Annotated in this window: 98 protein-coding genes, 1 tRNA gene and 1 pseudogene (2 of these 100 cut by a window edge); 40 read left to right on the top strand and 60 right to left on the bottom strand. The window is 72.3% G+C overall.

Annotated elements, in window-relative coordinates:
• From ACGFZF_RS00585 to ACGFZF_RS00610, 6 genes are all read right to left on the bottom strand, one after another.
• Positions 1–706 carry the 5' portion of a cysteine desulfurase gene (locus ACGFZF_RS00585; protein WP_393550173.1) on the bottom strand. 563 nt of this gene lie to the left of the window's left edge, so only the first 706 of its 1,269 coding nucleotides appear in the window; the start codon lies at positions 704–706; its stop codon lies beyond the left edge, outside the window.
• On the bottom strand, positions 703–1,467 hold the full coding sequence (gene sufC / locus ACGFZF_RS00590) for a Fe-S cluster assembly ATPase SufC (protein WP_366376753.1): 765 nt from the start codon (positions 1,465–1,467) through the stop codon (positions 703–705). The genes ACGFZF_RS00585 and sufC overlap by 4 nt, the downstream gene beginning before the upstream one ends.
• A gap of 7 nt (positions 1,468–1,474) precedes the next feature.
• Entirely contained in the window at positions 1,475–1,792 is a 318-nt protein-coding gene (locus tag ACGFZF_RS00595; RefSeq protein WP_356605684.1) for a bifunctional 3-phenylpropionate/cinnamic acid dioxygenase ferredoxin subunit, read from the bottom strand.
• Positions 1,792–2,973, bottom strand: a complete 1,182-nt coding sequence (gene sufD, locus ACGFZF_RS00600) for a Fe-S cluster assembly protein SufD (protein WP_393550176.1) — start codon at positions 2,971–2,973, stop codon at positions 1,792–1,794. Before sufD ends, ACGFZF_RS00595 begins: the two co-directional genes overlap by 1 nt.
• A 165-nt stretch (positions 2,974–3,138) precedes the next feature.
• Positions 3,139–4,554 (bottom strand): Fe-S cluster assembly protein SufB, encoded by a 1,416-nt coding sequence (sufB, locus tag ACGFZF_RS00605; RefSeq protein WP_393550179.1) that lies wholly within the window; start codon positions 4,552–4,554, stop codon positions 3,139–3,141.
• Positions 4,551–5,279, bottom strand: coding sequence for a helix-turn-helix transcriptional regulator (locus ACGFZF_RS00610; RefSeq protein ID WP_393550181.1), 729 nt, complete (start codon positions 5,277–5,279; stop codon positions 4,551–4,553). Before ACGFZF_RS00610 ends, sufB begins: the two co-directional genes overlap by 4 nt.
• Positions 5,280–5,448: 169 nt before the next feature.
• Here ACGFZF_RS00610 and ACGFZF_RS00615 point away from each other — a divergent pair, with 169 nt between their 5' ends.
• The 3 genes from ACGFZF_RS00615 to ACGFZF_RS00625 all read left to right on the top strand — a co-directional run bounded on the left by ACGFZF_RS00615 (position 5,449) and on the right by ACGFZF_RS00625 (position 8,183).
• Entirely contained in the window at positions 5,449–6,375 is a 927-nt protein-coding gene (locus ACGFZF_RS00615) for an ABC transporter ATP-binding protein (RefSeq protein ID WP_393550183.1), read from the top strand.
• Positions 6,372–7,139 (top strand): ABC transporter permease, encoded by a 768-nt coding sequence (locus tag ACGFZF_RS00620; RefSeq protein ID WP_393550185.1) that lies wholly within the window; start codon positions 6,372–6,374, stop codon positions 7,137–7,139. The genes ACGFZF_RS00615 and ACGFZF_RS00620 overlap by 4 nt, the downstream gene beginning before the upstream one ends.
• 75 nt (positions 7,140–7,214) lie before the next feature.
• Positions 7,215–8,183: a heme A synthase gene (locus tag ACGFZF_RS00625; protein WP_393550989.1), complete on the top strand. Its 969-nt coding sequence runs from the start codon at positions 7,215–7,217 to the stop codon at positions 8,181–8,183.
• A gap of 115 nt (positions 8,184–8,298) precedes the next feature.
• Here the strand turns inward: ACGFZF_RS00625 and ACGFZF_RS00630 are convergent, their stop codons facing one another.
• The 3 genes from ACGFZF_RS00630 to ACGFZF_RS00640 form a co-directional block, all read right to left on the bottom strand.
• The gene (locus ACGFZF_RS00630) at positions 8,299–9,381 is read right to left on the bottom strand and encodes an amidohydrolase family protein (RefSeq protein WP_393550188.1); all 1,083 of its coding nucleotides are present in this window, start codon (positions 9,379–9,381) and stop codon (positions 8,299–8,301) included.
• Positions 9,382–9,460: 79 nt separating this feature from the next.
• Positions 9,461–9,781, bottom strand: a complete 321-nt coding sequence (locus ACGFZF_RS00635) for a hypothetical protein (RefSeq protein WP_147977470.1) — start codon at positions 9,779–9,781, stop codon at positions 9,461–9,463.
• A 1,247-nt stretch (positions 9,782–11,028) separates the two neighbouring features.
• Positions 11,029–11,976, bottom strand: coding sequence for a heme o synthase (locus tag ACGFZF_RS00640; protein WP_147977471.1), 948 nt, complete (start codon positions 11,974–11,976; stop codon positions 11,029–11,031).
• Between the two features lie 316 nt (positions 11,977–12,292).
• Here ACGFZF_RS00640 and tkt point away from each other — a divergent pair, with 316 nt between their 5' ends.
• The 5 genes from tkt to pgl are packed head-to-tail and all read left to right on the top strand — an operon-like array spanning position 12,293 to position 18,900.
• The gene (gene tkt / locus ACGFZF_RS00645; protein ID WP_393550191.1) at positions 12,293–14,380 is read left to right on the top strand and encodes a transketolase; all 2,088 of its coding nucleotides are present in this window, start codon (positions 12,293–12,295) and stop codon (positions 14,378–14,380) included.
• Positions 14,381–14,416: 36 nt separating this feature from the next.
• On the top strand, positions 14,417–15,535 hold the full coding sequence (gene tal / locus ACGFZF_RS00650) for a transaldolase (RefSeq protein WP_393550193.1): 1,119 nt from the start codon (positions 14,417–14,419) through the stop codon (positions 15,533–15,535).
• Between the two features lie 4 nt (positions 15,536–15,539).
• Positions 15,540–17,072: a glucose-6-phosphate dehydrogenase gene (zwf, locus tag ACGFZF_RS00655; RefSeq protein WP_393550195.1), complete on the top strand. Its 1,533-nt coding sequence runs from the start codon at positions 15,540–15,542 to the stop codon at positions 17,070–17,072.
• Positions 17,069–18,097, top strand: coding sequence for a glucose-6-phosphate dehydrogenase assembly protein OpcA (opcA, locus tag ACGFZF_RS00660; RefSeq protein ID WP_393550197.1), 1,029 nt, complete (start codon positions 17,069–17,071; stop codon positions 18,095–18,097). The genes zwf and opcA overlap by 4 nt, the downstream gene beginning before the upstream one ends.
• Positions 18,094–18,900, top strand: coding sequence for a 6-phosphogluconolactonase (pgl, locus tag ACGFZF_RS00665; RefSeq protein ID WP_393550199.1), 807 nt, complete (start codon positions 18,094–18,096; stop codon positions 18,898–18,900). The genes opcA and pgl overlap by 4 nt, the downstream gene beginning before the upstream one ends.
• 7 nt (positions 18,901–18,907) lie before the next feature.
• On the opposite strand, the gene ACGFZF_RS00670 is transcribed toward pgl, so the two are convergent.
• From ACGFZF_RS00670 to ACGFZF_RS00690, 5 genes are all read right to left on the bottom strand, one after another.
• Positions 18,908–20,497 carry a PH domain-containing protein gene (locus ACGFZF_RS00670; RefSeq protein WP_393550201.1) on the bottom strand — a complete coding sequence of 530 codons (1,590 nt, stop codon included), beginning with the start codon at positions 20,495–20,497 and terminating at the stop codon, positions 18,908–18,910.
• Positions 20,494–21,009 (bottom strand): PH domain-containing protein, encoded by a 516-nt coding sequence (locus ACGFZF_RS00675; protein WP_393550203.1) that lies wholly within the window; start codon positions 21,007–21,009, stop codon positions 20,494–20,496. Before ACGFZF_RS00675 ends, ACGFZF_RS00670 begins: the two co-directional genes overlap by 4 nt.
• Before the next feature lie 4 nt (positions 21,010–21,013).
• Complete coding sequence (gene pgi / locus ACGFZF_RS00680) at positions 21,014–22,675, bottom strand: glucose-6-phosphate isomerase (RefSeq protein ID WP_393550205.1); 1,662 nt, start codon at positions 22,673–22,675, stop codon at positions 21,014–21,016.
• Between the two features lie 173 nt (positions 22,676–22,848).
• Complete coding sequence (locus ACGFZF_RS00685; RefSeq protein ID WP_393550208.1) at positions 22,849–23,613, bottom strand: sugar isomerase domain-containing protein; 765 nt, start codon at positions 23,611–23,613, stop codon at positions 22,849–22,851.
• Between the two features lie 208 nt (positions 23,614–23,821).
• Entirely contained in the window at positions 23,822–24,754 is a 933-nt protein-coding gene (locus tag ACGFZF_RS00690; RefSeq protein WP_393550210.1) for an N-acetylglucosamine kinase, read from the bottom strand.
• A gap of 73 nt (positions 24,755–24,827) precedes the next feature.
• Here ACGFZF_RS00690 and ACGFZF_RS00695 point away from each other — a divergent pair, with 73 nt between their 5' ends.
• The gene (locus ACGFZF_RS00695; RefSeq protein WP_393550212.1) at positions 24,828–25,676 is read left to right on the top strand and encodes a MurR/RpiR family transcriptional regulator; all 849 of its coding nucleotides are present in this window, start codon (positions 24,828–24,830) and stop codon (positions 25,674–25,676) included.
• A gap of 82 nt (positions 25,677–25,758) precedes the next feature.
• On the opposite strand, the gene ACGFZF_RS00700 is transcribed toward ACGFZF_RS00695, so the two are convergent.
• From ACGFZF_RS00700 to uvrC, 10 genes are all read right to left on the bottom strand, one after another.
• Positions 25,759–26,094, bottom strand: a complete 336-nt coding sequence (locus ACGFZF_RS00700) for an RNA polymerase-binding protein RbpA (protein ID WP_003957010.1) — start codon at positions 26,092–26,094, stop codon at positions 25,759–25,761.
• Positions 26,095–26,187: 93 nt separating this feature from the next.
• Complete coding sequence (secG, locus tag ACGFZF_RS00705; RefSeq protein WP_187282733.1) at positions 26,188–26,418, bottom strand: preprotein translocase subunit SecG; 231 nt, start codon at positions 26,416–26,418, stop codon at positions 26,188–26,190.
• Between the two features lie 120 nt (positions 26,419–26,538).
• Complete coding sequence (gene tpiA, locus ACGFZF_RS00710) at positions 26,539–27,315, bottom strand: triose-phosphate isomerase (RefSeq protein WP_393550214.1); 777 nt, start codon at positions 27,313–27,315, stop codon at positions 26,539–26,541.
• 6 nt (positions 27,316–27,321) lie between these two features.
• Positions 27,322–28,533: a phosphoglycerate kinase gene (locus tag ACGFZF_RS00715; protein WP_393550216.1), complete on the bottom strand. Its 1,212-nt coding sequence runs from the start codon at positions 28,531–28,533 to the stop codon at positions 27,322–27,324.
• Between the two features lie 110 nt (positions 28,534–28,643).
• On the bottom strand, positions 28,644–29,654 hold the full coding sequence (gap, locus tag ACGFZF_RS00720; protein WP_393550219.1) for a type I glyceraldehyde-3-phosphate dehydrogenase: 1,011 nt from the start codon (positions 29,652–29,654) through the stop codon (positions 28,644–28,646).
• A gap of 199 nt (positions 29,655–29,853) precedes the next feature.
• On the bottom strand, positions 29,854–32,814 hold the full coding sequence (locus tag ACGFZF_RS00725) for a M14 family zinc carboxypeptidase (RefSeq protein ID WP_393550221.1): 2,961 nt from the start codon (positions 32,812–32,814) through the stop codon (positions 29,854–29,856).
• A 245-nt stretch (positions 32,815–33,059) separates the two neighbouring features.
• The gene (gene whiA / locus ACGFZF_RS00730; RefSeq protein ID WP_147977487.1) at positions 33,060–34,049 is read right to left on the bottom strand and encodes a DNA-binding protein WhiA; all 990 of its coding nucleotides are present in this window, start codon (positions 34,047–34,049) and stop codon (positions 33,060–33,062) included.
• Positions 34,040–35,062 carry a uridine diphosphate-N-acetylglucosamine-binding protein YvcK gene (yvcK, locus tag ACGFZF_RS00735; RefSeq protein ID WP_147977488.1) on the bottom strand — a complete coding sequence of 341 codons (1,023 nt, stop codon included), beginning with the start codon at positions 35,060–35,062 and terminating at the stop codon, positions 34,040–34,042. The genes whiA and yvcK overlap by 10 nt, the downstream gene beginning before the upstream one ends.
• Positions 35,059–36,051, bottom strand: coding sequence for an RNase adapter RapZ (gene rapZ / locus ACGFZF_RS00740; protein WP_393550225.1), 993 nt, complete (start codon positions 36,049–36,051; stop codon positions 35,059–35,061). Before rapZ ends, yvcK begins: the two co-directional genes overlap by 4 nt.
• Positions 36,048–38,141 (bottom strand): excinuclease ABC subunit UvrC, encoded by a 2,094-nt coding sequence (uvrC, locus tag ACGFZF_RS00745; RefSeq protein WP_393550227.1) that lies wholly within the window; start codon positions 38,139–38,141, stop codon positions 36,048–36,050. Before uvrC ends, rapZ begins: the two co-directional genes overlap by 4 nt.
• 58 nt (positions 38,142–38,199) lie before the next feature.
• On the opposite strand from uvrC, the gene ACGFZF_RS00750 reads away from it, so the two are divergent.
• Entirely contained in the window at positions 38,200–38,979 is a 780-nt protein-coding gene (locus tag ACGFZF_RS00750) for an SDR family NAD(P)-dependent oxidoreductase (RefSeq protein WP_393550229.1), read from the top strand.
• Positions 38,980–39,195: 216 nt separating this feature from the next.
• Here the strand turns inward: ACGFZF_RS00750 and ACGFZF_RS00755 are convergent, their stop codons facing one another.
• Complete coding sequence (locus ACGFZF_RS00755; protein ID WP_393550990.1) at positions 39,196–39,975, bottom strand: hypothetical protein; 780 nt, start codon at positions 39,973–39,975, stop codon at positions 39,196–39,198.
• Positions 39,976–39,980: 5 nt separating this feature from the next.
• Positions 39,981–40,571 (bottom strand): papain-like cysteine protease family protein, encoded by a 591-nt coding sequence (locus tag ACGFZF_RS00760; protein ID WP_393550231.1) that lies wholly within the window; start codon positions 40,569–40,571, stop codon positions 39,981–39,983.
• A gap of 244 nt (positions 40,572–40,815) precedes the next feature.
• Between ACGFZF_RS00760 and ACGFZF_RS00765 the strand changes: the two genes are divergently transcribed.
• Complete coding sequence (locus ACGFZF_RS00765) at positions 40,816–41,745, top strand: hypothetical protein (RefSeq protein ID WP_356778788.1); 930 nt, start codon at positions 40,816–40,818, stop codon at positions 41,743–41,745.
• Positions 41,746–41,789: 44 nt separating this feature from the next.
• Here ACGFZF_RS00765 and ACGFZF_RS00770 read toward each other — a convergent pair whose 3' ends face one another.
• Entirely contained in the window at positions 41,790–42,215 is a 426-nt protein-coding gene (locus tag ACGFZF_RS00770) for a Rieske (2Fe-2S) protein (RefSeq protein ID WP_393550234.1), read from the bottom strand.
• A gap of 115 nt (positions 42,216–42,330) precedes the next feature.
• Between ACGFZF_RS00770 and ACGFZF_RS00775 the strand changes: the two genes are divergently transcribed.
• Positions 42,331–43,224: a carbohydrate kinase gene (locus ACGFZF_RS00775; RefSeq protein ID WP_393550236.1), complete on the top strand. Its 894-nt coding sequence runs from the start codon at positions 42,331–42,333 to the stop codon at positions 43,222–43,224.
• 85 nt (positions 43,225–43,309) lie between these two features.
• Here the strand turns inward: ACGFZF_RS00775 and uvrA are convergent, their stop codons facing one another.
• A complete protein-coding gene (gene uvrA / locus ACGFZF_RS00780; RefSeq protein ID WP_393550238.1) occupies positions 43,310–46,318 on the bottom strand; it encodes an excinuclease ABC subunit UvrA in 3,009 nt (1,002 codons plus the stop codon).
• 188 nt (positions 46,319–46,506) lie between these two features.
• On the opposite strand from uvrA, the gene ACGFZF_RS00785 reads away from it, so the two are divergent.
• From ACGFZF_RS00785 to ACGFZF_RS00795, 3 genes are all read left to right on the top strand, one after another.
• Positions 46,507–47,208 (top strand): maleylpyruvate isomerase family mycothiol-dependent enzyme, encoded by a 702-nt coding sequence (locus ACGFZF_RS00785; RefSeq protein ID WP_393550240.1) that lies wholly within the window; start codon positions 46,507–46,509, stop codon positions 47,206–47,208.
• A gap of 49 nt (positions 47,209–47,257) precedes the next feature.
• Positions 47,258–47,914: an MBL fold metallo-hydrolase gene (locus ACGFZF_RS00790; RefSeq protein WP_393550242.1), complete on the top strand. Its 657-nt coding sequence runs from the start codon at positions 47,258–47,260 to the stop codon at positions 47,912–47,914.
• 131 nt (positions 47,915–48,045) lie between these two features.
• Positions 48,046–49,335, top strand: coding sequence for an MFS transporter (locus ACGFZF_RS00795; protein ID WP_393550991.1), 1,290 nt, complete (start codon positions 48,046–48,048; stop codon positions 49,333–49,335).
• A 73-nt stretch (positions 49,336–49,408) separates the two neighbouring features.
• Here ACGFZF_RS00795 and ACGFZF_RS00800 read toward each other — a convergent pair whose 3' ends face one another.
• The 5 genes from ACGFZF_RS00800 to ACGFZF_RS00820 form a co-directional block, all read right to left on the bottom strand.
• Positions 49,409–50,437, bottom strand: a complete 1,029-nt coding sequence (locus ACGFZF_RS00800; RefSeq protein WP_393550244.1) for a TerC/Alx family metal homeostasis membrane protein — start codon at positions 50,435–50,437, stop codon at positions 49,409–49,411.
• 232 nt (positions 50,438–50,669) lie between these two features.
• On the bottom strand, positions 50,670–52,610 hold the full coding sequence (locus ACGFZF_RS00805) for a TerD family protein (RefSeq protein ID WP_393550247.1): 1,941 nt from the start codon (positions 52,608–52,610) through the stop codon (positions 50,670–50,672).
• Between the two features lie 120 nt (positions 52,611–52,730).
• A complete protein-coding gene (locus ACGFZF_RS00810; RefSeq protein WP_147977498.1) occupies positions 52,731–53,309 on the bottom strand; it encodes a TerD family protein in 579 nt (192 codons plus the stop codon).
• Positions 53,310–53,462: 153 nt separating this feature from the next.
• Positions 53,463–55,592, bottom strand: a complete 2,130-nt coding sequence (gene uvrB / locus ACGFZF_RS00815) for an excinuclease ABC subunit UvrB (RefSeq protein ID WP_393550250.1) — start codon at positions 55,590–55,592, stop codon at positions 53,463–53,465.
• 70 nt (positions 55,593–55,662) lie between these two features.
• On the bottom strand, positions 55,663–56,565 hold the full coding sequence (locus ACGFZF_RS00820; RefSeq protein ID WP_393550252.1) for an MHYT domain-containing protein: 903 nt from the start codon (positions 56,563–56,565) through the stop codon (positions 55,663–55,665).
• 184 nt (positions 56,566–56,749) lie between these two features.
• Here ACGFZF_RS00820 and ACGFZF_RS00825 point away from each other — a divergent pair, with 184 nt between their 5' ends.
• Both ACGFZF_RS00825 and ACGFZF_RS00830 read left to right on the top strand, forming a co-directional pair.
• On the top strand, positions 56,750–57,313 hold the full coding sequence (locus ACGFZF_RS00825; RefSeq protein ID WP_393550254.1) for a methylated-DNA--[protein]-cysteine S-methyltransferase: 564 nt from the start codon (positions 56,750–56,752) through the stop codon (positions 57,311–57,313).
• Positions 57,314–57,403: 90 nt separating this feature from the next.
• Complete coding sequence (locus ACGFZF_RS00830; RefSeq protein ID WP_393550256.1) at positions 57,404–58,696, top strand: MFS transporter; 1,293 nt, start codon at positions 57,404–57,406, stop codon at positions 58,694–58,696.
• A 44-nt stretch (positions 58,697–58,740) separates the two neighbouring features.
• Here ACGFZF_RS00830 and ACGFZF_RS00835 read toward each other — a convergent pair whose 3' ends face one another.
• The 4 genes from ACGFZF_RS00835 to ACGFZF_RS00850 all read right to left on the bottom strand — a co-directional run bounded on the left by ACGFZF_RS00835 (position 58,741) and on the right by ACGFZF_RS00850 (position 62,959).
• Positions 58,741–59,730: a hypothetical protein gene (locus ACGFZF_RS00835; RefSeq protein ID WP_393550258.1), complete on the bottom strand. Its 990-nt coding sequence runs from the start codon at positions 59,728–59,730 to the stop codon at positions 58,741–58,743.
• Positions 59,727–60,995 (bottom strand): MFS transporter, encoded by a 1,269-nt coding sequence (locus ACGFZF_RS00840; protein ID WP_393550260.1) that lies wholly within the window; start codon positions 60,993–60,995, stop codon positions 59,727–59,729. The genes ACGFZF_RS00835 and ACGFZF_RS00840 overlap by 4 nt, the downstream gene beginning before the upstream one ends.
• Positions 60,995–62,338 carry a discoidin domain-containing protein gene (locus ACGFZF_RS00845; protein ID WP_393550262.1) on the bottom strand — a complete coding sequence of 448 codons (1,344 nt, stop codon included), beginning with the start codon at positions 62,336–62,338 and terminating at the stop codon, positions 60,995–60,997. The genes ACGFZF_RS00840 and ACGFZF_RS00845 overlap by 1 nt, the downstream gene beginning before the upstream one ends.
• Positions 62,339–62,587: 249 nt before the next feature.
• Entirely contained in the window at positions 62,588–62,959 is a 372-nt protein-coding gene (locus tag ACGFZF_RS00850) for a cupin domain-containing protein (RefSeq protein WP_393550264.1), read from the bottom strand.
• 683 nt (positions 62,960–63,642) lie between these two features.
• Here ACGFZF_RS00850 and ACGFZF_RS00855 point away from each other — a divergent pair.
• The 4 genes from ACGFZF_RS00855 (at position 63,643) to ACGFZF_RS00870 (ending at position 67,577) form a co-directional block, all read left to right on the top strand.
• Positions 63,643–64,497, top strand: coding sequence for a hypothetical protein (locus ACGFZF_RS00855; RefSeq protein ID WP_393550267.1), 855 nt, complete (start codon positions 63,643–63,645; stop codon positions 64,495–64,497).
• Positions 64,481–65,671, top strand: coding sequence for a hypothetical protein (locus tag ACGFZF_RS00860; protein ID WP_393550269.1), 1,191 nt, complete (start codon positions 64,481–64,483; stop codon positions 65,669–65,671). Before ACGFZF_RS00855 ends, ACGFZF_RS00860 begins: the two co-directional genes overlap by 17 nt.
• 101 nt (positions 65,672–65,772) lie before the next feature.
• Complete coding sequence (locus ACGFZF_RS00865; protein ID WP_393550271.1) at positions 65,773–66,684, top strand: pseudouridine-5'-phosphate glycosidase; 912 nt, start codon at positions 65,773–65,775, stop codon at positions 66,682–66,684.
• A complete protein-coding gene (locus tag ACGFZF_RS00870; RefSeq protein ID WP_393550273.1) occupies positions 66,681–67,577 on the top strand; it encodes a carbohydrate kinase family protein in 897 nt (298 codons plus the stop codon). The genes ACGFZF_RS00865 and ACGFZF_RS00870 overlap by 4 nt, the downstream gene beginning before the upstream one ends.
• 44 nt (positions 67,578–67,621) lie before the next feature.
• Here the strand turns inward: ACGFZF_RS00870 and ACGFZF_RS00875 are convergent, their stop codons facing one another.
• The 3 genes from ACGFZF_RS00875 to ACGFZF_RS00885 all read right to left on the bottom strand — a co-directional run bounded on the left by ACGFZF_RS00875 (position 67,622) and on the right by ACGFZF_RS00885 (position 69,924).
• Complete coding sequence (locus tag ACGFZF_RS00875) at positions 67,622–68,269, bottom strand: uridine kinase (RefSeq protein ID WP_393550275.1); 648 nt, start codon at positions 68,267–68,269, stop codon at positions 67,622–67,624.
• Positions 68,270–68,531: 262 nt separating this feature from the next.
• Complete coding sequence (locus ACGFZF_RS00880) at positions 68,532–69,020, bottom strand: cupin domain-containing protein (protein ID WP_393550277.1); 489 nt, start codon at positions 69,018–69,020, stop codon at positions 68,532–68,534.
• A 253-nt stretch (positions 69,021–69,273) separates the two neighbouring features.
• Positions 69,274–69,924: a winged helix-turn-helix transcriptional regulator gene (locus ACGFZF_RS00885; protein ID WP_393550279.1), complete on the bottom strand. Its 651-nt coding sequence runs from the start codon at positions 69,922–69,924 to the stop codon at positions 69,274–69,276.
• 85 nt (positions 69,925–70,009) lie between these two features.
• Here ACGFZF_RS00885 and ACGFZF_RS00890 point away from each other — a divergent pair, with 85 nt between their 5' ends.
• Positions 70,010–71,221, top strand: coding sequence for a pyridoxal phosphate-dependent aminotransferase (locus ACGFZF_RS00890; protein ID WP_393550282.1), 1,212 nt, complete (start codon positions 70,010–70,012; stop codon positions 71,219–71,221).
• 370 nt (positions 71,222–71,591) lie between these two features.
• Here ACGFZF_RS00890 and ACGFZF_RS00895 read toward each other — a convergent pair.
• Together ACGFZF_RS00895 and ACGFZF_RS00900 are read right to left on the bottom strand one after the other, a co-directional pair.
• Positions 71,592–71,679: pseudogene (locus tag ACGFZF_RS00895) on the bottom strand.
• Between the two features lie 35 nt (positions 71,680–71,714).
• Positions 71,715–72,449 (bottom strand): hypothetical protein, encoded by a 735-nt coding sequence (locus tag ACGFZF_RS00900; protein WP_393550284.1) that lies wholly within the window; start codon positions 72,447–72,449, stop codon positions 71,715–71,717.
• A gap of 179 nt (positions 72,450–72,628) precedes the next feature.
• Between ACGFZF_RS00900 and ACGFZF_RS00905 the strand changes: the two genes are divergently transcribed.
• Entirely contained in the window at positions 72,629–73,288 is a 660-nt protein-coding gene (locus ACGFZF_RS00905) for a DUF2293 domain-containing protein (RefSeq protein WP_356608055.1), read from the top strand.
• Between the two features lie 13 nt (positions 73,289–73,301).
• On the opposite strand, the gene ACGFZF_RS00910 is transcribed toward ACGFZF_RS00905, so the two are convergent.
• From ACGFZF_RS00910 to ACGFZF_RS00920, 3 genes are all read right to left on the bottom strand, one after another.
• Entirely contained in the window at positions 73,302–74,126 is an 825-nt protein-coding gene (locus ACGFZF_RS00910; protein WP_393550287.1) for a chaplin, read from the bottom strand.
• A 355-nt stretch (positions 74,127–74,481) separates the two neighbouring features.
• Complete coding sequence (locus ACGFZF_RS00915; protein WP_393550289.1) at positions 74,482–75,768, bottom strand: SWIM zinc finger family protein; 1,287 nt, start codon at positions 75,766–75,768, stop codon at positions 74,482–74,484.
• Entirely contained in the window at positions 75,765–78,611 is a 2,847-nt protein-coding gene (locus ACGFZF_RS00920; RefSeq protein ID WP_393550291.1) for a DEAD/DEAH box helicase, read from the bottom strand. Before ACGFZF_RS00920 ends, ACGFZF_RS00915 begins: the two co-directional genes overlap by 4 nt.
• A 188-nt stretch (positions 78,612–78,799) precedes the next feature.
• On the opposite strand from ACGFZF_RS00920, the gene ACGFZF_RS00925 reads away from it, so the two are divergent.
• Entirely contained in the window at positions 78,800–79,135 is a 336-nt protein-coding gene (locus ACGFZF_RS00925; RefSeq protein ID WP_393550293.1) for a hypothetical protein, read from the top strand.
• A 72-nt stretch (positions 79,136–79,207) separates the two neighbouring features.
• Here ACGFZF_RS00925 and ACGFZF_RS00930 read toward each other — a convergent pair whose 3' ends face one another.
• From ACGFZF_RS00930 to ACGFZF_RS00940, 3 genes are all read right to left on the bottom strand, one after another.
• A complete protein-coding gene (locus ACGFZF_RS00930; protein ID WP_393550295.1) occupies positions 79,208–79,651 on the bottom strand; it encodes a DoxX family protein in 444 nt (147 codons plus the stop codon).
• 70 nt (positions 79,652–79,721) lie between these two features.
• Entirely contained in the window at positions 79,722–80,450 is a 729-nt protein-coding gene (locus tag ACGFZF_RS00935; RefSeq protein WP_393550297.1) for a class I SAM-dependent methyltransferase, read from the bottom strand.
• A 57-nt stretch (positions 80,451–80,507) separates the two neighbouring features.
• Positions 80,508–81,635, bottom strand: a complete 1,128-nt coding sequence (locus tag ACGFZF_RS00940) for an ADP-ribosylglycohydrolase family protein (protein ID WP_393550299.1) — start codon at positions 81,633–81,635, stop codon at positions 80,508–80,510.
• Between the two features lie 56 nt (positions 81,636–81,691).
• On the opposite strand from ACGFZF_RS00940, the gene ACGFZF_RS00945 reads away from it, so the two are divergent.
• Positions 81,692–81,967 (top strand): DUF6343 family protein, encoded by a 276-nt coding sequence (locus ACGFZF_RS00945; RefSeq protein WP_393550301.1) that lies wholly within the window; start codon positions 81,692–81,694, stop codon positions 81,965–81,967.
• Between the two features lie 10 nt (positions 81,968–81,977).
• On the opposite strand, the gene ACGFZF_RS00950 is transcribed toward ACGFZF_RS00945, so the two are convergent.
• The 3 genes from ACGFZF_RS00950 to ACGFZF_RS00960 all read right to left on the bottom strand — a co-directional run bounded on the left by ACGFZF_RS00950 (position 81,978) and on the right by ACGFZF_RS00960 (position 84,185).
• Positions 81,978–82,367 (bottom strand): tetratricopeptide repeat protein, encoded by a 390-nt coding sequence (locus tag ACGFZF_RS00950; RefSeq protein ID WP_147977506.1) that lies wholly within the window; start codon positions 82,365–82,367, stop codon positions 81,978–81,980.
• 214 nt (positions 82,368–82,581) lie between these two features.
• A complete protein-coding gene (gene coaE / locus ACGFZF_RS00955) occupies positions 82,582–83,190 on the bottom strand; it encodes a dephospho-CoA kinase (protein ID WP_393550304.1) in 609 nt (202 codons plus the stop codon).
• A 56-nt stretch (positions 83,191–83,246) separates the two neighbouring features.
• Positions 83,247–84,185 (bottom strand): PAC2 family protein, encoded by a 939-nt coding sequence (locus ACGFZF_RS00960; protein ID WP_393550306.1) that lies wholly within the window; start codon positions 84,183–84,185, stop codon positions 83,247–83,249.
• Between the two features lie 212 nt (positions 84,186–84,397).
• On the opposite strand from ACGFZF_RS00960, the gene ACGFZF_RS00965 reads away from it, so the two are divergent.
• Positions 84,398–85,345 (top strand): right-handed parallel beta-helix repeat-containing protein, encoded by a 948-nt coding sequence (locus ACGFZF_RS00965; RefSeq protein ID WP_393550308.1) that lies wholly within the window; start codon positions 84,398–84,400, stop codon positions 85,343–85,345.
• 72 nt (positions 85,346–85,417) lie between these two features.
• On the opposite strand, the gene rpsA is transcribed toward ACGFZF_RS00965, so the two are convergent.
• Complete coding sequence (rpsA, locus tag ACGFZF_RS00970; protein ID WP_019885395.1) at positions 85,418–86,920, bottom strand: 30S ribosomal protein S1; 1,503 nt, start codon at positions 86,918–86,920, stop codon at positions 85,418–85,420.
• Positions 86,921–87,266: 346 nt separating this feature from the next.
• Between rpsA and ACGFZF_RS00975 the strand changes: the two genes are divergently transcribed.
• Together ACGFZF_RS00975 and hrpB are read left to right on the top strand one after the other, a co-directional pair.
• On the top strand, positions 87,267–88,103 hold the full coding sequence (locus tag ACGFZF_RS00975; RefSeq protein WP_393550311.1) for a class I SAM-dependent methyltransferase: 837 nt from the start codon (positions 87,267–87,269) through the stop codon (positions 88,101–88,103).
• A 112-nt stretch (positions 88,104–88,215) separates the two neighbouring features.
• Entirely contained in the window at positions 88,216–90,786 is a 2,571-nt protein-coding gene (hrpB, locus tag ACGFZF_RS00980) for an ATP-dependent helicase HrpB (protein ID WP_393550313.1), read from the top strand.
• Here hrpB and ACGFZF_RS00985 read toward each other — a convergent pair.
• The 3 genes from ACGFZF_RS00985 to ACGFZF_RS00995 all read right to left on the bottom strand — a co-directional run bounded on the left by ACGFZF_RS00985 (position 90,773) and on the right by ACGFZF_RS00995 (position 93,765).
• Positions 90,773–91,741 carry a DUF3068 domain-containing protein gene (locus ACGFZF_RS00985; RefSeq protein ID WP_393550315.1) on the bottom strand — a complete coding sequence of 323 codons (969 nt, stop codon included), beginning with the start codon at positions 91,739–91,741 and terminating at the stop codon, positions 90,773–90,775. The genes hrpB and ACGFZF_RS00985 overlap by 14 nt on opposite strands.
• Positions 91,742–91,752: 11 nt before the next feature.
• Positions 91,753–91,893 (bottom strand): SPW_0924 family protein, encoded by a 141-nt coding sequence (locus tag ACGFZF_RS00990; RefSeq protein WP_393550317.1) that lies wholly within the window; start codon positions 91,891–91,893, stop codon positions 91,753–91,755.
• A gap of 156 nt (positions 91,894–92,049) precedes the next feature.
• A complete protein-coding gene (locus ACGFZF_RS00995) occupies positions 92,050–93,765 on the bottom strand; it encodes a lytic murein transglycosylase (protein WP_393550319.1) in 1,716 nt (571 codons plus the stop codon).
• Positions 93,766–93,995: 230 nt separating this feature from the next.
• Between ACGFZF_RS00995 and ACGFZF_RS01000 the strand changes: the two genes are divergently transcribed.
• Positions 93,996–94,886 carry a DUF4184 family protein gene (locus ACGFZF_RS01000; RefSeq protein ID WP_393550321.1) on the top strand — a complete coding sequence of 297 codons (891 nt, stop codon included), beginning with the start codon at positions 93,996–93,998 and terminating at the stop codon, positions 94,884–94,886.
• Between the two features lie 156 nt (positions 94,887–95,042).
• Here ACGFZF_RS01000 and polA read toward each other — a convergent pair whose 3' ends face one another.
• Entirely contained in the window at positions 95,043–97,754 is a 2,712-nt protein-coding gene (gene polA / locus ACGFZF_RS01005; RefSeq protein WP_393550323.1) for a DNA polymerase I, read from the bottom strand.
• Between the two features lie 122 nt (positions 97,755–97,876).
• Here polA and ACGFZF_RS01010 point away from each other — a divergent pair, with 122 nt between their 5' ends.
• From ACGFZF_RS01010 to ACGFZF_RS01045, 8 genes are all read left to right on the top strand, one after another.
• Entirely contained in the window at positions 97,877–100,159 is a 2,283-nt protein-coding gene (locus ACGFZF_RS01010) for an FdhF/YdeP family oxidoreductase (protein ID WP_393550325.1), read from the top strand.
• Positions 100,160–100,229: 70 nt separating this feature from the next.
• On the top strand, positions 100,230–100,736 hold the full coding sequence (locus ACGFZF_RS01015) for a PaaI family thioesterase (RefSeq protein ID WP_393550327.1): 507 nt from the start codon (positions 100,230–100,232) through the stop codon (positions 100,734–100,736).
• A 982-nt stretch (positions 100,737–101,718) separates the two neighbouring features.
• Positions 101,719–102,207 carry a hypothetical protein gene (locus ACGFZF_RS01020; RefSeq protein WP_393550329.1) on the top strand — a complete coding sequence of 163 codons (489 nt, stop codon included), beginning with the start codon at positions 101,719–101,721 and terminating at the stop codon, positions 102,205–102,207.
• Between the two features lie 448 nt (positions 102,208–102,655).
• Positions 102,656–103,891: an ABC transporter substrate-binding protein gene (locus ACGFZF_RS01025; protein ID WP_393550331.1), complete on the top strand. Its 1,236-nt coding sequence runs from the start codon at positions 102,656–102,658 to the stop codon at positions 103,889–103,891.
• Between the two features lie 106 nt (positions 103,892–103,997).
• Positions 103,998–104,930, top strand: coding sequence for a branched-chain amino acid ABC transporter permease (locus ACGFZF_RS01030; protein ID WP_393550333.1), 933 nt, complete (start codon positions 103,998–104,000; stop codon positions 104,928–104,930).
• Positions 104,931–104,935: 5 nt separating this feature from the next.
• Positions 104,936–106,684: a branched-chain amino acid ABC transporter permease gene (locus ACGFZF_RS01035; protein WP_393550335.1), complete on the top strand. Its 1,749-nt coding sequence runs from the start codon at positions 104,936–104,938 to the stop codon at positions 106,682–106,684.
• 5 nt (positions 106,685–106,689) lie between these two features.
• Positions 106,690–107,730 (top strand): ABC transporter ATP-binding protein, encoded by a 1,041-nt coding sequence (locus tag ACGFZF_RS01040; RefSeq protein ID WP_393550992.1) that lies wholly within the window; start codon positions 106,690–106,692, stop codon positions 107,728–107,730.
• A complete protein-coding gene (locus tag ACGFZF_RS01045; RefSeq protein WP_393550337.1) occupies positions 107,727–108,443 on the top strand; it encodes an ABC transporter ATP-binding protein in 717 nt (238 codons plus the stop codon). The genes ACGFZF_RS01040 and ACGFZF_RS01045 overlap by 4 nt, the downstream gene beginning before the upstream one ends.
• A 90-nt stretch (positions 108,444–108,533) precedes the next feature.
• Here ACGFZF_RS01045 and ACGFZF_RS01050 read toward each other — a convergent pair whose 3' ends face one another.
• On the bottom strand, positions 108,534–109,190 hold the full coding sequence (locus ACGFZF_RS01050) for an ANTAR domain-containing response regulator (protein ID WP_393550339.1): 657 nt from the start codon (positions 109,188–109,190) through the stop codon (positions 108,534–108,536).
• Positions 109,191–109,284: 94 nt separating this feature from the next.
• On the opposite strand from ACGFZF_RS01050, the gene ACGFZF_RS01055 reads away from it, so the two are divergent.
• Positions 109,285–109,367: transfer RNA gene (locus ACGFZF_RS01055), tRNA-Leu, on the top strand.
• An 85-nt stretch (positions 109,368–109,452) separates the two neighbouring features.
• A complete protein-coding gene (locus tag ACGFZF_RS01060) occupies positions 109,453–110,241 on the top strand; it encodes a helix-turn-helix domain-containing protein (RefSeq protein ID WP_393550341.1) in 789 nt (262 codons plus the stop codon).
• A gap of 22 nt (positions 110,242–110,263) precedes the next feature.
• On the opposite strand, the gene ACGFZF_RS01065 is transcribed toward ACGFZF_RS01060, so the two are convergent.
• The 3 genes from ACGFZF_RS01065 to ACGFZF_RS01075 all read right to left on the bottom strand — a co-directional run bounded on the left by ACGFZF_RS01065 (position 110,264) and on the right by ACGFZF_RS01075 (position 113,537).
• Complete coding sequence (locus ACGFZF_RS01065) at positions 110,264–111,217, bottom strand: DUF4331 family protein (protein WP_393550343.1); 954 nt, start codon at positions 111,215–111,217, stop codon at positions 110,264–110,266.
• Between the two features lie 53 nt (positions 111,218–111,270).
• Positions 111,271–112,707 (bottom strand): pyruvate kinase, encoded by a 1,437-nt coding sequence (gene pyk, locus ACGFZF_RS01070; RefSeq protein ID WP_393550345.1) that lies wholly within the window; start codon positions 112,705–112,707, stop codon positions 111,271–111,273.
• A 155-nt stretch (positions 112,708–112,862) separates the two neighbouring features.
• Positions 112,863–113,537, bottom strand: coding sequence for an SIMPL domain-containing protein (locus ACGFZF_RS01075; RefSeq protein ID WP_393550347.1), 675 nt, complete (start codon positions 113,535–113,537; stop codon positions 112,863–112,865).
• 134 nt (positions 113,538–113,671) lie between these two features.
• Here ACGFZF_RS01075 and ACGFZF_RS01080 point away from each other — a divergent pair, with 134 nt between their 5' ends.
• On the top strand, positions 113,672–113,967 hold the start of the coding sequence (locus tag ACGFZF_RS01080; RefSeq protein WP_393550349.1) for a 5'-nucleotidase C-terminal domain-containing protein. Its footprint extends 1,501 nt past the window's final position; the window shows 296 of its 1,797 coding nt (coding positions 1–296); it begins with the start codon at positions 113,672–113,674; the stop codon falls past the right edge of the window.

Here is a 113,967-nt window from a genome sequence, read left to right on the forward strand (position 1 = left end):
AGGCCACGAAGTCGGCCTGCAGCGCCTGCACGTCGAGCACCATGTGCGGGGCCGCCTGCGAGGCGTCGATGCAGACCAGCGCACCGACCTCCTGGGCACGGCGGATGATCGTCTCCACCGGGTTGATCGTGCCCATGAGGTTCGAGACCAGCGTGAACGAGACGATCTTGGTCTTCTCGGTGATGACCTCTTCGATGTTGGAGAGGTCGAGACGGCCGTCGTCGGTGAGGCCGAACCACTTCAGCTTCGCGCCCGTGCGCTGCGAGAGCAGCTGCCACGGCACGATGTTGGAGTGGTGCTCCATCTCCGTGATGGCGATCTCGGTCTCGTGGTCCACGCGGTAGGGCTCGTCGGCCCATCCCAGCATGTTGGCCACGAGATTGAGCGACTCGGAGGCGTTCTTGGTGAAGATCACCTCGTCGCGGCTCGGCGCGTTGATGAAGGCCGCGACCTTGTCACGGGAGCCTTCGTAGAGCGCCGTCGCCTCCTCGGCGACCGTGTAGACGCCGCGGTGGACATTGGCGTTGTGGCGCTCGTAGTACGCGTTGAGCGCGTCGAGGACCTGCCGCGGCTTCTGCGAGGTCGCCGCGGAGTCGAGGTACACGATCTTCTTGCCGTCGTGGACCACGCGATCCAGGAGCGGGAAGTCCTTGCGGATCGCCTCGGTGTCGAGGAGGCCGGAGAGCCCCTGATGGGCAGAAGTCACGCGGACGCGCCACCCTTCACGTACTTGTCGTAGCCCTCGTTCTCCAGCTGGTCGGCGAGCTCGGCGCCGCCGGACTCGGCGATGCGGCCGTTCGCGAAGACGTGCACGAAGTCGGGCTTGATGTAGCGGAGGATCCGCGTGTAGTGCGTGATCAGCAGCGTGCCGACCTCGCCGGTCTCACGGACGCGGTTGACGCCCTCGGAGACGATGCGCAGCGCGTCGACGTCCAGGCCGGAGTCGGTCTCGTCGAGGATCGCGATCTTCGGCTTGAGCAGCTCGAGCTGGAGGATCTCGTGGCGCTTCTTCTCACCGCCGGAGAAGCCCTCGTTGACGTTGCGCTCGGCGAAGGCCGGGTCCATCTGGAGCTGCTCCATGGCGGACTTGACCTCCTTCACCCAGGTACGCAGCTTGGGGGCCTCGCCGCGGACGGCGGTGGCGGAGGTGCGCAGGAAGTTGGAGACCGAGACGCCGGGGACCTCGACCGGGTACTGCATGGCCAGGAAGACACCGGCGCGGGCGCGCTCGTCGACCGACATCTCCAGGACGTCCTCACCGTCGAGGGTGACGGTGCCGCCGGTGATCGTGTACTTCGGGTGGCCGGCGAGGGAGTACGCCAGGGTCGACTTGCCGGAGCCGTTGGGGCCCATGACGGCGTGGGTCTCGCCCTGCTTGATGGTCAGGTCGACGCCCTTGAGGATCTCGCGGGGGCCGTTCTCCGCCTCGACGGAGACGTGCAGGTCGTGGATTTCAAGCGTTGCCATGGGTGACTCAGGACTCCTGGGTGACGGAGACGAGCACATCGTCCCCTTCGATCTTTACGGGGTATACGGGGACGGGGCGCGTCGCGGGAAGGCCGGACGGCTTGCCGGTGCGGAGGTCGAAGCTGGAGCCGTGCAGCCAGCACTCGATGGCGCAGTCCTCGACCTCGCCCTCCGAGAGGGAGACGTTCGCGTGCGAGCAGATGTCGTTGATCGCGAACACCTCGCCCTCGGTCTGCACGACCGACACCGGCGTGCCGTCGACCTCGACCCGCTTCGGGGTGTCGGCCTCCAGCTCGCTCAGTGTGCAGACTCGGACGAAGGCCATCAGACGGATGCCTCCAGCTCGGCCTCGATCTTCGCGATCAGGCGCTCCTGGACATCGGGCAGGCCGATCTGCTGGACCAGCTCGGCGAAGAAGCCGCGGACGACGAGGCGGCGGGCCTCGGTCTCCGGGATGCCGCGGGCCATCAGGTAGAAGAGCTGCTCGTCGTCGAAGCGACCGGTGGCCGAGGCGTGTCCGGCGCCGGTGATCTCGCCGGTCTCGATCTCCAGGTTCGGCACGGAGTCGACCCGGGCGCCGTCCGTCAGGACCAGGTTCCGGTTCAGCTCGTAGGTGTCGGTGCCCTCGGCCGCGGCCTGGATGAGCACGTCACCGATCCAGACGGCGTGCGCGTCCTGGCCCTGCAGCGCGCCCTTGTAGGCCACGTTGGACTTGCAGTGCGGAGTGTTGTGGTCGACCAGCAGGCGGTGCTCCTGGTGCTGGCCGGCGTCGGTGAAGTAGAGACCGAAGAGCTCGGCCTCGCCGCCGGGGGCGGCGTACTGCACGCGCGGGTGGATGCGGACGACGTCGCCGCCGAACGTCACGACGACCGACTTGAAGGAGGCGTCCCGGCCGATCAGCGCGTTGTGCTGGGAGACGTGGACGGCCTTCTCGTCCCAGTCCTGCACGGAGACGACGGTCAGCTTCGCCCCGTCGCCGAGGAGGTAGTCGACGTTGGCGGCGAGCACCGCGTCGCCGGTGTGGTCGATGACCACGACGGCCTCGGCGAAGGCACCGAGCTCGATCACCTGGTGGCCGAAGGCGGTGCCGCCCTGGCCGTGCACGGAGATCCGGATGGGCTCGGCGAGGACGGCCTCCTTGGCGACGGTGACGACCGATGCCTTCTCGAAGGAGGAGAACGCCTGGGCGGCGACCCGGTCGACCGGCGTGCCGGCCTTGCCCAGGCGCGCGTCGTCACGGCCGACCGTCTCCACGGTGACGCCCTCGGGGGCCTCGATCTCGACCTTGACGCCCTCGCCGGTCGCGGTCGCGGTGCCGTCGTGCAGACCCCGCAGGCGCTCCAGCGGAGTGAACCGCCACTCCTCCTCGCGGCCGTGCGGGACGGGGAAGTCCGCGACGTCGAAGGACGGGGGCGCGCTCATGCGCGTGGCGACGGTGGACTCGGCGGCCACCGCGATCGAGCCGGCGGTGGTGGAGCCCGCCGGGATGTTCTGAGCCTCAGCCATGGCTGTCGTCTTGCTCTCTTCCTGCCTCGTCGTACGCGCCCGCCGGGTGCGGGCGGCCGGTCCGGCCGGGCACCCTGAGGTGCCGGCCGGGAACCTGCCGCCGTGCGGCGGGCTCGCGGGGCTCAGCGACTGAGCCCGGGTCGTTTGGTGTGGTCCGCGGGGGCGTCAGCCCACCGCGCCTTCCATCTGGAGCTCGATCAGCCGGTTGAGCTCGAGGGCGTACTCCATCGGCAGCTCCTTGGCGATGGGCTCGACGAAGCCGCGCACGATCATCGCCATCGCCTCGAACTCGGTCAGGCCGCGGCTCATCAGGTAGAAGAGCTGGTCCTCGGAGACCTTGGAGACGGTGGCCTCGTGACCCATGGAGACGTCGTCCTCGCGGACGTCGACGTAGGGGTACGTGTCCGAGCGGGAGATCGTGTCGACGAGCAGCGCGTCGCACAGCACGTTCGACTTGGCGCCGGGGGCACCCTCGCCGATCTCGATGAGACCGCGGTACGAGGTGCGGCCGCCGCCTCGCGCCACCGACTTGGAGACGATGTTCGAGGAGGTGTTCGGGGCCATGTGGACCATCTTGGCGCCGGCGTCCTGGTGCTGGCCCTCGCCCGCGAAGGCGATGGACAGCGTCTCGCCCTTGGCGTGCTCGCCCATCAGGTAGACGGCCGGGTACTTCATGGTGACCTTGGAGCCGATGTTGCCGTCGACCCACTCCATGGTCGCGCCCTCGTAGGCCACGGCGCGCTTGGTGACCAGGTTGTAGACGTTGTTCGACCAGTTCTGGATCGTCGTGTAGCGGCAGCGGCCGCCCTTCTTCACGATGATCTCGACGACCGCGGAGTGCAGCGAGTCGGAGGAGTAGATCGGGGCGGTGCAGCCCTCGACGTAGTGGACGTAGGCGTCCTCGTCGACGATGATCAGCGTCCGCTCGAACTGGCCCATGTTCTCCGTGTTGATGCGGAAGTAGGCCTGCAGCGGGATCTCGACGTGCACGCCCTTCGGCACGTAGATGAACGAGCCGCCGGACCACACGGCCGTGTTCAGCGAGGCGAACTTGTTGTCGCCGACCGGGATGACCGTGCCGAAGTACTCCTTGAAGAGCTCCTCGTGCTGCTTCAGCGCCGTGTCGGTGTCGACGAAGATGACGCCCTGCTCCTCCAGGTCCTCGCGGATCTGGTGGTAGACGACCTCGGACTCGTACTGGGCGGCGACACCGGCGACGAGGCGCTGCTTCTCCGCCTCGGGGATGCCGAGCTTGTCGTACGTGTTCTTGATGTCCTCCGGCAGGTCCTCCCAGGACTCGGCCTGCTTCTCGGTGGACCGCACGAAGTACTTGATGTTGTCGAAGTCGATGCCCGACAGGTCGGAGCCCCAGCTCGGCATGGGCTTCTTGTCGAAGAGGCGCAGACCCTTCAGCCGAAGCTTCAGCATCCACTCCGGCTCGTTCTTCTTCCCGGAGATGTCGCGGACGACGGCCTCCGAGAGGCCGCGCTGGGCGGCGGCACCGGCCGCGTCCGAGTCGGCCCAGCCGTACTCGTACCGACCCAGGCCCTCGAGCTCGGGGTGGCTGATCTCGGTGGTCATGCGGGGTTCCTCCCGGCCGTGCTTGCGGATGCTGATGATGGGTTGGTCTGTGGGGCGCCGTGCGGGATGAACGTCGTGCAGACGCCGTCACCATGCGCGATGGTGGCCAGACGCTGTACATGCGTTCCCAAGAGGCGGGAGAAGATCTCCGTCTCCGCCTCGCACAGCTGGGGATACTGCTCGGCGACATGGGCGACCGGGCAGTGGTGCTGGCAGAGCTGCTCGCCGACCGGCGCGTTCCGCGCAGTCGCAGCGTACCCGTCCGCGCTCAGGGCCTTGGCCAAAGCCTCGGCGCGCTCGGCGGGCTCCGCCGACTCGACGGCCTCGCGGTAGGCCTCGGCCTGAGCCTCGAAGCGGTCCCGGGCGAAGGCCGCGACGGCCGCCTCTCCCCCGGCGTTCCGCTCGATCCAGCGGAGGGCCTCGACGGCCAGCGTGTCGTAGGACTGGTCGAAGGCGTCCCGGCCGCAGTCGGTGAGCGCGAAGACCTTCGCGGGGCGGCCCCGGGTCCGGGCGCCGTAGACCCGCTTCTCGCGCGCTTCGACGACGTTCTCCCCGACCAGCGAGTCGAGGTGGCGGCGGACGGCGGCCTGGGTGAGGCCGAGTCGCTGCGCCAGATCGGCGACGGTGGAGGGCCCGTGGTCCAGGATGGAGCGCGCGACCCGGTTGCGCGTGGACCGCTCACCGGTCGCGAGTTCCTCCGCTGGGGCCTCGCCGACGTATTTCACAACGCCATTGTTGCGTAATTCCTCGAAGAGTGACAAGCGGCGTCCACGACGGAGGCGGTGCCGTACATCACTCAGGTAAGGCTTACCTGACCTGCGTAAACGATCATTCGTAGGACGAATGAGGCGCCCGGTGGACGGAGCGCCCGCCACCCCTCTCTAGACTTCCGGCATGCGATACGAGTCCGTCGTCCAGGTCCGGGGCCTGGTCAAGCGGTACGGAACCAAGACCGCCGTCGACGGCCTCGACCTCGACGTCCGGGCGGGCACCGTGACCGCCGTCCTCGGGCCCAACGGGGCCGGCAAGACCACCACGATCGAGACCTGCGAGGGCTACCGGAGGGCCGACGCCGGCACCGTCCGCGTCCTCGGCCTCGACCCGGTCGCCGACGCCGCCGAGCTGCGCCCCCGGATCGGGGTCATGCTCCAGTCCGGCGGCGTCTACTCCGGCGCCCGCGCGGACGAGATGCTGCGCCACATGGCCCGGCTCCACGCCCGTCCGCTGGACGTGGACGCCCTGATCGAGCGCCTCGGCCTCGGCTCCTGCGGCCGGACCGCCTACCGGCGGCTCTCCGGCGGCCAGCAGCAGCGCCTGGCGCTCGCCATCGCCGTCGTCGGCCGCCCCGAGCTGGTCTTCCTGGACGAGCCCACCGCCGGCCTCGACCCGCAGGCCCGCCGGGCGACCTGGGAGCTCGTCCGCGAGCTGCGCTCCGACGGCGTCACGGTCGTCCTCACCACCCACTTCATGGACGAGGCCGAGGAGCTCGCCGACGACGTCGCCATCGTCGACGCCGGCCGGGTGGCCGCCCAGGGCAGCCCCGAGCAGCTGTGCCGCGGAGGCGCCGAGAACACCCTGCGCTTCACCGGACGCGCCGGGCTCGACCTCGGCTCGCTCCTCAAGGCGCTGCCCGACGGCACGGCCGCGGCCGAGCTGACGCCCGGGGCGTACCGCATCAGCGGCGCCGTCGACCCGCAGCTGCTCGCCACGGTCACCACCTGGTGCGCCCAGCACGGGGTGATGCCCAGCGGCATCTCGGTCGAGCGCCACACCCTCGAAGACGTCTTTCTGGAGCTGACGGGCAAGGAGCTGCGGTCATGAGCACGGGAACCTACGCCCCCCGGCCCGGCGCCGCGCCGATCGGCCGGATGATCGCGGCCCAGACGGCGCTCGAGACGCGGATGCTGCTGCGCAACGGCGAGCAGCTGCTTCTGACCGTGATCATCCCCTCGCTGCTGCTGGTGCTGTTCTCCACCGTCGACGTCGTCGACACGGGTACCGAGGCGGCCGTCGACTTCCTCGCACCGGGCGTCCTCGCGCTCGCCGTGATGTCCACCGCCTTCACCGGCCAGGCCATCGCGACCGGCTTCGAGCGCCGCTACGGCGTGCTCAAGCTGCTCGGCGCGTCCCCGCTGCCGCGCTGGGCGCTGATGACCTCCAAGACGCTGTCCGTCCTGGTCACCGAGGTGCTCCAGGTCGTCCTGCTGACCGCGATCGCGCTGGCGCTCGGCTGGTCGCCGCAGGGGGGTCCGTTCTCCGTCCTCCTGCTGCTGGTACTGGGCACGGCTGCCTTCTCGGGCCTGGGTCTGCTGATGGCGGGCACGCTGCGCGCCGAGGCCACCCTGGCGGCCGCGAACCTGGTGTTCCTGCTGCTCCTGGTGGGCGGCGGGGTGATCGTGCCGCTGGACCGGTTCCCCGACGCGGCCCGGGCCGTCCTGGAGCTGCTGCCGATCTCGGCGCTCTCCGAGGGACTGCGCGACGTCCTGCAGCACGGCGCGGCGATGCCCTGGGGGCAGGCCGGGATCCTCGCGGTGTGGGCGGTGCTGGGCCTGGGCGCGGCGGCGCGGTTCTTCCGCTGGGAGTAGTCGGGGGGTGACGTTCGGGGACATTCCTTCCCGTACCCACCCCCTCGTGAAAGCGTGCACAAGCCCCCGCCTACGATAGGGCCCGTGCAGACCCCCCTCGCCTTCATCGCCAGGCGCTGGACCCCGTCCCCCCGGACGCTCCGGCGCGCCGCGCTCTCCGCCGTCGTGATGAGCGTCGTCATCATCGTCACCGGTGGCGCGGTCCGGCTGACCGGATCCGGTCTCGGCTGCGACACCTGGCCCAAGTGCACCGACGACAGCCTCTTCGTCACGCCCGAGCAGGGCTTCCACGGAGCGGTCGAGTTCGGCAACCGGATGCTGACCTACGTGCTGTCGGCGGCCGTCGGCTGGGCCATCGTGGCCGCCCGGTCCACCAAGCCGTGGCGACGCGGGCTGACCCGGCTCGGCTGGGCCCAGTTCTGGATCGTGATGAGCAACGCCGTGATCGGCGGGATCACGGTCTGGATGGGGCTGAACCCCTGGACGGTCGCCGGCCACTTCATCGCCGCCAACGGCCTGCTGACCGTCGCGGTGATCACCTGGCAGCGCACCCGCGAGGGCGACACGACGCCCCGCCCGAGGGTCCCCGCACCGGTCCGCAAGCTGGGCTGGGCGATCGTCGCGGTCTCCGCCGCGCTGATCGTGCTCGGCACCTCCGTGACCGGCTCCGGCAAGCACGCCGGCGACAAGAGCGAGGTCCCGCGGATGCCGTGGGACTGGACCGCCGCCGCGCACGTCCACGCCATCGCCGCCTGGGTCGTCTGCGCGCTCGCGCTGGCCATGTGGCTGGTGCTGCGCGTGGTGGACGCCCCGGACGACACCCGGGCCCGGGCCCGCGACCTGATCGTCGTACTGCTCGCCCAGGGCGGGATCGGCTACGTCCAGTACTTCACCGGCGTCCCCGAGATCCTGGTCGCGGCCCACATGCTCGGCTCCGCGCTGATGTGGATCGCGGTCCTCCGGCTCCTGCTGAGCCTGCGGGAGCGCCCGGTGACCACGCCCGGCATCCCGGCCCAGCCGGACGCGGCCCTCGCCTCCGCCTGAGCCGCACGCGACGGGCGTCGTCGCCCACCCCGTACGCGGCCCCCGCGACGCACGCCGTCGCCGGGGCCGCCCGCGTGTCCGGGCGCGGGTCGCGGCGCCGGGTCCCGCGCGGCGCTCAGCCCGGCAGGCCGTAGACCCGGCGCGCGTTGCCCGAGGCGATCATCGTGGCGACGCGCTGGGCGTCCGTACGCGACCAGGCGCCGTCGCCGACCCACTCGCCCAGCACCCGGTCGAGCGCGGCGCGGAAGACGCCTGCGGCGACCACGTGGAGCTCCGGCAGGGCCTGCGCCCCGCTGGAGAAGAGCAGTTTGCCGAAGGGCGCCAGTTCCAGGATCTCGGCGAGGACGGCGGCGGCCCGTGCGCCGGTGCGGGCGAGCACCGGGCCGAGGTCGGCGTGGACGTGCGGGAAGGCGCCGGTGAGGCGGGCCGTGTGGCGGTGGTCGGGGTAGCCGTGCAGCAGCACGAGGTCCGTTCCGAGCCCGGCGGTGCGGGCGGCGAAGCCGGCGAGGGCGGCCGGGTCCCCCGTCCCCGCGTGGAGCTGGAGCGGCTTTCCCGTGGCCACGGCGATCCACAGCAGATGGCGCAGCAGGACGGGGTCGTCGAGCCGGCCTCCCGCCGGGCGGCCGGCCAGCCAGCGTCCGGCGGCTCCGCGGACCTCTCCGGGCCCGGGCGGCTCGCTCGCGTACGCGAGGCCGCGGCGCACCGCCGCGTCGGAGCCGAGGGCGACGGCCGTCGCGGCGGCGCCGTGGACGGCCTCGGCGAGGTTGGCCAGCAGGCCCTCGACGGTTCCCGAGGTGTCGGCGACCTGCTCGGCGAGCGGCTCCAGCCGGACGATCTCGTGGGCCTCGGCCGCGCCCGTGGCGGCGATCTCCGCCGGACCGGTCAGATCGCCGGGCAGGCCGGTGTCCACCAGGTAGGTGGAGATGCCCGAGGCGCGCAGCAGGCGCCGCCCGGTCTCCAGGACGCCCAGCTCACGGCGGCGGGCGAGGTAGCGCGCCGGCGGGCAGTGCGGCTCCAGGCCGAGCAGCGGCGGGCACCAGCGGCGCACGGCGAAGCCGGTCTGGGTGTCGAAGAAGGTGGTGCCGGGCGCGGGCGGTCCGGCCGCCGGGGCAAGGTGGGCCTCGAAGGTGCCGAGGCCGAGCTCCGTCCGGAGCACGCCGTGGCAGTGCTGGTCCACCAGGCTCGGCGTCTCGATCATTCGGGGGCTCCCTGTGTGGACGTGCTTCCACACGTCCTAACGGGTGAGCCCCGCGCGAGGTTGTTGCCTGGGACCGGCCTTACCGGTTGGCCGGGCCGCCGATCTGGATCCCGGCCATCCGGGTCCACTCGTACGGGCCGGTGACGACCTTGGCGGCGAACTCGCCGTCGAACTCGTCGTGCAGCGTGAGACCGGCCTTCTCGGCGGCCTGCTGGGCGACGGGGTACGAGGGGGCCACCAGGTCGCCCCAGCCGCCGTCCTCGCCCACGAGGACGATCCGGGTGCCCATCTGGCCGATGTAGGCGAGCTGCCCCTCGGCGCCGCCGTGCTTCTTGGAGAACGCCTGGATCTGCTGGGCGAGCTTGGCCGCCTTGCGCTCTGCCTGCTTGGTGTCTGCCATGGAAAGGATGCTACCCAGCGGTAGATCCACTGGCGACGGCCGGGGCGTGTGGGGTGTCCCACGCGCACCGGCCGTCGTCCCGGGCCCTGGAGGGGGTCGCGGCGCGAGGCCGGACGGGAAGGGCCGACGATCGGACGGGCGACACCGGGGCAAGGCACAGACGGAAAGGGCCGACGAGGGGCGAGGCGGCGATGGCGGCACAGGGCCTTGCGGGGGGCTGGGGCTTGGGGCGGGCCGGTCTTCGTTGGCTTCTGGTGGTTGGCCGCCCTCTCTCCGAGTGTGGCGGGTTACGGCGCCGCTTCAAGGGCGCTCCTCGTTCCTCGTCGCGTCGCTGCGCGATGGCCTTCGGCCACCCTTGACCCGTCGCCTTCACCCGCCTTTTCACACTCGGAGGGCGGCCCGGGGAGGGGGTCCAGGGCGGGGGGCCGGTGCCTCTCGGGCGCCGTCGGCGGCCGTCCGTCTTGGGGTGGTTCAGCGCAGCCATTGAATGGGGTGACCCGGCACGGCTTAGCGGATGCGACTCGATTCCTGGCTGGGATTCATGCCCCGCTGGTCAATGTCCGATGGGGCGAAGCCAAATCCGAGACCCCTTGGAGAGTCGACGCCTCAAGCGGGCCTCGTCCACCCGGTCCGGATCCTTCGCTGGCAAGTGGGACTCCCGAATGACGCTAGCGCGTACATTACCCGTGGTAACCGAATGAGATATGGGACTTCATGGGTCATATCGGACTCTCGGGGGGCTTAATGTACGCCGTAGCGTCATTGGGCAGCGGTCCCGGATTGGCGATGGGATGGGCGGGGTGGATGGGATTCGCCTGACCCGAGCTAGCGATGCCGGCTGCGGATTCGGCTTCACCACCACCGGAGAATGACCAGCGGGGCATGAATCCCAGCCGACAAACGAGCGGCATCCGCTAAGCCGAGCCCGACTGCCCCATTCAATGGCTGCGCTGAACCACCCCGAAAGCCTTCGGCCGCCTACGGCGCCCGAGAGGCACCGGCCCCCCGCCTGGACCCCCTCCCCGGGCCGCCCTCCGAGTGTGAAAAGGCGGGTGGAGGCGACGGGTCAAGGGTGGAGCGAAGCGAAATCGGCGAAGCCGACGCGACGAAGGAGCGCCCTTGAAGCGGCGCCGCAACCCGCCACACTCGGAGAGAGGGCGGCCAACCACCAGAAGCCAACGAAGACCGGCCGACACCAAGGCCCAAGGCCCCCCACCCCCAAGGGCCAGGCCTCCCAAGCCGGTCCGCTACCTCAGGAAGGGGTCCACCGCGACCGCCACGAAGAGCAGCGAGACATAGGTGATGGACCAGTGGAAGAGGCGCATCTCCTTGAGCTTGGCGCCGGTCGCGCCGGCCTTGGCGCGGTTCAGCAGGCCGTGGGCCTCCCAGAGCCACCAGCCGCCGGTCAGCAGCGCCACGGCCGTGTAGAACCAGCCGGTGTAGCCGAGCGGGGTCAGCAGCAGCGAGACGGCGACCATCACCCAGCTGTACGCCACGATCTGCCGGGCGACGACCTTGTTGGAGGCCAGGACCGGGAGCATGGGGACGCCGGCGCGCGCGTAGTCGTCCTTGACCTTCATCGACAGCGGCCAGTAGTGCGGCGGCGTCCAGAAGAAGATGACGAGGAAGAGGATGACGGCGGCCCAGGACATCGAGTTCGTGACCGCGGACCAGCCGATGAGCACGGGCAGGCAGCCGGCGATGCCGCCCCAGACGATGTTCTGGGTGGTGCGCCGCTTGAGGATCATCGTGTAGACCACGACGTAGAAGAGGAGCGCACCGAGCGAGAGCGCGGCGGAGAGCCAGTTGACGAGCAGGCCGAACCAGAGGGTCGAGACCACCGCCAGGGTGAGGCCGAAGACCAGGCCCTCGCGCGGGGTGAGGACACCGGTGACCAGGGGACGCTGGGAGGTGCGGTCCATCAGCGCGTCGATGTCGCGGTCGATGTACATGTTCAGCGCGTTGGCGCCGCCCGCGGACAGGTAGCCGCCGAAGCAGGTGGCGAGCACCAGCCAGAGGTCGGGCACACCCTGCTCGGCGAGGAACATCACCGGGACGGTGGTGATGAGCAGCAGTTCGATGATCCGCGGCTTGGTCAGCGCCACGAATGCCTTGACGCGAGCCCCGAACGGCCGATGGCCCCCCGGGCTGGGAGTCAAGACGACCCCTGCGGGTCGGGACTCGACGGCCGTCACGCACACCCCTGACAGAGAAATTTCCCAGCAAGCTCCCCGTGAGGACGGGGTGAAGACTTGCGCGTACCACGCCACTCTAGACGTTGCCCAGACACCGATCTTCGCGGGGGTGGGGTCGTGTTGAGGAGGCTTGTCCCGAGGCGTGGACAAGCCTTCGGGAGGCGAACGGGCACAGTCGGCGGCACTCTGGCCGTGTCCGCTCATTTGAGGGGCCTGCAGCCGGAAAGAGGGCGTTCCTTCGGGGGTAGGCTCGACACCGCCGGTACACCCTCAGTCACCGGCCTGTAGACCATGTGGAGAGGAGCCCTGACCCAGGGTGAGCACTAAGCCGACCACCACAGACCTCGAGTGGACCGAGTTGGACCAGCGGGCCGTAGACACCGCCCGCATCCTGGCCGCGGACGCCGTACAGAAGGTCGGCAACGGCCATCCCGGTACGGCCATGAGCCTCGCGCCCGCGGCGTACACCCTCTTCCAGAAGGTGATGCGCCACGACCCGGCCGAGCCGGAATGGGTCGGGCGCGACCGCTTCGTGCTGTCCGCCGGCCACTCGTCCCTGACCCTGTACACCCAGCTGTTCCTGGGTGGCTTCGGTCTCGAGCTGGACGACCTCAAGGCCTTCCGCACCTGGGGTTCGAAGACCCCCGGCCACCCGGAGTACGGCCACACCGCGGGCGTGGAGACGACGACCGGCCCGCTGGGCCAGGGTGTCGCCAACGCCGTGGGCATGGCGATGGCCGCCCGCTTCGAGCGCGGCCTGTTCGACCCGGAGGCCGCCCCCGGCACCTCCCCGTTCGACCACCGCGTGTACGCGATCGCCGGTGACGGCTGCCTGCAGGAGGGCATCTCCGCCGAGGCGTCCTCGCTGGCCGGCCACCAGAAGCTGGGCAACCTGATCCTGCTGTGGGACGATAACCACATCTCGATCGAGGGCGACACCGAGACGGCCGTGTCCGAGGACACGATGAAGCGGTACGAGGCCTACGGCTGGCACGTCCAGCGGGTCGAGCCGCAGGCCAACGGCGACCTGGACCCGGCCGCGCTGTACGCGGCCATCAGGGCGGCCGAGGCCGAGACGGAGCGTCCGTCCTTCATCGCGATGCGCTCGATCATCGCCTGGCCCGCCCCGAACGCGCAGAACACCGAGGCCGCGCACGGCTCGGCGCTGGGCGACGAGGAGATCGCGGCCACCAAGCGGATCCTCGGCTTCGACCCGGAGCAGGCCTTCGAGGTCGCCGACGAGGTCATCGCCCACACCCGCGCGCTCGGCGACCGCGGCCGCGAGGCGCGCGGCGAGTGGGAGAAGTCCCTGGCCGAGTGGCGCACCGCCAACCCGGGTCGCGCCGCCGAGTTCGACCGGATCCAGGCCAACGAGCTGCCCGGCGGCTGGGAGTCCAAGGTCCCGGTCTTCCAGGCGGGCCAGGGTGTCGCCACCCGTGCCGCGTCCGGCAAGGTCCTGCAGGCGCTGGGCGCGGTCATCCCCGAGCTCTGGGGCGGCTCCGCCGACCTGGCGGGCTCGAACAACACCACGATCGACAAGTCGTCCTCGTTCCTCCCCGAGGGCAACCCGCTGCCGGAGGCCGACCCGTACGGCCGCACCATCCACTTCGGCATCCGCGAGCACTCGATGGCCGCCGAGATGAACGGCATCGCGCTCCACGGCAACACCCGCATCTACGGCGGCACCTTCCTGGTGTTCTCCGACTACATGCGCAACGCGGTGCGGCTGTCCGCGCTCATGCACCTGCCGGTCACCTACGTCTGGACCCACGACTCCATCGGTCTGGGCGAGGACGGCCCGACGCACCAGCCGGTCGAGCACCTCGCCTCGCTGCGCGCGATCCCGGGTCTGAACGTCGTGCGCCCGGCGGACGCCAACGAGACCGCGATCGCCTGGCGCGAGATCATGAAGCGTCACACCCGCGTGTTCGGCAAGGGAGCCCCGCACGGCCTCGCGCTGACCCGTCAGGGCGTGCCGACGTACGAGCCCAGCGAGGACGCGGCCAAGGGCGGCTACGTCCTGCTCGACGCCGAGGGCGGCGAGCCGCAGGTCGTGCTGATCGGCACCGGCTCCGAGGTGCACCTGGCCGTCGAGGCCCGCGAGCAGCTCCAGGCCGCCGGCGTCCCGACCCGGGTGGTCTCGATGCCGTGCGTGGAGTGGTTCGAGGAGCAGGACCAGGACTACAAGGAGTCCGTCCTGCCGCCGTCGGTCAAGGCCCGTGTGGCGGTCGAGGCCGGTATCGGTCTGACCTGGCACAAGTACGTCGGGGACGCCGGCCGGATCGTGTCGCTGGAGCACTTCGGTGCCTCCGCGGACGCGAAGGTCCTGTTCCGCGAGTTCGGCTTCACGCCCGAGGCGATCGCCGCCGCGGCCCGGGAATCTCTGACCGCCGCGGCGCGCTGACGCCGGTACGTACGACTTAATGGAGATGCAACTCTCATGACAGACGCACTCAAGCGCCTCTCCGACGAAGGCGTCGCGATCTGGCTGGACGACCTCTCGCGCAAGCGGATCACGTCCGGCAACCTGGCCGAGCTCATCGACCAGCAGCACGTGGTCGGTGTCACCACGAACCCGTCCATCTTCCAGAAGGCCATCTCCTCGGGCGACGGGTACGAGCAGCAGCTCGCCGACCTGGCGTCCCGCAAGGTGACCGTGGACGAGGCGATCCGCATGATCACGACGGCTGACGTGAGGGACGCCGCCGACATCCTGCGGCCGGTCTTCGACGCCACCGACGGTCAGGACGGCCGGGTGTCCATCGAGGTCGACCCCCGGCTGGCCCACCACACCACGGCCACGATCGCCGAGGCCAAGCAGCTGGCCTGGCTCGTGGACCGCCCGAACACGCTCATCAAGATCCCGGCCACCAAGGCGGGTCTGCCGGCGATCACCGAGGTCATCGGCCTCGGCATCAGCGTGAACGTGACGCTGATCTTCTCGCTGGAGCGCTACCGCGCGGTCATGGACGCCTACCTGGCCGGTCTGGAGAAGGCCCGCGAGCGCGGCCTGGACCTCTCCAAGATCCACTCCGTGGCGTCGTTCTTCGTCTCCCGGGTGGACTCGGAGATCGACAAGCGCCTGGACGCCATCGGCACGGACGAGGCGGCCTCCCTCAAGGGCAAGGCGGCGCTCGCCAACGCCCGTCTGGCCTACGAGGCGTACGAGGAGGTCTTCTCCTCCGAGCGCTGGGCCGCGCTGGACAAGGCCCAGGGCAACAAGCAGCGTCCGCTGTGGGCCTCGACCGGCGTCAAGGACCCCGCGTACAAGGACACCCTGTACGTGGTGGACCTGGTCGCGCCCGGCACGGTGAACACCATGCCGGAGGCCACGATGGAGGCCACCGCCGACCACGGCGAGGTCGCCGGCGACACCGTGCGCGGCACCTACGAGCAGTCCCGTGGCGAGCTGGACGCCGTCGAGAAGCTCGGCATCTCGTACGACGACGTGGTACAGCTGCTGGAAGACGAGGGCGTCGAGAAGTTCGAGGCGTCCTGGAACGACCTGCTCAAGTCCACCGAGGCGGAGCTCCAGCGCCTCGCACCTTCGGAGGCGTAACACCTTGAGCGCAGTCCACGGAGCCAACCCGCTCCGTGACGCCGCAGACCGACGGCTCCCGCGCATCGCGGGGCCGTCGGGTCTGGTGATCTTCGGCGTCACGGGCGATTTGTCCCGTAAGAAGCTGATGCCTGCCGTCTACGACCTCGCCAACCGCGGCCTGCTGCCGCCGGGCTTCTCGCTGATCGGCTTCGCCCGCCGGGAGTGGCAGGACGAGGACTTCGCGCAGGAGGTCCACGACGCCGTCGAGCAGCACGCGCGCACACCGTTCCGCGAGGAGGTGTGGCAGCAGCTGATCCAGGGGATGCGCTTCGTCCAGGGCGACTTCGACGACGACGACGCCTTCGACCAGCTGAAGACCACCATCGAGGAGCTGGACAAGGCGCAGGGCACCGGAGGCAACTTCGCCTTCTACCTGTCCGTGCCGCCGAAGTTCTTCCCCCAGGTCGTCCAGCAGCTGAAGAAGCACGGTCTGGCCGACCAGAAGGACGGCTCCTGGCGCCGCGCGGTCATCGAGAAGCCGTTCGGGCACGACCTGGCCTCCGCCAAGGAGCTCAACGAGGTCGTCCACGAGGTCTTCCCGCCGAACGAGGTCTTCCGGATCGACCACTACCTCGGCAAGGAGACCGTCCAGAACATCCTGGCGCTCCGCTTCGCCAACACCCTCTTCGAGCCGATCTGGAACCGGTCCTACGTCGACCACGTCCAGATCACCATGGCCGAGGACATCGGCATCGGGGGCCGGGCCGGCTACTACGACGGCATCGGCGCCGCCCGTGACGTCATCCAGAACCACCTGCTCCAGCTTCTCGCGCTGACCGCGATGGAGGAGCCCGCCGCCTTCGACCCGGACGCGCTCGCGGCCGAGAAGACCAAGGTGCTCGGCGCGGTGCGGCTGCCGAAGGACCTGGGCGCCAGCACCGTGCGCGGCCAGTACGCGGCCGGGTGGCAGGGCGGCGCGCAGGCCGTCGGCTACCTCCAGGAGGACGGCATCGACCCCAAGTCGAAGACCGACACCTTCGCGGCCATCAAGCTGGAGATCGACAACCGCCGCTGGGCGGGCGTCCCCTTCTATCTCCGGACCGGCAAGCGCCTCGGCCGCCGCGTCACCGAGATCGCGGTCGTCTTCCAGCGCGCCCCGCACTCCCCCTTCGACCAGACCGCGACGGAGGAGCTGGGCCAGAACGCCCTGGTCATCCGGGTCCAGCCGGACGAGGGCGTGACCATGCGGTTCGGCTCCAAGGTGCCGGGCACCTCGATGGAGGTCCGGGACGTGTCGATGGACTTCGCCTACGGCGAGTCCTTCACGGAGTCCAGCCCCGAGGCGTACGAGCGGCTGATCCTCGACGTCCTGCTCGGCGACTCGAACCTGTTCCCGCGGCTCGAGGAGGTCGAGCTGTCCTGGAAGATCCTCGACCCGATCGAGCAGTACTGGGACAAGCACGGCAAGCCCGCGCAGTACCAGTCCGGGACCTGGGGTCCGGTCGAGGCGGACGAAATGCTCGCACGAGACGGACGGAGCTGGCGGCGGCCATGAAGACCGACCTGACGGACACCACGTCCAGCAAGATCAACAAGGCGCTGGTGCTCGGGCGGCGGGCCATCGGCACGCCGGCTGTCGGCATGGTGCTCACCCTCGTCATCGTCACCGACGAGGAGAACGCCTACGACGCGTTGAAGGCAGCCAACGACGCGTCCCGCGAACACCCCTCGCGGACGCTGGTGGTCATCAAGCGGGTCTCGCGCTCGCCGCGCGACCGGGCCAAGGCGCGACTCGACGCCGAGGTCCGCCTCGGCGCCGACGCCAGCACCGGCGAAACGGTTGTCCTGCGGCTGTACGGCGAGGTCGTCGACCACGCCCAGTCGGTGGTCCTGCCGCTGCTGCTGCCGGACGCTCCCGTCGTCGTCTGGTGGGCGGTCAACGCGCCGGCCGACCCGGCGAACGACCCGCTGGGCGCCCTCGCCCAGCGCCGGGTCACCGACACCTACGCCGCCGAGCAGCCGATCCACGAGCTGACCGGGCGCGCGGAGACCTACACCCCGGGCGACACCGACCTCGCGTGGACCCGGATCACCCCGTGGCGTTCGATGCTGGCCGCCGCGCTCGACCAGGTCGCCTGCGAGGTCACCTCGGCCGAGGTGGAGGGCGAGGAGTACAACCCGAGCGTCGAGCTGCTGGCCATGTGGCTGGCGGACCGGCTGAAGGTCCCGGTGCGCCGGTCCGCGTCGGCGGGTCCCGGTCTCACCTCCGTACGGCTGGCGACCAGCCGCGGTCCGATCGTGCTCGACCGGCCCGACGGCTCGCTGGCGACGCTCTCCATCCAGGGGCAGCCGGACCGTGCCGTGGCGCTCAAGCGCCGCGAGACCGCCGAGCTGATCGCGGAGGAGCTGCGGCGCCTCGACCCGGACGACACGTACGCCTCGGCGCTGCGCTACGGGGTCGACCGGCTGGACGAGGTGGCCGGCAAGACCGCTCCCGCCCAGGACCCGGAGGACGCCGCGGATCCGGCTCCGGCGCCCGCGGCGAAGAAGGCACCGGCCAAGAAGGCGGCGGCCAAGTGAGCGCTCCGCAGCTGGTGGTCCACCGGGACAAGGAGCTGATGGCCCAGGCCGCGGCGGCCCGGCTGATCACCCGGATCGTGGACGCGCAGGCCGCGCGCGGCTCGGCGTCCGTGGTCCTGACGGGTGGGCGCAACGGCAACGGGCTGCTCGCGGCCCTCGGCACGGCGCCCGCCCGGGACGCGGTGGACTGGTCGCGGCTCGACCTGTGGTGGGGCGACGAGCGGTTCCTGCCGGACGGTCATCCCGACCGGAACGTCACGCAGGCCCGCGAGGCCCTGCTGGACGCCGTACCGCTGGATCCGGCCCGGGTGCACGCGATGCCGGCCTCGGACGGTCCGTCCGGCGGCGACGTCGACGCCGCCGCCGAGGCGTACGCGGCCGAACTGGCCGCGGCGGCGGGTCCGGAGCACTACCGGCCCGCGGAGGGCGGCGCGCCCGTCGCCGTCCCGGCCTTCGACGTGCTGATGCTGGGCGTCGGTCCGGACACCCATGTGGCCTCGCTGTTCCCGGAGCTTCCGGCGGTGCGCGAGACCGAGCGGACGGTCGTCGGTGTGCGGGGCGCCCCGAAGCCGCCGCCGGTCCGGGTCTCGCTGACCCTGCCGGCGATCCGCGCCGCGCGGGAGGTCTGGCTGCTCGCGGCGGGCGAGGACAAGGCGAAGGCGGCGGCCATGGCGCTGTCGGGGGCGGGCGAGGTCCAGGCCCCGGCGGCGGGCGCCTACGGGCGTTCACGCACCCTGTGGCTGCTCGACGCCGCGGCGGCCTCGGAGCTTCCGCGCGACCTGTACCCGCCGGCCTCGGCCTGACGGCGACTCAGGAAGGCCCGGTCCACCCCTCGGTGGGCCGGGCCTTCGTCGTCGGCACGGGCTCCAGGAACGGGGCGAGGAGGCCCGGGACCGCCTCGGCGGCGAAGGCGAGCCCCTCGCTCTCGTCGGCGTCGATCACGGCGTAGGCCCCGTCGCCCGCCGCGGTCGTGGCGGTCACGGTGAGGAGGCCCGCACGCCGCTGGAAGTACGTCTGCCGCACCGTCCAGCCGATGACACCGCCGCACTGAAGGGCGACGGTACCGCGGCGCAGGGCGCCCGAACGGGTCACCAGGTAGGCCCCGCTGATGCCGTGTCCGAGACTGCGGTAGGCGTCGAGCGCGAGCAGCACGCCCACCGGGAGCGCCACGAGCAGCCAGGCCCCGGCGACGTACGGCAGCACGTCGGCGGGCGGCCCGCCGAGCACGCCGGGCAACCCCAGGACGGCGGCCGGGACGAGCGCCCCCCACAGGGCCCGGCGCAGCCGCCGGGTGCGGGCGGCCCGCGGGTGCGGGGTGAGCGGCCGGCCGGTGGGGGCGTCGGGCTCCTTCAGCACCTGCGCCGCGACCCGGTCGGCGACCGCCCGGGGCGCGGGCGGCAGCAGGGTCTTGTGCTCGGCGTGCCGGTCCTCGTCGTCGTGGGCGAGGCCGGTGGCGACGGCGTCGACGCGTGCGGCGCGGCACATCCGTACGCCGAGCGGTTCGACCAGCTCGACGCCGCGCAGGCGCCGCTCCTCGATGGAGATCGAGCGGGTGGTCAACAGCCCGCGGCGCACCCGCAGGGTGCCTCCCGGCTCGCGCTCCAGCCGGTGGTTCCACCACATCTCGATCCACAGGCCGAGTGCGCCGATCGTGCCGGCGAGGGTGGCGAGCAGGACGAGCACGACGAGTGTCCAGGCGATCGGGGTGTCCCGGAAGCGACGCCCTATCCACTCGATGAGCTCGGCCTGGGCACCGAACCACTCGCTGACCTGCATCAGTGCGCCGGCGGCGGCGACGCCGAGGAGCGGGGCGACGAAGGAGACCGGCGCGTAGCGGATCCAGCGCGGGTCGAGGGTGGCCAGTGTGCCGTCGTGGCGGTGGTCGGCGGCGGCCCGGACGGTGTGGGCGAGGAGTTCGCGGCGGAGCCGTTCGCCCTCGGCCCGGGTGACCGGGTCGAGTTCGAGGGTGGAATCGCCGCCCGTGGTGCTCTCCCCGGTGCCGATGCGGACCTGGACGAGGCCGAGGACCCGCAGCAGCGGGTGGGCGGTGAGGTCGACGGTGCGGATGCGTTCGCGGGCCAGCGAGCGCCGCTTGACCAGCAGGAGCCCGGAGTGGAGTTCGGCGCGCTCGACGCCGATGCGGTAGCGGGTGCGGCGCCAGCGGACGTAGTCGGCGGCCGAGCCGCCGGCGACGAGCAGCGCGCCGCCGGCCAGGACCCAGCCGACCGCCCGCCACAGCGGCATGGAGGCGGCCAGGCCGAGTACGGCCGGCAGCGCGCCGCCGGCGGTGACGCCGGCGACGACGGCGGCGGTCACCAGGACCGTGCGGCGGTCCAGCCGCCGCCATTCGGTGCCGTCCGGTTCGGTGTCCTGGCCGACGCCCTCGTCGAGCGCGGTCACGTGGCGTCCCCGGGGGTGTCCCGGGTGATCCGGGTGAGGCGTTCGCCGAGCTCGGCCGCGAGCTCGTGGTCGAGCCCCTCGATCCGCAGCGCGCCCTTGGCGGAGGCGGTGGTCACCGTCACCGTGGCGAGCCGGAACACCTGCTCCAGCGGCCCGCGCACGGTGTCGACGGTCTGGATCCGGGACATGGGCGCGATCCGCCATTCCTGCCGGAAGGCCCCCGTACGGACGTAGACGGCGTCGTCGGTGACCTCCCAGCGGTGGACCGCGAACCACCAGCGGGGGAAGAACGCGGTGCCCGCCAGCCCGAGCACCGCCAGGATCCCGGCACCGAGCAGGAGCCAGGGCCGGGCGGGCCCGATCAGGGCGGCCAGGACCACCAGGACCGCCACGGGCGCGGCGGTCGTCAGGAGCCACTGGGTGCGCCACCAGGTGACGGCACGCCGGTTCAGGGTGTTGCGTGGCGGCCGCAGCCGTATCGCGCCGGGCACCGCGTCCTCCCCCGTCGTCATCGGACTACCGGCCGCGCAGCGACCGGTAGGCGGCGACGAGCGCGGCGGTGGAGCCGTCGAGCTGCTCGCCGCCCTCGCCCTCGGTCAGCACCGGCTCGATCCGCTTGGCGAGGACCTTGCCGAGCTCGACGCCCCACTGGTCGAAGGAGTCGATGTTCCAGACCGCGCCCTGGACGAACACCTTGTGCTCGTACAGCGCGATGAGCTGGCCGAGGACGGAGGGGGTGAGCGCCGTCGCCAGGACGGTGGTCGTGGGGTGGTTGCCGCGGAAGGTCTTGTGCGGCACCAGCTCCTCGGGCACGCCCTCGGCCCTGACCTCCTCGGGTGTCCTGCCGAAGGCCAGCGCCTGGGTCTGGGCGAAGAAGTTGGCCATCAGCAGGTCGTGCTGGGCGACGAGACCCGGCAGCAGGTCGGCGACGGGCTCCGCGAAGCCGATGAAGTCGGCCGGGATGACCTTGGTGCCCTGGTGGATCAACTGGTAGTACGCGTGCTGCCCGTTGGTGCCGGGGGTGCCCCAGACCACCGGACCCGTCTGCCAGTCGACCGGCCGGCCGTCGCGGTCCACGGACTTCCCGTTGGACTCCATGTCGAGCTGCTGGAGGTACGCGGTGAACTTCGACAGGTAGTGCGAGTAGGGCAGGACGGCGTGCGACTGGGCGTCGAAGAAGGCGCCGTACCAGACCCCGAGGAGGCCGAGCAGCAGCGGTACGTTCTCCTCGGCGGGGGCGGTGCGGAAGTGCTCGTCGACGAGGTGGAAGCCGTCGAGCATCTCGCGGAAGCGGTCCGGGCCGATGGCGATCATCAGAGACAGGCCGATGGCCGAGTCGTACGAGTAGCGTCCGCCGACCCAGTCCCAGAACTCGAACATGTTGGCCGTGTCGATGCCGAAGTCCTCGACCTTCCCGGCATTGGTCGACAGGGCCACGAAGTGGCGTGCGACGGCCTCCTGACCGGCCTGCAGGCCGGTGAGCAGCCAGTCCCTGGCGGAGGTCGCGTTGGTGATCGTCTCGATCGTGGTGAAGGTCTTCGAGGCGACGATGAAGAGCGTCTCGGCCGGGTCGAGGTCGCGGACGGCCTCGTGGAGGTCGGCGCCGTCGACGTTCGAGACGAAACGGAAGGTCAGGTCCCGCTGGGTGAAGGAGCGCAGGACCTCGTAGGCCATGGCGGGGCCGAGGTCGGAGCCGCCGATGCCGATGTTGACGACGTTCCTGATCGGCCGGCCGGTGTGGCCGGTCCACTCGCCCGCCCGCACCTTGTCGGCGAACGCGGCCATCTTGTCCAGTACGGCGTGCACGTCGGGGACGACGTTCTCGCCGTCGACCTCGATCACGGCTCCACGCGGGGCGCGCAGCGCGGTGTGCAGGACGGCACGGTCCTCGGTGGTGTTGATCTTCTCGCCGCGGAACATGGCGTCGCGGAGCTCGGCGACCCCCGTCGCGACGGCCAACTCGCGCAGCAGCGCGAGCGTCTCGTCGGTCACCAGGTTCTTCGAGTAGTCCAGATACAGGTCGCCGACCCGCAGGGTGTACGCGCCCCCGCGCTCGGGGTCGGCCGCGAACAGGTCGCGCAGATGGGTGTCGCCCAGCTGCTCACGGTGCTTGCCGAGGGCGGCCCACTCCGGCGTCTGGTTGAGCCTGGTACGGCCTTCGGTCTTCATCTCGGACATCGCCCACTTCTTCTCTTGCTCTGCTGCCCCGCTGCCCGTCCAACCTAATTGATCGGGACGGCCGACGAGGCGACGGAGGCGGCGTGCCCACGCCGTCGTACGGCGGACTTCCGGCCGAAGTCCGCCGCGTGCCGCCGCCGGGACGCCGACGCCGTGGTGCCGGAGTGCCGGTGTCAGTGGCCGCCGCGGTGCAGCCGTCCCGCGTAGCGGGCCTCCAGGACGGCGTTGCGCTCGTGGCCGCCCGGCAGGTTGGCCGAGACGTAGACCGGTGGCTGGTGGCCCTCGGCGAGGAGCAGGGCGACCGCCTCGGCGACGACGGCCTGCACCAGGAGGGAGGAGGTGAGGGTGGAGATGCCGCAGAGCGCGCCGCCGTCGGGGAGCGGCAGCAGGGCGTCGCCGGTGGGGGCGCAGTTGTCGAGGACGGCGTCGGCCAGGTCGGCGAGTCGCCGGCCGCTCGGGTGGAGGGCGGGGACCGCGTGGGTGTGCTCCAGGGAGGTGAGGGCGACCAGCGGGTGGCCGGCTCCGGTCACCTTCAGGGCGAGGTCGACGATCGAGTTGTTGACGCCCGAGTTGGAGATGATCACGAACAGGTCCTGCGGGCGCGGGGTGGCCAGGGCGTAGAGCCGGTCGGCGAGGCCCGGGGACCGCTCCAGGAGGGGGTCCGCCAGGACGGACGGGTCCTCGCCGCCGCGCAGGACGAGGTCGGCGAGGGCGATCCGGCTGGTGGGGACGAGCCCTCCCGCGCGGCCCGCGATCTCCAGGGCGGCGGCCTGGGAGTGCCCGGTGCCGAAGGCGTGGATCACCCCGTCGGCGGCGACGCAGTCGGCGAAGAGGCGTGCGGTGGCGAGGACGGAGTCCTTGTTGGCGGCGACGGCCCGCTCGACGGCGGTGCGCGCGTGGTCGGCGAACAGGGCGGCGCCGAGGGAGGGTTGGGTCATGGCACGAGCCTCCGTGGTTCAGTGAACCGAGTAGTGGCGAGCGGGCCGAATCAATGAACCAGCGCCCCCCGTGGTGCGTCAAGGGGGCCATGAGGGAGGCCCGCGGCCACCCCGCCGGGAGCGGGCCGCCGTACGCACGGCCGGCGACCGGGGGGGCGGCCGTAGCCCGCGGGGGCACCCGCGGCCCCGCCCGCACCGCGCCCGGCGCTCAGCGCAGCAGCAGTCGCGCCAGGGACACCGCGCCGGCGACCCCGTCGGAGACCGGGGAGGGGACGAGCCCCCGGACGGCGACGCGCGCGGTCAGCCGGCGCAGCAGGGGACCGCCCGGACCGATCAGTCCGCCCGTGACCACCAGGAGCTCGGCCGGACGGGGCGCCAACGCCGCTACGGTGGCGGCCAGTTCGTCCGCGGCGCGGTCGAGGAGCGTCCGGGCCACCTCGTCCCCGCCGTCCGCGGCATCGACCACGAGCGGGCTCAGCGCCGCGAGCCGGACGGGATGGCCCGCGTACGCGTACCCGACGAGGGCCTCCCGGCTCGCGCCGCCGCACACCTCCCCCACCGGTCCGGCCAGCGCCGTGTCCGGACCCCGGCCGTCGAGCGACCGCAGTACGGCCCCCAGCGCCTCACGCCCCAGCCAGAAGCCGCTGCCCCCGTCACCGAGCAGCCAGCCGTCGCCGTCCGCCACCCGCACGGCCCGCCGCCGCTCCACGCGCGCGCCCGCGGCTCCCGTCCCGGCGATGAGGACGAGCCCGTCGGACGGGGTTCCGGGCCCCGCGGCGAAGGCGACCTCCGCGTCCCCCTGGACCGCGATCCGCGACGGCGTCACCCCGGCCGCCGCCAGCGCGCCGGCCAGGGCCGACCGCGCGTTCTCGTGGCCTCCACCGGGACCGCCGCCCGCGAATCCGGCCACCACGGCAGCGACCTCGCCGCCCCGCCCCGCGGGGACGGCGCCGGCCAGGGCCAGGGCCAGGTTCCGGACGAGGGCGTCCGGGGCGACGCTGAGCGCGTTGCCGGGGCCCGCCGCCCCCTCCGAGAGCACCGTCCCGGTCGCCGCGTCGGCGAGCCGGGCCCTGATCCGCGTCCCGCCCGCGTCGATGCCGACGACGAGCCCCGCCTCCGTCTGAATCCCGGATTCGTTCATCAGCCCGCATGGTGGTTGATAGATTCACGCCGCGACAAGACCCCGCACAGCGCCGGACCGGAGTGAGGCCGCCATGATCACCGCACTGATCCGCTCCGAGCTGCCCCGGATGTCGGAGTCGCTGCGGAAGGTCGGCGCCTGGGTGCTCGACGACCCGCGCCGCGTGGCCGCCGTCTCCGCGGCCGAGCTGGGCCGGCGCACGCGGACCTCGCAGGCCACCGTGACCCGCTTCTGCCAGACCCTCGGCCTGGACTCGTACCAGGGGCTGCTGCTCGCCCTGGCCCAGGAGCAGGGCGAGCACGACCGGAGCGGGGAGGAGCGCCCCCTCGGCCCGGACATCGGGCCGGACGATCCGCTCGATCAGGTGGTCGCCGCCGTCGTGCGGGCCGACCTCCAGGCGCTCCGCCGGACCGCGGAGTCGCTGGATCCCGACGCACTGGAACGGGCCGCCCGGGCCGTCGCCGAGGCCCGCCGGACGGACGTCTACGGCGTGGGCGCCTCCGGCGTGGTGGCCCTGGAGACCGAGGCCCGGCTCTTCGGCATCGGCCTCGACGCCCGGAGCTGGACGGAGGTCCACGCGGCGGAGACCTCGGCCGCGCTCCTGACCTCCGCGGACGCGGTCGTCGCACTCTCCCACTCGGGGGCCACCCGCGAGGTCCTCGGGCCGCTGCGCCTGGCCGCCGAGCGGGGCGCCGCCACGATCGCGGTGACCGGCGACCCCCGCTCCCCCGTCGCCCGGGCCGCGGACGTCCACCTCACCTCGACCTCGGCCGAGACCGGCTTCCGGCACGGCGGCTTCGGGACGCGGCACTCGGTGCTGCTGATCCTGGACTGCCTCTACGCGCGCGTGGCGCAGCTGACCTATCCGCGGGCGACGGCCGCACTGGCACTGACCGCGCATATCGCCGGAAAACACCGCTGATTCGGCCGAAAACAGACGAACGGGCCCTGCCCGCGAACCGAGTTCGCGGGCAGGGCCCGTTCGTCACACCGTCACACCAGGCTCAGATCTCGCCGCGCAGTTTGGCGAGCGCCTCGGCGAGGATCGCCTCGCCGTCGGCGTCGCTGCGCCGCTCACGCACGTACGCGAGGTGCGTCTTGTACGGCTCGGTGCGGGGCGGGTCCGGCGGGTTGTCCCGGTCCTGACCTGCCGGGAATCCGCAGCGCGGGCAGTCCCACGTGTCCGGGACCTGCGCGTCACTGGCGAAGCTCGGCTGCGTCTCGTGCCCGTTCGAGCACCAGAAGGAGATGCGGAGGCGCGGTGCCGACTCGCCCCGCTCGGCCTCCCCCATCGGCCCCGCTCCGACCCGGCTTCCCCGGATCGCGTTGCCACTTGCCACGGTCGTAACTCCCTGCGTGATGGTGCTCGAAGATGCCCCAGTCTACGTAAGGCCCAACGCGCGTCCAGTGATTGGAGTTACAAAGTCCGCCCCTCAGGCATTCGCCTTCATCAGCAGGGCGAGTACGACAATGCACGCGAACCACAGCAGACCGACCACCACGGTGATCCGGTCCAGGTTGCGCTCGGCGACCGAGGAACCACCGACGGACGACTGCATGCCGCCGCCGAACATGTCGGAGAGGCCGCCGCCCTTCCCCTTGTGCATCAGCACGAGCAGCATCAGCAGCGCGCTGAAGACGATCAGGGCGATCGAGAACCCCATAACCACGGCTGGACCCTACTTCCTGGCAATTCCCGGACGGAGACGAACTACGGGGGCCGACAGGCGCTGCACGCCTGCTCGGCCCCCGCAAGGGTACGACGGATCGTCGCTACGGCATACTCACTGGTCGCGGAAGCGGACGATCTTGACGAACTCGTCGGCGTCCAGCGCGGCGCCGCCGACCAGGGCGCCGTCGACGTCCGGCTGCGCCATGATCGCGGCGACGTTGCCGGCCTTCACCGAGCCGCCGTACTGGATGCGGACCTTGTCGGCCAGCTCCTGGGAGTACAGCTCCGCGAGACGGCCCCGGATCGCGCCGCAGACCTCCTGCGCGTCCTCGGGGGTGGCCACCTCACCGGTGCCGATGGCCCACACCGGCTCGTAGGCGATCACGATGGACTCGGCCTGCTCGGCCGGGACGTCCTTCAGGCCGCCGTCGATCTGGCGCAGCGTGTGGGGGACCTGCTCGCCCGCCTTGCGGACGTCCAGGCCCTCGCCGACGCACAGGATCGGGGTCAGCCCGTGCTTGAAGGCGGCCTTGACCTTGGCGTTGCAGACCTCGTCGGACTCGGCGTGGTACTGCCGGCGCTCGGAGTGGCCCACGGCGACGTAGGCGCACTTCAGCTTGGACAGCATCAGGCCCGAGATCTCACCGGTGTAGGCGCCGGAGTCCTGCGCCGAGATGTCCTGGGCGCCGTACTTGATCTTGAGCTTGTCGCCGTCGACCAGGGTCTGGACGGACCGCAGGTCGGTGAAGGGCGGCAGGACCGCGACCTCGACGGCGTCGTAGTCCTTCTCGGTGAGGGCGAAGGCGAGCTTCTGGACGTGTGCGATGGCCTCGAGGTGGTTGAGGTTCATCTTCCAGTTGCCCGCCATCAGCGGGGTACGCGAACTCACTTTTTCTCAGTCCTCCAGTGCGGCGAGGCCGGGGAGCGTCTTGCCCTCGAGGTATTCGAGGGAGGCGCCGCCGCCGGTCGAAATGTGGCCGAAGGCGTTCTCGTCGAAGCCCAGGATCCGGACCGCGGCGGCGCTGTCGCCACCGCCGACGACGGTGTAGGCGCTGCTGTCGACGAGGGCCTGGGCGACGGCGGCGGTGCCACCGGCGTAGTCGGGGTGCTCGAAGACACCGAGCGGGCCGTTCCAGAAGACGGTCTCGGCGTCGGCGATCCTGGACGCGTAGAGCTCGCGCGTCCTCGGGCCGATGTCGAGGCCCTCCTTCGTGGACGGGATCTTGTCGGCGTCGACGACCTCGAAGTCGGCCGGGGCCTTGGTCTTCAGGTCGGGGAACTCCGTGGAGACCAGCACGTCGACCGGGAGCACGAGCTCGACGCCGTTGTCCTCGGCGCGCTTCATGTACTCCTTGACGACCTCGACCTGGTCCTTCTGGAGCAGCGAGATGCCCACCTCGTAGCCCTTGGCGTAGAGGAAGGTGTACGCCATGCCGCCGCCGATCAGCAGGCGGTCGGCCTTGCCGAGCAGCTCGTCGATGACGGCGAGCTTGTCGGAGACCTTGGCACCACCGAGGACGACCACGTACGGCCGCTTGACCTCGGAGGTGAGCTTCTTCAGGACGCCGACCTCGGTGGCGATGAGGTAGCCCGCGGCGTGCGGCAGGCGGGCCGGGAGGTCGAAGACCGAGGCGTGCTTGCGGTGCACGGCGCCGAAGCCGTCACCGACGTAGACGTCGGCGAGGGCGGCCAGCCGGTCGGCGAACGCGCCGCGCTCGGCGTCGTCCTTGGAGGTCTCGCCGGCGTTGAACCGGAGGTTCTCCAGCACGGCGACCCCGCCGTCGGCGAGGCCCCCGACGGTGGCGGTGGCGGACTCGCCGACCGTGTCGGTCGCGAACGCGACGTCGGCACCGAGGAGTTCACCCAGACGGGCGGCGGCCGGAGCGAGCGAGAACGCCGGGTCCGGGGCGCCCTTGGGCCGGCCGAGGTGCGAGGCCACCACGACGCGGGCGCCGGCACCGGCGAGCGCCTTGATCGTGGGGAGGACGGCGCGGATGCGGCCGTCGTCGGTGATGGTGGTGCCGTCGAGCGGCACGTTGAGGTCGGCGCGGACGAATACCCGCTTGCCGGCGACGCCTTCGGCGAGAAGCTCGTCGATCGTCTTCATCTTGTACTGACTCCTTGGAACGCGGTGGAGCACACGACACAGGGCTCGCACAGCGCGACGTTACGCTGTCCGAGCCCTGCGCTCACATCAAGGGGTGGCTGCCCTGGGGATCAGAGCTGGCCGCCGACGAAGACGGTGAGGTCGACGAGGCGGTTGGAGTAGCCCCACTCGTTGTCGTACCAGCCGAGGATCTTCACCGTGTTGCCCTCCTGGACCATGGTCAGGGAGGAGTCGAAGGTGCAGGAGGCCGGGTCGCTGACGATGTCCGAGGACACGATCTGGTCCTCGGTGTAGTACAGGATGCCCTTGAGGTCGCCGTCGTCGGCGGCCTTCTTGAAGGCGGCGTTGACCTCGTCCTTGGTGACCTCGCGCTGGAGGGTCACGACCAGGTCGGTGGCGGAGCCGGTGGGGACCGGGACGCGCATGGCGATGCCGTCCAGCTTGCCCTTGAGCTGCGGGAGGACCAGGGCGGTGGCCTTCGCGGCACCGGTCGTGGTCGGGATGATGTTCTCCGCGGCGGCGCGGGCGCGGCGCAGGTCGGAGTGCGGGAAGTCCAGGATGCGCTGGTCGTTGGTGTACGCGTGGACCGTCGTCATCAGGCCCTTGACGATGCCGAAGTTCTCGTCCAGGACCTTGGCCATCGGCGCCACGCAGTTGGTGGTGCAGGAGGCGTTGGAGATGACGTGGTGCTGCGCCGGGTCGTACTTGTCCTGGTTGACGCCCATGACGATCGTGATGTCCTCGTCCTTGGCCGGAGCCGAGATGAGGACCTTCTTCGCGCCGCCGGCGATGTGCTTCTCGGCGTCGGCCTTCTTGGTGAAGATGCCGGTCGACTCGATGACGATGTCGACGCCCAGCTGACCCCAGGGGATGTCGGCCGGGTTGCGCTCGGAGAGCACCTTGATGGTGTGGCCGTCGACCGTGATGGTGTCGGCGGTGTGGGTGACCTCTGCCTTGAGGCGGCCCAGGATGGTGTCGTACTTCAGCAGATGCGCGGTGGTCGCGGTGTCACCCAGATCGTTGACAGCCACGATCTCGATGTCAGCACCCTGCTCCAGCAGCGCGCGGAAGTAGTTACGACCGATGCGGCCAAAGCCGTTGATGCCTACGCGGATCGTCACGAAACCGATCTCCTCGTTGGTACGCCGGTTTTCGACGCCGGCGAGTTTTATTTGGGATGTCCCCGACCGCTTACGACCCTACCCCCCCGAAAGGCGGGGGGTGACATTGAGCGCACCGCCGCTCATAAGGGAACGGCGGGGGCCCGCACCTACTCACGGGTACGGGCCGCCCGGGGTCGTATGACCCGATGTATCCCGGTCAGCGGCGCAGGGACCCGAGCGCCTTTCCGATGATCTGCTTGCGCTCCGCCGCGCTCCCCACGTGCTCCAGACCGAAGCCGAGGAGCACGGTGTCACGCGTGGTGACGGCCGCCTGGGAGTGGAAGAGCCCTGTCGAGCGCGCCCAGTCGGTGCCGTTCCCGGGGCTGCCGGCCGGCGGGCCCGCCACGGACCAGGCGCCCAGCGCCGTCTCGAACCCTTCGCCGCCGCTCGGCGTGCCGCCGACGACGAGCGCGGTGTCGTCGACGAAGGCGCCCATCTCGCCCGTGCCCGGGTCGGAGATGTAGGAGATCGAGAGCTCGACCTGCTTGCCCGCGTAGGCGCTCAGGTCGACCGACGCCTGCCGCCAGCCGTTGGACGGGCCGGTGAAGGCGTGCCAGGAACCGGTGGTTCCGGTGGTGCTGCAGCCGTCCTCGCCCACGGTCAGGTAGTGGCCGAGGAAGGGGTGGCCGGCCACGTAGTAGCCCTCGCCGCAGTCGGCCGGGGCGGCGTCGGACGTGCCGCCGTTGGCGTCGGGCAGCGTCGTCCAGTCGTCCTGGCCCACGGTGTGCGCCTCGACGACGAGGTTGTCGTAGCCCCTCTCGGTGTCGTAGCTGACCTGGAACCGCATGGCCGGCGCGGCGGCGGCCGTGACGCCGGTGAGGTCGACGGTCCGGCCGAGCCGGGTCCAGGTGTCGTCGGAGTGGCGCGCGGCGGCGAAGTACCCGCCCTCGTAGGGCTCGAAGGGGGTGCGGATGCCCGGGTAGTCGCCCGCGGAGGAGCTGCGGAACTGCGGGAACTGCGCCGGCTTCAGCGTGTCCGAGGTGACGGTGTACGCCCCGGCGTTGTCCAGCGGGTTGTCCGCGGTGGCGCCGAGCGTCGCCCGGGTCCCCCCGAATCCGCCGGATCCGGCGAAGGCGGGCGGGCTCTGCAGCCCGGCGCGGTGGTAGGCGCCGAGGTAGTACTGGGCGAAGTCGTTGGACTCGGCGCGGCCGATGTCGACGAACCCGCCGGACTTCTCGCCCGCGTCGATCAGCTTGCCGCCCTCGTTGAGGTAGTCGCGCACGGCGAGCATGCTCGGTCCGGACGGCTGCTCGGCGCCGGTGTACCAGACGACCGTGCGGAAGTGGCTCAGCACGCCGAGCGGGTGGGGCGCGCCCTGGGTGGCGACGTCCCAGACGGCGGCGCGGTGGCCGTTGTCGGCGAGCGCCTTCACGTAGGCGGCGGTGTGCCGCGCGGCGGCCGTGCCGCCCTCCTCGGCGAGGACGAGGACGTCACCGCGGGGGCGCTCGGCCACCTTGTACGTGAACGGGGCGGACGAGGTCGCCTTCCCGTCACCGGTGCGGGCCGTGAACCAGACCTCGACGGAGTCGCCCGGTCGGGCGCCCTCCACCTCGGCCCGGTACTGGTCGAAGTAGAGGTTGTCCTCGCCGCCGTAGGTCTCGCCGCCCTTCCAGGCCCGCAGTCCCTCGGTGTGGGTGCGGCCGCCGTTGACGCGGTACCTGAGCTGCTTGCCCTTCAGGGACCGGCGGGCGGTGACGGAGACCTCCTGGTCGCCGCCGCGGGCGTAGGAGGTGGCGAAGGCGTTCGGGGTGAAGTCGGGGGCGTCGAGGCCGGTGACGGAGACGGGCCGATCGGGATGGGCGGCGGTCTCGGCGACGGCCAGCGCGAAGGGCACGTTCTTGGCGAACTCCGCCTGGATCAGCTTCTCGTCGTCCGGGAAGGTGAAGACGGAGGCGCAGTCGGCGGCCTCCCAGGCGTCGTTCGGGTCGACGCGCGCCGCGGTGGCGCAGGTCGACATCTCCGGGGTGAACATCTGCATCCCGTTGACGTTGGCCGCGTGTCCGTCGGCCTCGCCGTTGGTGGTGTAGAGCTCGGAGGAGACCTGCGGCCGGTAGCCGGGGACGGCCGACTTCTGCGGGGTGCCGGCGAGCGACTTGAGGGCGATGTCGTCCGGGGTGTCGGTGGCGACCTGCCAGCCGACGCCGTAGAGCAGGAGCTGGGCGGCCGAGTGGTAGTTGATCCCGTACCGGAAGCCGATGCGCTTCTGGAAGGCGTCGAGCGCCTTCGTCTCGGGCTCGGACATCGGGCCGGTGCCGCGGAAGGTCTCGTCGGCCGGATCGGGCGACGAACCCTCGTTGTCGTAGCCCCACTTGTAGGCGAAGTTGCGGTTGAGGTCGACGCCGTCGCCGGACCCGAAGCGTCCGTCGCCGTCGTTGTCGCGCAGGTTCTTGCGCCACTGGCGGTTCGCGGGGTCGGCGTGGGTGTAGTCGTAGCCGTCCGGGTTGGCGGAGAGGACGAACCACAGTTCGGTGGTGTCGACGATCCTGGTGACCCGGGGGTCCTTGCCGTAGCCGTCGAGGTAGTGGTGCATCAGCCGCCGGGTCATCTCGGGGGTGATCCACTCACGGGCGTGCTGGTTGGACATGTAGAGCGTGGCGGGACGGGATCCGTCCTTGGTCTTCCTGGCGCCCCGGCTGAGCTTGAGGGCGAGGATGTCCTGCCCCTTGACCGTCTTGCCGATGGAGACGACCTTGGTGAGGTCCGGGTGGGCCTGGGCGGTGGCCAGGATCTCCCGCTTGAGGCCGTTCTCGCCCCCGTACGGGCGGAAGACCCCGTCGCCCGCGGCGGCCACCCGCCGCTCGGCCCGGGCGGAGAGGGTGTGCTCGGCGAGTTCGACGCCCTTGGCCCTCAGCTGTCCGGCCTGGCGTTCGGTGAGCTGGAGCTCCAGCGTGGCGGAGCCCTTCTCCGGCACCTGCTCGGTCAGCTCGTGGGCGTCGGTGCCCGCTTCGAGGAGCAGCGGCACCTGCTCCTTGCGGATCTCGGCCCGCCACACGGAGAGGGCTTCGCCGTCGGCGCCGTGGGAGAGGTCGTTCGGTTCCGCCCCGGCGACGGGTGCCATCGCCAGTCCGGCCATCAGCAGTGAAGCCGCGGCGAGGATCGATCCCGCTCTGCGTCTCATAAGCCCCCCTTGCTGTCGTCTGCCACGAAAATGAACAGACGACAGGCTCTTGGGCGCCCATGGCCATGTCAAGAGCGCGTACGGCGCGTCGCGCGAAGGCGGCGAAAAGCCGCTGCCGGTACCTCAGAAAGGCACCGGCAGCGGCGAGTTGTCCGATGTCCCGGCCCGAAGGGTCGGACAGGCACGGGCGGGCGGCCCGGAGGGGCGGGACGGAGGGGCGGACGGCCCGAAGGGGCGGGACGGACCTAGCCGACGAGGCTGTCGTCGAGCTCCTCGCTGAGGTTGGACTCGGTCCCGGGGATGCCCAGGTCCTGGGCCCGCTTGTCGGCCATGGCGAGCAGGCGGCGGATCCGGCCCGCGACCGCGTCCTTCGTCAGCGGCGGGTCGGCGAGCGCGCCCAGCTCCTCCAGGGATGCCTGCTTGTGCTCCATCCGCAGCCGGCCCGCGGCGGCGAGGTGCTCGGGCACCTCGTCCGCCAGGATCTCCAGCGCGCGCTGCACCCGCGCCCCGGCGGCGACGGCCGCGCGGGCCGAGCGGCGCAGGTTGGCGTCGTCGAAGTTGGCCAGGCGGTTGGCGGTGGCGCGTACCTCGCGGCGCATCCGCCGCTCCTCCCAGGCCAGCACCGACTCGTGGGCGCCGAGCCGGGTCAGCAGGGCGCCGATCGCGTCCCCGTCCCGGACGACGACCCGGTCCACACCGCGCACCTCACGGGCCTTCGCGGCGATGCTCAGCCGGCGCGCGGCGCCGACCAGGGCGAGCGCGGCCTCCGGACCGGGGCAGGTGACCTCCAGGGAGGACGAGCGTCCCGGCTCCGTCAGCGAGCCGTGGGCGAGGAAGGCACCGCGCCACGCCGCCTCGGCGTCGCAGGTGGCACCGGAGACGACCTGCGGGGGCAGCCCCCGGATCGGCCGGCCGCGGCCGTCGACGAGACCGGTCTGCCGGGCCAGCTGGTCGCCGCCCGCCACCACGCGGACGACGAACCGGGAGCCGCGCCGCAGCCCGCCGGGGGCCATCACGATCAGCTCCGAGCTGTGCCCGAAGATCTCCAGGATGTCGCGCTTGAGGCGCCGGGCCGCCATCGCGGTGTCCAGCTCCGCCTCGATCACGATCCGGCCGCTCACCAGGTGCAGCCCGCCCGCGAACCGCAGGATCGACGAGACCTCTGCCTTCCTGCAGCAGGTCCGGGTGACGGGAAGCCGGGAGATCTCGTCCTTCACCGCTGCCGTCATCGCCATGGGCCGATCCTTCCATGCATCCGAAAAATACGGTCGTACGCGGCGGCCAACAGCTCCGGATCGTGCTTCGGGAGCCCGTCGGCGCGGGCGACCGGCGCCAGCTCGACCGCGGCGCCGAACCGCTTGGCGGCGTCGGCGAGGGATTCGCGGTCGGGCACGGCGGCCTCGTCGGCCAGCACCACGTCCAACGCGAGTTTAGGGGCGTGTCGTCCCAAAACCTCCAAATGACGCTGCGGAGAGAACCCCTCGGTTTCTCCCGGCTGCGGCGCGAGGTTGAGCGAGAGCACCCGGCGGGCCTTGGTCTCCGTCAGGGCGTCGAGCAGTTCGGGGACGAGCAGGTGCGGAATCACCGAGGAGAACCAGGAGCCCGGCCCCAGGACCACCCAGTCCGCGTCGAGGACCGCGGCGACCGCCTCTGGCACGGCGGGCGGGTCGTTCGGGACGAGGTGGACCGACTGCACCTCGCCGGGCGTGAGCGCCACGGTCGCCTGGCCGCGCACCGTGTCCACGTCGTCCGGGCGCGCCGGATCGTGCCCCCTGACCAGTGCCTGGAGCTCCAGCGGGACGGCGGACATGGGGAGCACCCGGCCGTGCGCGCCCAGCAGCTTGCCGACCAGGTCCAGGGCCTGGACGTGGTCGCCCAGCTGCTCCCACAGGGCGACGATCAGCAGGTTGCCGACCGCGTGCTCGTGCAGGTCGCCCTTGGACTGGAAGCGGTGCTGGATGACCCGGGCCCAGGTCTGGCCCCAGTCGTCGTCGCCGCACAGCGCCGCGAGCGCCTTGCGCAGGTCGCCGGGCGGCAGCACGCCCAGCTCCTCGCGGAGCCGGCCGCTGGAGCCGCCGTCGTCGGCGACGGTGACCACGGCGGTGAGGTCACCGGTGATCCGGCGCAGGGCGGCGAGGGAGGCCGACAGGCCCATGCCCCCGCCGAGGGCGACGACCTTGGGCTGGGCGCCGCGCCTGCGGAGCGTACGCACCGAAAGGGTGGACGTACGCCGGCGGTAGGGCTTCACTCGCGCCCCATGTCCCGGTGGACGACGACGGTCTCGACCCCTTCCGCGGCAAGGCGGGCGGCGAGCTTCTCGGACGTGGCGACGGAGCGGTGCTTGCCGCCCGTGCAGCCGACGGCGATCGTCACGTACCGCTTGCCCTCGCGGCGGTAGCCGGCGGCGATCAGCTGGAGGAGCTCGGTGTAGCGGTCGAGGAACTCCTTGGCGCCCGGCTGGTTGAAGACGTAGGCCGACACCTCCTCGTTGAGGCCGGTGAAGGGACGCAGCTCGGGGACCCAGTGCGGGTTGGGGAGGAAGCGCATGTCGACGACGAGGTCGGCGTCGACGGGCAGCCCGTACTTGAATCCGAACGACATGACCGTGGCCCGCAGCTCCGGCTCCTCGTCGCCGGCGAACTGGGCGTCCATCTTGGCGCGCAGCTCGTGGACGTTGAGGCTGGAGGTGTCGATGACCAGGTCGGCGTCACCGCGCAGCTCGCGCAGCAGGTCCCGCTCGGCGGCGATGCCGTCGGTGATCCGGCCGTCGCCCTGGAGGGGGTGGGGCCTGCGGACCGACTCGAAGCGCCGGACCAGGGCCTCGTCGGAGGACTCCAGGAAGACGATCCGGCGGGTGACCTGCTGGGCGTCGAGGGCGGCGAGGGACTCCCGCAGGGCGTCGAAGAACTGCCGGCCGCGGACGTCCACGACGACGGCGATCCGGGCGACGTTGCCCTGGGAGCGTGCGCCGAGCTCCACCATGGTGGGGATCAGCGCGGGCGGCAGGTTGTCGACGACGAACCAGCCGAGGTCCTCCAGGCACTTGGCCGCGGTGGACCGGCCGGCGCCGGACATGCCGGAGATGATGACCAGCTCGGGGATGGCCGCGTCGGCGGTCTCGCCGGCCTCCTTCGTGCTCGTACTCACGTGTCCTGCTCCGTCTTCTCGGTCGTGCGTGTCGTGCTCGTCGTGCGTGTCGTGCGTGTCGTGCTCATCGTGCCGGTCGTGCGTGGTCATGCGGTCGTGCCCCCGTCGTCTTCAATGATCTCTCCTGTTGCCGTATTCACGGCAGGTGCGGCCGGGGCCGCCTGCGCGAGGGCCACCGCCACGGCCTCGGCCGTCTTGCGGCCCATGCCGGGGACCTCGCAGATCTGCTCGATTGTCGCCTGTCGCAGCCGCTTCACCGAGCCGAAATGCTTGATCAACGCCTGTTTCCGGGTGTCTCCGAGGCCGGGGACGGCGTCCAGGGGGCTGGTCCTGACGCGCTTGTTCCGCTTCGAGCGCTGGTAGCGGATGGCGAAGTCGTGAGCCGTGTCACGTACCCGCTGAAGGAGGTACAGGCCCTCGCTGGAGCGGGGCAGGACGACGGGGTCGTCGTCGCCCGGCAGCCAGACCTCCTCCAGGCGCTTGGCGAGCCCGCAGACGGCGATGTCGTCGATGCCGAGCTCGTCGAGGGCGCGCCGGGCCGCCGCGACCTGGGGCTGCCCGCCGTCGACGACGACGAGCTGGGGCGGGTAGGCGAAGCGCTTGGGGCGGCCGTCGTCGGCGGGGACCTCGCCCGTGGCGCCGAGGTCGGCGCCGTTCGTCCGGCGCGGTCCGCCGTCGGCCGTGGCCTCGCCGGCCCCGGCCGGGACCGTGGCGTCCGAACCGCCGGGAGCGGCGCTCTCGTCCTCGGTGACCCCCTCGGGTCCCCACTCCCCCGTCCTCTCCTTCTCGGCGAGGTAGCGCTTGAAGCGGCGGCTGATCACCTCGTGCATCGAGCGGACGTCGTCCTGCCCCTCGAAGCCCTTGATCTGGAAGCGGCGGTACTCGCTCTTGCGGGGCAGCCCGTCCTCGAAGACGACCATGGAGGCCACGACGTCGTCGCCCTGGAGGTGCGAGATGTCGAAGCACTCGATCCGCAACGGCGCCGAGTCCAGGTCCAGCGCCTCGGCGATCTCCTCCAGGGCCCGCGAGCGGGTGGTGAGGTCGCTGGCCCGCTTGGTCTTGTGCAGCACGAGGGCCTGCTGGGCGTTGCGCGCGACGGTCTCCATGAGGTCCTTCTTGTCGCCGCGCTGCGGGACGCGCAGCGAGACCCCGGACCCCCTGCGGCCGGCGAGCCACAGGGTGACGGCCTCCGCGTCCTCGGGCAGGGTCGGGACGAGGACCTCCTTGGGGACCGCGTCGCCGCTCTCCTCCCCGTACAGCTGCTGGAGGGCGTGCTCGACGAGTCCGGCGGTGGACACGGCCTCGACCTTGTCGGTGACCCAGCCGCGCTGTCCGCGCACGCGTCCGCCGCGTACGTGGAAGATCTGGACGGCGGCCTCCAGCTCGTCCTCGGCGAGCGCGATCAGGTCGGCGTCGGTGGCGTCGGCGAGGACGACCGCGTTCTTCTCCATCGCCCGGCGCAGGGCCCCTATGTCGTCCCGCAGGCGCCCCGCCCGCTCGTACTCCATCTCCTCGGCGGCCGCCATCATCTGCTTCTCCAGACGGCGGATGTAGGTGCCCGTGCGGCCGGCCATGAAGTCGCAGAACTCCTCGGCCAGTTCGCGGTGCTCCTCGGGCGTCGTGCGGCCGACGCAGGGGGCGGAGCACTTGCCGATGTAGCCGAGGAGGCAGGGCCGGCCGGCGGAGGCGGCGTTGCGGAAGACGCCGGCGGAGCAGGTGCGGACGGGGAAGACGCGGAGCATCAGGTCGACGGTCTCGCGGATCGCCCAGGCGTGCGCGTACGGCCCGAAGTAGCGCACGCCCTTCTTCTTGTGGCCCCGCATGACCTGGACCCGCGGGAACTCCTCGTTCAGGGTCACCGCGAGGTACGGGTAGCTCTTGTCGTCCCGGTACTTGACGTTGAACCGCGGGTCGAACTCCTTGATCCAGGAGTACTCCAGCTGCAGCGCCTCGACCTCGGTCGAGACGACCGTCCACTCCACCGAGGCGGCGGTGGTCACCATGGTGGCCGTGCGCGGGTGCAGGCTCGCGAGCGGCTGGAAGTAGTTGGCCAGCCGCTGCCGCAGGGACTTCGCCTTCCCGACGTAGATCACCCGGCGGTGCTCGTCGCGGAATTTGTAGACCCCCGGCGAGTCGGGGATCTGTCCCGGCTTGGGGCGGTAGCTGGAGGGGTCGGCCATGCTCCCCACCCTACTGGCGGGAACCGACACTCAGGGCGGGCACGCTCGTTGGCCGAGCATGACGGACAGGATGCCGGGACGGCTGGCGGAGCAGGTGTGTGTGATCACGGGCGCGGCGAGCGGGATCGGGCGCGCGACGGCGCTGCGGTTCCTCCGGGAGGGGGCACGGGTCGTCGCCGCGGACGTGGACGCGGAACGGCTGGCGGACCTCGGCGAGGAGGCCGCGGCGGGCGGGCCGGACGGCCTGGTGACGGTGACCGGGGACGTCTCGCGGGACGAGGACGCGCGGCGGATGATCTCCACGGCCGTGGAGCGCTTCGGGCGGATCGACGTCCTGGTGGCGAACGCCGGGGTGATCCCGCTGATGGACGTCATGGAGGCGACCGCGGACGACTGGGACCGGGTGATGGCGGTCGACGGCAGGGGCATGTTCCTCACCTGCAAGTACGCGATCGACGCGATGGCCGCGCAGGGGGGCGGGGCGATCGTGTGCACGTCGTCGGTCTCGGGCGAGGCGGGGCAGGCGCGGCAGGCGGTCTACGGCCCGGCGAAGTTCGTGGCCAGCGGTCTGACCAAGCACCTGGCGGTGGAATGGGCGTCGCGGGGGATCCGGGTGAACGCGGTGGCGCCGGGCACGATCGCGACGGAGCGGGTCGCGGCGGTACGGGACGAGCCGGGCGGCGCCGCGTATCTGGATGAGGTCCTGCGCATGCACCCGATGGCCCGGCTCGGCGAGCCGGAGGAGGTGGCGGCGGCGATCCTCTTCCTCGCCTCGCCCGAGGCCTCGTTCGTCACGGGCGCGGTCCTGCCGGTGGACGGCGGCTACCTGGCCCGGTGACGGCCCCGCGGGGACTGGGGACCGGCACACGCGGAGGGCACGACTCCGCCGGAGCCGGCGCGTCCGGCAGAGTCGTGTTCCCGGTCCCCGTCCCGGCCGGGACCGCCGGGAGGGGGGCCGGGAAACCGGGCCCCGGGACGACCGGGGTCGTCCCGGGGGCGGGGCTCCGCGCGGCTGTCCCGGCGGCTTCGGGACCGCCGCGCGGGGCCGGCGCGGTCAGCCGGCGGTCTCCCGGCGGCGGCGACGGGCGGCCGCCGCCGTCAGGGACAGCGCCAGGACCGCGCCCGCGCCCGCCGTAGCGGAGGCCGTCGTGAGCAGCGGCTCCTCGGCGGGGGCCGGGGAGGGGGTGCCGTAGCCGCCGGCCGCGCCCTTCCCCGCGTAGGCCGAGCCGGGCAGCTTGTCGCCGTAGGCCGCCGCGACCCGGGCCCGGTAGGCGGCCAGGCTCGTGCCGTTCCGGCCGACCGCCCGCAGGGCGTCCTCGTCGAGGGGCAGCACCTTCGCTCCCTTCTGGACGTACCAGGCGTCGATCTGCGGTTCCCGGAAGACGATCCCGCCGGGCAGGGCCCGCGCCCCCTGGGCGGTGTAGCGGGTCTCGTCGTCCCCGGTGGCGATGTTCACCACCCGCCAGGAGCCGTCCGGCCCCCGCACGGTCCACAGCGAGGCCGTCCGGCCGTCCGAGGCCACCGCCTTGCTGGCGTGGAACTCGACCCGGGCCACCGGGGCGCCCGCCTTCCCCGTGACGAAGTCCGGGGAGAGCACGCGCACCGGCACCGCCGCGCCCTCGATCCGCGGCGGGACGGCCGAGCGGGCCCGGGCTCCGTCCCGGGCGAAGAACCGGGAGAGCGTGTCCAGGGTCGCCGGGGCGGAGGCGGCCTGGTCGGGGCCGGCGGCCGGTGGGACCGGGACGCCCGGCTCGGCGGCGGCCGGCACCGCTCCCAGGGCGACGAGGCAGGCGGCGGACAGCAGCCCGGCCGCCGCGGCACGTCCGTACGTCATCGTCGTCACGCCCCTATCCGGTAGAGCGAGTGGGTCCAGGAGAAGGAGCCGTTGTTCACGTACCAGGCGTGCGAGGCCCAGTTGTAGCGGTCGCTGGAGGGCCAGGGATCGCCCCAGTAGACCCAGCCGGAGGCGTCGTCGTAGCCGTGGACCACGTGCATGTGGCCACCGCCGCTCGACCACTGGATCCGGGTCTCGATCGGGCGGTCGGCGTTGATCTCGCTCTGCACGGTCGAGTAGCGCAGCCAGCCGTTGACGTACGAGCCCGGGTTGATGCCGGCCCAGCTCAGACCGGTCTGCACGTTCCCGAGCGTGGCCTGGTTGTTGGGGCAGTCGTATCCCTGCCGGCGGTTGAAGGCGGCGTTGCAGAACTGGTTCTGGGTGTAGGTGCGGCCGAACCAGGTGGCGATGGTGTTGCCTGCGGCGGCCCAGCACCAGTTCGTCTTCTGCTGGGCCTGCATGGTGATGTTCAGGCGCTTGGAGGCGAGGGCGGACGCGTCGCCGCTCGCCGGGGCGGCGGCGGCCGGGGTGGTGGGGACGAGGAAGAAGAGGGCGGCGGCGGCGAGTGCCGCGAGGGACGGATTTCTGCTGCGCATCGCGTTCCTCCCGAGGCGGGGGGGTGGGGATGTGGGGGTGTGGGGGGTGGAGGAGCGCGTCCGGACGCTGCTGAGGAGCATCGAGCGTTGTCGGAAACGGGTCAACACGCTTCAATGCGGGGTGACGGCGGCCTGTGAACGGTGTGACTCGTGTGTGAACGCGTGCCCGCATGCCACCAGCGGCCCCGTCATCGGCGGTGCGGTGGCCCGCCCTTGGCGCGTGAACGTTCACTGAGGAGTCCCCGTGGGGCACACCGAGGCCGATCTGGTGCAGTTGCTGCACACCGGGCCGTTCCACCTGGCGCTGCGCACGGCCTTCGCGGTGCGCGGCCTGCCGCTCCAGCGGGTGCAGCACCACCTCGCGCACCGGGGCGTCAAGGTCGGCGTGACCAGCCTCAGTTACTGGCAGCAGGGCGCCCGGCGGCCCCAGCGGCCGGAGTCGATGAAGGCCGTCCGCGCCCTGGAGGAGGTGCTCCAGCTGCCGGTGAACTCGCTGATCCGGCTGCTGAACGAGGACGCAGGCGGCCGCGGCGAGGTGGACCGGCCCGCGAGTCGCCCGTACCGCTCCCTGGTGGAGGCCTCGGGCGTGGTCGAGGAGCTGTTCGCGGAGCTGGAGTCGCCGGTGGACGGCGGCCTGCACACGGTGGGGCACCACGAACGCGTACGGATCGGGGCGGGGCGGGAGCTGGTAGGGCGGGACTCGCAGCACGTGGTGCGGGCGCACCGGGACGGGGTCGACCGCTATCTGGCCATCCACCACGGGGATCCGGGGTGCGACCCGTCCCGGGTGGAGGTGCGGGCGGCGGAGAACTGCCGGCCCGGGCGGGTGCGCTGGCACGCGGACACCGGCGTGCTGATCGCGGAGCTGCTCTTCGACGCGCGGCTGCGGGCCGGCGAGACGTATCTCTTCGGCTACGGCTTCGAGGACGGCACGGCCGGCCCGAGCGGGGAGTACGTGCGCGGCTTCCGCTACGCGGGCGGGCAGTACGCCCTCCAGGTCCGCTTCGACGAGGCGGCCCTGCCGGTGCGGTGCCGCCGCTTCTCCCAGGCCTCCGCAGGGGCGCCGCGCACAGGCCGCGCCGAGCTGACGCTGAGCGGGCGGCACCGCACCGTGCATCTCGTGGAGCAGGGGGTACGGCCGGGGATCCTGGGGATCGACTGGGACTGGGTCTAGGGGGGTGTCCTGTCGATCAGGCCGGCAAGATCCGCAAGACGCCCCTAGGCCTCCGGGCCGGCGACCAGCTTGCCGTCCTCGACGCGGACCGGGACCGCGGGCAGCGGGACGGTCGCCGGGCCCTGGATCGCCTTGCCGGTGGTGACGTCGAAGCGGCTGCCGTGGCAGGGGCAGTTGCCCTGGTTGTCCTCGATCTTGTCGAGGACGCAGCCCGCGTGGGTGCACTGGGCGCTGAACGCCTTGTACTGCCCCTTCGCCGGGCAGCTCACCAGGACCCGCTGCTCGCGGTAGAGCTTGGCGCCGCCGACCGGCACCTCGTCGGGCGCGCCGAGGGTGACCGGTGCGGTCGGGGTCGGGACCTGGGCGTGGCCCAGCTTCGACTCGGTGGAGCAGGCGGCGACTCCCAGCCCGGCGGCACCGGCGAGCGCGGCACCCTTCAGTACGGTGCGGCGGCTGGACTGGCCGGACATGAGCGCTCCACGGTGGGATCGGGGCAGGGGGTGACGGAACCGACGATACCGGCGCGGTTCGGCCGACCCTCCGCGGGGCTGTCGTGGCCGGTGGGACATGGGTTACGTTCACGGCGTGATCGTCGTCGCCGGTGAGGCCCTGATCGACCTGGTTCCGGACGGGGCGCCCGGCCCCTTGTCCCCCTTGGTGCCGAGACCCGGGGGCGGCCCGTACAACACGGCCGTGGCGCTGGGGCGGCTCGGCTCGGACGTCGCCTTCTGCTCCCGGGTCTCCACGGACGCCTTCGGGGAGGCGCTGCTCGGCGGGCTGCGGGCGGCGGGAGTCGCCGAGGGGCTGGTCCAGCGGGGACCGGAGCCGACGACGCTGGCCGTGGCCTCCGTCGCGCCGGACGGTTCGGCGCGGTACGGCTTCTACGTCGAGGGGACGGCGGACCGTCTCTTCGCCCTGCCGGAGCGTCTTCCGGACGGCGTGCGCGCCCTGGCCTTCGGCACCTGCTCGCTGGTCCTGGAGCCGGGGGCGAGCGCGTACGAGGCGCTGCTGCGGCGCGCGTCGGAGGGCGGCGCGACAGTGCTGCTCGATCCGAACATCCGGCCGGGGCTCATCGCCGACCCGGATGCCTATCGCGAGCGTTTCGCGGCCTGGCTGCCGTACGTCACGCTGCTGAAGCTCTCCGAGGAGGACGCCGCCTGGCTGGGCGGCTCGCCGGCCGGTTGGCGGGGGCGCGGGCCGTCCGCCGTGGTCCTGACCCGGGGCGCGGCAGGTCTGACGGCGTTCACGGCGGCCGGCGAGGTCTCCGTCCCTGCTGTCGGTGTGGAGGTCGTCGACACCATCGGCGCGGGCGACACGGTGAACGCGGCGCTGCTGCACGGCCTGGCGGACCGCTCCGTGGAGTCCCTGGGCGTCGAGGACTGGCGCGAGCTCCTGACGTACGCGGCGGGGGCGGCGGCCGTGACCTGCTCGCGGGCGGGCGCGGAACCCCCGTACCCGGACGAGCTGGCCCCGCTCTGACGGACCACGGAACGCACGGACGGCGGCCTCCCCCGCACGAGGGAAGCCGCCGTCCGCCCGGTCACCCGGTCCACCGGGCCTTCGGTCAGGCCTTGCGTGCCCGGCTCGTGGCCGTCTTCTTGGCGGCGGCCTTCTTCGCCGGCGCGGCGGCCCCGGTCGCCGTCTTGCGTGCGGTCGCCTTCTTGGCGGGCGCCTTCTTCGCCGCCCTGGACGCGCCGCGCGCGGCCGGGACCGTGGCGTCGCTGACGCGGTCCGCGCCGAGGATCTCGCGGAGGAACTTGCCGGTGTGGCTCGTCGGCACGGACGCGACCTCCTCCGGGGTGCCCTCGGCGATCACCAGACCGCCGCCGCTGCCGCCCTCGGGGCCCATGTCGACGACCCAGTCCGCGGTCTTGATGACATCGAGGTTGTGCTCGATGACGATCACCGAGTTGCCCTTGTCGACCAGCCCGGACAGGACCTTGATCAGCTTGGAGATGTCCTCGAAGTGCAGACCGGTGGTCGGCTCGTCCAGGACGTAGACCGTGCGACCCGTCGACCGCTTCTGGAGCTCGGAGGCGAGCTTCACGCGCTGCGCCTCGCCGCCGGAGAGCGTCGGCGCGGACTGCCCGAGACGGACGTATCCGAGCCCCACCTCGTTGAGCGTGCGCAGGTGGCGGGCGATGGTCGGGACGGCCTCGAAGAAGTCCAGGGCCTCCTCGATCGGCATGTCGAGGACCTCGGCGATGGACTTGCCCTTGTAGTGGACCTCCAGGGTCTCCCGGTTGTACCGGTCTCCGTGGCAGACCTCGCACGGGACGTAGACGTCCGGCAGGAAGTTCATCTCGATCTTGATCGTGCCATCGCCGGAGCAGTTCTCGCAGCGGCCGCCCTTGACGTTGAAGGAGAACCGGCCCGGCAGGTAGCCGCGGACCTTGGCCTCCATCGTCTCGGCGAAGAGCTTGCGCACGTGGTCGAAGACGCCGGTGTACGTCGCCGGGTTGGACCGCGGGGTGCGGCCGATGGGCGACTGGTCGACGTGGACGACCTTGTCGACGAGGTCGTCGCCGTCCACGCGGGTGTGCCGCCCGGGCACCGACTTGGCGCCGTTCAGCTCGCGCGCCAGGTGGGTGTAGAGGATGTCGTTGACCAGGGTCGACTTGCCGGAGCCGGAGACTCCGGTGACGGCGGTCAGCACGCCCAGCGGGAAGGAGACGTCGATGTCCCGCAGGTTGTTCTCGCGGGCGCCGTGCACGGTGAGCCGGCGCGAGGGGTCCACGGGGCGGCGGATGTCCGGCGTCCCGATGGCCCGGCGGCCGGAGAGGTACTGCCCGGTCATCGACTCGTCGTTGGCGAGGAGTTCGGCCAGGGGTCCGGAGTGGACGACCTTGCCGCCGTGCTCGCCGGCGCCGGGGCCGATGTCGACGACCCAGTCGGCGACCTTGATGGTGTCCTCGTCGTGCTCGACGACGATGAGCGTGTTGCCCATGTCGCGCAGCCGGACCAGCGTCTCGATGAGCCGGTGGTTGTCGCGCTGGTGCAGGCCGATGGACGGCTCGTCGAGCACGTAGAGCACGCCGACCAGGCCGGAGCCGATCTGGGTCGCGAGCCGGATGCGCTGGGCCTCGCCGCCGGACAGCGTGCCGGCCGCGCGGTTGAGCGAGAGGTAGTCCAGGCCGACGTCGACGAGGAAGCGCAGCCGCTCGTTGACCTCCTTCAGGACCCGCTCGGCGATCTTCTTGTCCCGGGCGTTGAGCTTCAGCCGGCCGAGGAAGTCGGCGCACTCGCTGATCGACATCGCGGCGACCTCGGCGATGGAACGCTCCATCACCGTCACCGCGAGGACGATCGGCTTGAGCCGGGTGCCCTGGCAGGTGGGGCAGGGCACCTCGCGCATGTAGCCCTCGAAGCGCTCGCGGCTGGAGTCGCTCTCGGCCTCGCTGTGCCGCCGCTTCACGAAGGACACCGCGCCCTCGAAGGCCGGCGTGGTGTAGGCCCGCTCGCGGCCGTAGCGGTTGCGGTAGCGGACCTCGACCTGGGTCTTGTGGCCGTGCATGAGGGCCTTCTTGGCCCGCTGCGGAAGGGCGGCGTACGGCAGGTCGGTGCGGAAGCCGAGCGCCTGGGAGAGTCCGCCGATGAGCCGGCCGAAGTACTCCTTGGTGTGGCCGTGCGACCAGGGGTGGATGGCGCCCTCGTCGAGGGACTTGTCCTCGTCCGGGACGATCAGCTCGGGGTCGACCTCCATGCGGGTGCCGATGCCGGTGCAGTCCGGGCAGGCGCCGAAGGGCGAGTTGAAGGAGAAGGACCGCGGCTCCAGCTCCTCGAAGGACAGGTCGTCGTACGGGCAGTACAGGTGCTCCGAGTACATCCGCTCGCGCTCGGGGTCGTCCTCGGCGAGGTCGACGAAGTCGAGCACGACCATGCCGCCGGAGAGGCCGAGCGCGGTCTCGACGGAGTCGGTGAGCCGGCGCTTCGCGCTGTCCTTCACGGTGAGACGGTCGACGACCACCTCGATCGTGTGCTTCTCCTGCTTCTTCAGCGTGGGCGGTTCGCTCAGCTGGATCGTCTCACCGTCGACCCGGGCACGGCTGTAGCCCTTGGTCTGGAGGTCGGCGAAGAGGTCGACGAACTCGCCCTTGCGCTCACGCACCAGCGGCGAGAGGACCTGGAAGCGGCTGCCCTCGGGCAGTTCCAGCACCTTGTCGACGATGGCCTGCGGCGACTGCCGCGAGATCGGCCGGCGGCACTCGGGACAGTGCGGCTTGCCGATGCGGGCGAAGAGCAGGCGGAGGTAGTCGTAGACCTCCGTGATGGTGCCGACCGTCGAACGCGGGTTGCGCGAGGTCGACTTCTGGTCGATGGAGACGGCGGGCGAGAGACCTTCGATGAAGTCGACGTCCGGCTTGTCCATCTGGCCGAGGAACTGCCGGGCGTACGACGAGAGCGACTCGACGTACCGGCGCTGGCCCTCGGCGAAGATCGTGTCGAACGCGAGGGAGGACTTGCCCGACCCGGACAGCCCGGTGAAGACGATGAGCGAGTCACGCGGGAGGTCGAGCGAGACGTTCTTGAGGTTGTGCTCGCGAGCGCCACGAACGATGAGACGGTCGGCCACGCCGGTCCGCACCTTTCTTGAGAGAGCGGAGGCACAGGAGTGCGGGTCGCAGATATGCCTGGATGTGTCGCATTACCCAACAACCAAGGATGCCGGATGCTTCCGTCGAGCCTATAGCACGCACATTCGATTTACGGCCTCGCTCCCCTTGCTTCACCCGAACGAGTGGTGGCGCTAGGGTCGGCGCCATGATCGATCATGTGCGTGACCTGGCCTCTGTACGTGAAGCGACCGAGCGACTCCTCGACGCGGCCGCCTCCTGGGACAACGCGACGCTGGCCGAGGCGTCACGGCTTCCGGGCTGGAGCCGTGGACATCTGCTGGCCCACATCGCCCGCAACGCCGACGCGCTGGTGAACGTCCTCGAAGGGCGTCCGATGTACGCGGACGCCGCCACCCGCGACCGTGACATCGAGCGGGACGCCTCCCGCCCCCTCGACGTCCAGCTCGCCGACGTGCGCGAGAGCGGCGAGCGCTTCCAGGCCGTGGGCCGGGAGCCCGCCGACTGGGACCGCGTCGTGGAGCTCCGCAACGGCGTCACGGACCGGGCGTCCCGCGTCCCCTTCCGCCGCTGGGTGGAGGTCGCGCTCCACCACGTCGACCTGGGCGTCGGCTACGAGCTGGCGGACCTGCCCGAGGAGTTCGTCCTGCGGGAGATCGAGTTCCTGGCCGACCGCTGGTCGGGACGCCCGGAGGTCCCGCCGGTGACGCTCCGCCTCGGGTACGAGGAGAACAGCCCCTCCTGGCACACCGGCGGCGACAAGGGCGACCCCGTCGTCCTGGGCGGCACCCGCGCCGAGCTGCTCGGCTGGCTCTCCGGCCGCGGCGACAAGGGCGCCCACCTCGTCCTCCTCGAGGGCGACGACCTCCCGGAGCTCCCGCCGCTGTAGCCCCCGCTGTTGGGCCACGCCCGTCGGCGCCCGGCGATAGGCTGAGCCCATGACCTACAGCGGAGTGGTGAAGGTCGGCGGACCGGCCGATGTGCACGAGCTGACGGACCTGATGATCTCCAAGGTCGCGGTCGGCCCGATGGACAACAACGCGTATCTGCTGCGCTGCCGGGCGACCGGCGAGCAGCTCTTGATCGACGCGGCGAACGAGGCCGGCACGCTCCTCACGCTGATCGGTGACGACGGCATCGCGTCCGTCGTCACCACCCACCGGCACGGCGACCACTGGCAGGCGCTCGCCGAGGTGGTCGCCGCGACCGGGGCGCGGTCGTACGCCGGGGCGTACGACGCCGAGGGCATCCCCGTCCCGACCGACGTGCCGGTCGAGGACGGCGACACGATCACGGTCGGCCGGGTCGAGCTGACCGCACGCCGGCTCGTCGGGCACACGCCCGGCTCGATCGCCCTCGTCTTCGACGACCCGCACGGGCACCCGCACGTCTTCACGGGCGACTGCCTCTTCCCGGGCGGGGTGGGCAACACCTGGAAGGACCCCGAGGCCTTCGCCAGCCTGATCCACGACGTGGAGACGAAGCTCTTCGACGTCCTGCCCGACGAGACCTGGATCTACCCCGGGCACGGCAAGGACACCACCCTCGGCGACGAGCGTCCGCACCTCGCCGACTGGCGCGCACGCGGCTGGTGATCCAGGCGGGGACGGACGGCGCACGGCCGCGGGCCGTGCGCTCGCGCACGCCCCCGTAACGGCGGACCGGATCGGACGGTTGGCGCGGCATGCGTCACAGTCAGCCCCCGACCCCGCCGCCGGCCCCCGCCATGGGGCGGCTCGCCGCCGCGTCCCTCGCCGGCACGGCCATCGAGTTCTTCGACTTCTTCGTCTACGGGACCGCCGCCGCCCTCGTCCTCGGGCCGCTCTTCTTCCCCACCTTCTCGCCGCTCGCCGGGACGCTGGCCGCCTTCGGCACCTTCGCCGTGGGCTTCCTCGCCCGGCCCCTGGGCTCCGTCCTCTTCGGCCACGTCGGCGACCGCTACGGGCGGCGGCCGGTCATGTTCGCGTCGCTGCTGCTCACCGGCTGCGCCACCGTCGCCGTCGGCTGCGTCCCCTCGTACGCGACGCTCGGCATCACCGCCCCGGTCCTCCTGCTCGTCCTGCGCTTCCTGCAGGGTCTGGGGCTCGGCGGCGAGTGGGGCGGGGCGGTGCTGCTCACGGCCGAGCACGCGCCCGAGCGGCGGCGTGCGCTGTGGGCGAGCTTCCCGCAGATCGGGCCGGCGGTCGGCTTCCTCCTGGCGAACGGGGTGATGCTGGCGCTGTCGGCGGCGCTCACCGACGCGCAGTTCCGCGCGTGGGGGTGGCGGGTGCCGTTCTGGGCCGCCGGGGTGCTCGCCGCCGGCGGGCTGCTGCTGCGCTCCTCGCTGGCCGAGACCCCGCAGTTCCGGGAGCTGTCCGAGGCGGGGCGCCGGGCGAGCGCCCCGCTGACGGAGGTGGCGCGGGATCACTGGCGGCTGGTGCTGCTGACGGCCGGGGCTCTGGCCGTCGGCTACGCCGTCTTCTACACGGTCTCCACGTGGGCCCTGGCCTACGGCACGGAGCGCCTCGGCGTCGACCGCACGGTGATGCTGGCCTGCGTCATGGCGGCGGTGGCGGTCAAGGGCGCGGTGACGCCGTTCGTGGCGATGCTCGGCGACCGCTACGGTCGCCGGCCGCTGTGCCTCGCGGGGTGCGCCGCCTCGGCGCTCTGGGCGTTCCCGATGGTGGGGCTGCTGCACACCGGGCGGCCGTCGCTGATGTTCCTCGGGTTCCTGGGCTCGCTGCTGGCGTTCATCACGATGTTCGCGGTGGTCGCCGCCTACCTGCCGGAACTGTACGAGCCGAGGGTGCGCTGCACGGGCGCAGCGGTCGGCTACAACCTGGCCGGGGTGCTGGGCGGGGCCCTGACGCCGATCGCGGCGACGGCGCTGTCGGAGGGCGGCGGCTCGGGGCCGCCCTGGGGCGTGGCGGCGTATCTGACGGTCGTGGCGCTGGTGAGCCTGGGTTGCTTCGCGCTGCTGCCGGAGACACTGCCGGACGCCGTCCGGTCCGAGGCGCCGCAGGCGGCACCGGCCTGACCACGCACCGCGGCCGGTGCGGGCGGTGGTGTGCCGCCCGCACCGGCCGCGGTGCGTTCAGGTGTCGGGCCGGTCAGGCGCCGACGCTGTCCTTCTCCGTCTCGCCGGCCTCCGCCTCGGGGGCCTCGGCCGCCGACTCCGCCGCTTCGCGCTCGGCCTGCCTCTTGGAGGCGATCAGGCTGGTGATCGTGGTGACGACCAGTACACCGAAGATGAACGCGAGCGAGAACGGGATGGAGATCTCGGGGACGTGCACCCCGGACTCGTGCAAGGCGTGCAGCACCAGTTTCACGCCGATGAAGCCGAGGATCACCGACAGGCCGTAGCTGAGGTGGACCAGCTTCTTGAGCAGGCCGCCGATCAGGAAGTACAGCTGCCGCAGGCCCATCAGGGCGAAGGCGTTGGCGGTGAAGACGATGTACGGGTCCTGGGTCAGGCCGAAGATCGCCGGGATCGAGTCGAGGGCGAACAGGACGTCGGTGGTGCCGATCGCCAGCATGACGACCATCAGCGGGGTCAGCACCCGCTTGCCGTTCACCCGGATGAAGAGCTTCGTGCCGTGGTACCTGTCGGCGACGCCGAACCGCTTCTCGATCGACTTGAGGAGACGGTTCTCCTCCCACTCGTCCTCGTCCTCGTCCTCGCCCTTGCGCGCCTCCTGGATGAGCTTCCAGGCGGTGAAGATCAGGAACGCGCCGAAGATGTAGAACACCCAGGAGAAGCTGGCGATGATCGCGGCGCCGGCGGCGATGAAGATCGCCCGCAGCACCAGGGCGATCAGGACGCCCACGAGCAGCACGCGCTGCTGGAGGTGCGAGGGCACCGCGAACTTCGCCATGATCAGGACGAAGACGAAGAGGTTGTCGACGCTCAGCGACTTCTCGGTGATGAAGCCGGCGAAGAACTCGCCGGACGCCTGGCTGTCGCCGAAGACGAGCAGGCCGAGCCCGAAGAGCACGGCCAGCGCGATCCAGACGATCGACCAGATCCCGGCTTCCTTGATCGACACGTCATGGGGCTTGCGCCCGATGAAGAAGTCGATGGCGATGAGGGCGGACAGACCGAGAATGGTCAGCACCCACAGGGTCATTGAAACGTCCACTGCGCCTCCGGCGTCGTACGGCTACTGATCAGCGTCGTCGCTGCCGGAGGTCTCTTCCACCCGGGGCGGTACGAGACCGGCCGGGCCGACGCCCCGGGATCGGGCCACTGGGGGCCTGTCCGTATTGACGGGAACGCCGCGCACTGGGGAGTACTCCCCTCCGCGCCGAGAAGACTACCCGAAACACCAAAGGAAGGTAAAGGGGAGGGTAAAGAGCCACCAAAAGGCCAGGTCAGCGCCACCCTTGACGACGTGCCTCGGCGACCTGGGCCAGTACCTGACGGAGCACCGCGCTGCCCGCCGGGATCCGCGGCGGTTCGTAGGTCCAGGCGTGCCCGACCCACGGATCGGCCAGGTGGTCGTCGGCGACGGGGGTCACCCTCAGCAGCGAACGCCACAGCGGATCCAGCAGCGGCCCGTACGCCGAGGCGTCCTCGCGGTCGGCGACCATCAGCAGGTGGACGCCGACCTGCGGGCCCTCGTCCGCCAGGTAGCGCAGCTGGGTGACGGCCCGGTCGTCGAAACCGTGCGGGAAGTCGTGGACGATCAGCAGCTGCTCGGCGGTGTCCATGCCGGGCGGCAGCGCGTCCGCGGCGCCGGCCCGCACCGCCATCTGGACCAGGTCGACGCGCTCGGTGAGCTGCGCCAGGACGGCGGAGACACCGGCCGCGCCGGCGGCCGGCGGGGCGGCCAGGACGCCCGACTCCACGAGCGGCGCGAGGGACGCGGCGCCCGAGCCCGCCGCGTCGAGGACGTGGACCGTGAAGTCGCCGGCGGGATAGACGGCGAGCAGCCGGGCCGTGTGCGCCACCGCGGTGTCCAGGGCGAGCCGGCGCAGCTCGGCCTCGTCGAGGAGCGCGGAGGCCTCGGACCGCCCGCGCCCGCTGTCCACCCACAGCCCGCGCTCCAGCGGGAGGCGGATCAGCATGGGGATGTGCAGATCGGTCCGCTCGGGAAGGTGGAGGTCGCCCAGGCGCAGGGCCATGGGGGTCTCCATGGGGACGCGGTAGCCGTGCCAGACGGGGCTGTCCCAGCGGGCGAAGGCCGGGGGCAGCGCGGGTTCGACGACCTCGGACTCGGCGACGAGCTGGGCGAGGTCGCGGTCCAGGGCCTCCTGGGCCCGGGCGGTGAGCTCGTCGTGCTTGGCCCGGGCCTCGGTACGGGCGGCGTCTCCGGTGCCGCCGATGCGGCTGCGCGGGTCGGAGAGGACGCGGTCGAGCTCCTGGTCGAGGCGGGACTCGGCGAAGTCGCAGGCGCTGCGGTACGCGGCGGTGGTGCGGGCCAGGTCCTCGAACATGCCCCAGACCTGGTTGTACAGCCGCTCGTCCATGGACCAGCCGGCGGCGTCCCCTGCGACGGGGACGGGCGGGGACTGCTGCGGCTCCGCGCGGGGCGCGGGCTGCGGCGGGGACTGCGGGGCGGCGGCACGGCGCGGATGCGCGTAGTCGATCGGGCCGCCCTGACCGGAGGGCGTGCCGCCGGCCGGTCCGGGCGCCGGTGCCGGCCCGGGCGGCGGGGTCACGGGCACGGTCGGGGCCGTGTCCGCCGCGGTCGCCGGGGCGGAGTGGCGCACCCGCTCCGCTTCGGGGACGCGCGGGGGCGGAGACGCCACGGACCGCGCCATGCCCCGCACGACGGCCTCCAGGATGGCGGCGGCCAGTTCGGCGGGGTTCTCCAGTCCCTGGTCGCCGAGCATGGCCGCCAGGCCGCCCTCGTACCCCTGGCCCACGGCACGGACCTTCCAGGCGCCCTGGCGGCGGTACAGCTCCAGGGCCACGACGGCGGACTCGCTGTCGAGGCCGGTGATCGTGTAACTCGCGATCTCCGTGCCGTCGAGGGCGGTCACGGCGACGAAGGGCGCGGCGGCGGCGCCGAAGCGGGACGGGCCGCCGGCGCCGACGGGCAGCGCGAGGAGGACCGAGACGCGGTGGACGGAGTCCGGGACCGCCTCCAGGTCGACGGCCAGGCGGTGGTCGGCCGCGGCCTGCTGGGAGACCTCGATCCCCGGCAGGGAGGGCGAGCCGGGGTGGGCGATCCATTCGACGCCGGCGACCCTCCCCCGCTCGTCGCCGAGGGTGGTTCCGGCGACGACGGGATGGCCGGCCGACACCCGGATCTCCAGTCGGGTGTCGGGCAGGGGGTGGTTCTGCCCCCGGACCAGCTCGGCCGTCATCGGCTCTGTCCCCTCGAATGCTGCGATCGCTCGGATCGTGTCGTGATCGTCTCGGTCATGCGGGACAGCTCCCGGCGGCCGACTGCCTCCGGGAGCTGTGGGATGCGCGGGCGGGAGCGCCTACAGGTGCGGCAGGATCGCCGGCATCAGGTCCTGGAAGGTCCGGCCGTTGGCCGGGTTGCCCAGGGCGGTCATCTGCCAGCCGGAGCCGGCACGGTGCACCTTCGCCATGATCTGCGCGGTGTACTGGCCGCCGCCGTCCAGGGTGTAGCGGGCCAGCTCCTGGCCGTTGGTCTCGTCGACGATCCGGCAGAAGGCGTTCTGCACCTCCTGGAACGTCTGGCCGGTGAAGGAGTTCACCGTGAAGACGATCTGGTCGATGTGGACCGGGACGCGCTGGAGGTCGACGAGGATGGACTCGTCGTCGCCGCCCTGGCCCGCGCCGCCGACCAGGTTGTCACCGGTGTGACGCACGGAGCCGTCGTCGCTGACCAGGTGACGGAAGAAGACCACGTCCACCGGCTGCTTGTCGGCGAAGAGCACCGCCGAGGCATCCAGGTCGATCTCCCGGGTGCGCGAGCCGAACAGCCCACGCCGGGGCGCCGCCTGCCATCCGAGGCCCATCCGCACCGCGGTCAGGGCGCCCCCGCCCTGCTTCTCCAGGCTGATGGCCTGACCCTTGGTCATGTTGACCGTCACGCTCGTCCCCTCTCGTTGTGCGATCCCCGCGGCAGTCCATGCCGAACGTGCGGTTGTGCAGCACCCTACGCAGTGTCACCGACACCGCAGCAGGCGCGGTCCGGTTTTGTGTCGGTCTTGCAACACACCGGACAGGCCCCGGAGCCCGGCCGCTCAGGCCAGGCCCGCCTCCTTCATCTGGCGCAACTCCTTCTTCAGCTCGCCCACCTCGTCCCGCAGCCGCGCGGCCACCTCGAACTGCAGCTCCGCCGCAGCGGCGCGCATCCGGTCGGTCATCTCCTCGATGATCGCTGCCAGTTCGCTGGCGGGCCGGTCGCCGAGTTCGACCGTGGAGCCGGCCTTGGCGGCCTTGCCCCGGCTCTTCGTGCCGTGCGCGGCCAGCGCGGGGACGGGCGCCTTGGTGTCCTTCCCCTGGCGGTAGCCGGTACCGAGGAGCTCCTCGGTGTCGACCTCCTCGCGCGCGATCGTGGCGACGATGTCGTTGATCTTCTTGCGCAGCGGCTGGGGGTCGATGCCGTGGGCGGTGTTGTAGGCGTTCTGCTTCTCACGGCGCCGGTTGGTCTCGTCGATCGCCTTCTCCATCGCGGGCGTGATCTTGTCCGCGTACATGTGGACCTGTCCGGAGACGTTGCGCGCGGCGCGGCCGATGGTCTGGATCAGCGAGGTGCCCGAGCGCAGGAAGCCCTGCTTGTCGGCGTCGAGGATGGCGACGAGGGAGACCTCGGGGAGGTCGAGGCCCTCGCGGAGCAGGTTGATGCCGACCAGGACGTCGTACTCGCCGGCCCTCAGCTCGCGCAGCAGCTCGATGCGGCGCAGGGTGTCGACGTCGCTGTGGAGATAGCGGACCTGGATGCCCAGCTCCAGGAAGTAGTCGGTGAGGTCCTCGGCCATCTTCTTGGTGAGCGTGGTGACGAGCACCCGCTCGTCCTTCTCGGTGCGCAGCCGGATCTCGTGGACCAGGTCGTCGATCTGGCCCTCGGTGGGCTTGACGACGACCTCGGGGTCGACCAGGCCGGTGGGGCGGATGATCTGCTCGACGAAGCCGTCCCCGCGGGACAGCTCGTACGTCCCGGGGGTGGCGGAGAGGTAGACGGTCTGGCCGATCCGCTCCTGGAACTCCTCCCACTTCAGCGGGCGGTTGTCGAGCGCCGAGGGGAGCCGGAAGCCGTGGTCGACCAGGGTCCGCTTGCGCGAGGCGTCGCCCTCGTACATGGCACCGATCTGGGGCACGGTGACGTGCGACTCGTCGATGACGAGCAGGAAGTCCTCGGGGAAGTAGTCGAGGAGGGTGTTCGGGGCGGATCCGGGCTCGCGGCCGTCGAAGTGCATCGAGTAGTTCTCGATGCCGGAGCAGGAGCCGATCTGGCGCATCATCTCGATGTCGTACGTGGTGCGCATGCGCAGCCGCTGCGACTCCAGCATCTTGCCCTGCTTGTCGAGCTCGGCGAGACGGCTCTCGAGCTCGCGCTCGATGCCGTCGACCGCGCGCTCCATGCGCTCGGGGCCGGCGACGTAGTGGCTGGCGGGGAAGACGTACAGCTCGCGGTCCTCGCTGATGACCTCGCCGGTGAGCGGGTGCAGCGTGGACAGCGCCTCGATCTCGTCGCCGAACATCTCGATGCGGACGGCGAGCTCCTCGTAGACCGGGAAGATCTCGATGGTGTCGCCGCGGACCCGGAAGGTGCCGCGTGTGAACGCCAGGTCGTTGCGCGCGTACTGGATGTCGACGAAGCGGCGGAGCAGCTGGTCGCGGTCGAACTCCTCGCCGACCTTGAGCGGGACCATCCGGTCCACGTACTCCTGCGGCGTGCCGAGGCCGTAGATGCAGGAGACGGAGGCCACCACCACGACGTCCCGACGGGTGAGCAGGGAGTTCGTCGCGGAGTGGCGCAGCCGCTCGACCTCCTCGTTGATCGAGGAGTCCTTCTCGATGTAGGTGTCCGACTGCGGGACGTACGCCTCGGGCTGGTAGTAGTCGTAGTACGAGACGAAGTACTCGACGGCGTTGTTCGGCAGGAGCTCGCGGAACTCGTTCGCCAGCTGGGCCGCCAGGGTCTTGTTCGGGGCCATGACCAGCGTGGGGCGCTGCAGCTTCTCGATCATCCACGCGGTGGTCGCCGACTTGCCGGTGCCGGTGGCGCCGAGCAGCACGACGTCCTTCTCGCCGGCGCGGATGCGCCGCTCGAGGTCGGCGATGGCCGTCGGCTGGTCGCCGCTGGGCTGGAAGGGGCTGACGACCTCGAAGGGCGCCACCGAACGTTCGATCTTGGAAACGGGCCGCATGCACCCACCGTACGACCCCCCACTGACAGCCGGGCGGTGAACGGCCGGGCGGATGGCGGCGGCCCCCGTCTCACCAGTCCTGGGAGCGGTGCGCGCCCCGGGGGACGCCCTTGCGCGCGGCCCGTCCCGAGGCCGGGCGGGCCGACCAGTTGGCGGGCTCCCCGTAGGCGGAGGGGCGGCGCGGCGCGGGCACGCCGGCCCGCACGGCCCGGGGGGAGGCGGGCTTCTGCCAGTCCGGGTCGCCCATGACGAGCAGCGGGTCGAACATGACGACGACGGCGGCCAGCAGCAGGAAGACCGCCGGGCCGATCAGCATCGGGAGGAGGAGGGAGGTGGCGGAGTCGCCGCCGCTCGCGAGGGCGCCGTCGCCGTGCAGGTGGACGTTGACCGCCGCCATGGCGGTGTAGTGCATACCAGTGACGGCGAGTCCCATCACCATGCTCGCGCCGAGGCTGGCCAGAAATCCGTGTACCGAGACGGCGGCCCAGAGGGCCGCGGTGGCCGCCACGACGGCGATGGCGACGGAGAGCGCCACGGTGACCGTGTCGTACTCGATGCGGCCCTGGAGCCGCATGCCCGCCATGCCGAGGTAGTGCATGGTCGCGACCCCGAGACCGGTGATGGTGCCGCCGGTGACCAGGGCGAGCGTCGTCGCGCCGCGGTAGCCCACGATGAAGATGCCGACGCCGACCACCAGGACGGCGACGCCCAGGCTGGCGAAGGTGAGCGGCCGGTCGTAGGTGATCGGGGCCTGCCGGACGGAGAAGCCGATCATGCCGATGAAGTGCATGGTCCAGATGCCGGTGCCGATCGAGGTGGCGCCCAGCGCCAGCCAGCCGGCTTTGAAGGTGTCACGGTTGCGGAGCGATCTGGTGGTGCAGCGCAGTCCCAGGGCGCCACCGAGGCAGGCCATGAGAAAGGCCGCCACCGGCGTGACGACGCCGTAGCTGAATCCGTCGACCGTGCCCTGCATGAGCGTGTGACCTCCACCCGTGGTGCAACGTCGTCCGAAAACAGTCGGTACCGCTGAGTAGTGCTACCGGGGCGAGATTATGGCGCGCCGGGAGCCGCGCGACCACGTGGTCCGGGAAAAGGCCCGGGGGAGATCGGGGCGACACCCCGCCGCGATGTCGGTGCCGGGTCGTACGGTGATCGGTATGGACAGCGAGACGACCTCGCCGCGGGGATCCGCGGAGCGGCTGGAGTGGGCGGTCGTGGACAGCGCCATCGGCCCGCTGCTGCTGGCGGCGACCGCCCGTGGCCTGGTGAGCGTGGTCTTCCACGCCGAGGAGGGGGTGCGCGAGCGGACCCTGGACCGGATCGCGGGCCGGCTCGGCGCGGACCCGGTGCACGACGCGTCGGGGCTCCTCGCCGAACCCGTGCGGCAGCTCGCGGAGTACTTCGACGGCGGGTTGCGCGAGTTCGGCGTCGCCCTGGACTGGTCGTTGACGGCCGGGTTCAACCGGGTGGTGCTGCGCGAACTGGCGATCGGGGTGCCGTACGGGACGGTGGTGGGGTACGGGGACCTGGCGAAGCGGGTCGGCGAGCCGCGCGCCGCGCAGGCGGTCGGGGTGGCGATGGGCTCCAATCCGCTGCCGATCGTCGTGCCGTGCCACCGGGTGGTGGAGAGCGACGGCGGGCTCGGCGGCTTCGGGGGCGGTCTGGAGACGAAGCGGAGGCTGCTGGAGCTGGAGGGCGTCCTGCCGCAGCCGCTGTTCTGAACGCGGCCCCCGGCGGCCGGCCGTGCCGCTCCCGGAGATGTGAGCAAGGAGGCGTTCCCACGGGGTGGGACGGCTGGCACACTGCCGTAAGTGACCAACACCCCCGACGCCCCTGACGCCCTGCTTTCGGCGGAGATACCCCCTCCCGTCGCGGCACCCGAGCTGCCCGCGCTCCGGCGCCGGATCCAGGCGGTACTGATCACCAGCCAGATCCTCGGCGGGCTCGGCATCGCCATCGGGGTCGCCCTGGCCGCCGTGCTGGCCAAGGACGTCAGCGGCACCGAGGCGCTGTCGGGGCTGGCCTCGACGGCCACCGTGGCCGGCCCGGCCCTGCTCGCGATGCCGCTGGCCGCCCTGATGTCCACCCGGGGGCGGCGTGCGGGACTCGTGCTCGCCTATCTGGTGGGGGCGCTGGGCGCCTGCGTGGTGGTCCTCGGCGCGGTCGTCGACAGCTTCCCGCTCCTCCTGCTGGGTCTGGTCGGCTTCGGGGCCGGCTCCTCGGCCAACCTCGCGGCCCGCTTCGCCGCCGCCGACCTCGCCGAGCCGGAGCGCCGGGCGCGGGCCATCTCGACCGTGGTCTGGGCGACGACGATCGGGGCGGTCCTCGGCCCGAACATCGCCGCGCCGGCCGGGCGGAGCGTGGCCGGGCTCGGCATCCCGGCGGCGGCCGGACCCTTCGTCTGGGCGGCCGGCGTGTTCCTGCTCGCCGCGGTGCTGATGGCGGTGCTGCTGCGCCCCGACCCCCTCCTGACGGCCCGTGCGCTGGCCGGTCCCGCGGACCGGGAGGAAGCCGACGGGCGCTCCCTGCGGGCGGGCATGCGGGCGGTCCGGGAGTCCTCGCGGGCCCGGCTGGCCCTGGTCACCGTGGCCGCCTCGCACACGGCGATGGTCTCGATCATGTCGATGACGCCGGTGGCACTGAGCCATCACGGCGCGGGGATCGAGCTGATCGGCCTGGTCATCAGCGGGCACATCGCGGGCATGTACGCCTTCTCCCCGGTGATGGGCTGGCTGTCGGACCGGCTGGGCCGGCTGTCGGTGATCGGCCTGGCGGTCGGGCTCCTGTCGGTGGCGGCGCTGCTGGCCGGCACGGCGGGGCCGAGCCACGGGCGGACCGCCGTGGGCCTGTTCGTGCTGGGCCTGGGCTGGTCGGCGGGGCTCGTGTCGGGCTCCGCGCTTCTGACGGACTCGGTGCCGCAGGCCGCCCGCGCGGCGGTCCAGGGCCTGTCCGACTTCACCATGAACACCGCGGCGGGCATCGGCGGGCTGATGGCCGGACTGATCGTGGCCGAGGCGGGCTACGGCTGGCTGAACGTGGTGGGCGCCTGTCTGCTGCTGCCGATGGCCGCGCTGGCCGTCCGGGGGGCGGTCCGCCGCGCCTGACCCGGCGGACCGCGCCGCCGCGGCCGGCGTGCCCCGCGCGCCCGTCAGCGCGGCACCACGGGGGACGAGGCGCCGGACACCAGCGGGCGGGCCCGGCCCGACCCGTCGGCCTGGACCGTCCACAGAGCGCCCTCGTGGCCGTACGCCAGTGTGCGGTCGTCGGTCCAGGCGGCCTGGTCGTCGATGCTGCGGTCCTCGGCGACCGGGTGCTCGCGCAGGGTCCGGAGATCGAGGACGTACAGGCGCCAGGGCGCCTTCGGATCGTCCGAGACCTTCTTCTTGAAGGCGACCCTGGTGCCGTCGGGCGACAGCGACGGGCACTCGACGTTCTCCCGCACGGCCCGCGCCGACCAGGTCCGGAGGTCGCCCTCGACCAGGTGGGTACGGCCGTCCGTCGCGACGGTGGCGTAGAAGCGGTTGTCGTCGCGGGCGAAGGTGACGCCCCAGTAGTTGACGTCGGGCGCGTGGTACCGCCGGCCGCCGAGCGTGAGCGGGATCTGCTCCATGTTCTTGACGAGGTAGCCGGTGCGCAGGTCGAGGATCGAGGTCCGGGTCGAGAAGGCGGAGGTCGCGTAGGAGTCGCCGGTGGCGAACATGGTCCAGGACAGCACCTGTCCCGAGGCCGACACGCGGGCCCGGCTGGGGATGCCCGGGAGCGCGATCCGCCGCAGTTCGCGCAGGTTCCGGTCGAGCACGAGGGCGTACGAGCGCGGCGGTACGCCCGGGCGCCGCCGGAGGCAGAGGGCGGTGGGCCCGGCGGCGTGGAAGCGGTCGCACACCGGGCCGCCGGCCACCCGTCCGTCCGGGGCCGCCGGGTCCCGGCGGGCGACGCGGCCGGTCGCCGTGTCGCGGAAGTACAGGCGTCCGGCCGGGCCTTCGAGGGTGAAGCCGGGGGCCGCCGCGGTCGAGGTCCGGCCGGCCGTCGCGTGCCCGGCCGCGCGGAGGGTGTAGGCGGTGGCGCCGCCGGCGAGCAGGACGACGGCCAGGACGAGGAGCAGGAGACGGGTCCGGGCGGGACGGCCGGTGCCGGTCATGAAGGGGACCTTTCGTGAGGCGGCGGGGCGGGCAGCAGACGCACGGCGCAGCAGAGGGCCGCCGCGAGCCCTGCGCAGGCCAGCAGGAGCGCGGCCCGGGGGCCCCACGCCGTCCAGGCGGCCCCGAAGCCGGCCGCCGCGACGAGCCGGGCCAGGGCCTGGACGGTCTGGACGAGCGCGAGTCCTCCCGCCCGGCGCCCGGCCGGGAGGAGCGGGCCGGTCAGCGCCATCAGGACCCCGTCGGTGGCGGCGTAGAAGATCCCGAGGAGCGCGAGGACGAGCCCGAGGAGGAGGGGGTCGGGGCCGGGGGCGAGGAGCGCCGCGTACGCGAGGAGCAGGGCCCCGTGTCCGTACAGGAAGGGGCGGCGGCGTCCGATCCGGTCGGCGAGCCGGCCGGCCGGGACGGCGAGCAGCAGATAGCAGGCCGCCGCGCCGAGCGGCAGGAAGGGGAACCACGTGACGGCCAGGTCGAGCCGCCGCTGGAGCAGCAGGTAGACGAACGCGTCGCCGACGGTGGCCGCCCCGAGGAGCGCGGTGCAGACGACGATCCGGCGGTAGGCCGGTGTGCGCAGCGGCGCGAACGGGGCGCGGGGCGCCCGCCGTCGGGGCGGTACGGGGGCTGCCGGCGCCGGAGGGGCGGCGGGCGCGTCCGGCACGAGCACCACCAGGAGCAGCACGCCGGCGACCCCGGTGCAGAAGCTGACGACGAACACCGCGTCGTAGGCGTCGGCCGTCGCCCAGAGCAGGGCGAACGCGGCGAGCGGTCCGAGCAGGGCGCCGGTGGTGTCCATCGCCCGGTGGACGCCGAAGGCGCGGCCGAGGCCGTCGGGCGGGCTGCTGAGGGTGATCAGCGCGTCCCGCGGTGCGGTCCGGATGCCCTTGCCGAGCCGGTCGGCGGCGAGCGACGCCGCGATCGGGCCGGCCGCGCCGCCCGCGAGGAGCAGTCCGAGCCGCGAGCAGGCGGACAGCGCGTACCCGATCCCCGCGACGCGCTTGTGGCGGCCGCCGCGGTCGGCCGCGTGGCCGCCGAGGAGCCGTACGAGCGCGGTGGCGCCGTTGAGGAGGCCGTCCAGGACGCCGAACTGGAGCGGGGAGAGGCCGAGTCCGAGGACGAGGTAGAGCGGCAGCACGGCGGTCACCATCTCCGAGGAGACGTCGGTGACCAGGCTGACCGCGCCCAGCGCGAGGACGGTGCCGGAGACGCGCCGCCGGACCCCGGGGTGGGGCGGCGGCGCGTCCGGGCGACCGGTGGTCGCGAGGTACATCAGTGGCAGGTGTAGGTCGGGCCGGAGTCCTTGACCTGGCCGTCGGTGCCGACGTACTGCCAGGTGTACGTCGTGTCGGTGAGGTCGAGCTTCAGCACGCCGTACGGCCCGCTGATCCGCTTCTGGCTGTTGGGCTGGACGGTCTCGATCGGGTAGGGCTCCGCTCCGCCCGTCCCGCCGACGATCTCGACGATGCCGGCGGCCGTCGCCCGCCCGGACGGGTCCTGCGGGGCGAACCGCTCGTAGTGGTGGTCGTGGCCGTTGAGGACGAGGTCGGCCCCGGCGCCGTAGAGGATCTGCCAGACGGGCTTGGAGACGGGGTCGTTGCCGTGGCCTCCCGAGGAGTACAGCGGGTGGTGGAAGTAGGCGGCGACGCAGCCCTTGGTGGTCCGGGCGAGGTCGTCCTTGAGCCACTGGAGCTGGGCCGCGTCGTCGAAGGAGTTGGAGTCGAGGGCGACGAAGTGCCAGTTGCCCTCGTCGAAGCTGTAGTACGGCTTGCCCTGGGGGTAGGCGATCGCGCCGAAGTAGGACTTGTAGCCGGCGAGCGGTCCGGCGGGGTCGTACGTCTCGTGGTTGCCCGGCACGGGCCGGGTCCTGGCCTTGAAGGCGCCCCAGGTCTTGTCGTAGTAGGCGCGGAAGTCGGAGAGCAGGGCGTCGTCGTACTGGTTGTCGCCCATCGTCAGATAGAACTTCGGGTCGATGCGCTGCGCCAGGGCCGCGGTCTTCGGGTGGGCGCAGGAGCTGCTGGAGGCGGTGCACTGGGCGGCGATGTCACCCGCGGCCACCACGGTGAAGGCGCCTCCCGGGGGCGGGGTGCCGCCGTCGGTGGTGCCGTACACCTCCAGTTCGTAGAGGGAGTAGCCGTACGGGGTGCCGCGGGCGGTGCCGTGGACGCGCAGGTACCGGCCCTTGCCGCTGAGCGCGGTCCAGTCGTCGGTGCCGCCGTTCCCTGCGGTCTCGGTGGCGAGGCGCGTCCAGGCCGCGCCGTCGGCCGAGACCTCGATCCGGTACGCCTTGGCGTACGCGGCCTCCCAGGTCAGGCGGACCCGGGAGACGCCGGCGGTCGCCCCGAGGTCGACGCGGATCCACTGCGGGTCGGAACCCTCGGCGCTGGCCCAGCGGGTGGCCGGGTCGCCGTCGACGGCGTTCGCGGGTCCGAGGGTGGAGTCCTCCACGGAGGAGGACGTGACGGGCTTGCCGCGGGAGAGGAGGGGGTCGGCGGCCGCCCCGGCGCGGCCGGGCGCGGCGAGCAGCAGTCCGCCGACGAGCAGCAGGACGGCGGTGAGCACGAGGGTCGGGGTGAGGTGGGTGTGGCGTGGTGGGGCGGAGGCGTTCAGGCGCATACCTGGGCTCCCTGGCCTGGGGGCGGCGAGAGCTGGACACCGGTGCGGAGCGCCGCGCCCCCCTCGGGGGGCCGTCCCGCGGATCGGGCCGCACGCGCGCGGCGGGATCGACGGGACGCCGCCCGGCGGGGGGCGGCGCACGGCGGCCGGGTCAGAGCTCTCGCTGAGCGCGTCACGCCCCTCGGGAGGGGCGCCGCGCCGAGCCGCTGTCGGGCAGCGTATCCGATAGGAAACCTTCCTACCAGACCCTCAACTCGCACTGCCCGCCTGGGTGATGTGGTACGCCTTGCGCAGCGTCTCGTGGACGGTCCAGGTGGTCCGGTCGCCCTCGCGCAGCACGCAGGCGTCGCCGGGGCCGACCTCCAGCGTGGCGCCGCCCTCGACCGCGACGGTGGCACGCCCGCTCACGACCACGAACAGCTCGTCGGCCTCGGTGTCGGTCACCACGCCGGGAGTGATCTGCCAGATGCCGCGCACCTGCGTGCCGTCGGCCGACTCCCACAGGACCTTGCCGGTCACCTCGGGGTCCCCGGAGACGATCTGGGCGGGGTCGAGGGGCTCCGGCTCCAGCTCGGCGTCGGGGACGTGGACGGCGAAGGAGGGCTGGTCGTGTGTCGTCATGGCCGGTGACTGTAGCGGGGACGCCGGGCCTCCCCCCGCCCGGGACCGGCTGAATGAGCGACTCCACTTCGGCCCCGACCAGGCGACTTCCCCGAACCGGGCGGCGACGACGAAATCCGAAGGGGCACTCGGGGGTGGAGTCGGGCGGGTCACCGGCACCCTCCGGACGACACCCGCCGGACGAGCGGACAGGGCCCGCCACCGGCGGCGCCGGGACACGCGGGCCCGTGCCGCCCGAGACCCACCACCCGCCCCGGCCGGCGGGGGCGGGCCGGGCGGGAGTGGGCCGATGGGGGCGCTCCGGCACTGATTCCGAAGCCGCCTCGGAATATTCGATTCCGGTCGCACGACCCCCCATACGGCGACATCCGCACCCCCGGTCGGCGTACATCCGGTCGTGGCCGGCGCCCGGATCGTCGTAGAAGTGACGAGTGGACACCTCGGCACCTCCGGCCCCGGAATCACTCATACGCGCACCCCGCCCACCGAGGTGGAATCACGCCGCTCGGCGGAAAACCGGGTCGGCGCGACACGTTGCCGGCAGATGTCCCCGCTGGTCGGGGGCGGCGCCTTTGGTGCGCCCAATGACGGTCGCGGCCGATGTGCCGCGCCCCCTGTCAAGCATGACGTGCACGCGCCAAACTCCCGGTGAACGCCTCCCCCACCTCCGACAGGAGAGTGCGATGCCCTCCTCCGCCTTCCTCCCCCGCGCCCTCGCGCTGACGGCCGCCGCCCTGCTCGCGGCCACCGCGGCCGCCTCCCCGGCGCACGCCTCGGCCCCGCCCCCCGGCGAGGCGGACACCCCGCTCGCCCCCGGAGCCGCCTACAAGGCCGCGTACGACACCCTCGGCGCACAGCGCCTGACCCCCGCCCAGCGCAGACTCGACGCCGCCAAGCAGGCGCGGGCCGCCGACACCTCCGCCACCGCACGCGGGGCCGGGGCCGCCCTCGCCGGGTACAAGCTCTCCGGCGCCCTGCACCAGTCGCAGAAGACGTCCTACTGGTGCGGACCGGCCACCCTCGTGATCACCCAGTCCGCCCACGACGGCGTCGCCGGCCGCTCCCAGCAGGACGCAGCGACCCTCCTGAAGACGAACACCAGCGGCACCGCCTGGTACGGCGTCGACATCAACGTGCCCGGCCCGACCGGCTATCCGATGGCCGACGCCCTCAACCACAGGCTGCCCGGAGCCGGATACGTGCCCAGGGCCCTGCCGTACACCCCCACCGCCACCGACAAGGCCAACTTCAAGCAGCACATCACCCACAACACCGACCACGACTACGCGATAGCCGGCAACGCCTGGGAGGTGCCCGGCGGCCCGCACCTCGTCGGCCACCCGAACATAGAGATCTTCCACTGGGTGTCGATCGACGGCTACAACACCGACACCGCCGCCGCGCAGGTCGACTACCTCGACCCGGTGGGCGGCGTGAGCACGAGCGTGATCTCCTGGGCGGGCTCCGTACCCAAGTCGGCGCACATCTCCTCCGACACCCTCACCACCATCATGGGCGGCCGTGGGTACGTCTGGTAGGCCCGCTCTGCCGGTCCTGCTGCTGACGGGCATCCTGCTGGCGGGGTGCTCGTCGGGGCGGCCGGCTCCCGACCCCACGACGGCTCCGGACCGCACGACCGCGGCGGACGGGACGACCGCGCCCCGCGCCCCGAGCGGCGTCGCGACCCCGACCCGGCCCGGTCCGGGGACCCTGGCCGCCGCCTGCGAGGTGCGGCTGCCCGCCGCCTGGAGCTCCGCGCTCGACGCCGGCGAGGTGCGCACCCCGTCCGCCGAGCGGGCGGTGCTCACCGACACCGGCCCCGGCTGGACCGCGGTCCAGCTCAGCGGCCCCGGCGGGCGACGCGCCGCCCTCGTACCGGCGGACGGCGCCCCCCGCACCCTGCTGCGGCTCGCCGACCCCGTCGAACACCAGCTGCTCGCCGCCGACTTCGACGGCCGGCGGTGGGCCGCGTTCGCCGTCCTGGAAGGACGGACGCTGGACAGCCCGTGGAGCCTGTACGTCTGGGACGGCAGCACCGGCAGGGCCCGGCGCCTGGCCCGTGCCGACCGGCCGGGACCGCTCCCGCACCCCGTCGTGAGCGGAGGGACCGTCCACTGGGCGCAGGGAGTCGGCGACGGCAAGGCCACCGTCTACGCGGCCCCGGCCACCGGCGGCGCGCCCCGCGCCCTGCACACCGGCGTGCTCGACACCCCGTTCACCGCCGGCGGACTCCTGGTGTGGCGCGAAGCGGCCGGCCCGGCGACCCGGCTGGCCGCCGTCTCCCTGACGGGGCTGCGGGCCGCCGCCCTGCCCGCGCCGCTGGCCGGCCTCCGCGACGTCCGTTCCGTCGTCTCCGACGGCACGACCTGGGCCTGGGTCGCGGGCGAGAGCGAGCCCGCCCTGATGGTGTGGCGGACGGGAGACGCCCGGCCGACGGCCGTGGTGACGCGGTCGCCGGCCGTCGACGGCATGGACCAGCTGCGGGTCAGCGGCCGGCTCGTCACCTGGCGCACCCCGGAGACCTCCTACGCCCTGGACCTCGGCTCGGGTTCGTACACGCGGATCACGCCGGCGTACGGCTACGCCCAGGCGAGGGACGGCGCCCTGGCCGTCGCGTACAGCCTGGGAGACGCCAAGGCGAACGGCTCCCGGCCCGTGATCCAGGTCGTGGACGCCGGCCGGCTGCCCGGACTGCCGGGCTGCGGCCGATGAACGTCTCCCGGGGGTGTCTCGTCGACCGGGCCGGGAGCCCGGGAAGATCGACAAGACACCGCCAGGTTTGAGGGGTCCGCCCTCGCGCCAGGGATGGGGGCATGTCCACACACGTGTCCGAAGAGGTGCGGGAGGCTCTCCACGAGGGCCGTCCCGTCGTCGCGCTCGAGTCCACGATCATCGCCCACGGCCTGCCCCGCCCGCGCAACCTCGCCGTGGCCCGGGAACTGGAGGCCCTCGTACGGGACGAGGGCGCCGTCCCCGCCACCGTCGCCGTGATCGACGGCACGGCCCACGTCGGCCTGGACCCGGCCCGGCTGGACCGGATCGCGGAGGATCCGGACGTCCGCAAGCTGGGACACCGCGACCTCGCGCCCGCGCTCGCGGCCGGCGCGACGGGTGCGACCACCGTCTCCGCGACGGCGTGGCTCGCCGACTCCGCCGGCCTGCGGGTCTTCGCGACCGGCGGGCTCGGCGGGGTGCACCGGGAGTGGACCCGGACGCAGGACGAGTCGGCGGACCTCCGGCTGCTGTCCCGGGTGGGGATCACGGTCGTCTGCGCGGGGGTCAAGTCGATCCTCGACGTCCCGGCGACCCTCCAGCGGCTGGAGACCCTGGGCGTGACGGTCCTCGGCTACGGCACGGACATGTTCCCCGGCTTCTACCTGGCGTCGTCGGGCGAGCCGGTCGACTGGACGGTGCGGACGCCGGAGGAGGTCGCCGGCGTGATGCGGGCCAGGGACGCACTGGGCGGGCCGACCGCCGCGCTGATCGTCGCCAATCCGGTCGCCGCGACCGACCAGCTCGATCCGGCGCTGCACGACCGCGTGCTGGCCCAGGGGCTGGCCGCCGCCGAGGAGAAGGGGATCACCGGCCAGGCCGTCACGCCCTTCCTGCTGGAATACCTGACGGTGCACACGGACGGCGCCTCCCTGGAGGCGAACCTGGCCGCGGTGCGCGGCAACGTACGGCTCGCGGCGCGGATCGCGACGGCCCGCGGCGACGCCGGGTGACGGGCCTGCTGGTCGTCGGGGACGTGGTCACCGATGTCGTCGCCCGGCACCGGAACCCGCCGACGCCCGCCACGGACACGGCGGCCGAGATCCGCACCCTGCCGGGCGGCGCCGGCGCCAACGCGGCCTGCTGGGCGGCCCGTTCGGGATGCGAGGACGTACGGCTGCTCGGCCGGACCGGGGACGACGCGGCCGACTGGCACGCCCGGGCGCTGCGCCGGGCCGGGGTCCGGCCGCTGCTGGTCACGGACCCGCACGCCGCGACGGCGACGGTGATCGCGCTGGTCGACGCGAGCGCCGAGCGGACCTTCCTGACCGACAGCGGCGCGGCCCTGCGCCTCTCCCCCGCCGACTGGTCCCCCGGACTCCTGGAAGGCGTGGCCCATCTGCACCTGTCCGGGTACCTCTTCTTCGCCGCGCCGAGCCGGGAGACGGCGCGGTGCGCGCTGCGGGACGCGCGGCGGGCGGGCATCCCGGTGAGCGTGGATCCCGCGTCGGCGGGTTTCCTGGCGCAGCTGGGGGCGGACCGGTTCCTGGCCGCGACGGAGGGCGCGGACGTGCTCCTCCCCAACGCCGACGAGGCCCGGCTGCTGACCGGGCTCGCCGAACCGGCCGCCGCGGCCGTGGTGTTGAGCCGGAGCTTCCCGCTGGTCGCCGTCACGCTGGGCGGGGCGGGGGCGCTGGTGGCCGAGGCGGGGGCGGTGACCGCCCGGGTCCCGGCGCCGGAGGTCCGGCCGGTCGACTCCACGGGCGCCGGCGACGCCTTCACGGGCGCCTTCCTCGCCGCCCGGCTGGCGGGGGCGGACGCGGTGGAGGCGGCCGAGGCAGGCTGCCGGGCGGGCGCGGAGGCGGTGACCGTGATCGGGGGGCGTCCGCCGTACGACGACAGGTAGGGGCTTCCCGCCGGGCCGCGTCACAGGACCCCTTCGCCCGCTCCTCAGGCCGCGTCGCCGCCGGTGAGGCCGGTCCAGGCGGGGTGGCGGGGGTCGTCGGCGCGCACGACCACGTCGGCGGCGTCGGACGGGCCGACCTCCTGCTCGTACCGCGCGAAGGCGGGCAGCGTCCAGGGTTCCTCCGTGCGCCGGGCGAGGGCGGCGGGCGACAGGCGGAGGTGGACGGTCAGGTCGAAGGGGAACCAGTGGCCGAGCAGGAAGGGGCCGTGCAGCAGCAGGACGCCTCCGCGTGGCAGGGTCACGTAGGGGCTCCGGGTGGCCCGGTCGGTCGCGGGGTCCCACAGGTCGGGCAGCACCCGTCCGCTGCCGCCGGCGTCCAGCGGGCCGAGGACCTCCCGCCAGAGGGCCCCGGTGTCGAACCAGCCGCCGTAGTACGCGTCGGGGTCCCGGCGCCCGTACTCGTAGCGCAGCGACGCCGGGCGCAGGAACCCGTCGGTGCCCACCACGAGCACGGACCGGCCGCGCAGCCGCAATGCGGCGGCGATCTGCCGGGCCGTCTCCGCGGTGGGGGCGGCGGGCGCACCGTCGATCCCGATCCTGAGCCAGTCGCCGCCGTCGCCGGGAACCGTCGCGTCGACGTGCGCCGCGACGGCGTCGGTCAGCTTCTCCCAGGTGATCGGCGTGAATCGCACCCCGCCATCATGCCGGTCGGTCGCCGCCGGGAGCGCGCGGGGGCGGCGGCGCGGTGCTGTGCGGGGGAGGGCGTCGGGCCCGCGGCCGGCGCCGGAGGTGCTAGGGGGTGTCTTGTCGATCAGGCCGGGTCGGTGAGCGGTGTGCTGGGGCTTCGGATCCAAGGCGGAGGAGAGAGGCATGGCGGAGCCATGCCGACCGACGACAACGCCGGAGACGGAGTCGCAGCACACCGCGAGCCCGGCAAGATCGGCAAGACACCCCCTAGCCCTGTGCGCAGGCGGGGGCCGGTTCGTCCACGGAGAGCGGGGCACCCTTCGGCAGCAGGTAGGTGACGTAGAGGACCACCGGCTCGGTGCCCAGGTTGCGTCCGATGTGGACGTGCTTGCGGCCGGCGGGCTCGATGAACGCCTGGCCGGCGGAGGTCTCCTCGACCGAGCAGTCGTCCAGGGTCCGGGTCAGCGTGCCGGACTGGACGACGGCGACGAGCTGACCGGGGTGGTGGTGCCAGCCGGTGGAACCGCCCGGCGCGACGGTGATGGTCCGGACGGTGACGTCGGTGTCACCGTGGGGCGGCTTGATCCTCAGCCTGCCGTCCGAGGTGCCCTTGGCGAGGACCGTGCCGCTGACACCGGTGCCGGGCGTGGCCAGCGCGGCGGACGGGACGACCGCCACCGCCGCGATCGTGCCGGCGGCGACCAGGCCCTTGCGCAGCCGTGCGCCGGGCCGTCTCCCGCGTATCTCCGTCTCCATGGAAATCCCCTCCCGCTTCGCTGAGCGGCCGTACGGTCGACGGCCGCCGAAAGAGCATCACGCTACCCGGATCACCCGCGCCCCGGACGGGATACGGGCCGGATGCGGGGACACGGGGCTGCGGGGTCCCGACCGGGCACGGGCCGCACGGGGCCTGCGGCGAGGGGTTCGGCCCGGACGGCGGCGGTCGGAGCGGCGGCGCCGACGGGGTGCGGGCCGAACGGTCGCCGGACCGGCGGAGTGGCGACGGCGGTCAGGCCGACGGAGCGGTGACGGGCACGAGTTCGGAGTCCCGTGCGCTGCCCGTGAACTCGGTGAACTCGGCGCGGCCCGTCGCGACGGCCTGGGCCAGGGTGAGTTCCCCGCTCGCCAGGGCCCGGCAGGTCGCCGTGTCCGTCCGCAGGTGCGCCTCGGCCGTCGCGGCCGGGCCGTCGCCGTACTCGGGGGCGCCGTCGCCTCCGACCCGCAGGTGGAACTCGCCCTCCGGCAGCGTCACCTGGACCACTCCCTCGGCCGTACCGGCCAGGGCGCGCAACAAGGGGACGGCGAACCAGTGCGCGCGGACGGCGTCGGTGGGCCGGGGTTCCTCCAGGGCCGTCGCACCCCAGGTCGCGAGGGCCTGCAGCACCGGGAGCAACGTCCTGCCGCGCGCGGTCAGTTCGTAGACGTAGGCCGGGCCGGGAGGCGGCAGGCGGCGCCGGGTGACGAGTTCGGCGCCCTCCATGTCCTTGAGCCGGCCGGCCAGCATGTCCGTGCTGACCCCGGGCAGATCGGCGTGCAGGTCGGTGTAGCGGCGCGGTCCGGCGAGGAGTTCACGGACGATCAGCAGCGTCCAGCGGTCGCCGACGGCGTCGAGGGCGCGGGCGGCGGCGCAGTACTGGTCATAGCTTCGGCGGCGTGGCATGCGACGAAGTCTAGACAAGTTGTTGGACTTTCCAAGCTTGAACTTGGTAAAACCAAGCATCAGTGTTTCTGGGGAGGTCGTCGCAATGGAGTTCCGGCAGTCGAGCAAGTTGAGCGAGGTCTGCTACGAGATCCGCGGTCCGGTGATCGAGCACGCCAACGCCCTGGAGGAGGCGGGTCACAGCGTCCTGCGCCTCAACACCGGCAACCCGGCCCTCTTCGGCTTCGAGGCGCCCGAGGAGATCGTCCAGGACATGATCCGGATGTTGCCACGCGCCCACGGCTACACCGACTCGCGCGGCATCCTCTCCGCCCGGCGGGCCGTCGCCCAGCGCTACCAGGCCCAGGGCCTGCCGGACGTCGACGTCGACGACGTGTTCCTCGGCAACGGCGTCTCCGAGCTGGTCTCCATGGCCGTCCAGGCGCTCCTGGAGGACGGCGACGAGATCCTGATCCCCGCCCCGGACTTCCCCCTGTGGACCGCCACCACCACCCTCGCGGGCGGCAAGGCGGTGCACTACCTGTGCGACGAGTCGGCCGACTGGTACCCGGACCTCGACGACATGGCCTCGAAGATCACCGACCGGACCCGGGCCGTCGTGATCATCAACCCCAACAACCCCACCGGCGCGGTCTATCCGCGCGAGATCGTCGAGGGCATCCTCGACCTCGCCCGCCGCCACCAGCTCATGGTGTTCGCCGACGAGATCTACGACCAGATCGTCTACGACGACGCCGTCCACCACACGGCCGCCGCACTCGCCCCCGACCTCGTCGTCCTCACCTTCTCCGGACTCTCCAAGACCTACCGGGTGGCGGGCTTCCGCTCCGGCTGGCTGGTCGTCAGCGGCCCCAGGCAGCACGCGAAGAGCTATCTGGAGGGGCTGACCATGCTCGCCTCGATGCGGCTGTGCCCCAACGCCCCTGCCCAGTACGCCATCCAGGCCGCGCTCGGCGGACGGCAGTCGATCCACGAGCTGACCGCCCCGGGCGGCAGGCTCCACGAGCAGCGCAACCGCGCGTGGGAGAAGCTCAACGAGATCCCGGGGGTGTCCTGCGTGAAGCCGAAGGGCGCGCTCTACGCCTTCCCCCGGCTCGACCCGAAGGTGCACCGGATCCACGACGACGAGAAGTTCGTCCTCGACCTGCTGCTGCGCGAGAAGATCCAGGTGGTGCAGGGCACCGGCTTCAACTGGCCGCGTCCCGACCACTTCCGCATCCTGACCCTGCCCTACGCCGACGACCTCGACGCGGCCATCAGCCGCATCGGCCGCTTCCTCGGCGGCTATCGCCAGTAGGGCGGCCCGTCGATCCTTCGAGGACGACGCGGCAGGTCCTCCGCGGCCCGCCGCGGCGGGCCCTTCGGGTGCGGGGCCATGCCCGGAAAAGGAGCGGGTCCGAGGGCGTAGCCTGCCCCCGGACCCTGTCGATGCCGCTCACGATCACACGCCGGCACACTTGAGGACCCGGGTCATTCGTCATTGCGTCGCGTCCTGCCGTTGGACCACCGCCGATCGAGCTCGGCGGACCAGATTCGAACTGGCATTTCGACGCACCAGGGCCCGGGCCCGGTCGATCCGGCGATGAGCGGCGAATGCTGAGTCTGGAGCAATAGTCTGAGATTGACCGCGGTCTGCCTCTGCCTGGTTGGGCCATCCCGGCAGGAAGTGCCGGGAGGAGGACTCGAACCTCCACTGGAACCGCGGATGTCACGACAAGGCTCAGCTTCAGCTTTGCGCTCCTCGCGCACCCCGGCCGCGCTGTGCGGCCGGGGAGTCTGTGGTGTCCCGGCTACCCGAAGAGGTAGCCGAAGACGGCGTCGCCGACCCGCTGGTCGGTGACCTCGGCGCTGTTCGCCTCCTCACGGGCGAACTTCACCGCCTGCTGGAGCTTCTCCACCCGCTCCAGGAGCTCGTTGACCCGGCGGGCCGGCAGGGCGCCGGAGAACTTCACCGTGGTCCAGTAACCGACCGGCACGTCCTCGTAGTAGACCTCGACCTGCGCCGGGTGCTTGTCGGTCGCCTCCGCCTTGACGTGGTTGCGCGGCACCTTCTTCGTGCGGACCGTCCGGACGACCTCGGTCTTCCACGCGTCGGTCGACGGGTCCTGCGTCCACGACTCGGCGGCGTCCAGCACCGGCAGCTTGCGGACGAAGGTGTTGATGTCCGTCAGCTGCTTCTCCAGGAAGAGCAGATAGGCGACGGGCGCCTGTCCGACGAGCACCCGCCCGTCGACCGTGATGTCGGCGCGCGCCTCGCAGTTCGCCCAGTCCTTGGTGGCCGTCACATCGAAGAGGCGGGTCAGCGCCCGCGCGGTGTCGCGCAGCACGTCCTCGGCCTTCACCTGCACCAGCGTCGACTCGGGCGGCAGCTGCTCGCCCTCCTCGTCCTTCGGCTGGTACGTACGGGAGATGCCGGCGAGCAACGCGGGCTTCTGCAGCCCGTGGTGTGCCGTCGTCAGGTCCTGGTGCGCCCGGGACTTGACGCCCTTCTCCACTGCGATGATCTGATTGAGTTTCGTTGCCACGTCGTCGACCTTAGGGCGGGGGCCCTCGTGGATCCATCGATTTTCCCGCCGGTCCGGACCGCGCCGGAGGCCCTTGCCGAGACGCCGGCCGCTCCCTCGTTCCGTGACACCACCCGGCTCGTGCGGGACACGACCGTGCCGTCCGGCGCCTCGCCCGCCCTTCGCTGAGGAGGACCGTCGTGGATCTCGTCGCGCCCGTGGTCGTCGAGCCGCTCAAGCGCCGCCGCTGTTCGGAGTGTCACCGCGGACCGCTGGAGCGGATGATCGTCGAGTTCAACGCCCCGGTCTGCCTGGACTGCGCGGACCTCGGCCACCTGGTGTTCCTCCGTCGCGGCGACACGGCCCTCACCCGCCGGGCCCGCGAGGGCTCCACGCTGTGGGCGGTGGTCGTACGGCACAACCGGCGGCGCACCCGGTACGAGCGGCAGGGCCTGCTCGTCGAGGAGGCGGCGCTCGCCCGCGCGGAGTCGGCCTGTCTGGCGGACGCGGAGGCGCGGGCTCGGCGCCGGGCACGGGACGCGGACCGCCGGGCACGGCACGACGCGGAGATCACGGCCGTCCTGGAGGCCGAGATCCTGCGTCTCTTTCCGTCCTGCCCGGCCGGGCGAGCCGCGGAGATCGCGGCGCACGCCAGCCGGAAGGGCAGCGGCCGGGTGGGACGTACGGCGGCCGGCCGGGCACTGGACCGGGGCGCGGTCACGGCCGCGGTGCGGGCTTCCGTACGGCATGTCGACACCGTGTACGACACGCTGCTGATGCGGGGCGTACCCCGCCACCAGGCCCGGGCGAGAGTGGCACCCGCCATCGAGGCGGTGCTCCGGGCCTGGCTCACGGAATGAGGCGGCGACGGCCTCAGGCCTCGCCGCCCATCCGGCGGGCGCGACGGTACATGAGCGCGCCCCCGAGCATCAGCGCTGCCGCGGCCGGGGCCGCGATGCCGGCCATGTCCGAGCCGGTGCTGGCGAGCGCGGCGGACTCGGCCTGCGGCGCGAGGCCCGGCACCTCGGTCTCGGTGGTGGGGACCGACGGGGGGGTCACCGTCTCCTTCGGCGGGGTCACCACGCGGGGCGTCTCGGGCTTGGCGGGGCCGTTGCCGTTGACCGCGGTGTTGCCGAAGGTCGGGTTGCCGATGCCGACGACGTTGACCGAGTTGCCGCTGAGGTTGACGGGGAGGTCGATCGGCAGCTGCAGGCCGTTGCCGGACAGCACGCCCGGGGAGTTGTGCGCCACGCCCTCGGCGGCGGAGCCGCCGCCGTTGGAGGCGCCCCCGCCGGCGTGTCCTCCGGCGTGACCGCCCGAGTGCCCGCCGGTGTGACCGCCCGAGTGCCCGCCGGTGTGACCGCCGGTGTGACCGCCGGTGTGACCGCCCGAGTGTCCCGCACGCGGCGTCGCGGGCTGGTCCTTGTGCGCCCGGCCACCGCCGTCTGAGCCGCCCGAGCGGTTCACACAGCCGTTGCCGAAGGCCGGGTTGAGCAGCCCGACGACGTTGACGGTGTTCCCGCACGCGTTGACCGGCACGTGCACCGGCAGCTGAACGGAGTTGCCGGAGATCACGCCGGGCGATCCGACAGCGGCGCCCTGTGCACCGGAGTCGGCGTGCGCGGCGCCCGCCGAGAGCGCGATCGCGCCACCCGTGACCATCAGTGTGGCCAGACCACTTCGGCGAATCTGCCTCATGGCTTCCTGCCTTCCGGAAGGTGTTCCGCGGGCATTCGCCCGCATCCGCAATAACGCCATCCGGACCCGGCGGGATCAGGCCGTCGGCGTGATTCACCCCATCGAGTGGGAATGCCGTCGAACGTACGTGGGCAGAATCGCGCCACACATCACGGCCGCCCTCGCATCCCACCGCTGTCCGGCCCGTGTTCCGGCGCCCTCGCCCCTCCCCGACCCGCGCGACGGCCCGCCCGGGCACAGGCACGCGGGGACGCCGGCCACAGGGCCCGCGAGACACCCGCGGCCCGCTCCTCCCCCGCTCCGGATCCCCCGCGTTTCCGTCGGCGGTCACCGGAAGCGGTACCCGACCGCCCCGTCAGCCGCCGAGAAGGTCGGTGAGAGCGCCCACGGGATCGGCGTCGGGCGTGCCGCGGGGCCACCAGTCCTCGCGATCGGCGTCGGACTCGTAGCCGTACCAGAGCCCGTCCCGGCCGAAGCGGAGCTGGAGCGACCGGGTGGAGAGCCGATTGCGCCAGGGACGGAACGACGGGAGGTCGGCGGCGAGCAGCGCGGGGCGGGCCCGGTCGAAGGGCCCGGCGGGCGGATCCCACGGCTCTTCCAGGACGCCGAGCCCGGCGAGGCCGCCCTGGCGCCACGCGGCCACCGCGCGGGCGAGGTCGGTGGGGGTGCGGTCGAGGGCGTGGCCCAGGTCGCGGTAGAGCGCGCGGGTCGACGCGGTGAGGCCGGAGCCGGGGTGCGCGGCGGCGAGGCGGACCGCGTCCTGCCACGGGGTGAGCGTGGCGACGGTGTCCTCACCGGTGACCAGGAAGGCGTGGGCCCGGGCGGCCGCCTCGGTGGCGAGGAGGTCCAGCACCAGCGGGTCGGGCGCGGCGGGGTCGGGCGGGTACGCGGGCGGGCGGCCCGGCCGGGGCGGCACCGGAAGCGGGTCGGGCAGGCGTGGCAGCGGCCTGCGCACGGCGTCGTCCTGGGGCGGGCCGAGCACGGCGCGGGCCGGGACCGTCGCCAGGGCGGGCGCCGCCGATCCCGCCTCGGCCGCCGACCGCGCCGCGTTGCGCCGGGTCAGCGCCGCGAGGATCTCCTGCTCGCCGCGTCCGCGCATCAGGAGGAGGACGAAGGGGTCCTCGTCGAGGAGGCGTGCGGCCTGGTAGCAGAGGGCGGCGGCGTGCTTGCAGGGGAAGCCGTCGTCCGGGCAGGAACAGTCCGGGATCAGGTCGCCGGGGGCGGGCAGCAGCCCCGCGACGGCTTCCAGGGCGTGCGGGACGTCCTTGTCGAGCAGGGCGGCGATGTGCTCGGGCCGGGCGGCGACCTCGTCCAGGAAGCTCTCCCAGCCGTCGTCCCCGAGGGTGCGCATCCGGATCTCGGTGCGGTACGGGCGGGGGCGGGTGCCATGGACGTAGGCGACGACCCGGCCGGGCGTGACCGTGATGGCGTCGACGTGACCGCGCCCGGCGTATGCCTTGCCCCGGGCCAGGCGGGCCGCGTCGAGGGCGGTGCCCTCCAGTGCGTCCACCCAGGCGTTGCCCCACCAGGTGCCGGCGAACCGCCCGTCCGGAGCCTCGCGCGGGGCGAGTTGCGGGAAGGTGCGGCGACGGTCGTCGTGGCGCGGGTCGAAGGTCCGGCCGGCCGGCCGGCGCCGGTTCATGACGGCCTCCTCAGGGAGACCAGGTCCGCCAGCTCCCGGTCGGTCAGTTCGGTCAGCGCGGCCTCGCCGGAGCCGAGGACGGCGTCGGCCAGGGCGCGCTTCGCCCTGAGCATCTCGGCGATGCTGTCCTCCACCGTGCCTTCGGCGATCAGCCGGTGGACCTGCACCGGCTGCGTCTGGCCGATGCGGTAGGCGCGGTCGGTGGCCTGTTCCTCGACCGCCGGGTTCCACCAGCGGTCGAAGTGGACGACGTGCCCTGCCCGGGTGAGGTTGAGTCCGGTGCCCGCCGCCTTCAGGGACAGCAGGAAGACGGGCACCTCGCCGTCCTGGAAGCGGTCCACCATCCGCTCGCGCTCCGCCACGGGCGTTCCCCCGTGCAGCAGTTGGGCGGGGACGCCCCGGGCGGCCAGGTGGTCGGCGAGGAGCCGGGCCATGGAGACGTACTGGGTGAAGACGAGCACGGAGCCGTCCTCGGCGAGGATCGTGTCGAGGAGTTCGTCGAGCAGGGCGAGCTTGCCCGAGCGGCCGGCGAGCCGGGCCGTGCCTCCGCCTCCCGGTGTCCGCTCCTTGAGGTACTGCGCGGGATGGTTGCAGATCTGCTTGAGCGACGTGAGCAGCTTCATGACGAGCCCGCGGCGGGCGATCCCCTCCGCACCCTCGATCTGCGCCATGGTCTCGCGGACCACGGCCTCGTACAGCGAGGCCTGTTCGCGGGTGAGGGGAACGGGGTGGTCGGACTCGGTCTTGGGCGGCAGCTCGGGGACGATGCCGGGGTCCGACTTGCGGCGGCGCAGCAGGAACGGCCGTACCAGGCGGGCGAGTCGCTCGACGGCCTCGTCGTTCTCGATCTCCTCGCTGTTCTCGACGGCGCGGGCGTGGCGGGAGCGGAACGCCTTCAGCGGACCGAGCAGGCCGGGGGTCGTCCAGTCGAGCAGCGCCCAGAGTTCGGAGAGGTTGTTCTCCACGGGGGTGCCGGTGAGGGCGACCCTGGCCGGTGCCGGGATCGTGCGCAGCGCCTTGGCCGTCGCGGAGAAGGGGTTCTTGACGTGCTGTGCCTCGTCGGCGACGACCATCCCCCACTCCTGCTCGGCGAGCCGGGGCGCGCTGGTGCGCAGGGTGCCGTAGGTGGTGAGGACGAAGCCGCCGTCGGGGCCGTCGCCGAGTCCGTCCAGCGAGCGGCCGGCGCCGTGGAAGCGGCGGACGGGGACGCCGGGCGCGAACCGCTGGACCTCGCGCTGCCAGTTGCCCAGGAGGGACGCGGGGCAGACGACCAGGGTCGGCGCGCGGCGCGCGCGGCGCAGGTGGAGGGCGATGAGGGTGACGGTCTTGCCCAGCCCCATGTCGTCGGCGAGGCAGCCGCCGAGGCCGAGCGAGGTCATCAGGTCGAGCCAGGCGAGGCCGCGGAGCTGGTAGTCGCGCAGGGTGGCGTTCAGTCCGGCCGGCGGTTCGGCGTGCTCGGGTCCGCCGACGAGCCGGTCGCGCAGGGTGGCGAGGGCGCCGACGGGCACGGCGGGGACGGTCTCGCCGTCCACCTCCGCGGTGCCGGTGAGGGCGACCGCGAGGGCGTCGACGGGCTCCAGCAGGCCGAGTTCGCGCTTGCGGGCCTTGCGGACGAGGTCGGGGTCGACGACCACCCACTGGTCGCGCAGGCGCACGATGGGCCGGTGGGCCTCGGCCAGGCCGTCCATCTCCCGCTCGGTGAGCGGGTCGCCGTCGAGGGCCAGCTGCCAGTTGAAGCGCAGCAGTTCCTCGCTGTCGAAGAACGCGGTGCCGTCGGTGGCGGAGCCGGGTGCGGTCAGGGCCGGCCGGACGACGGCGGAGGCGCTGAGCGAGCGGGCGAGCTCCCGGGGCCAGTGGACGGCGACCCCGGCGTCGGCCAGCCGGGCGGCCGCGGGGCCGAGCAGTTCGTACAACTCGTCCTCGGTGAGGGCGAGGGCGTCGGGGACGTCGCGCTCCAGGAGACGCCCGAGGGGCGGCCAGACGCGGGCGGCGCGGCGCAGGGCGAGGACGGCGTCGATGCGGGCCCGGGGTCCGAAGTGCTCGTCGCCGTCGCCCGCCCACAGCGCGGCGGCGTCGATGACCAGGGTGGGGTCGGCGAGGCTGTGCACCTGGAGGAGCGCCGCCGCGGCCTGCCGCTCGTCCCCGCCCTCCTCCGCGATGTCGAAGAGTTCGTAGCCGGCGAGGTCGAGGCGGAGCGAGACCCGGACTCCGGCGTCCATGCCGGCGGCGGCCTCCGCCGCCCAGGCCCGCGCGCGGGGCAGGTGCTGGGCCTCCCGGGCGGCGAACGGCGCGCCGGCCGCGTGCGCGGCGGCGGGGGTGCGGGGCAGGGTGTCGGCGACCGCGTCGAGGAAGGCCCGGACGAGCGCCTCGGGCTCGGGCAGCCGCAGCGGGCCGCGGCCGGGGACGGGCACGGCGTGGGCTTCGTAGGGCATGGCCGCCGCGACGGCGCGCAGGTGGGCGATGTCCTCCGCGTCCAGCGGGCCGGCCCGCCAGGCGTCGAGGTCGTCGGCGGTGAGTCCGGGCAGCAGCCTGCCCCGCGCGGCCAGCTGGAGGGCGTGCAGGGCGGCGGCGCCCCAGCAGGCGGTGGCGGGGTGGGCGGCCGGGTGGTGGCGGGCGGCGACGAGGTGGGGCAGGGCCTCGGCGACGGGGAGGAGCACGGCGGGCACGGTGCGGCCACGGGCCCCGGCGCCGTGCCGTCGTACGACGGTCAGCTCGGTCCGGGTCCCCTCCCCCGTTTCCTCGGGCAGCGGCGCGCCGTCGGGCGCCCAGAAGGCGACCCGGCCCTCGCGGGGAAGCGCGGCAGGCAGGAAGACGGCGGCACTGGTCCGCCAGCTGTGCGTCACCGCTGCCCACCTCCCGTTCCGCGACGGATTCCCACTGGATCTCCGACCTTACGGGTGGGGTCTGACAACCGGGTCCCCGCGGTGCTTCGCCCGGGCGGAGCAGCACCGGGTGCCGCGTCGCCCGGCAGACGGCATGGTGGCCAGGAACAGGGCTTCCGCCGCCTTCGCCCGACAGACGAGGATCCGCCATGTCCGTTCAACGGCGTCTCTGCACCGCAGCCGGGGCCGCACTCCTGACGCTCGCCGTCGCGGGCTGCTCCGGCCTGGGCCGCTCCGCGGTGGGCACCCTGACGTACGAGACCGAGCGTGACCTGGTCATCACGGTGACGAGTCCCTCGGTGAACGGCTGCCACCTGCTGGGGCCGGCGGGCACGCGGAAGGTCGAGAACCGGACGCTCAACGACATCCAGATGTACCGGACCCGCGACTGCACGGGTGGGGACCCCATCTACATCGCCACCAACACGACCAACGAGATCGCGCCGGACACCCTGCCCTGGCGCAGCTACAGCGTCGTGCACTGAGCGCGGACTCCACGCCGACGCGCCGCGCCCGGACCCCCGTCCCGGGCGCGGCGCGTCGTGGCGCGCGCGTGCTCAGGCACGCCGTCGCCGGACGAGCGCGAGGAGCTCCTCGTTGTGACGGCGGCGGGTCCGGGCGATGGCGACGAGGGGGACGGCCAGGATCAGCGGGGTCAGGGCGTTCTCCCCGTCGAAGACGGTCAGCTGGGTGACGAACGCGCCGATCATCAGGCCGGTCAGAGCGGTCGCCGCGGCGCTGGACAGGATCGGGACCAGCAGGGCGATGGCGCCGGCCAGTTCCAGGGCTCCGACCGTGTACATCAGCCAGTCGCCCCAGCCGATCCGGTCGAAGGACTCGGCCGCCGACCAGTGCCCCACCAGCTTGGGCCCGGCGCTCGGGACGGCGAAGAAGAGCGCGAGGACGATCTGGAGGACCCGCACGGTGACGTCGGCACGGCGGCCCGGACGGCGTGCGGTGGTGGCGGTCGTGTCGGCGGCGGTCCGGGTGGCGGTGGTCATGGCGGGGTCTCCCTGGGTCGGCGTCTGCTGCGGCGCTTTCACAGGGGTAGACGGGGTGGAGGCCGGGAACTCATCGCCGTTCCGGCGGTCCGTCCGGGGAATCTCGGCGGGCCTCGGGGCGGGCTCTCACCCAGGTGCCGTCGTCCGTGAGGACGTCCTCCACGACGAGTCCTGCCGCTGCCAGGCAGCGCGCGAACTCCGGCCCGTCCAGGGACCGGGAGAGGAACGTCTGGGTCCAGCGGGCGTCGGGGAAGACGTACTCGGCGTGTATCGAGTCGACGCCGTCGCCGGCCGGCTCCGCGGACAGGATCCGCACGGTGCAGCCCGCCGCGTCCCGGCGCTCGCGCGGCACGTCGCGGTGCCAGTCCTCGCCCTCCCGCTGGATGAGCACCCGGCCGTCGTCCTTCACATGCCGTCTGCACGTCTCCAGCAGGGCCTGCCGGGTGCGGTGCTCGGCCGTGTGCACCAGGAACGAGCCGAGCAGGACCACGTCGAACCGCCGTGCCAGATCCAGCGATTCGATGGAGCCGTGCACGGTCGTCACCCCCGGCGAACGCTCTCTGACCGCGGCCAGCATCTCCGCGGACTCGTCCACCGCCGTGACGGTGAATCCCCGAGCGGCCAGAGGCTCCGTCACCCGCCCGGCGCCACTGCCCAGTTCGAGCACGGTCGACCGGGCGGGCACGGCGGCCTCGATCACGTCGGGCTCGTCGCCGACGGCGAGCCGCCGGTACAACTCGACCGCGCAGCCGTCCGGGGTGATCGCCCCGGGCCCCGTTCCCTGATGTCCCTCACGCATCGGTCGGTTCATACCGGAGGAACGAGGGGGTTCGGACGGCCGTTCCCCCGCGTCGCCTCAGGAGGCCGGATATCGCTCGTACGAGTGAACCGGCACTCCCTGGCCGATCTCACCGTGCTCGAACTGGAGCGAGAGGTCGTCGGCCAGTTCGGCGACGACCCGCCGGCCCTCGGTCCGCGTCAGCCACTCGGGCGGCAGCCAGGCGTCTCCGTGTCGGGCACCGAGCAGGTTCCCGCAGACCGCCCCGGTCGAGTCGCTGTCACCGGAGTGGTTGACGGAGAACAGGAGCGCCTCCGCCGGTGCGGACGGGTGTGCGAGGAGGCAGTACACCGCGATGGCCAGGGTCTCCTCGGCGATCCAGGCGGCGCCGAGCGACTCCACCCGCTCGGGGCTCGGCCTCCCCTCGCCGGCCAGGTCGACGGCCGAGCGCAGGGCCGCGGTCGTCTCCTCGTGGCCCGGGTGACGGCGCAGCAGGTCCATCGCCCGCAGCACCGCGCCCTCGGCGGACTCGCCCTCCACCAGATGGGCCACGATCGCGGCGAAGGCTCCCGACGCCAGCGCCGCCGTCGGGTGCCCGTGTGTGATCTGCGCGCAGTGCGCGGCCAGTTCGAAGGCCTCGGGCACGGGACGGCCGGTGAGGCCGAAGGGAGCGGACCGCATGACCGTCCCGCATCCCTTGGACTGCGGATTGACGGGTCCGACGCCGATGGGCCCCCGGGGCTGCGGGACGTGCCCCGCGGCGACGCCGGTCAGGCAGGCGTTCCCGGGCGCCCGCCGGGCGTACAGCCACGGGAGGGTGCGCAGCCGGCCCGTCCGTACCAGGTCCGTGCCACCGCGGGCGGGCGGGGAGGGATGGTTCTGGGTGTCGAGCCAGCGGCGGTACGCGTGGGCCACGCAGGCGGTCTCGCCACCGCCGATCCCCTTGGTGACCGCCCGCACGTGCGCCCTGATCAGGCCCTCGACCGTGAAGAGGGTCATCTGCGTGTCGTCGGTGATCCGGCCGGTCACCCCGTCCGCGTCCGGCACCGGGCCGGTCACGCCCCGGTCCCCGTACGCCCGCCGGATCGCGCCGAGCGACTGGAACTCCACCGGGGCGCCGAGCGCGTCCCCGACGGCGCCGGCCAGCAGACAGCCCCGCACCCGGGACCGTCGCACCGTGGTTTCCCACCACCCCTGACCGTTCACACGTCCCCCCTCGCGGGTAGATCCCCAGTAGGCACCCGGCAGGAGGTGCGAGGGCCATGCGTACGGGGAATGAGCCGACGACCGCGCGCAGTCCGCTGCGCATGCGGTTCTGGCTGAGTCTATGGGGGCTGATCTGGACGGCCTTCGGCACGGCGGTGTTCGCCCTGGTCGGGCGGCCGGGATGGGCGGCGGCCTGCGGGGTGCTCTTCCTGGTGGTCGTGGTCGACCTGGCCATGGTCGTGCGGCACCTGCGGCAGGGGCCGCACTGGCAGCCCGGCCGGGACATCCCGCCGTACGAGCCCGATCACGGCGGCACGGGCCCGCGCCGCTGACCCGGCCGGGTCAGTCGTCGGCGCCGCCGAGGCCCTGCGTGCCCCCGAAGCGGGCCGCTTCGAGGTACTCGGGCTTCGGGTCGAGCGCCGCGGCCAGCCGGAAGTGCCGGGTGGCCTGCTCGGGGCGGCCGGAGCGCTGGAAGGTGCGGGCCAGCGCGAAGTGGGCGAAGGCGTTGTCCGGCTCGCGCTCCAGCACGAGTTCGAACTCCAGCTCCGCCGGTCGCAGTTGGGCGGCCGCGAAGAAGGCGCGGGCGCGCAGCAGCCGCGCTGCCGTGTTCTCGGGGTGGGCGGCGATCACCGAGTCGAGCAGCTTCACGGCACCGCGCGGATCCCGCGCGGCCAGCAGCTGCTCGGCGGCGCGGAAGTCGATGACGTGGGTCTCCGGGTTCCTCTCGGCCACGGTGGCATCCTTCCCCTAGCTCCGGCGGTTCAACATCGCGTACGGCAGTCGTATTCCGCACCGGGACACGATCCGGTCGCCGTCCCCGCGATCCCTACCCAGCCAGGGGCACCGTCGATCGGCAGCGCCCGCACGGCTTTCGCCGCCGGGCGGCCGGAGGACTCCCTGCGAAGGCCGTGGCGGCCCTCCGCCCGCGCGTCGCCCCGTGCACCGGCTACCGCTTCTCGTCGGCCGCCCGCCGCGCCAGTTCCTCCCAGACCTTCCGCACCTGGGGCTCCAGCGCCTCCAGCGGTCCGTCGTTGTCGATCAGGAGATCCGCGACGGCGCGCCGCTGCGCGCGCGTGGCCTGGGCGGCCATCCGGGCCCGCGCCTCGGACTCGGCCATGCCCCGCCGCGCCACGAGGCGGTCGAGCTGGGTCTCGGGGGACGCGTCGACCACGACGACGAGGTCGTAGAGCGGGGCGAGGCCGTTCTCGGTGAGCAGGGGGACGTCGTGGACGACGACGTCGTCCGGGCCGGCGGTCCGCTCCAGCTCGGCGGACCGGGCGCCGACCAGGGGATGGACGATGGAGTTCAGGGTGGCCAGGCGGTCCGCGTCGGCGAAGACGATCGCGCCGAGCTTCGGCCGGTCCAGGGTCCCCTCGGCCGTCAGGATCTCCGTCCCGAAGGCGTCCACGACCGCCGCGAGCCCGGGCGTTCCGGGCTCGACGACCTCGCGGGCGATCTTGTCGGCGTCGATCAGCACCGCCCCGAGGGAGACGAGCAGCCGCGACACTTCACTCTTGCCGGCGCCGATTCCGCCGGTCAGGCCCACCTTCAGCATGAGCGGCAGCTTAGGACCCCCGCCGGGCGGGCGCCCGCGCGGGGCCCGCGGCCGGTTCAGGCATCGCCCTCGCGCTCGGCGAGGAAGCGCTCGAACTCACGCCCCAGCTCGTCCGCCGAAGGCAGGTCCACGGGCTCCGCCACCAGGCTGCCCCGGGTCTCGGCGCCGGCGGCCGCGTCGTACTGGTGCTCCAGACCCTGGACCAGCGCCACGAGTTCCTCGTCGCCCTCGCCGATCTGGCGCTCTATCTCGGTCTGGGTGCGCCGGGCCTCCGTGCGCAGCGCGTGCGCGACGGCGGGCAGGACCAGTCCGGTGGCCGCCGTGATGGCCTCCAGGGCGGTCAGCGCCGCGTCCGGGTAGGAGGAGCGGGCGACGTAGTGCGGGACGTGCGCGGCGACACCGAGGGTGTCGTGACCGGCCTCGGTGAGCCGGTACTCGACGAGGGACTCGGCGCTTCCGGGCACCTGCGCCTCGTCGAAGGGGCTGCGGTGGCCGGGCATGAGGTCGGTGCGGCTGCCGTGAGGGGTGAGACCCACGGGACGCGTGTGCGGGACGCCCATCGGGATGCCGTGGAAGTTCACCGTGAGCCGGACGCCGAGGCGCTCGACGACCTGGCGGACGGCGGCGGCGAAGCGCTCCCACTCCACGTCCGGCTCGGGACCGGACAGCAGCAGGAAGGGGGCGCCGGTCGCGTCCTGGACCAGCCGGACCTCGATCGCGGGCGTCTCGTACGCCGTCCAGCGGTCGCGCCGGAAGCTGAGCAGCGGGCGGCGGGCGCGGTAGTCCACGAGGCGGTCGTGGTCGAAGCGGGCGACCACCTGGTGCGGAAGCGTCTCGAGCAGACCGTCGACGATCTGCTCGCCGGTCTCTCCCGCGTCGATGTAGCCGTCGAAGTGGTAGAGCATGACCAGCCCGGCCGACTCCTGCGCCAGCGCCACGTCCACCACGGCCAGGCCCTGCCGGTCCCATTCGTACAAATCCTGGGGATCAAGCACGATTTCCGCTCCTCCTCTGTTCCTAGGGGGAACACCTTCCGCGCCGCACCCATTCCCCCGCGGGCCCGGAGTTGCGCGCCACTCCGGGGGTCATTGGTCCAGACCTTGACATGCCCATGAGCGATCTCTACCGTCACGAAGCAGCGTCGTGTTCAGCATTCCGCTCATCGTCCACATACAAGAACACACTCGTCCCACGGGAAGGCACCCCCATGCGCACCCGAACCCTGCTCCTCCCGCTGCTCCCTGCCCTCCTCGCCGTACCGCTCGCCGCGCCGCCGGCCACGGCGGCGACGATCGAGGTCACCACGGCGGCCCAGCTCAGGACGGCACTGGCCGGCGCCCGGCCGGGCGACACGATCCACCTCGCCGACGGCACCTACACGGGCAACTTCAAGGCCACCGTCCCCGGAACCTCCGCCGCCCGCATCGTCCTGACCGGCTCCCCACGGGCGGTGCTCACCGCGGGCGGCGGCTACGGCCTCCACCTCAACGGGGCCTCGTACTGGACGGTCCAGGGAGTCACCGTGACCGGCGGCCAGAAGGGCATCATGGCGGACGCCGCGAACGGGGTCGTCATCGACGGCGTGACCGTCCACGGCCTCGACATGGAGGGCATCCACCTCCGCAACTCCAGCCGCGACGGCGTGATCAGGAACTCGCGGATCTACGACACCGGGAACGACGGACGCGGCATGGGCGAGGGCGTCTACGTCGGCTCGGCGGGCGGGCTCTCCGACCGGAGCGACAACGCGCAGATCCTCGGCAACACCATCGGCCCCGACGTCGGCGGCGAGGCCGTCGACATCAAGGAGGGCACCACCGGGGCGAGGATCGTCGGCAACACCTTCGACGGGCGCGGCCTCACGGGCGCCAACTTCGACGACTCGTGGGTCGACGTGAAGGGGAACGGCGTCCTGGTCGAGAACAACACCGGACGGAACACCACCGACAACGGCTTCGAGACACACACCCAGCAGAGCGGCTGGGGCTGCGGGACGGTCTTCCGCGGCAACCACGCGGATCTGACGGGCGCGGCGGGTGCCCGGCAGCTGGCGATCAACGTGACCAACCGGAGCGGCAGCTGCCCGACGACGGTGTACGCGTCCAACACCGTCACCGGCGGAAAGGGACTGACGAACATCCCCGTCACCCCGTGAAACGGCACAAGGCCCGCTCCCCCGAGGGGAGCGGGCCTTGTGACCTCAGCTGTTCAGCTGGTGGTCAGAGCTTCAGCTCTGGCCGCCGGCCAGCTTCTCGCGCAGGGCCGCCAGGGCCTCGTCCGACGCCAGGGCGCCGGAGTTGTCGTCCGACTCCGAGGAGTACGAACCACCCGAGACGCCCGCCGGGGCACCGGCCGGAGCGGCGGCGCCACCCTCGGCAGCGGCGGCCTCGTCGGCCTCGCGGGACTTGATGACCTGAGCCTGGTGCTGCTCGAAGCGCTGCTGCGCCTCGGCGTACTGGGTCTCCCAGGCCTCGCGCTGGGTCTCGTAGCCCTCGAGCCAGTCGTTGGTCTCGGGGTCGAAGCCCTCGGGGTAGATGTAGTTGCCCTGGTCGTCGTAGGACGCGGCCATGCCGTACAGGGTCGGGTCGAACTCGACCGAGGCGGGGTCGGCACCGAAGGACTCGTTGGCCTGCTTCAGCGAGAGGCTGATGCGACGACGCTCGAGGTCGATGTCGATGACCTTGACGAAGATCTCGTCGTTGACCTGGACGACCTGCTCCGGGATCTCCACGTGGCGCTCGGCCAGCTCGGAGATGTGGACCAGACCCTCGATGCCCTCGTCCACGCGGACGAACGCACCGAACGGAACCAGCTTGGTGACCTTGCCGGGAACGACCTGGCCGATCTGGTGCGTCCGGGCGAACTGCTGCCACGGGTCCTCCTGCGTCGCCTTCAGCGACAGGGAGACACGCTCGCGGTCCATGTCCACGTCGAGAACCTCGACGGTGACCTCCTGGCCGACCTCGACAACCTCGGACGGGTGGTCGATGTGCTTCCAGGACAGCTCGGAGACGTGCACGAGGCCGTCGACGCCACCCAGGTCCACGAAGGCACCGAAGTTGACGATCGAGGACACGACGCCGGAGCGGACCTGACCCTTCTGGAGGGTCGTGAGGAAGGTCTGGCGGACCTCGGACTGGGTCTGCTCCAGCCAGGCACGGCGGGACAGGACCACGTTGTTGCGGTTCTTGTCCAGCTCGATGATCTTCGCCTCGAGCTCCTTGCCCACGTAGGGCTGGAGGTCGCGGACACGACGCATCTCGACCAGGGAGGCCGGGAGGAAGCCGCGGAGGCCGATGTCGAGGATGAGACCACCCTTGACGACCTCGATGACGGTACCGGTGACGATGCCGTCCTCTTCCTTGATCTTCTCGATGGTGCCCCAAGCACGCTCGTACTGGGCACGCTTCTTCGAGAGGATCAGGCGGCCTTCCTTGTCCTCCTTCTGAAGGACAAGGGCCTCGATCTCGTCGCCGACCTTGACGACCTCGTTCGGGTCGACGTCGTGCTTGATCGAGAGCTCGCGGCTCGGGATGACACCTTCGGTCTTGTAACCGATGTCGAGCAGGACCTCGTCCCGGTCGACCTTCACGATGACGCCGTCGACGATGTCGCCGTCGTTGAAGTACTTGATCGTCTCGTCGATCGCGGCGAGGAAGGCTTCCTCGTTACCGATGTCGTTGACCGCAACCTGCGGGGTGGTGGCGGTGGTCTCGGTGCTGCTCGTCATGTGGGAAAGGGCTCCGGTTACGGACAGAAAGTCGTAGGTACTGCTACGCCGAGAGCCCGTATCGCACCAAGAAGCCGGACAGCCAATGAAGCGCCGAATCCGCGAACGGAAGGGGCGCCTCGAAAACCGAGGGGACATACAACAGGTACGAGCGCGGCCTGCTCCGTCTGAGGCGCGCAGGCCCGCAGCGCAACCTTTAGCATACGGGGGCAGCCGGACAGGGTCAATGCGCGAAGCGCGCACCCGGGGCGGATCGCCTCATAACCGGCACAACTCGAGTCGCTCCAGGCCATACGGCCGCGAGCCAGGACAGCCGCGCTGAGCGCAAACTACATCGACGGGCGAGATGAACCAAGAGTACGGACGCGAAGACGAGGGCGACTTCGAGCCGGAGGCGACCCGGCGTGACGCGGGGGACGCGGAGAGCAGCCGGGCGAGCCGTGGCTGGTGGGACAGGAACGCCGACGAGTACCAGAGCGACCACGGAGCGTTCCTCGGGGACGACCGGTTCGTCTGGGGCCCCGAAGGTCTCGACGAGGCGGACGCGGAGCTGCTCGGACCGGCCGGCGGGCTGAAGGGGCTCGACGTCCTGGAGATCGGCGCGGGCGCGGCGCAGTGCTCGCGCTGGCTGGCGGCGCAGGGGGCGCGGCCGGTGGCGCTCGACCTCTCCCACCGGCAGCTCCAGCACGCCCTGCGGATCGGCGCCGACGTCCCGCTCGTCGAGGCGGACGCGGGCGCGCTGCCCTTCCGGGACGGCTCCTTCGACCTGGCGTGCTCGGCGTACGGGGCGGTGCCGTTCGTGGCGGACCCGGTGAAGGTGTTCCGGGAGGTGCGCCGGGTGCTGCGGCCGGGCGGCCGCTGGGTCTTCTCGGTGACGCACCCGTTCCGCTGGGCGTTCCCGGACGAGCCGGGCCCCGAGGGCCTGTCGGTCTCCGCCTCCTACTTCGACCGCACCCCCTATGTGGAGCAGGACGAGCGGGGGCGGGCCGTCTACGTGGAGCACCACCGGACGATCGGGGACCGGGTACGGGACGTGGTGGCCGGCGGGTTCCGGCTGCTGGACCTGGTCGAGCCGGAGTGGCCCGAGTGGAACAGCCAGGAGTGGGGCGGCTGGTCCCCGCTGCGGGGGAACCTGATCCCGGGCACGGCGATCTTCGTCTGCGAGCGGAGCGGGACCGCGTAGCGGGCGGCGCCGCTCGGCCCGGCCCGGCGCCGGCCGAGTGATGGTCATATGAAGTGGTGGGCCCTGTGGACGACGCGGCCCACCACTTCGCTCGAGGACCGAGACTGAGTGCGTGATCCGAAACGACGCACTCGACCGTCTCCCCGTCCGCCACGCCGTCCCCGAGCTGCTGACCGCGCTCGAGGAGCGCGGCACGGCGGTGCTGGCCGCGCCTCCCGGCACCGGCAAGACCACCCTCGTGCCGCTGGCCCTGGCCGGACTCATAGGGGACGGTCCGCGGCGGCGGGTGCTGGTGGCCGAGCCCCGCAGGATGGCGGTGCGGGCGGCGGCGCGCCGGATGGCGTGGCTGCTCGGGCAGGAGGTCGGAGGGGCCGTCGGCTTCTCCGTGCGCGGGGAGCGCCGGGCCGGCCCCGCGACCCGGGTGGAGGTCGTCACCACGGGTGTCCTGCTCCAGCGGCTCCAGCGCGACCCTGAGCTGCCGGGCGTGGACGTGGTGCTCCTCGACGAGTGCCACGAGCGCCATCTGGACGCGGACACGGCGATGGCGTTCCTGGTCGACGTGCGGGCGACGGTGCGACCCGACCTCTGTCTGATCGCGGCCTCGGCGACCGGTGACACCCGGGCCTGGGCCGACCTGCTCACGGTTCTCGACTCCGCGGGCCCGGCGCCGGTCGTCCGGGCCACGGGCGAGGGGCACGGGTGCCGTGTCCTGTTCGCGGCTCCGCCGCCCGGGGTCCGGCCGGCGCACGGCACCTGGGTCGATCCCGCCCTGCTGCGTCATGTGGCCGCGACCGTGCGGCTGGCCCTCGACCGGCACGAGGGCGACCTCCTCTGTTTCCTCCCCGGCACGGGCGAGATCGCGCGGACGGCGGGGATGCTGGCGGACCTCGACGTGGAGGTGCTCCAGCTGCACGGCCGGGCCCCGGCGGCGGTGCAGGACGCGGTACTGAAGGGGAGAGGACCCGGGGACGCACGCCGGGTGGTGCTGACGACGTCCGTGGCCGAGTCGAGTCTGACGGTGCCGGGCGTGCGGATCGTCGTGGACTCGGGGCTGGCCCGGGAGCCGCGGACGGACCACGCCCGGGGGCTCGGGTCCCTGGCGACGGTGCCGGTGTCCGTCGCGGTCGCCACCCAGCGGACCGGACGGGCGGGACGCGAGGGCTTCGGGACGGTGTACCGCTGCTGGTCGGAGATCGACGACGCCCGGCAGGCGCGCTTCCCGTCGCCGGAGATCCGGGTCGCGGACCTGACGGCGTTCGCCCTGCGGGCGGCGTGCTGGGGCGACCCGGACGCGGCCGGCCTCGCGCTCCTCGACACCCCGCCGGCCGGGGCGATGGCGGCGGCGCGGTCGGTGCTGACGGCGATCGGCGCGGTCGGCGAGGACGGCCGGGTGTCGGAGCGGGGGGTGCGGATGTCCCGGATCGGCGTGCACCCGCGGCTCGCGCGGGCTCTGCTGGACGGCGCGCCGGAGGTCGGCGCCCGGCGGGCGGCCGAGGTGGTGGCACTGCTCAGCGAGGAGCCGCCGCGGGTGTACGGCGACGACCTGGCGGCGGCGTGGCGGGCGGCGCGCCGGGGCGGCGACGGGTACGGCGCCCGCTGGAAGGCGGAGGCGCGCAGGCTGGAGCGGTCGGCCGCGGAGGCGGACCCGGGATCCGGCACCGGGACCGGCATCGGCGGCGGGGCTTCGGGCGGGGCCGCGCGGGCGGACGACGCCGTGGCCGGGCTCGTGACCGCGCTGGCCTTCCCCGAGCGGGTGGCGCGGGCCCGTGAGGGCAGCGGGTTCCTGATGGTGTCGGGGACGGGGGCCGCGCTCGCCGAGGGTTCGGCGCTGCGCGAGGCCTCCTGGCTGGCCGTCGCCGTGGCCGACCGGACGGCGCAGAACGCGACGGCGCGGGTGCGGCTGGCGGCCGTGGTGGACGAGGACGTGGCACGCGCGGCGGCCGGGCATCTCTCCTCGTCGGGCGAGGAGGTGCATTGGGAGGACGGTGACGTGGTGGCGCGGTCGGTGTCCCGGCTCGGGGCCGTCGAGCTCGCGGTGCGCCCGCTGCGGGAGGACGCGGACCCCGGCCTCGTCCGCGCGGCGCTGCTCGACGGGCTGGGCCGCGAGGGTCTCGGGCTGCTGCGGTGGAGCCGGGAGGCTTCGGAACTGCGGCAGCGGCTGGGCTTCCTCCACCGGGTGCTGGGTGCGCCGTGGCCGGACGTGGCGGACGGGCCTCTGCTGGACCGGGCGGAGGAGTGGCTGGAGCCCGAGCTGTCGCGGGCACGCCGGCGGGCCGATCTGGGCCGGCTCGACGCGGGGCAGGCGCTCGGGCGGCTGCTGCCCTGGGCGACGGGCGAGGCGGCGCGGCTGGACGAGCTGGCCCCGGAGCGGATCGAGGTGCCGAGCGGCTCCCGGATACGGGTCGACTACGGCGGCGAGCAGCCCGTCCTGGCGGTGAAGCTCCAGGAGATGTTCGGCCTGGCCGAGACGCCGCGGGTGGCGGGCGTGCCGGTGCTCGTCCATCTCCTCTCCCCCGCCGGCCGCCCCGCCGCGGTCACGGCCGATCTGGCGTCGTTCTGGCGGAGCGGCTACCCCTCGGTGCGGGCGGAGCTCAGGGGGCGCTATCCCAAGCACCCGTGGCCGGAGGATCCGGGAGCGGCGCAGCCGACCCGGCACACCAGCGCGCGGCTCAGGAGGGGGTGACCGGCTCCGGGGCGGGCCGCCGGCTCCGGGCTTCGGTCCAGAGCGCGAGGGCGAGGAGGACGAGGGCGAGCCCGGCGAAGGTCCAGGGCAGATAGGAGGTCAGCAGCAGGACGTAGGTGCGGTTGGTCCTGACCAGTTCGCCGGTGCTGCGGAGGTAGTCCTCGCGCATCTTCACGTGGCCGGCGAAGGCGGTGACGGTGTCCTGGCCCATGAGCTTGCGGGCGTTGCGGAGCTCCTCCCGGTGGATCTCCTCGCCGTTGACGGGAGCCCCGGTGACGGGGTCGACCCAGAACATGCGCTTGGTGGTGTACCAGCGGGTGATGCCGGTCTGGGCGAGGAACTCGGGGGTGATGCCCTTGATCGGCATCGACCTGGGCATGGGGACCCGGGTCCAGGGGATGGTCTGCTCGAAGTAGTAGACCTCCATGCCCCTGAAGTCCCGGACGCCCTTGTAGTGGATGGGGGCCGAGGTGCGCGCCTGGGCGTCGAAGTACTGGTAGTCCCGCTTCTCGGTGAGGAAGGGCCATTTGAACTCGATGCCCTCGCGCCGGACGGCGTCGCCGTCGACCATCTCGCCGGTCGCGTGGACGGGGTCCTGGGTGTGGGCGTCGAAGATGTAGCGCTCGGGGATCTGGGAGACCATCTTGCCGTCGGGGCCGGCGACGTGGGAGAGCGAGTCCCAGACGACGACGTCGCGGCCGGCGTCCTTCTCGATCCGCTTCGACTCCGCCACGTTGCCCTTGAGGGTCTGGATGATCGTGATCTTGTCGACCTTCTCGGCCTTGAGCGTGGAGTAGTTGAGCAGTGTCGCGGGCTTCGCCTCCAGGATCGTCACCTGGTACTGGTTCGGCGGGATCTTCACCGCGCGGGGGAAGACGTACCAGCGCAGGGTGGGGGCCATCGAGGCGAAGCAGACGGCGAGGGAGAGCAGGACGAGACTCGCCAGGCGGCGCATGGGCGCTCCTCCTACGGGTGGGGGCCGGGGTCGGCGGTGAGGAGGGGGCGGGGCGAGGTCGGTCCGTCGGGCGGCAGGTCCACCGTCGTGAAGAGCAGCACGACGAGGAGGGCGGGGACCAGCCCGATGGCGGCGGCGACGAGGGCGCGCACGATCGTCCTCCCGGTGCTCGATCTGATACAGCGTCAGGGCGGGGGCACCGTAGCAACGCGGCCGCGAGATGAGAACACGTTGCACTCAGAACACAGAGCGCCGCCCCCTCGTCCGGGCGGACGAGGGGGCGGCGCGAGGAGCGTGGCGGTGGACGCTCAGGTGGTGGGCGAGGCCGACGGGGACGGCGACGCGCCCGTCGATCCCGTCGGCGACGGGGTGGGCTCCGGCTCGGGAGCCGTGACCTTGAGGACGATGTCCACGGTGCCGCCGCCCGGCGTGGTCAGGCGCAGCACGAACGTGCCGGCCTCGCCGTCCGCGAAGAGGTCGGGCAGGGTGAGCAGGCCCTTCTCGTCCGTCCTCAGTCCGCTGAGGGTCCGGACCGGGTCGCCGTTCGCGTCCTTGAAGTACGGCCCCTTCGTGGCCGGCTGCGGGTCCTCGCCGGAGGTGAGCACGGCGGCGGTGAGGTCGACGGACGCGGCGGGCGCGCCGTCGAGCGTGGCCGTCACGAGAATCCGGTCCGCGAAGCCGGTGCCGGTGGTCGCGCTCAGCTCCTTGGAGTCGCTGACCAGGGTGTCGGCCTGCCGGACGGTGACGGTCGCGGCGAAGTCGACGACCGCCAGCTTGCGGCCGGCGACGGAGGCCCGCACGGTGAACGCGCCGGCCTGCTCGCCCGCCCGGACGGCCGGGGAGACGACCTTGCCCTGCGCGCCGGTGGTGACGGTGACGGTCTTGACACCGCCGCCGAAGTGGGAGTCGGTGGCGCCGACGATCTCGAAGCGCACGGCCAGTCCGGAGACCGGCTTGCCCGCGGCGTCGAGCGCGAGGACGGTCGGGCGCCCGGCGAACGCCGTGCCCGCGGTGGCCTTGAGCGTGCCCGTGCCGGAGTCGGCGAGCTTCGCCACGCGCTCGGCCGGGGGCCGGGTCGCGGGCGGCGGGGTCGGCGTGCTCGGCTTCGACGGGCTGGGCTTGGGCGTCGCGGGCTTCGTCGGGGCCGGGGTGGTCGGCGACGGCGAGGGGTTCCGGCCGGCGGGGACGTCGCTGCGGTCGACGGGGAGGACGCCGGTGCCGTCGGGGACCTGGTGGCTGCCGCGCTTGTAGTACTCGAACCAGGAGAGCACCGTGTTCAGGTACTCCGTCGAGCGGTTGTAGCTGAGGATCGCCCGGTCCAGGTCGGCCTTCACCGCGAGGTCGCGGTTGTTGGCGCAGAGGTAGAGACCGGCCGCCTGGGCGGCGTCGTAGATGTTGTTGGGGTCCTTGCGGCCGTCGCCGTTGGCGTCCTGGCCCCAGGTGGCCCACGTGGAGGGGATGAACTGCATCGGGCCGACGGCGCGGTCGTGCCGTGCGTCGCCGTCGAAGGCACCCTTGTCGGTGTCCGATATGTCGGCGAAGCCGACTCCGTTGAGCACCGGGCCGAGGATGGGCGAGAGCGTGGTCCCGTTGGCGTCCACGCGGCCGCCGCGCGCCTGCCCCGACTCGACCTTGCCGATGCCGGCGAGCAGCTGCCAGGGGAGGTTGCAGGCGGGGTCGCTCGACCGCACGGACTGCTCGGCCCGCTTGTAGGCGGCCAGCACGGACGCGGGTATGCCCGCCTCCGCCGGTCCGGTCACGATCGGCAGGTCTATGGAAGTGCCGGGCTTGTTGGGCGTGTTCAGCGGCGGCAGGTCGGTGTAGTACGGGGAACCGCCGGTCGCCGAGCCCTCGGGCGGCGTGGTCGCGTCCCCGGTGCCGATGGACCGGTCCCCGCTCGCGTTGTCCGCCGGTGGCGGAGTCACACCCGGAGCCTGCGAGGCGGCCAGCGCCGCGACCGCCGCGGCCACCACAGCGCTGCTGGTGGCCCCCTTGCGCAGACGGCGGCCCAATTGCGCTGCCATACGTACAGTCCCTCCCCTTGACCTGCGTTCGCGCTCCCCGCGCGCGGACTCAGGCGACCCTATGACAACTCCGGGCCCCGGAACACCGGGCCTTGACCGTGTTTCACGCTTTCGTCACCTCTTGGCCGCTCACCCTCTCGAAGGAATCACTCCCGCATACTGGACATGACCACCGACCTCGGACCCGGGGGGCCTCCGCCGGTCGGCACAGATCATGAGGGGGATGTTCCATGCCGTTCACGCTGAGCCATGCCGCCGCGGTGCTCCCGGGCATCCGGCGGGACGGCACCGCACGCGGGCCGTTGATCGCCTCGGCGCTCGTGGCGGGGTCGTTCTCGCCCGACATGACCTACTTCGCCGCCTCGGTGATCCCCGGCGCGATGACCTTCGGCACCGTCACGCACTCGGTGGTGGGCGTCGTGACCGCCGACGTGCTCATCACCGCCGTCCTGGTGGCGGTGTGGCTGCTGTTGCGCGAGCCGCTGGTGGCGCTGCTCCCGGCACGATGGCAGGGGCGGGTGTACGGCTTCGTCCGGGGAAGTTCCTGGCGGGGGCGGCGGGCACCGGCGCTGGCCGGCTGGTTCTGCCTGTCCGCGATGCTCGGCGCGACGACGCACGTCGTGTGGGACTCCTTCACGCACCTCGACCGCTGGGGAACCCGGGTGATCCCGTTCCTCGGCGAGCTGGTGGCCGGCTTCCCGGTCTATCTGTACGCGCAGTACGGGGGTTCGGCCCTGGCCTTCGGTCTGCTGGTGTGGTTCGTCGTCCGGGCGCTGCGCGCGACGCCCGCGGACCTGGCGCGTCCCGCGGGGATCGTGGTGCTGGACCGGCGGGGGCGCCGGCTGGCGGGCGCGCTGATCGGGGCGTGCTTCCTCGCCGGGATCGTCCACCGCTGCCTGCGCTTCTACGCCTACTGGGGCCGGATCGACAAGCCGCTGGACCTCATCCCGACGGCCTGCTTCGGCGGAGGCGCGGGGCTGGCCGCCGGGCTCGTGCTGTACGCGGCGTGGACGCGGCTGCGCAGGACACCCGCGGCTTCGCACGCCGCGACGGCGCCGGGCACCGACGACCCGGCCGGCGCGCGGGAGACCTCCTCCGCCCGCCCGAGCGGCCCCCGCTGAACCGGCCGCCCCGCACCCGAGGCACCGCACCGCACCGTGCGGCACCGCACACGAAGTCCCGGGAGGACGTCCGGGAGCCGGGCGTTCGCGGTCCGCGGGCACATGCGAAAGCCCGGGCCCGCGACGCATCGGCGTCGCGGGCCCGGGCCCGTCCGGTCAGTGCGCCGCCGACTCCCAGTCAGGGCCGACGCCCACCGAGACGTCGAGCGGGGCGCGCAGGGTGACCGCGGAGGACATCTCCCGGCGCACCAGGGCCTCGACCTGCTCCCGCTCGCCCGGGACCACTTCCAGCACGATTTCGTCGTGGACCTGGAGGAGCATGCGGGAGGTCAGGGATGCCTCGGCCAGCGCGCGGTCGACGTTCAGCATCGCGACCTTCACGATGTCGGCCGCCGTGCCCTGGATCGGGGCGTTCAGCGCCATCCGCTCGGCGGCCTCGCGGCGCTGGCGGTTGTCGCTGTTGAGGTCCGGGAGGTAGCGCCGGCGGCCCAGCATCGTCTCGGTGTACCCCGTGGCGCGGGCCTCGTCGACGACGCGGCGCAGATAGTCCCGCACCCCGCCGAACCGCTCGAAGTACGTGTCCATCAGGGCACGCGCCTCGCCCGCCTCGATGTTGAGCTGCTGGGAGAGGCCGAAGGCGGACAGGCCGTACGCCAGGCCGTAGGACATGGCCTTGATCTTGCGCCGCATCTCGGCGTCGACGGCGGACCGCTCGACCCCGAAGACCTGCGAGGCGACCGTGGTGTGCAGGTCCTCGCCGGAGGCGAACGCCTCGATGAGGCCCTCGTCCTCGGACAGGTGGGCCATCACCCGCAGTTCGATCTGGCTGTAGTCCGCGGTCATCAGGGACTCGTAGCCCTCGCCCACGACGAAGCCGTGGCGGATCGCCCGGCCCTCGTCGGTGCGGACCGGCACGTTCTGCAGGTTGGGGTCCGTGGAGGACAGGCGTCCGGTGGCGGCCACCGTCTGGCTGAAGGTGGTGTGGATACGGCCGTCCGCGGCGATCGTCTTGATCAGCCCCTCGACCGTGGAGCGCAGCCGGGCCTGCTCGCGGTGCCGGAGCATGATCACCGGCAGCTCGTGCTCGGTCTGCCCGGCGAGCCAGGCGAGCGCGTCCGCGTCCGTGGTGTAGCCCGTCTTGGTCTTCTTCGTCTTCGGCAGGTTCAGCTCGCCGAAGAAGACCTCCTGGAGCTGCTTGGGCGAGCCGAGGTTGAACTCGTGGCCCACCGAGGCGTGCGCCTCCTTCACCGCCTGCTGCACGGCGCCCGCGAACTGCTGCTCCATGGCCTCCAGATGGGCCCGGTCGGCCGCGATGCCGTGCCGCTCCAGCCGGGCGAGGAGGGCGGAGGTGGGCAGCTCGACGTCGTGCAGGAGCTCGCGCGCGCCCACCTCGCCGAGCTTCTCCTCGAAGGCCGCGCCGAGGTCGAGCACGGCCCGCGCCTGAGTCATCAGGGCGTCGGCCTCGGCGGTGTCGTCGGCGCCGAAGGCGAGCTGCCCGTCGTCGGCCGCGGCCGACGCGAGCTCCCGGTGGAGGTACTCGACGGAGAGCGCGTCGAGCGCGAAGGAACGGCGGCCCGGCTTCACCAGGTAGGCGGCGAGCGCGGTGTCCATCGTGACCCCGGCGACGGTCCAGCCGTGCTCGGGGAGGACGCGCATGGCGCCCTTGGCGTTGTGCAGCACCTTGGGCCGGGCCGGGTCGGCGAGCCACGCGGAGAAGGCCCGCTCGTCGTCCTCGTCCAGCTGCGTGGGGTCGAACCAGGCGGCGGCGCCGTCCGCGGCGGCCAGGGCGATCTCGGCGACGCTTCCGGTGCCGAGCGCCCAGCTGTCGACCGTGGCCACACCGAGCGGCTGGTCGGCGTGCCCGGCCAGCCAGGGGGCCAGCTCGCCGGAGCCGAGGACCGAGCCGTCCAGCTCGACACCAGCGGCGGGGGCCGGCGGCTGCTCCTCGGCGGCGCCCGGGTCGACGGCCAGCAGGCGCTCGCGCAGCGAGGGGTTGCGGATCTCCAGGGTGTCGAGGACCAGCGCGAGCGCCGTGCGGTCGTACGGCGCGCGCTCCAGGTCGCGGACGGTCCGGGGCAGCTCGACGTCGCGCACCATCTCGGTGAGCACGCGGTTGAGCTTCACGGCCTCCAGGTGGTCCCGGAGGTTCTGCCCGGCCTTGCCCTTGACCTCCTCGGCGCGCTCGACCAGTTCGGCGAACGACCCGAACTGGTTGATCCACTTCGCCGCGGTCTTCTCGCCGACGCCGGGGATGCCGGGGAGGTTGTCGGACGGGTCGCCGCGCAGGGCGGCGAAGTCCGGGTACTGCCGGGGGGTGAGGCCGTACTTCTCCTCCACCTTCTCCGGGGTGAAGCGGGTCAGCTCGGAGACGCCCTTGGTCGGGTACAGCACCGTCACGTGGTCCGTGATCAGCTGGAACGAGTCGCGGTCGCCGGTGACGATCAGGACCTCGAAGCCCTCGGCCTCGGCCTGGGTGGCGAGCGTGGCGATCACGTCGTCCGCCTCGAAGCCGTCGACGGCGAAGCGCTCCGCGTGCATGGCGTCCAGCAGTTCGCCGATCAGCTCGACCTGGCCCTTGAACTCGTCCGGGGTCTTGGAGCGGTTCGCCTTGTACTCCGGGAACTCCTCGGAGCGCCACGTCTTGCGGGACACGTCGAACGCGACCGCGAAGTGCGTGGGCGCCTCGTCGCGGAGCGTGTTCGCCAGCATCGACGCGAAGCCGTAGATGGCGTTGGTCGGCTGTCCCGTCGCGGTCGTGAAGTTCTCCGCGGGAAGCGCGAAGAACGCCCGGTACGCGAGGGAGTGCCCGTCCATGAGGAGCAGGCGGGGACGGGGGTCTGCGGTCTTCTTCGATGCTGTCTCGGCCACGGAACGATCCTGCCACGGACCGCTGACAATCCCCTCCACACCGACCTTACGTGGAGCTTTGTCGGTACCGCGTGACAGGATCGGGGGGTACCTCACGGAACCGACGCTCAAGGGAGAGCGCGATGGTCAGCAAGCCGCCCGCCGGCGATCCGGTCCAGGACGCGCCGCAGGTCGCGGAGCCGCAGCACGCCGCTGCCGGTCTGCCCGCCATCGGCCACACCCTGCGGATCGCCCAGGCGCAGATGGGCGTGCGACGCACCGCGCGGACCCTCCTCAAGGTCAACCAGAAGGACGGCTTCGACTGCCCGGGGTGCGCCTGGCCCGAGGGTGACAAGCGGCACGTGGCGGAGTTCTGCGAGAACGGGGCGAAGGCCGTCGCCGAGGAGGCGACCCTGCGCCGGGTCACCCCCGACTTCTTCGCCGCGCACCCGCTGTCCGACCTGGCCGGCCGCAGCGGCTACTGGCTGGGCCAGCAGGGCCGGATCACGCAGCCGATGTACCTGCCGGAGGGCGCGGACCGGTACGAGGCGGTGACCTGGGAGCGGGCGTTCGCGATCGTCGCCGAGGAACTGCGGGCCCTGGCCTCCCCCGACGAGGCCCTCTTCTACACCTCGGGCCGCACCAGCAACGAGGCCGCGTTCCTGCTGCAGCTCTTCGCCCGGGAGTTCGGCACCAACAACCTGCCGGACTGCTCCAACATGTGCCACGAGTCGTCCGGCTCCGCGCTCACCGAGACGATCGGCATCGGCAAGGGCAGCGTCTCGCTGGAGGACCTCCACCAGGCCGACCTGATCATCGTGGCCGGCCAGAACCCGGGCACGAACCATCCGCGGATGCTGTCGGCGCTGGAGAAGGCCAAGGCGGCCGGTGCCCGGATCATCTCGGTGAACCCGCTGCCCGAGGCCGGCCTGGAGAAGTTCAAGAACCCGCAGACGCCGCAGGGCATGCTCCGGGGCGCCGCCCTCACCGACCTCTTCCTGCAGATCCGCATCGGCGGCGACCAGGCGCTCTTCCGGCTGCTCAACCGGCTGGTCCTGGAGGCGGACGGAGCGGTCGACGAGGAGTTCGTCCGCACCCACACCCACGGGTACGAGGAGTTCGCGGCCGCCGCCCGCACGGCGGACTGGGACGAGACGCTCACGGCGACCGGTCTGGGCCGCGACGAGATCGAGCGGGCCCTGGAGATGGTGCTCGCCTCGCGCCGGACGATCGTCTGCTGGGCGATGGGACTCACCCAGCACAAGCACTCGGTGGCCACGATCCGCGAGGTGGTGAACCTCCTCCTGCTGCGCGGCGCCATCGGGCGTCCGGGCGCCGGGGTGTGCCCGGTGCGCGGCCACTCCAACGTCCAGGGCGACCGCACGATGGGCATCTTCGAGCGGCCCGCGCCCGCCTTCCTGGACGCCCTGGACAAGGAGTTCGGGATCGTCTCGCCGCGCCACCACGGCTTCGACGTGGTCCGCTCGATCCAGGCGCTGCGCGACGGCGAGGCGAAGGTGTTCTTCGCGATGGGCGGCAACTTCGTGGGGGCCACGCCCGACACGGAGGTCACCGAGGCCGCGATGCGGCGGGCCCGGCTCACCGTGCACGTCTCGACCAAACTGAACCGCTCGCACGCGGTCACCGGCACGCGCGCGCTGATCCTGCCGACGCTCGGGCGCACCGACAAGGACGTGCAGCGCGGCGGCCGGCAGTTCGTGACGGTCGAGGACTCGATGGGGCTGGTGCACGCCTCCCGCGGCAACCTGCCGCCGGCGAGCCCCCACCTGCTGTCCGAGCCGGCGATCGTGGCCCGGATGGCGCGGGCCGTGCTCGGCACCGCGTCGGCGACGCCGTGGGAGGAGTTCGAGCAGGACTACGCCACGGTCCGCGACCGCATCGCACGCGTCGTGCCGGGCTTCACCGACTTCAACGCGCGGCTCGCGCGGAACCCCGGCGGCTTCGCGCTGCCGCACGCCCCGCGGGACGAGCGCCGCTTCCCCACGGCCACCGGCAAGGCCAATTTCACCGCCGCGCCGGTGGAGTACCCGAGGGTGCCCGAGGGCCGGCTGCTGCTGCAGACCCTGCGCTCGCACGACCAGTACAACACCACGATCTACGGTCTCGACGACCGCTACCGCGGGATCAGGGGCGGCCGGCGGGTCGTCCTGGTCCACCCGGAGGACGCGGCGGCGCTCGGGCTGGCCGACGGGGCGTACGCGGATCTCGTCGGCGAGTGGACGGACGGCAGCGAGCGGCGGGCGCCCGGGTTCCGGGTCGTGCACTACCCGACGGCCCGGGGGTGCGCGGCGGCGTACTACCCGGAGACGAACGTCCTGGTGCCGCTGGAGTCGACGGCGGACGTCAGCAACACCCCCGCCAGCAAGTCCGTGATCGTGCGTCTGGAACAATCGCAGTCCGCCTAAGCGTTTGCTCAGGCGGACCAGCTGGATCAGCTGGATCAGCAGCCGTACGAAGACGAACGGAGCCGGGCCGATGGGTGAGCAGCAGCACGTGAAGTTCCCGCAGGAGGTCCTCGACGAGTACGCCGCACTCGGCGTCGACCTGCCGGCCCTCTTCTCGGCCGGACACCTCGGCAACCGGATGGGTGTCCAGATCGTCGAGGCCTCCGCCGAACGGGTGGTCGGCACGATGCCGGTGGAGGGGAACACCCAGCCGTACGGCCTGCTGCACGGCGGCGCCTCGGCGGTGCTCGCCGAGACACTGGGCTCCATCGGTTCGATGCTGCACGGCGGAGTCTCCAAGATCGCCGTGGGTGTGGACCTGAACTGCACCCACCACCGCGGGGTCCGCAGCGGCCTGGTCACGGGCGTCGCCACCCCGGTCCACCGCGGGCGCTCCACGGCGACCTACGACATCGTGATCACCGACGAGCAGGACAGGCGGGTCTGCTCGGCACGGCTGACCTGCATGCTGCGCGAGGTCACGGCCAAGGACGCGGCCACCGTCGCGGACGTCGCCGCGTCCGGCGGCACGGCCTGACCGAAGGGGCGTCCTGCCGTTCCCGCCGGGCGCCCCGCGACTGCGCTCGCCGATCCGGCCCGACCGGCACGACACCCCCGAGGCCCTTCCGCCTCGCCCGCACCCCTCTCCCCCGGGCCCGAGACCCCCTCCCCCGCCCGGCACGGGGCGGTCCGCACCGTTCCGCGCCGAATGAAGGGAGACCCAGGGCAGGGTCGGGGTGACGCCGGCCCGGAAGCGGGCACGGCGAGGCCGGATCACGAGGGTGCCCGGGCCGTGCTCGTCACCCGGAGTCACCGGCGCGGCGGCCGGGCCGCCGTCGGCCGGCAGGTCCTCCAAGGGGCCGCACGAGGCCGCGCCGCCCCTTCCCCGGACACCTCGGCCCGCTCCGCGCGCCGGACCCCGGAACACCGCCTCCCGGACGCCGGGGATCGGCTTCCGGACGTCGCCCCACGGGGCTCCGGTCCCGGTTTCCGGACGGGCCGCACCGCCTTCCGGACAACGCGACCCGGGCCGGACGGCGCGGGCCCGCGCACCCCACCCGTGACGTCAACTCCCCCGAGCGCCGGCCGCCGGCATCGGCGTGACCCGCGAGGCGTCCCGGCACCTCCCCCGGCGCCCCGGCCGGCTCGGGCGTCACCGAGCACCGCCGCCAACACCACCACCTCCAGCCCCTCTTGCCCCACCGGCGGGACCCGAGCCGCCCGGGCGGGGCACCGGCGCCGCCCTCACGCCGTACGGGCAGCCCTCGTCCGCGCCGTACGGCGCCGGCCACCGCGCCCCCGGGACCGGACGCGGACCGCACGGCGGCACCGGTCGGGCCCGGCGAGCTCCGTTCCTCGCGGCAGCCGCCGCGCACACACCTCCCGGCACATCCGCCCAGCTCGGCACCCCCGCGCCCCGGTACGGCGGCGAGGTCCGCCCACCCCGGGCATCGAGCAGTCAACTGCCCTGAACCGAAGGCTTGTTGTGCCCACCCGCCCCGTCCCCTAGCGTGCCCTCCATGGGGCTCTCCACGCGCACCTCGGTCAGGACCGGCCTCCGCGCCGCCCTGGCCGCCGGCCTGCTGGCCGCGGGCCCGGCCTGCTCGGCCGAGGGCGCGGATCCGGTGCCGCGCGCGTCGACGCCGGCGGACATCTGCACCAGCCTGGTGTCGTACTGGGCGAAAGAGGCCCTCAAGGGCGGCAAATGGGCCGGACTGGACTGGGAGCAGAAGGGCCTGTCCAACGAGCAGTTGGGCATCCACGACCTGGTGCTCGCGCACGCCCGCGCGACCGAGCGCGCCGAGGGGCGGGACGCCGCGCTGGCCGGGATCGACCGTGAGACGCGCCGCCGCTGCGAGGCGTCGAACGGGGCGACGGGCAGCTCCGAGAACTGGCGGCTCCCCGAGGGCGCGACCGGCTCCCCCTCCGTCACCGGCGCCGGCTCCGGCACCCCGTCCGGCCCGTCGCCCCGGCCGCCCTCCCGACAGTCACCGACCCCACCCCCGTGACGCTCCGTGACATCCGCGCACCGATCAAGCCGCGCAGGACAGCGGGCACTCTGTCCGCTGGCACGGGAGGGCCTGTCCGGTATCCGGACAGCCGGTCAATCAGGGCCGACAGGAGCGTGATCTGCTCAAGCCCCTTAGCGGAACTGCGCGTTCTCACTATGTGAACACCACGTTGCGGACCCATATGTCCCAATTTGCCCACCCCCTGCGCACCTCCTCTCCCCCTCGCGATAACAAGACAGTCACATCCTGACCTCCCCGCTCCCCACCTCCCCCACCTCCGCCTAGAGTCACGGCCAGTCACCGCGCCGCCGGGCGCGTCTGCTGCACGGCCCAGTACCACCAGTCACCCCAGTACGGCCCGGCCACTCACAAACGGCACCTCCAGCTACACAGCTTCACGGCACCGCCTCAGCTCGAGGGGGCCGCGCCAGGGAAAGGATTCATCGTGCGACGTCGTTCCTTGCTCATCCTCACCACCGTGATCACCACGGGGGCCCTCACCCTTACCGCCTGCGGTTCGCGCGACGACAAGGGCGGCAGCAACAACGACTCGAAGGGCACCACGACCGTCGTCATCGGCGTCGACGCGCCGCTCACGGGTTCGCTGTCCGCGCTGGGCCAGGGCATCAAGAACTCCGTGGACCTGGCGGTCCAGACCGCCAACAAGAACAACGAGGTCCCCGGGGTTACCTTCAAGATCGAGGCCCTCGACGACCAGGCCGTCCCGGCCTCCGGTCAGGCCAACGCCACCAAGCTCGTCGGCAAGAAGGACGTCCTCGGCGTCGTCGGCCCGCTGAACTCCGGCGTCTCCCAGCAGATGCAGGGCGTCTTCGCGGCGGCCAGCCTCGCGCAGGTCTCCCCCGCGAACACGAACCCCTCGCTCAGCCAGGGTGACAACTGGGGCAAGGGCGAGTTCAAGCGCCCCTTCCCGACCTACTTCCGCACCGCCGCCACCGACGTGGTCCAGGGCAAGTTCGCCGCCCAGTACCTCTTCAAGGACGCCGGCAAGAAGAAGGTCTTCGTCGTCGACGACAAGCAGACCTACGGCGCCGGCCTCGCGGCCATCTTCTCCGCCGAGTTCACCCGCCTCGGCGGCAAGGTCGTCGGCACCGACCACGTCACCGTGAAGGAGACCGACTTCTCCTCCACCGCCGACAAGGTCAAGGCCTCCGGCGCCGACTCCGTCTACTTCGGCGGCCAGTACCCCGAGGGCGGCCTGCTCTCCGACCAGATCAAGAAGACCGGCGCCAAGATCCCCACCATGGGTGGCGACGGCATCTACGACCCGGCCTTCATCGCCGCGTCCGCCGAGGCCAACGACGGTGACCTCGCCACCTCGATCGGCTACCCGGTCGAGAAGCTCGACACCGCCAAGAAGTTCATCGCCGACTACAAGGCGGCCGGCTACAAGGACGCGTACGCGGCCTACGGCGGCTACTCCTACGACGCCGGCTGGGCGATCATCCAGGCCGTCAAGGCCGTCGTCGCCGCCAACGGCGGCAAGGTTCCCACCGACGCCCGCGCCAAGGTCACCGAGGCGCTCGGCAAGGTCTCGTTCGACGGTGTGACCGGCAAGGTCTCCTTCGACGAGTTCGGCGACACCACCAACAAGCAGCTCACGGTCTACAAGGTCGAGGGCGGCAAGTGGATCGACGTCAAGAGCGACACCTTCAACCAGTAGTCCCCACGCTCTGACCTCGTCCTGACCAAATGAACCAAGCCGCGCGAGGGCGCAAACAGCGCCCTCGCGCGGAGTCTTATCCGACACGCTCATCGGAGGCCCTGCGGTGAACGAACTGCCGCAACAGCTGGCCAACGGCCTTGCCCTCGGTGCCCTTTATGGCCTCATAGCCATCGGGTACACCATGGTCTACGGCATCGTCCAGCTCATCAACTTCGCCCACGGCGAGATCTTCATGATCGGCGGCTTTGGCGCCCTCACCACCTACACCGCTCTCCCAAGCGGCACCTCCCTGCTGGTGGCGATCCCGCTCATGATCCTCGGTGGCGCGATCGCCTCCGTGGCCGTCGCCACCGCAGCCGAACGGTTCGCGTACCGACCGCTGCGCAGCGCACCACGGCTCGCCCCCCTCATCACCGCCATCGGCCTGTCCATCGCGCTCCAGCAGCTCGTCTGGCAGTTCTACCCGGACGCCAAGAAGGCCGTCAGCTTCCCCGAGTTCAAGGGTGACGCCTTCAAGCTCACCGAGAGCCTCTCCATCCAGCGCGCCGACGCCTTCGTGCTCGTGCTCGCCCCGCTCTGCATGCTCGCCCTCGGCGTCTTCGTCTCCAAGAGCCGCAGCGGCCGCGCCATGCAGGCCACCGCGCAGGACCCCGACACGGCCAAGCTGATGGGCATCAACACCGACCGCATCATCGTCATGGCCTTCGCCATCGGTGCCGCGTTCGCCGCCGTCGCCGCCGTCGCCTACGGCCTCGACAAGGGCCAGATCAACTTCGAGATGGGCTTCATCCTCGGCCTCAAGGCGTTCACCGCGGCCGTCCTCGGCGGCATCGGCAACATCTACGGAGCCATGGTCGGCGGCGTCGTCCTCGGCCTCGCCGAGTCCCTCTCGATCGCCTACATCGAGGACATCCCCGGCATGCAGCAGCTCGGCGGTGGAGCCTGGTCCAACGTCTGGGCGTTCGTACTCCTCATCGTCGTCCTCCTCGTCAGGCCCCAAGGCCTGCTCGGTGAGCGCGTCGCGGATCGGGCGTGAGAACCATGACCACAGACACCACGGCCCAGACCCTCGCCCCGGCGAAGCAGAACATCACCTCCGCCGGCCTGCTCTACACGATCCTCGGCGGCTCCGTCGCCACCATCGTCAGCGCCTTCCTCGCCTGGACGTGGACCACCGACTTCCCCGGTGACCTCACGATCTACGGCTACCCGGCGCCCCTCCAGCTCCTCACCCTCGTCGGAGGCGTCCTCACCGCCGTCCACGCGCTCGCCGCGCTCGGCGTCAAGGGCTTCGGCTGGCTCACCCCCGCCGGCTCCCGCAAGGCCCTGTGGATCCTGGCCCTCGGCACCTTCGCCACCACCCTGTTCACGACGATCTCCATCGTCTGGGAACTCGGCGCGCTGGTGGACCTGGAGCCCGGCGCCGGCTTCGCCGTCGTCGCCTCCGCCATCCCGGCCGTCGCCGCGTACAAGCTGCCCGACGACACCCGCAAGGCGGCCCCCGCCAAGGCACTGCCCTCCTGGGCCGAAATCCTGATCATCGCCGCCGTGTTCGCGCTCGGCCTCTACGTGATCACCTTCGGCATCGACACCGAGGACAACGAGCCGCAGCTCTTCATCGCGTACCTGATCATCGTCGGATTCGCCTCGACCGCCCTCCTCAAGTCCGGGCTCGTCGCACGCGTCTCCGCGATCACCGCGAACAACCGCCAGGTCACGATCATCGCCTCGATGGCCGCCGCGATCGCCTTCCCGTTCATCCAGCAGAGCGGCGACACCTACACCCTGATCGCGGTCAACATCCTCATCTTCGCGACCGTCGCTCTCGGCCTGAACGTCGTCGTCGGCCTCGCCGGCCTGCTCGACCTCGGCTACGTCGCCTTCCTCGGCGTCGGCGCCTACACCGCAGCCCTGGTCTCCGGAGCCACCTCCTCCGCCTTCGGGATCCAGTTCCCCTTCTGGGCCGCGGTCCTCACCGGCGCGCTCGCCTCGCTCGTCTTCGGCGTCATCATCGGCGCCCCGACGCTCCGCCTGCGCGGCGACTACCTCGCCATCGTCACCCTCGGCTTCGGAGAGATCTTCCGCATCGCCATGGGCAACCTCGACGGCGTCTCCGGCCCGCAGATCACCAACGGCCCGAACGGCATCCCGAACATCCCGCAGCTGGAGTTCTTCGGCTACAACTTCGGGGAGTCCCACACCGTCCTGGGCGTCGAACTCGGTGCCTACGCCAACTACTACCTGCTCATGCTGCTGGTGATGGCACTGGTCATCGTGATCTTCTCGCGAGCCGCCAACAGCCGCATCGGCCGCTCCTGGGTCGCCATCCGCGAGGACGAGACCGCCGCGACCGCCATGGGCATCAACGGCTTCCGGGTCAAGCTCATCGCCTTCGCCCTCGGCGCCACCCTCGCCGGCCTCGCCGGCACCATCCAGGCACACGTCAACACCACGGTCGTCCCCGAGAACTACGTCTTCGCCGGCCCCGTGCCGCCGAACTCCGCGTTCCTCCTCGCGGCCGTCATCCTGGGCGGCATGGGCACCGTCCGCGGCCCGATCCTCGGCGCGGCACTGCTCTTCCTGATCCCGGCCAAGCTGTCCTTCCTCCAGGACTACCAGCTGCTCGGCTTCGGAATCGCCCTCATCCTGCTCATGCGCTTCCGCCCCGAAGGCCTCATCGCCAACAAGCGGGCGCAGCTGGAATTCCACGAGAACGACGAACAGCCCGACGTACCCGAACAGCGGCAATCCGCCGAGTCCGGCGTCGGCACCGCGAAGGCGGGGGCGTGAACGCCATGACGACCACCACCACGACCACCACGGCCACCGCCGCCACGGTCCTGGACGCCAGCGGCGTCACGATGCGCTTCGGCGGCCTCACCGCCGTCCGCGACGTCGACCTCACCGTCCGCGAGGGCGAGATCGTCGGCCTGATCGGCCCCAACGGCGCCGGCAAGACGACCTTCTTCAACTGCCTGACCGGCCTGTACGTCCCCACCGAGGGACAGGTCAGCTACAAGGGCACCGTGCTGCCGCCCAAGCCGCACCTGGTCACCAAGGCCGGCATCGCCCGCACCTTCCAGAACATCCGCCTCTTCTCCAACATGACGGTCCTGGAGAACGTCCTCGTCGGACGCCACACCCGGACCAAGGAGGGCCTCTGGTCCGCGCTCCTGCGCGGCCCCGGCTTCAAGAAGGCGGAAGCCGCCTCCCGCGAGCGGGCCATGGAACTCCTCGAGTTCGTCGGCCTCGCCGCCAAGGCCGAGCACCTCGCCCGCAACCTGCCCTACGGCGAGCAGCGCAAGCTCGAGATCGCCCGCGCCCTCGCGAGCGACCCCGGCCTGCTCCTCCTCGACGAGCCCACCGCCGGCATGAACCAGAACGAGACCCGCACCACCGAGGAACTCGTCTTCGCCATCCGCGACAAGGGCATCGCCGTCCTCGTCATCGAGCACGACATGAAGTTCATCTTCAACCTGTGCGACCGGGTGGCCGTCCTGGTCCAGGGCGAGAAGCTCGTCGAAGGCACCTCCGAGGTCGTCCAGGGCGACGAGCGCGTCGTCGCCGCCTACCTGGGCGAGCCCTTCGAAGGCGCCCCCGGCGCCGCCGAGGCCGCCGAGGTCGAGGCCGCCGAAGCCCACGCCGAGACCGCCGCCGCAGCGGCCGAGCCGGAGACCTCCACCGAGGCCGCCGACGACACCGCCACGGACGAGACCCCCGAGGACGAGGCCCCCGAAGCCCCGGCCGACGAGGCCCCGGCCGACACTCCGGACACCGCTCCGGAGACCGCGTCCGACGACGCGGACAGCACCAAGAAGGAAGGAGACTCCAAGTGACCGCACTCCTCGAGGTCGAGGACCTCCGGGTCGCCTACGGCAAGATCGAGGCCGTCAAGGGCATCTCCTTCTCCGTCGAAGCCGGCCAGGTCGTCAGCCTCATCGGCACCAACGGCGCGGGCAAGACCACCACCCTGCGCACCCTCTCCGGGCTCATCAAGCCCACCAGCGGCAAGATCACCTTCGACGGCCAGGAGCTCAACGGCATCCCCGCCCACAAGGTCGTCTCCCTCGGCATGGCCCACTCCCCCGAGGGCCGGCACATCTTCCCCCGCCTGTCCATCGCCGAGAACCTCCAGCTCGGAGCCTTCCTCCGCAAGGACAAGGACGGCATCGAGAAGGACATCGAGCGCGCCTACGACCTCTTCCCGATCCTGGGAGAGCGCCGCAAGCAGGCCGCCGGCACCCTCTCCGGCGGCGAACAGCAGATGCTCGCCATGGGCCGCGCCCTGATGTCCCAGCCCAAGCTGCTCATGCTCGACGAGCCCTCCATGGGCCTCTCCCCGATCATGATGCAGAAGATCATGTCGACCATCGCCACGCTCAAGGCCGAAGGCATGACCATCCTGCTCATCGAGCAGAACGCCCAGGCGGCGCTCTCGCTCGCGGACTACGGCTACGTGCTGGAAGTCGGCACGATCAAGCTGTCCGGCACCGGCCAGGACCTCCTCCACGACGACGACGTCCGCAAGACGTACCTCGGCGAGGAGTAGGCCACCGGCCCACACGAACGGAAGGCCCGCCCCACAACGTTGTGGGGCGGGCCTTCCTCACGTCACGGACACCCGCGACGCCGCACGTTCCTACTGCTGGCCCTTCGCGGCCTTCTTCTCCTCGGCGTCCTCGATGACCGCCTCGGCGACCTGCTGCATGGACATCCGGCGGTCCATCGACGTCTTCTGGATCCACCGGAACGCCGCCGGCTCCGTCAGGCCGTACTGCGTCTGCAGCACGCTCTTGGCACGGTCGACCAGCTTCCGCGTCTCCAGACGCTGCGAGAGGTCGGCGACCTCCTGCTCCAGCGCCTTCAGCTCCGAGAAGCGCGAGACCGCCATCTCGATCGCCGGCACGACGTCGCTCTTGCTGAACGGCTTCACGAGGTACGCCATCGCACCGGCGTCCCGCGCCCGCTCGACGAGGTCGCGCTGGGAGAACGCGGTGAGCATGAGGACCGGGGCGATCGACTCGCCGGCGATCTTCTCGGCCGCCGAGATGCCGTCCAGGACGGGCATCTTGACGTCGAGGATCACCAGATCGGGCCGGTGCTCCCGGGCGAGCTCGACGGCCCGGGCACCGTCGCCGGCCTCGCCGACGACCGAGTAGCCCTCTTCTTCGAGCATCTCTTTGAGGTCGAGGCGGATGAGGGCCTCGTCCTCGGCGATGACGACGCGGGTCGTCAGCGGCGGGACGTGCGACTTGTCGTCGTCGGCGGCGGGCTGGGGCGACTCGGGGGCGGTCACGGGGGCTCCTCGTTGCGGGGCATGGCGCTGCACGATGAAGCCTACCTAGCTGCTGGGGTCACCGGTCACCGGGTACACTCCGACTGGCAACCTCGCCGGGTTGGTGGAATGGCATACACGGATGTCTCAAACACATCTGCCCGTGAGGGCTTGCGGGTTCGAGTCCCGCACCCGGCACCGATCAACGAAGCGGACCTTCACCTTCTCGTGAATGTCCGCTTTTTGCTGCGCGCCGCCGCGGCTCGTCACACAGAGTGACACCATGAACCTCCATGGCACAGCTGTACGGGAAAGGGCCCTGGCACTGCTGCGCGGCGGGGCCAGGAACGCGGACGTCGCCCGCGCGCTGCGGGTGCCCAGAGGCACGGTCGGCTACTGGAAGCACCTGGACCGGGCCAGGCGCGGGGAGTGCCCGGGCCGGCGCGGCCCGATGTGCCCGCGCTGCGACGGGCGGGATCTGGACGAGGCCGCGTACGCGTATCTCCTGGGGCTCTATCTCGGCGACGGCCACATAGCCCACAACCGGGCGATGCGGGTGCCCAGCCTCTCCGTCACCTGCGCGGACTCCTGGCCCGGTCTCATCGACGACTGTGCGAGAGCCATGGAGGCGGTGTTGCCCGACAACACCGCGACCAGAGTCCGGCGCCAGGGGTGCCGGGAAGTGAAGATCACGTCCCGGCACCTGCTGTGCCTCTTCCCGCAGCACGGCCCGGGGAGGAAGCACGAGCGGACGATCGCCCTCGAACCCTGGCAGCAAGAGATCGTCGACGCGCACACCTGGGCGTTCATCCGGGGTCTCGTCCACTCCGACGGATGCCGCATCACCAACTGGACCGAGAAGACCATCGGCGGCCGGCGCAAGCGGTACGAGTACCCCCGCTACTTCTTCACCAATGCGTCGGCCGACATCATCGGCCTCTTCACCGCGGCCCTCGACAGGGTCGGTGTCGCATGGCGCGCGGGAAACCAGTCCCGCCTCGCGCAGAACGTCTCCGTCGCCCGCAAGGCCTCCGTCGCCCTCATGGACCGGCACGTGGGCCCCAAGCACTGACGGCGGGACCCCGCCACCGGATCTAGTGGGGCGTCCCCAGGTACGGGAAGTGCGGCAGCAGGTCCGTGTGGGGGCCGATGTGGTCCGTGGGGATGCGGCCGTTCGAGATCATCGCGAGGCGGGCGGACGTCACGTCGTCCGTGAGGGTGCGGCCGTTGGGGTAGGCGGCGGGGTGGGTGCGGTCGTAGCGGAGGATGTCGGGGAGGACCGTGCGCAGGGCTTCCTCGGCGGCTTCGGGGGTGTAGCCGCCGGTGTGGGCGAGGGCCGCCTTCCAGGGGGTGAGGTAGGTGGCCCAGTCGTCGGCGGGTTCGCCGGCGTTGTAGGCGGCCTTGGCGTCGTCGGCGTTGAGGTAGGCCGTGAGGGAGGGGTGGGCGCCGCGGTCGACCGAGACGAGGTCGCCGTCCTGGTGGACGCTGACGCGTGCCCAGACGCCGATCTCCGGGTCGTCGCCCAGTTCGGAGTCGGGCATCTCCAGGGCGATGCCGAAGACGTTCTTGTCGGCGCCCCAGTCGGTGCCGGTCCATTGGAAGTCGGCGAGGATGCCGTCCAGGTCGGCGAAGAAGGGGTCGCTGCGCAGGCCGGCGGAGACCTTGTAGTTGAAGGCCTCGCTGACGGAGAGTTCGCGGCCGAAGGAGACGGGGGCGTCGATGAAGAGGGGGGTTCCGGCGGCCTCGTGGGCGCGGGCTTCGGGGCCGGTGGCGCGGTGGACGGTGAGGGTCTGTTCGCCGTCGTCGGCCGGGGTGGAGAAGGTGAAGCTGAAGGCGATGTCCGCGCGGTCGTCGCCGTCGGTGTCGACGTTGATGCGGTAGACGGCGTCGGGGTGGAAGGCGGTGCCCCCGCTGGGTGCGAGGGGGTTGACGTTCATGATGAGGGCGGTGCGCCCGCCGGGGACCGTGAAGGCGAAGAGGTCCGTGAGGTCCAGGCGGGCGTCGTCCAGGGGGGAGCGCAGGTGGGGTCCGCTGAGGTGGTGTGACATGGCGTCACCTTGGCGGTCCGGTGGGGTGTCGTGCGGCGACGGGGCCGCGGGCGTCACTCCTTCGGGCTGTCGTCCTCGCCGATGTGGTGGACGCGGACGAGGTTGGTGGAGCCGGGGACGCCGGGCGGGGAGCCGGCGGTGATGACGACGATGTCGCCCTTGTTGCAGCGGCCGATCCGGAGGAGTTGTTCGTCGACCTGGGCGACCATGGCGTCGGTGGAGTCGACGTGGGGGCCGAGGAAGGTCTCGACGCCCCAGGTGAGGTTGAGCTGGGAGCGGGTGGCCGGGTCGGGGGTGAAGGCGAGGAGGGGGATGGGCGAGCGGTAGCGGGAGAGGCGCTTGACGGTGTCGCCGGACTGGGTGAAGGCGACGAGGAAGCGGGCGCCGAGGAAGTCGCCCATCTCGGCGGCGGCTCGGGCGACGGCGCCGCCCTGGGTGCGGGGCTTGTTGCGTTCGGTGAGCGGGGGGAGGCCCTTGGCGAGGACGTCTTCCTCGGCCGCTTCGACGATGCGGCTCATGGTGCGGACGGTCTCGATGGGGTATTTGCCGACGCTGGTCTCGCCGGAGAGCATCACGGCGTCGGTGCCGTCGATGACGGCGTTGGCGACGTCGGAGGCCTCGGCGCGGGTGGGGCGGGAGTTGTCGATCATCGAGTCGAGCATCTGGGTGGCGACGATGACGGGTTTGGCGTTGCGCTTGGCGAGTTTGACGGCGCGCTTCTGGACGATCGGCACCTGTTCGAGGGGCATTTCGACGCCGAGGTCGCCGCGGGCGACCATGATGCCGTCGAAGGCGGCGACGATCTCGTCGATGTTCTCGACGGCCTGCGGCTTCTCGATCTTGGCGATGACGGGGAGGCGGCGGCCCTCCTCGTCCATGATGCGGTGGACGTCCTCGATGTCGCGTGCGCTGCGGACGAAGGAGAGGGCGATGACGTCGGCGCCGGTGCGCAGGGCCCAGCGGAGGTCGTCGATGTCCTTCTCGGAGAGGGCGGGGACGGAGACGGCGACTCCGGGGAGGTTGAGTCCCTTGTGGTCGGAGACCATGCCGCCTTCGATGACGCGGGTGTGGACGCGGGGGCCGTCGACGGAGGTGACTTCGAGGGTGACGCGGCCGTCGTCGACGAGGATGCGTTCGCCGGTGGTGACGTCGGTGGCGAGGCCGTCGTAGGTGGTGCCGCAGGTGTGGCGGTCGCCTTCGTGGGGTTCGACGGTGATGGTGAAATCGTCGCCGCGTTCAAGGAGTACGGGGCCTTCGCGGAATCGGCCGAGCCGGATCTTCGGGCCTTGAAGGTCGGCGAGGACGCCGACGCTGCGGCCGGATTCGTCGGAGGCTTTGCGTACGCGCTGGTAGCGCTCCTCGTGTTCGGCGTAGGTGCCGTGGCTGAGGTTGAACCGGGCCACGTCCATTCCGGCGTCGACCAGTGCCTTGATCTGGTCGTACGAGTCGGTGGCGGGTCCCAGGGTGCAGACGATTTTGGCTCGGCGCATGGTTCGAGCCTAGGGCTTACCGGTGGGTAGTGAGCGGGCTCGGCATGACTGTCCAACAACCTTTGCGTGAAAGGTTGTTGACAAGTCTTGAATATGTGCGGGCGGGTGCTCCGATGAGCGTTCTCCGGGCCGGGAAGGGGGTCGTCGTCCGGGTTTCAGAGCTTCGGCGGGTGCATCGTGAAGCGGGCCGCGACCTCCGCGGTGACGGTCTGGCGTTGGGGTTCGAGGTCCATGGCGGGCGGGGTGTCCACGGTTTCCGCCGCGAAGGACATGCGTGCCCCGCCCATGGGCGCGGAGGGCGGGACGAGTCCGGTGTCGGAGAGTTCGAGGAGTGCGGCGAGTCCGGTGCCGAGGGCCTCCGCGTAGGCGCGGGCCCGCTGGACGGCCTCCCCCACGGCGCGGCGGCGGGCCTCGGCGTGTTGCGGGGAGTCGGGGCGCAGGGCCCACCAGGGGCCGTCGATCCGGGTCTGGTCCAGGTCGGCGAGGCGGGTGGTGAGTTCGCCGAGGGCGGTGAAGTCGTTGAGTTCGGCGGTGAGGTGGACGCGGCCCTGGTAGGCGCGGACGCGTTCGCCCCGGCCGTGGCGGGCGGGCTCGGGTGCGAGGGAGAGGGTGCCGGTCTCCAGTTTCTCGACGGCGTCGCCGTAGGACCTGACGAGGGCGAGGGCCTCGCCGTTGCGTCGGGTGAGGTCGGCGAGGGTGCCGGCGCGGTCCGTGCCGCGGGCGCTGACGGTGATCGCGATGCGGGCGACTTCGGGGTCGACCTCCAGGCGCGCCTCTCCGCGGACCGTCACCTGCGGTGCTTCCGGGGTGGGGTGGTGTGCGGTCGTCACTGGGGGCTCCCTGGTGTGGTCGACGGCTCGGCTTCCGAACACTTTCCCACTCCGTAACCCGGAAGGTCTGTTGCCGACGTGCGGTCTGAGCCAGAATCTACGCGCGTTGTGCACCACTGAACCAAGGAGAACACATGCCGCTGAACCGTCGGACGTTCCTGGAGAGCTCCGCCGTCGTCGGGGCCGGAGCCGCCCTGTCCGCGGGGGTCGCCGCCCCCGCCCAGGCCCTCGGCCATCGTCCGAAGCCGGCCAAGCGGTACTCCTTCACCGTGATGGGCACCACCGACCTGCACGGCAACGTCTTCAACTGGGACTACTTCACGGACAAGGAGTTCGACGACAAGGCCCACAACGACGTCGGCCTCGCCAAGATCTCGACGCTGGTCGACCAGGTCCGCGCGCTCAAGGGCCGCCGCAACACGCTGCTCAT

Source organism: Streptomyces sp. NPDC048338, from assembly GCF_043201055.1.
Taxonomy (GTDB): domain Bacteria; phylum Actinomycetota; class Actinomycetes; order Streptomycetales; family Streptomycetaceae; genus Streptomyces.

Excerpts from the sequence above, each read along its gene's own strand:
- sufC (WP_366376753.1), bottom strand. The coding sequence starts at position 1,467 with ATGGCAACGCTTGAAATCCACGACCTGCACGTCTCCGTCGAGGCGGAG.
- ACGFZF_RS00595 (WP_356605684.1), bottom strand. The coding sequence starts at position 1,792 with ATGGCCTTCGTCCGAGTCTGCACACTGAGCGAGCTGGAGGCCGACACC.
- sufD (WP_393550176.1), bottom strand. The coding sequence starts at position 2,973 with ATGGCTGAGGCTCAGAACATCCCGGCGGGCTCCACCACCGCCGGCTCG.
- sufB (WP_393550179.1), bottom strand. The coding sequence starts at position 4,554 with ATGACCACCGAGATCAGCCACCCCGAGCTCGAGGGCCTGGGTCGGTAC.
- ACGFZF_RS00615 (WP_393550183.1), top strand. The coding sequence starts at position 5,449 with ATGCGATACGAGTCCGTCGTCCAGGTCCGGGGCCTGGTCAAGCGGTAC.
- ACGFZF_RS00620 (WP_393550185.1), top strand. The coding sequence starts at position 6,372 with ATGAGCACGGGAACCTACGCCCCCCGGCCCGGCGCCGCGCCGATCGGC.
- ACGFZF_RS00630 (WP_393550188.1), bottom strand. The coding sequence starts at position 9,381 with ATGATCGAGACGCCGAGCCTGGTGGACCAGCACTGCCACGGCGTGCTC.
- ACGFZF_RS00635 (WP_147977470.1), bottom strand. The coding sequence starts at position 9,781 with ATGGCAGACACCAAGCAGGCAGAGCGCAAGGCGGCCAAGCTCGCCCAG.
- tal (WP_393550193.1), top strand. The coding sequence starts at position 14,417 with ATGACAGACGCACTCAAGCGCCTCTCCGACGAAGGCGTCGCGATCTGG.
- opcA (WP_393550197.1), top strand. The coding sequence starts at position 17,069 with ATGAAGACCGACCTGACGGACACCACGTCCAGCAAGATCAACAAGGCG.
- ACGFZF_RS00675 (WP_393550203.1), bottom strand. The coding sequence starts at position 21,009 with ATGACGACGGGGGAGGACGCGGTGCCCGGCGCGATACGGCTGCGGCCG.
- pgi (WP_393550205.1), bottom strand. The coding sequence starts at position 22,675 with ATGTCCGAGATGAAGACCGAAGGCCGTACCAGGCTCAACCAGACGCCG.
- ACGFZF_RS00685 (WP_393550208.1), bottom strand. The coding sequence starts at position 23,613 with ATGACCCAACCCTCCCTCGGCGCCGCCCTGTTCGCCGACCACGCGCGC.
- ACGFZF_RS00690 (WP_393550210.1), bottom strand. The coding sequence starts at position 24,754 with ATGAACGAATCCGGGATTCAGACGGAGGCGGGGCTCGTCGTCGGCATC.
- ACGFZF_RS00695 (WP_393550212.1), top strand. The coding sequence starts at position 24,828 with ATGATCACCGCACTGATCCGCTCCGAGCTGCCCCGGATGTCGGAGTCG.
- secG (WP_187282733.1), bottom strand. The coding sequence starts at position 26,418 with ATGGGGTTCTCGATCGCCCTGATCGTCTTCAGCGCGCTGCTGATGCTG.
- ACGFZF_RS00715 (WP_393550216.1), bottom strand. The coding sequence starts at position 28,533 with ATGAAGACGATCGACGAGCTTCTCGCCGAAGGCGTCGCCGGCAAGCGG.
- ACGFZF_RS00725 (WP_393550221.1), bottom strand. The coding sequence starts at position 32,814 with ATGAGACGCAGAGCGGGATCGATCCTCGCCGCGGCTTCACTGCTGATG.
- whiA (WP_147977487.1), bottom strand. The coding sequence starts at position 34,049 with ATGGCGATGACGGCAGCGGTGAAGGACGAGATCTCCCGGCTTCCCGTC.
- rapZ (WP_393550225.1), bottom strand. The coding sequence starts at position 36,051 with ATGACCACGCACGACCGGCACGATGAGCACGACACGCACGACACGCAC.
- uvrC (WP_393550227.1), bottom strand. The coding sequence starts at position 38,141 with ATGGCCGACCCCTCCAGCTACCGCCCCAAGCCGGGACAGATCCCCGAC.
- ACGFZF_RS00750 (WP_393550229.1), top strand. The coding sequence starts at position 38,200 with ATGACGGACAGGATGCCGGGACGGCTGGCGGAGCAGGTGTGTGTGATC.
- ACGFZF_RS00755 (WP_393550990.1), bottom strand. The coding sequence starts at position 39,975 with ATGACGTACGGACGTGCCGCGGCGGCCGGGCTGCTGTCCGCCGCCTGC.
- ACGFZF_RS00760 (WP_393550231.1), bottom strand. The coding sequence starts at position 40,571 with ATGCGCAGCAGAAATCCGTCCCTCGCGGCACTCGCCGCCGCCGCCCTC.
- ACGFZF_RS00770 (WP_393550234.1), bottom strand. The coding sequence starts at position 42,215 with ATGTCCGGCCAGTCCAGCCGCCGCACCGTACTGAAGGGTGCCGCGCTC.
- ACGFZF_RS00785 (WP_393550240.1), top strand. The coding sequence starts at position 46,507 with ATGATCGATCATGTGCGTGACCTGGCCTCTGTACGTGAAGCGACCGAG.
- ACGFZF_RS00790 (WP_393550242.1), top strand. The coding sequence starts at position 47,258 with ATGACCTACAGCGGAGTGGTGAAGGTCGGCGGACCGGCCGATGTGCAC.
- ACGFZF_RS00795 (WP_393550991.1), top strand. The coding sequence starts at position 48,046 with ATGGGGCGGCTCGCCGCCGCGTCCCTCGCCGGCACGGCCATCGAGTTC.
- ACGFZF_RS00805 (WP_393550247.1), bottom strand. The coding sequence starts at position 52,610 with ATGACGGCCGAGCTGGTCCGGGGGCAGAACCACCCCCTGCCCGACACC.
- uvrB (WP_393550250.1), bottom strand. The coding sequence starts at position 55,592 with ATGCGGCCCGTTTCCAAGATCGAACGTTCGGTGGCGCCCTTCGAGGTC.
- ACGFZF_RS00820 (WP_393550252.1), bottom strand. The coding sequence starts at position 56,565 with ATGCAGGGCACGGTCGACGGATTCAGCTACGGCGTCGTCACGCCGGTG.
- ACGFZF_RS00825 (WP_393550254.1), top strand. The coding sequence starts at position 56,750 with ATGGACAGCGAGACGACCTCGCCGCGGGGATCCGCGGAGCGGCTGGAG.
- ACGFZF_RS00835 (WP_393550258.1), bottom strand. The coding sequence starts at position 59,730 with ATGACCGGCACCGGCCGTCCCGCCCGGACCCGTCTCCTGCTCCTCGTC.
- ACGFZF_RS00840 (WP_393550260.1), bottom strand. The coding sequence starts at position 60,995 with ATGTACCTCGCGACCACCGGTCGCCCGGACGCGCCGCCGCCCCACCCC.
- ACGFZF_RS00845 (WP_393550262.1), bottom strand. The coding sequence starts at position 62,338 with ATGCGCCTGAACGCCTCCGCCCCACCACGCCACACCCACCTCACCCCG.
- ACGFZF_RS00850 (WP_393550264.1), bottom strand. The coding sequence starts at position 62,959 with ATGACGACACACGACCAGCCCTCCTTCGCCGTCCACGTCCCCGACGCC.
- ACGFZF_RS00855 (WP_393550267.1), top strand. The coding sequence starts at position 63,643 with ATGCCCTCCTCCGCCTTCCTCCCCCGCGCCCTCGCGCTGACGGCCGCC.
- ACGFZF_RS00865 (WP_393550271.1), top strand. The coding sequence starts at position 65,773 with ATGTCCACACACGTGTCCGAAGAGGTGCGGGAGGCTCTCCACGAGGGC.
- ACGFZF_RS00880 (WP_393550277.1), bottom strand. The coding sequence starts at position 69,020 with ATGGAGACGGAGATACGCGGGAGACGGCCCGGCGCACGGCTGCGCAAG.
- ACGFZF_RS00885 (WP_393550279.1), bottom strand. The coding sequence starts at position 69,924 with ATGCCACGCCGCCGAAGCTATGACCAGTACTGCGCCGCCGCCCGCGCC.
- ACGFZF_RS00890 (WP_393550282.1), top strand. The coding sequence starts at position 70,010 with ATGGAGTTCCGGCAGTCGAGCAAGTTGAGCGAGGTCTGCTACGAGATC.
- ACGFZF_RS00910 (WP_393550287.1), bottom strand. The coding sequence starts at position 74,126 with ATGAGGCAGATTCGCCGAAGTGGTCTGGCCACACTGATGGTCACGGGT.
- ACGFZF_RS00915 (WP_393550289.1), bottom strand. The coding sequence starts at position 75,768 with ATGAACCGGCGCCGGCCGGCCGGCCGGACCTTCGACCCGCGCCACGAC.
- ACGFZF_RS00925 (WP_393550293.1), top strand. The coding sequence starts at position 78,800 with ATGTCCGTTCAACGGCGTCTCTGCACCGCAGCCGGGGCCGCACTCCTG.
- ACGFZF_RS00930 (WP_393550295.1), bottom strand. The coding sequence starts at position 79,651 with ATGACCACCGCCACCCGGACCGCCGCCGACACGACCGCCACCACCGCA.
- ACGFZF_RS00935 (WP_393550297.1), bottom strand. The coding sequence starts at position 80,450 with ATGCGTGAGGGACATCAGGGAACGGGGCCCGGGGCGATCACCCCGGAC.
- ACGFZF_RS00945 (WP_393550301.1), top strand. The coding sequence starts at position 81,692 with ATGCGTACGGGGAATGAGCCGACGACCGCGCGCAGTCCGCTGCGCATG.
- coaE (WP_393550304.1), bottom strand. The coding sequence starts at position 83,190 with ATGCTGAAGGTGGGCCTGACCGGCGGAATCGGCGCCGGCAAGAGTGAA.
- ACGFZF_RS00965 (WP_393550308.1), top strand. The coding sequence starts at position 84,398 with ATGCGCACCCGAACCCTGCTCCTCCCGCTGCTCCCTGCCCTCCTCGCC.
- rpsA (WP_019885395.1), bottom strand. The coding sequence starts at position 86,920 with ATGACGAGCAGCACCGAGACCACCGCCACCACCCCGCAGGTTGCGGTC.
- ACGFZF_RS00975 (WP_393550311.1), top strand. The coding sequence starts at position 87,267 with ATGAACCAAGAGTACGGACGCGAAGACGAGGGCGACTTCGAGCCGGAG.
- ACGFZF_RS00985 (WP_393550315.1), bottom strand. The coding sequence starts at position 91,741 with ATGCGCCGCCTGGCGAGTCTCGTCCTGCTCTCCCTCGCCGTCTGCTTC.
- ACGFZF_RS00995 (WP_393550319.1), bottom strand. The coding sequence starts at position 93,765 with ATGGCAGCGCAATTGGGCCGCCGTCTGCGCAAGGGGGCCACCAGCAGC.
- ACGFZF_RS01000 (WP_393550321.1), top strand. The coding sequence starts at position 93,996 with ATGCCGTTCACGCTGAGCCATGCCGCCGCGGTGCTCCCGGGCATCCGG.
- ACGFZF_RS01010 (WP_393550325.1), top strand. The coding sequence starts at position 97,877 with ATGGTCAGCAAGCCGCCCGCCGGCGATCCGGTCCAGGACGCGCCGCAG.
- ACGFZF_RS01015 (WP_393550327.1), top strand. The coding sequence starts at position 100,230 with ATGGGTGAGCAGCAGCACGTGAAGTTCCCGCAGGAGGTCCTCGACGAG.
- ACGFZF_RS01020 (WP_393550329.1), top strand. The coding sequence starts at position 101,719 with ATGGGGCTCTCCACGCGCACCTCGGTCAGGACCGGCCTCCGCGCCGCC.
- ACGFZF_RS01035 (WP_393550335.1), top strand. The coding sequence starts at position 104,936 with ATGACCACAGACACCACGGCCCAGACCCTCGCCCCGGCGAAGCAGAAC.
- ACGFZF_RS01040 (WP_393550992.1), top strand. The coding sequence starts at position 106,690 with ATGACGACCACCACCACGACCACCACGGCCACCGCCGCCACGGTCCTG.
- ACGFZF_RS01060 (WP_393550341.1), top strand. The coding sequence starts at position 109,453 with ATGAACCTCCATGGCACAGCTGTACGGGAAAGGGCCCTGGCACTGCTG.
- ACGFZF_RS01065 (WP_393550343.1), bottom strand. The coding sequence starts at position 111,217 with ATGTCACACCACCTCAGCGGACCCCACCTGCGCTCCCCCCTGGACGAC.
- pyk (WP_393550345.1), bottom strand. The coding sequence starts at position 112,707 with ATGCGCCGAGCCAAAATCGTCTGCACCCTGGGACCCGCCACCGACTCG.